General features: G+C 57.9%; 99 protein-coding genes, 2 tRNA genes and 3 rRNA genes (2 of these 104 only partly in view). 62 read left to right on the top strand and 42 right to left on the bottom strand.

From position 1 onward, the window contains the following. The 8 genes from FXO11_RS07190 to FXO11_RS07225 all read left to right on the top strand — a co-directional run. On the top strand, positions 1-301 hold the final stretch of the coding sequence (locus FXO11_RS07190; RefSeq protein ID WP_148862353.1) for a chemotaxis protein CheA. The gene continues 1,940 nt to the left of window position 1, outside the view; only the last 301 of its 2,241 coding nucleotides appear in the window; the start codon falls outside the window, past its left edge; the stop codon is at positions 299-301. Positions 302-472: 171 nt separating this feature from the next. Beyond that, positions 473-1,600 (top strand): protein-glutamate methylesterase/protein-glutamine glutaminase, encoded by a 1,128-nt coding sequence (locus FXO11_RS07195; protein WP_148862354.1) that lies wholly within the window; start codon positions 473-475, stop codon positions 1,598-1,600. Beyond that, positions 1,600-2,340 carry a flagellar motor protein gene (locus FXO11_RS07200; protein ID WP_148862355.1) on the top strand — a complete coding sequence of 247 codons (741 nt, stop codon included), beginning with the start codon at positions 1,600-1,602 and terminating at the stop codon, positions 2,338-2,340. The genes FXO11_RS07195 and FXO11_RS07200 overlap by 1 nt, the downstream gene beginning before the upstream one ends. 14 nt (positions 2,341-2,354) lie before the next feature. Continuing rightward, positions 2,355-3,134: a flagellar motor protein MotD gene (motD, locus tag FXO11_RS07205; RefSeq protein ID WP_148862356.1), complete on the top strand. Its 780-nt coding sequence runs from the start codon at positions 2,355-2,357 to the stop codon at positions 3,132-3,134. A gap of 292 nt (positions 3,135-3,426) precedes the next feature. Next, a complete protein-coding gene (locus tag FXO11_RS07210) occupies positions 3,427-4,209 on the top strand; it encodes a ParA family protein (protein ID WP_148862357.1) in 783 nt (260 codons plus the stop codon). A gap of 49 nt (positions 4,210-4,258) precedes the next feature. Continuing rightward, the gene (locus tag FXO11_RS07215) at positions 4,259-5,128 is read left to right on the top strand and encodes a chemotaxis protein CheW (RefSeq protein ID WP_148862358.1); all 870 of its coding nucleotides are present in this window, start codon (positions 4,259-4,261) and stop codon (positions 5,126-5,128) included. Positions 5,129-5,321: 193 nt separating this feature from the next. Beyond that, positions 5,322-5,810: a chemotaxis protein CheW gene (locus tag FXO11_RS07220; RefSeq protein WP_148862359.1), complete on the top strand. Its 489-nt coding sequence runs from the start codon at positions 5,322-5,324 to the stop codon at positions 5,808-5,810. Between the two features lie 50 nt (positions 5,811-5,860). After that, positions 5,861-6,262: a DUF2802 domain-containing protein gene (locus FXO11_RS07225; protein ID WP_227546068.1), complete on the top strand. Its 402-nt coding sequence runs from the start codon at positions 5,861-5,863 to the stop codon at positions 6,260-6,262. Here the strand turns inward: FXO11_RS07225 and FXO11_RS07230 are convergent. Together FXO11_RS07230 and fliK are read right to left on the bottom strand one after the other, a co-directional pair. After that, positions 6,250-6,606 carry an EscU/YscU/HrcU family type III secretion system export apparatus switch protein gene (locus tag FXO11_RS07230; RefSeq protein WP_148862360.1) on the bottom strand — a complete coding sequence of 119 codons (357 nt, stop codon included), beginning with the start codon at positions 6,604-6,606 and terminating at the stop codon, positions 6,250-6,252. The genes FXO11_RS07225 and FXO11_RS07230 overlap by 13 nt on opposite strands. Continuing rightward, on the bottom strand, positions 6,603-7,949 hold the full coding sequence (gene fliK, locus FXO11_RS07235; protein ID WP_148864828.1) for a flagellar hook-length control protein FliK: 1,347 nt from the start codon (positions 7,947-7,949) through the stop codon (positions 6,603-6,605). Before fliK ends, FXO11_RS07230 begins: the two co-directional genes overlap by 4 nt. A 296-nt stretch (positions 7,950-8,245) precedes the next feature. Here fliK and ccmA point away from each other — a divergent pair, with 296 nt between their 5' ends. From ccmA to ccmI, 9 genes are all read left to right on the top strand, one after another. Next, positions 8,246-8,893 carry a cytochrome c biogenesis heme-transporting ATPase CcmA gene (ccmA, locus tag FXO11_RS07240; protein WP_148862361.1) on the top strand — a complete coding sequence of 216 codons (648 nt, stop codon included), beginning with the start codon at positions 8,246-8,248 and terminating at the stop codon, positions 8,891-8,893. Then, complete coding sequence (ccmB, locus tag FXO11_RS07245) at positions 8,890-9,618, top strand: heme exporter protein CcmB (RefSeq protein ID WP_148862362.1); 729 nt, start codon at positions 8,890-8,892, stop codon at positions 9,616-9,618. The genes ccmA and ccmB overlap by 4 nt, the downstream gene beginning before the upstream one ends. A gap of 15 nt (positions 9,619-9,633) precedes the next feature. Continuing rightward, a complete protein-coding gene (locus FXO11_RS07250; RefSeq protein WP_148862363.1) occupies positions 9,634-10,368 on the top strand; it encodes a heme ABC transporter permease in 735 nt (244 codons plus the stop codon). Positions 10,369-10,494: 126 nt separating this feature from the next. Further along, entirely contained in the window at positions 10,495-10,707 is a 213-nt protein-coding gene (gene ccmD, locus FXO11_RS07255) for a heme exporter protein CcmD (protein ID WP_148862364.1), read from the top strand. Then, positions 10,707-11,180, top strand: a complete 474-nt coding sequence (ccmE, locus tag FXO11_RS07260; RefSeq protein ID WP_148862365.1) for a cytochrome c maturation protein CcmE — start codon at positions 10,707-10,709, stop codon at positions 11,178-11,180. The genes ccmD and ccmE overlap by 1 nt, the downstream gene beginning before the upstream one ends. A gap of 20 nt (positions 11,181-11,200) precedes the next feature. After that, entirely contained in the window at positions 11,201-13,222 is a 2,022-nt protein-coding gene (locus FXO11_RS07265; RefSeq protein WP_148862366.1) for a heme lyase CcmF/NrfE family subunit, read from the top strand. Next, entirely contained in the window at positions 13,222-13,758 is a 537-nt protein-coding gene (locus FXO11_RS07270) for a DsbE family thiol:disulfide interchange protein (RefSeq protein ID WP_148862367.1), read from the top strand. Before FXO11_RS07265 ends, FXO11_RS07270 begins: the two co-directional genes overlap by 1 nt. Beyond that, positions 13,759-14,259 (top strand): cytochrome c-type biogenesis protein, encoded by a 501-nt coding sequence (locus FXO11_RS07275; protein ID WP_148862368.1) that lies wholly within the window; start codon positions 13,759-13,761, stop codon positions 14,257-14,259. A 76-nt stretch (positions 14,260-14,335) separates the two neighbouring features. Further along, a complete protein-coding gene (gene ccmI / locus FXO11_RS07280; RefSeq protein WP_148862369.1) occupies positions 14,336-15,604 on the top strand; it encodes a c-type cytochrome biogenesis protein CcmI in 1,269 nt (422 codons plus the stop codon). A 127-nt stretch (positions 15,605-15,731) separates the two neighbouring features. On the opposite strand, the gene FXO11_RS07285 is transcribed toward ccmI, so the two are convergent. From FXO11_RS07285 to FXO11_RS07310, 6 genes are read right to left on the bottom strand one after another with little or no spacing between them, the layout of a single operon-like run. After that, on the bottom strand, positions 15,732-17,483 hold the full coding sequence (locus FXO11_RS07285; protein WP_148862370.1) for a BatD family protein: 1,752 nt from the start codon (positions 17,481-17,483) through the stop codon (positions 15,732-15,734). Further along, positions 17,477-19,324, bottom strand: a complete 1,848-nt coding sequence (locus tag FXO11_RS07290; RefSeq protein WP_148862371.1) for a VWA domain-containing protein — start codon at positions 19,322-19,324, stop codon at positions 17,477-17,479. The genes FXO11_RS07285 and FXO11_RS07290 overlap by 7 nt, the downstream gene beginning before the upstream one ends. Then, entirely contained in the window at positions 19,317-20,324 is a 1,008-nt protein-coding gene (locus FXO11_RS07295) for a vWA domain-containing protein (RefSeq protein WP_148862372.1), read from the bottom strand. Before FXO11_RS07295 ends, FXO11_RS07290 begins: the two co-directional genes overlap by 8 nt. Next, positions 20,321-20,806 carry a DUF4381 domain-containing protein gene (locus FXO11_RS07300; RefSeq protein ID WP_148864829.1) on the bottom strand — a complete coding sequence of 162 codons (486 nt, stop codon included), beginning with the start codon at positions 20,804-20,806 and terminating at the stop codon, positions 20,321-20,323. The genes FXO11_RS07295 and FXO11_RS07300 overlap by 4 nt, the downstream gene beginning before the upstream one ends. Positions 20,807-20,827: 21 nt before the next feature. Further along, positions 20,828-21,769, bottom strand: a complete 942-nt coding sequence (locus FXO11_RS07305) for a DUF58 domain-containing protein (protein WP_148862373.1) — start codon at positions 21,767-21,769, stop codon at positions 20,828-20,830. Positions 21,770-21,773: 4 nt separating this feature from the next. Next, the gene (locus FXO11_RS07310; protein ID WP_148862374.1) at positions 21,774-22,736 is read right to left on the bottom strand and encodes an AAA family ATPase; all 963 of its coding nucleotides are present in this window, start codon (positions 22,734-22,736) and stop codon (positions 21,774-21,776) included. A 322-nt stretch (positions 22,737-23,058) separates the two neighbouring features. Between FXO11_RS07310 and FXO11_RS07315 the strand changes: the two genes are divergently transcribed. Together FXO11_RS07315 and can are read left to right on the top strand one after the other, a co-directional pair. Continuing rightward, a complete protein-coding gene (locus FXO11_RS07315) occupies positions 23,059-27,939 on the top strand; it encodes an NAD-glutamate dehydrogenase (protein ID WP_148862375.1) in 4,881 nt (1,626 codons plus the stop codon). A 144-nt stretch (positions 27,940-28,083) separates the two neighbouring features. Next, positions 28,084-28,755: a carbonate dehydratase gene (gene can, locus FXO11_RS07320; protein ID WP_148862376.1), complete on the top strand. Its 672-nt coding sequence runs from the start codon at positions 28,084-28,086 to the stop codon at positions 28,753-28,755. Here the strand turns inward: can and FXO11_RS07325 are convergent. Together FXO11_RS07325 and FXO11_RS07330 are read right to left on the bottom strand one after the other, a co-directional pair. Next, on the bottom strand, positions 28,741-29,715 hold the full coding sequence (locus FXO11_RS07325) for a GGDEF domain-containing protein (RefSeq protein ID WP_148862377.1): 975 nt from the start codon (positions 29,713-29,715) through the stop codon (positions 28,741-28,743). The two genes, can and FXO11_RS07325, sit on opposite strands and share 15 nt — an antisense overlap. Before the next feature lie 3 nt (positions 29,716-29,718). Beyond that, positions 29,719-30,738, bottom strand: a complete 1,020-nt coding sequence (locus FXO11_RS07330) for a response regulator (protein ID WP_148862378.1) — start codon at positions 30,736-30,738, stop codon at positions 29,719-29,721. Positions 30,739-31,122: 384 nt separating this feature from the next. Between FXO11_RS07330 and FXO11_RS07335 the strand changes: the two genes are divergently transcribed. Together FXO11_RS07335 and sbcB are read left to right on the top strand one after the other, a co-directional pair. Beyond that, on the top strand, positions 31,123-31,995 hold the full coding sequence (locus FXO11_RS07335) for a DUF6160 family protein (RefSeq protein ID WP_148862379.1): 873 nt from the start codon (positions 31,123-31,125) through the stop codon (positions 31,993-31,995). Positions 31,996-32,177: 182 nt separating this feature from the next. Continuing rightward, positions 32,178-33,629: an exodeoxyribonuclease I gene (gene sbcB / locus FXO11_RS07340; protein WP_148862380.1), complete on the top strand. Its 1,452-nt coding sequence runs from the start codon at positions 32,178-32,180 to the stop codon at positions 33,627-33,629. 14 nt (positions 33,630-33,643) lie between these two features. Here sbcB and FXO11_RS07345 read toward each other — a convergent pair whose 3' ends face one another. The 4 genes from FXO11_RS07345 to FXO11_RS07360 all read right to left on the bottom strand — a co-directional run bounded on the left by FXO11_RS07345 (position 33,644) and on the right by FXO11_RS07360 (position 40,406). After that, positions 33,644-34,498, bottom strand: coding sequence for a helix-turn-helix domain-containing protein (locus tag FXO11_RS07345; protein WP_227546069.1), 855 nt, complete (start codon positions 34,496-34,498; stop codon positions 33,644-33,646). A gap of 34 nt (positions 34,499-34,532) precedes the next feature. Next, positions 34,533-36,698, bottom strand: a complete 2,166-nt coding sequence (locus FXO11_RS07350; RefSeq protein ID WP_148864830.1) for a carboxy terminal-processing peptidase — start codon at positions 36,696-36,698, stop codon at positions 34,533-34,535. Positions 36,699-37,022: 324 nt separating this feature from the next. After that, a complete protein-coding gene (locus FXO11_RS07355) occupies positions 37,023-39,173 on the bottom strand; it encodes a 3-hydroxyacyl-CoA dehydrogenase NAD-binding domain-containing protein (protein WP_148862381.1) in 2,151 nt (716 codons plus the stop codon). Positions 39,174-39,197: 24 nt separating this feature from the next. After that, positions 39,198-40,406 (bottom strand): acetyl-CoA C-acetyltransferase, encoded by a 1,209-nt coding sequence (locus FXO11_RS07360; RefSeq protein ID WP_148862382.1) that lies wholly within the window; start codon positions 40,404-40,406, stop codon positions 39,198-39,200. A 346-nt stretch (positions 40,407-40,752) separates the two neighbouring features. Between FXO11_RS07360 and FXO11_RS07365 the strand changes: the two genes are divergently transcribed. Next, on the top strand, positions 40,753-41,016 hold the full coding sequence (locus tag FXO11_RS07365) for a late competence development ComFB family protein (protein WP_148862383.1): 264 nt from the start codon (positions 40,753-40,755) through the stop codon (positions 41,014-41,016). 19 nt (positions 41,017-41,035) lie between these two features. Here the strand turns inward: FXO11_RS07365 and FXO11_RS07370 are convergent, their stop codons facing one another. Beyond that, positions 41,036-43,681, bottom strand: a complete 2,646-nt coding sequence (locus FXO11_RS07370) for a DUF349 domain-containing protein (RefSeq protein ID WP_168203134.1) — start codon at positions 43,679-43,681, stop codon at positions 41,036-41,038. A 208-nt stretch (positions 43,682-43,889) separates the two neighbouring features. Between FXO11_RS07370 and FXO11_RS07375 the strand changes: the two genes are divergently transcribed. Further along, a complete protein-coding gene (locus tag FXO11_RS07375; RefSeq protein WP_148862385.1) occupies positions 43,890-44,396 on the top strand; it encodes a regulatory protein RecX in 507 nt (168 codons plus the stop codon). A 119-nt stretch (positions 44,397-44,515) separates the two neighbouring features. On the opposite strand, the gene mltF is transcribed toward FXO11_RS07375, so the two are convergent. Further along, positions 44,516-45,967 (bottom strand): membrane-bound lytic murein transglycosylase MltF, encoded by a 1,452-nt coding sequence (gene mltF / locus FXO11_RS07380; protein WP_148864831.1) that lies wholly within the window; start codon positions 45,965-45,967, stop codon positions 44,516-44,518. A 652-nt stretch (positions 45,968-46,619) separates the two neighbouring features. Between mltF and purL the strand changes: the two genes are divergently transcribed. Both purL and FXO11_RS07390 read left to right on the top strand, forming a co-directional pair. Continuing rightward, on the top strand, positions 46,620-50,525 hold the full coding sequence (gene purL / locus FXO11_RS07385) for a phosphoribosylformylglycinamidine synthase (protein ID WP_148864832.1): 3,906 nt from the start codon (positions 46,620-46,622) through the stop codon (positions 50,523-50,525). Between the two features lie 609 nt (positions 50,526-51,134). Beyond that, on the top strand, positions 51,135-51,449 hold the full coding sequence (locus FXO11_RS07390; protein WP_148862386.1) for a Nif3-like dinuclear metal center hexameric protein: 315 nt from the start codon (positions 51,135-51,137) through the stop codon (positions 51,447-51,449). On the opposite strand, the gene FXO11_RS07395 is transcribed toward FXO11_RS07390, so the two are convergent. Further along, on the bottom strand, positions 51,450-51,992 hold the full coding sequence (locus FXO11_RS07395; RefSeq protein WP_148862387.1) for an NUDIX hydrolase: 543 nt from the start codon (positions 51,990-51,992) through the stop codon (positions 51,450-51,452). It abuts the gene before it with no gap. Between the two features lie 199 nt (positions 51,993-52,191). Here FXO11_RS07395 and FXO11_RS07400 point away from each other — a divergent pair, with 199 nt between their 5' ends. The 9 genes from FXO11_RS07400 to rrf all read left to right on the top strand — a co-directional run bounded on the left by FXO11_RS07400 (position 52,192) and on the right by rrf (position 60,376). Continuing rightward, positions 52,192-52,773 carry a CoA pyrophosphatase gene (locus tag FXO11_RS07400; RefSeq protein ID WP_148862388.1) on the top strand — a complete coding sequence of 194 codons (582 nt, stop codon included), beginning with the start codon at positions 52,192-52,194 and terminating at the stop codon, positions 52,771-52,773. 7 nt (positions 52,774-52,780) lie between these two features. Continuing rightward, entirely contained in the window at positions 52,781-53,305 is a 525-nt protein-coding gene (locus FXO11_RS07405; RefSeq protein ID WP_148862389.1) for a gamma carbonic anhydrase family protein, read from the top strand. 6 nt (positions 53,306-53,311) lie between these two features. Further along, positions 53,312-53,491 carry a DUF1289 domain-containing protein gene (locus FXO11_RS07410; protein ID WP_227546128.1) on the top strand — a complete coding sequence of 60 codons (180 nt, stop codon included), beginning with the start codon at positions 53,312-53,314 and terminating at the stop codon, positions 53,489-53,491. Positions 53,492-53,557: 66 nt separating this feature from the next. Next, positions 53,558-54,739 carry a formate-dependent phosphoribosylglycinamide formyltransferase gene (purT, locus tag FXO11_RS07415; RefSeq protein ID WP_148862391.1) on the top strand — a complete coding sequence of 394 codons (1,182 nt, stop codon included), beginning with the start codon at positions 53,558-53,560 and terminating at the stop codon, positions 54,737-54,739. A gap of 334 nt (positions 54,740-55,073) precedes the next feature. Next, a 16S ribosomal RNA gene (locus FXO11_RS07420) occupies positions 55,074-56,614 on the top strand. 88 nt (positions 56,615-56,702) lie between these two features. Then, a tRNA-Ile gene (locus FXO11_RS07425) sits at positions 56,703-56,779 on the top strand. A gap of 94 nt (positions 56,780-56,873) precedes the next feature. Next, positions 56,874-56,949 (top strand) — tRNA-Ala (locus tag FXO11_RS07430). 321 nt (positions 56,950-57,270) lie between these two features. Further along, positions 57,271-60,164, top strand: a 23S ribosomal RNA gene (locus FXO11_RS07435). A gap of 96 nt (positions 60,165-60,260) precedes the next feature. Next, a 5S ribosomal RNA gene (rrf, locus tag FXO11_RS07440) occupies positions 60,261-60,376 on the top strand. The 16S, 23S and 5S rRNA genes sit together here with 2 tRNA genes alongside, the layout of an rRNA operon. A gap of 275 nt (positions 60,377-60,651) precedes the next feature. Here the strand turns inward: rrf and FXO11_RS07445 are convergent. The 9 genes from FXO11_RS07445 to FXO11_RS07485 form a co-directional block, all read right to left on the bottom strand. Then, the gene (locus tag FXO11_RS07445) at positions 60,652-61,410 is read right to left on the bottom strand and encodes a response regulator (RefSeq protein ID WP_148862392.1); all 759 of its coding nucleotides are present in this window, start codon (positions 61,408-61,410) and stop codon (positions 60,652-60,654) included. A 119-nt stretch (positions 61,411-61,529) separates the two neighbouring features. Next, positions 61,530-62,243, bottom strand: coding sequence for a sensor histidine kinase (locus tag FXO11_RS07450; RefSeq protein ID WP_168203136.1), 714 nt, complete (start codon positions 62,241-62,243; stop codon positions 61,530-61,532). Next, a complete protein-coding gene (locus FXO11_RS07455) occupies positions 62,240-63,883 on the bottom strand; it encodes a tetratricopeptide repeat-containing response regulator (RefSeq protein ID WP_148862393.1) in 1,644 nt (547 codons plus the stop codon). Before FXO11_RS07455 ends, FXO11_RS07450 begins: the two co-directional genes overlap by 4 nt. Before the next feature lie 39 nt (positions 63,884-63,922). Beyond that, the gene (locus FXO11_RS07460) at positions 63,923-67,444 is read right to left on the bottom strand and encodes a hybrid sensor histidine kinase/response regulator (RefSeq protein ID WP_148862394.1); all 3,522 of its coding nucleotides are present in this window, start codon (positions 67,442-67,444) and stop codon (positions 63,923-63,925) included. Positions 67,445-67,495: 51 nt separating this feature from the next. Then, positions 67,496-67,999 carry a hypothetical protein gene (locus tag FXO11_RS07465; protein ID WP_148862395.1) on the bottom strand — a complete coding sequence of 168 codons (504 nt, stop codon included), beginning with the start codon at positions 67,997-67,999 and terminating at the stop codon, positions 67,496-67,498. Between the two features lie 95 nt (positions 68,000-68,094). After that, the gene (locus FXO11_RS07470) at positions 68,095-69,861 is read right to left on the bottom strand and encodes a sodium:solute symporter family protein (protein ID WP_148862396.1); all 1,767 of its coding nucleotides are present in this window, start codon (positions 69,859-69,861) and stop codon (positions 68,095-68,097) included. Positions 69,862-69,866: 5 nt separating this feature from the next. Beyond that, positions 69,867-70,130 carry a DUF4212 domain-containing protein gene (locus FXO11_RS07475; RefSeq protein WP_148862397.1) on the bottom strand — a complete coding sequence of 88 codons (264 nt, stop codon included), beginning with the start codon at positions 70,128-70,130 and terminating at the stop codon, positions 69,867-69,869. A gap of 306 nt (positions 70,131-70,436) precedes the next feature. Then, positions 70,437-71,141 carry a 3'-5' exonuclease gene (locus FXO11_RS07480; protein WP_148862398.1) on the bottom strand — a complete coding sequence of 235 codons (705 nt, stop codon included), beginning with the start codon at positions 71,139-71,141 and terminating at the stop codon, positions 70,437-70,439. Positions 71,142-71,160: 19 nt separating this feature from the next. Beyond that, positions 71,161-73,071, bottom strand: coding sequence for a putative nucleotidyltransferase substrate binding domain-containing protein (locus tag FXO11_RS07485; RefSeq protein WP_148862399.1), 1,911 nt, complete (start codon positions 73,069-73,071; stop codon positions 71,161-71,163). 457 nt (positions 73,072-73,528) lie between these two features. Between FXO11_RS07485 and smrA the strand changes: the two genes are divergently transcribed. From smrA to FXO11_RS07520, 7 genes are all read left to right on the top strand, one after another. Continuing rightward, positions 73,529-74,110: a DNA endonuclease SmrA gene (gene smrA, locus FXO11_RS07490; protein ID WP_148862400.1), complete on the top strand. Its 582-nt coding sequence runs from the start codon at positions 73,529-73,531 to the stop codon at positions 74,108-74,110. A 111-nt stretch (positions 74,111-74,221) separates the two neighbouring features. Further along, entirely contained in the window at positions 74,222-74,458 is a 237-nt protein-coding gene (locus tag FXO11_RS07495) for a membrane lipoprotein lipid attachment site-containing protein (protein WP_148862401.1), read from the top strand. Between the two features lie 193 nt (positions 74,459-74,651). After that, positions 74,652-75,623, top strand: coding sequence for an XdhC family protein (locus FXO11_RS07500; RefSeq protein WP_148862402.1), 972 nt, complete (start codon positions 74,652-74,654; stop codon positions 75,621-75,623). A gap of 67 nt (positions 75,624-75,690) precedes the next feature. After that, entirely contained in the window at positions 75,691-76,317 is a 627-nt protein-coding gene (locus tag FXO11_RS07505; protein ID WP_148862403.1) for a methylthioribulose 1-phosphate dehydratase, read from the top strand. Next, positions 76,314-76,874 (top strand): 1,2-dihydroxy-3-keto-5-methylthiopentene dioxygenase, encoded by a 561-nt coding sequence (locus FXO11_RS07510; protein ID WP_148862404.1) that lies wholly within the window; start codon positions 76,314-76,316, stop codon positions 76,872-76,874. The genes FXO11_RS07505 and FXO11_RS07510 overlap by 4 nt, the downstream gene beginning before the upstream one ends. Continuing rightward, a complete protein-coding gene (gene mtnC / locus FXO11_RS07515; protein WP_148862405.1) occupies positions 76,871-77,572 on the top strand; it encodes an acireductone synthase in 702 nt (233 codons plus the stop codon). The genes FXO11_RS07510 and mtnC overlap by 4 nt, the downstream gene beginning before the upstream one ends. 249 nt (positions 77,573-77,821) lie before the next feature. Continuing rightward, positions 77,822-78,892, top strand: coding sequence for a DUF3080 domain-containing protein (locus FXO11_RS07520; protein WP_148862406.1), 1,071 nt, complete (start codon positions 77,822-77,824; stop codon positions 78,890-78,892). Positions 78,893-78,897: 5 nt separating this feature from the next. On the opposite strand, the gene FXO11_RS07525 is transcribed toward FXO11_RS07520, so the two are convergent. The 4 genes from FXO11_RS07525 to arsC are packed head-to-tail and all read right to left on the bottom strand — an operon-like array spanning position 78,898 to position 82,067. Then, on the bottom strand, positions 78,898-80,685 hold the full coding sequence (locus tag FXO11_RS07525) for a GspE/PulE family protein (RefSeq protein ID WP_148862407.1): 1,788 nt from the start codon (positions 80,683-80,685) through the stop codon (positions 78,898-78,900). An 8-nt stretch (positions 80,686-80,693) separates the two neighbouring features. Next, positions 80,694-81,047, bottom strand: coding sequence for a DUF2069 domain-containing protein (locus FXO11_RS07530; RefSeq protein ID WP_148862408.1), 354 nt, complete (start codon positions 81,045-81,047; stop codon positions 80,694-80,696). Between the two features lie 39 nt (positions 81,048-81,086). Next, entirely contained in the window at positions 81,087-81,689 is a 603-nt protein-coding gene (gene wrbA / locus FXO11_RS07535; protein ID WP_148862409.1) for an NAD(P)H:quinone oxidoreductase, read from the bottom strand. 24 nt (positions 81,690-81,713) lie between these two features. After that, positions 81,714-82,067: an arsenate reductase (glutaredoxin) gene (gene arsC, locus FXO11_RS07540; RefSeq protein ID WP_148862410.1), complete on the bottom strand. Its 354-nt coding sequence runs from the start codon at positions 82,065-82,067 to the stop codon at positions 81,714-81,716. Between the two features lie 57 nt (positions 82,068-82,124). On the opposite strand from arsC, the gene FXO11_RS07545 reads away from it, so the two are divergent. From FXO11_RS07545 to accA, 3 genes are all read left to right on the top strand, one after another. Continuing rightward, positions 82,125-82,565 carry a TlpA family protein disulfide reductase gene (locus tag FXO11_RS07545; RefSeq protein WP_148862411.1) on the top strand — a complete coding sequence of 147 codons (441 nt, stop codon included), beginning with the start codon at positions 82,125-82,127 and terminating at the stop codon, positions 82,563-82,565. A gap of 99 nt (positions 82,566-82,664) precedes the next feature. Beyond that, positions 82,665-86,144, top strand: coding sequence for a DNA polymerase III subunit alpha (gene dnaE, locus FXO11_RS07550; RefSeq protein WP_148862412.1), 3,480 nt, complete (start codon positions 82,665-82,667; stop codon positions 86,142-86,144). A gap of 149 nt (positions 86,145-86,293) precedes the next feature. Next, the gene (gene accA / locus FXO11_RS07555) at positions 86,294-87,247 is read left to right on the top strand and encodes an acetyl-CoA carboxylase carboxyl transferase subunit alpha (RefSeq protein WP_148862413.1); all 954 of its coding nucleotides are present in this window, start codon (positions 86,294-86,296) and stop codon (positions 87,245-87,247) included. 16 nt (positions 87,248-87,263) lie between these two features. Here accA and FXO11_RS20410 read toward each other — a convergent pair whose 3' ends face one another. Continuing rightward, the gene (locus FXO11_RS20410) at positions 87,264-87,419 is read right to left on the bottom strand and encodes a hypothetical protein (protein WP_227546177.1); all 156 of its coding nucleotides are present in this window, start codon (positions 87,417-87,419) and stop codon (positions 87,264-87,266) included. On the opposite strand from FXO11_RS20410, the gene tilS reads away from it, so the two are divergent. The 14 genes from tilS to FXO11_RS07625 all read left to right on the top strand — a co-directional run bounded on the left by tilS (position 87,360) and on the right by FXO11_RS07625 (position 100,493). After that, positions 87,360-88,553, top strand: coding sequence for a tRNA lysidine(34) synthetase TilS (tilS, locus tag FXO11_RS07560; RefSeq protein ID WP_264766218.1), 1,194 nt, complete (start codon positions 87,360-87,362; stop codon positions 88,551-88,553). The two genes, FXO11_RS20410 and tilS, sit on opposite strands and share 60 nt — an antisense overlap. Before the next feature lie 89 nt (positions 88,554-88,642). Next, positions 88,643-90,271 (top strand): CTP synthase, encoded by a 1,629-nt coding sequence (locus FXO11_RS07565; protein WP_148862415.1) that lies wholly within the window; start codon positions 88,643-88,645, stop codon positions 90,269-90,271. Positions 90,272-90,337: 66 nt separating this feature from the next. Then, on the top strand, positions 90,338-91,183 hold the full coding sequence (gene kdsA / locus FXO11_RS07570) for a 3-deoxy-8-phosphooctulonate synthase (RefSeq protein WP_148862416.1): 846 nt from the start codon (positions 90,338-90,340) through the stop codon (positions 91,181-91,183). Positions 91,184-91,244: 61 nt separating this feature from the next. Then, on the top strand, positions 91,245-92,540 hold the full coding sequence (gene eno / locus FXO11_RS07575; protein ID WP_148862417.1) for a phosphopyruvate hydratase: 1,296 nt from the start codon (positions 91,245-91,247) through the stop codon (positions 92,538-92,540). Between the two features lie 93 nt (positions 92,541-92,633). Continuing rightward, the gene (ftsB, locus tag FXO11_RS07580; protein ID WP_148862418.1) at positions 92,634-92,906 is read left to right on the top strand and encodes a cell division protein FtsB; all 273 of its coding nucleotides are present in this window, start codon (positions 92,634-92,636) and stop codon (positions 92,904-92,906) included. Positions 92,907-92,931: 25 nt separating this feature from the next. After that, positions 92,932-93,636, top strand: a complete 705-nt coding sequence (gene ispD, locus FXO11_RS07585) for a 2-C-methyl-D-erythritol 4-phosphate cytidylyltransferase (protein WP_148862419.1) — start codon at positions 92,932-92,934, stop codon at positions 93,634-93,636. Positions 93,637-93,654: 18 nt separating this feature from the next. Beyond that, complete coding sequence (gene ispF, locus FXO11_RS07590; protein ID WP_148862420.1) at positions 93,655-94,137, top strand: 2-C-methyl-D-erythritol 2,4-cyclodiphosphate synthase; 483 nt, start codon at positions 93,655-93,657, stop codon at positions 94,135-94,137. Beyond that, positions 94,134-95,114 (top strand): tRNA pseudouridine(13) synthase TruD, encoded by a 981-nt coding sequence (gene truD / locus FXO11_RS07595; RefSeq protein ID WP_148862421.1) that lies wholly within the window; start codon positions 94,134-94,136, stop codon positions 95,112-95,114. The genes ispF and truD overlap by 4 nt, the downstream gene beginning before the upstream one ends. 72 nt (positions 95,115-95,186) lie before the next feature. Continuing rightward, positions 95,187-95,936: a 5'/3'-nucleotidase SurE gene (surE, locus tag FXO11_RS07600; RefSeq protein ID WP_148862422.1), complete on the top strand. Its 750-nt coding sequence runs from the start codon at positions 95,187-95,189 to the stop codon at positions 95,934-95,936. Continuing rightward, entirely contained in the window at positions 95,936-96,592 is a 657-nt protein-coding gene (locus tag FXO11_RS07605; RefSeq protein ID WP_148862423.1) for a protein-L-isoaspartate(D-aspartate) O-methyltransferase, read from the top strand. Before surE ends, FXO11_RS07605 begins: the two co-directional genes overlap by 1 nt. After that, the gene (locus tag FXO11_RS07610) at positions 96,589-97,572 is read left to right on the top strand and encodes a DUF368 domain-containing protein (RefSeq protein WP_148862424.1); all 984 of its coding nucleotides are present in this window, start codon (positions 96,589-96,591) and stop codon (positions 97,570-97,572) included. The genes FXO11_RS07605 and FXO11_RS07610 overlap by 4 nt, the downstream gene beginning before the upstream one ends. A 245-nt stretch (positions 97,573-97,817) precedes the next feature. Next, positions 97,818-98,573, top strand: a complete 756-nt coding sequence (locus tag FXO11_RS07615) for a peptidoglycan DD-metalloendopeptidase family protein (RefSeq protein WP_148864834.1) — start codon at positions 97,818-97,820, stop codon at positions 98,571-98,573. A 140-nt stretch (positions 98,574-98,713) separates the two neighbouring features. Next, positions 98,714-99,715: an RNA polymerase sigma factor RpoS gene (gene rpoS, locus FXO11_RS07620; protein WP_148862425.1), complete on the top strand. Its 1,002-nt coding sequence runs from the start codon at positions 98,714-98,716 to the stop codon at positions 99,713-99,715. 211 nt (positions 99,716-99,926) lie between these two features. Beyond that, the gene (locus FXO11_RS07625; protein WP_148862426.1) at positions 99,927-100,493 is read left to right on the top strand and encodes a chalcone isomerase family protein; all 567 of its coding nucleotides are present in this window, start codon (positions 99,927-99,929) and stop codon (positions 100,491-100,493) included. 207 nt (positions 100,494-100,700) lie between these two features. Here the strand turns inward: FXO11_RS07625 and nth are convergent, their stop codons facing one another. The 8 genes from nth to metG are packed head-to-tail and all read right to left on the bottom strand — an operon-like array spanning position 100,701 to position 108,828. Further along, complete coding sequence (gene nth / locus FXO11_RS07630; protein ID WP_148862427.1) at positions 100,701-101,342, bottom strand: endonuclease III; 642 nt, start codon at positions 101,340-101,342, stop codon at positions 100,701-100,703. Between the two features lie 7 nt (positions 101,343-101,349). Then, complete coding sequence (locus tag FXO11_RS07635) at positions 101,350-102,066, bottom strand: electron transport complex subunit E (protein WP_148862428.1); 717 nt, start codon at positions 102,064-102,066, stop codon at positions 101,350-101,352. A 1-nt stretch (position 102,067) separates the two neighbouring features. Further along, positions 102,068-102,721 carry an electron transport complex subunit RsxG gene (gene rsxG, locus FXO11_RS07640; RefSeq protein ID WP_148862429.1) on the bottom strand — a complete coding sequence of 218 codons (654 nt, stop codon included), beginning with the start codon at positions 102,719-102,721 and terminating at the stop codon, positions 102,068-102,070. A gap of 11 nt (positions 102,722-102,732) precedes the next feature. After that, on the bottom strand, positions 102,733-103,779 hold the full coding sequence (gene rsxD / locus FXO11_RS07645; protein ID WP_148862430.1) for an electron transport complex subunit RsxD: 1,047 nt from the start codon (positions 103,777-103,779) through the stop codon (positions 102,733-102,735). A gap of 14 nt (positions 103,780-103,793) precedes the next feature. Continuing rightward, positions 103,794-105,560, bottom strand: coding sequence for an electron transport complex subunit RsxC (gene rsxC, locus FXO11_RS07650; RefSeq protein WP_148862431.1), 1,767 nt, complete (start codon positions 105,558-105,560; stop codon positions 103,794-103,796). After that, on the bottom strand, positions 105,560-106,153 hold the full coding sequence (gene rsxB, locus FXO11_RS07655; protein WP_148862432.1) for an electron transport complex subunit RsxB: 594 nt from the start codon (positions 106,151-106,153) through the stop codon (positions 105,560-105,562). Before rsxB ends, rsxC begins: the two co-directional genes overlap by 1 nt. A 13-nt stretch (positions 106,154-106,166) precedes the next feature. After that, a complete protein-coding gene (gene rsxA / locus FXO11_RS07660) occupies positions 106,167-106,748 on the bottom strand; it encodes an electron transport complex subunit RsxA (protein ID WP_148862433.1) in 582 nt (193 codons plus the stop codon). Positions 106,749-106,782: 34 nt separating this feature from the next. Beyond that, a complete protein-coding gene (gene metG, locus FXO11_RS07665; protein ID WP_148862434.1) occupies positions 106,783-108,828 on the bottom strand; it encodes a methionine--tRNA ligase in 2,046 nt (681 codons plus the stop codon). Positions 108,829-109,113: 285 nt separating this feature from the next. On the opposite strand from metG, the gene apbC reads away from it, so the two are divergent. The 4 genes from apbC (at position 109,114) to FXO11_RS07685 (ending at position 112,884) form a co-directional block, all read left to right on the top strand. Further along, the gene (gene apbC, locus FXO11_RS07670; protein ID WP_148862435.1) at positions 109,114-110,211 is read left to right on the top strand and encodes an iron-sulfur cluster carrier protein ApbC; all 1,098 of its coding nucleotides are present in this window, start codon (positions 109,114-109,116) and stop codon (positions 110,209-110,211) included. A gap of 160 nt (positions 110,212-110,371) precedes the next feature. Next, positions 110,372-110,938 carry a dCTP deaminase gene (gene dcd / locus FXO11_RS07675; protein WP_148862436.1) on the top strand — a complete coding sequence of 189 codons (567 nt, stop codon included), beginning with the start codon at positions 110,372-110,374 and terminating at the stop codon, positions 110,936-110,938. Positions 110,939-111,006: 68 nt separating this feature from the next. Then, on the top strand, positions 111,007-111,606 hold the full coding sequence (locus tag FXO11_RS07680) for a YjaG family protein (RefSeq protein WP_148862437.1): 600 nt from the start codon (positions 111,007-111,009) through the stop codon (positions 111,604-111,606). A gap of 15 nt (positions 111,607-111,621) precedes the next feature. After that, positions 111,622-112,884 carry a valine--pyruvate transaminase gene (locus tag FXO11_RS07685; RefSeq protein WP_148862438.1) on the top strand — a complete coding sequence of 421 codons (1,263 nt, stop codon included), beginning with the start codon at positions 111,622-111,624 and terminating at the stop codon, positions 112,882-112,884. On the opposite strand, the gene FXO11_RS07690 is transcribed toward FXO11_RS07685, so the two are convergent. The 3 genes from FXO11_RS07690 to purM form a co-directional block, all read right to left on the bottom strand. After that, positions 112,862-113,632, bottom strand: a complete 771-nt coding sequence (locus FXO11_RS07690; RefSeq protein WP_148862439.1) for a DUF3108 domain-containing protein — start codon at positions 113,630-113,632, stop codon at positions 112,862-112,864. The two genes, FXO11_RS07685 and FXO11_RS07690, sit on opposite strands and share 23 nt — an antisense overlap. Positions 113,633-113,938: 306 nt before the next feature. Further along, positions 113,939-114,622, bottom strand: a complete 684-nt coding sequence (gene purN, locus FXO11_RS07695) for a phosphoribosylglycinamide formyltransferase (RefSeq protein ID WP_148862440.1) — start codon at positions 114,620-114,622, stop codon at positions 113,939-113,941. A gap of 8 nt (positions 114,623-114,630) precedes the next feature. After that, positions 114,631-115,343, bottom strand: the 3' portion of a protein-coding gene (gene purM / locus FXO11_RS07700) for a phosphoribosylformylglycinamidine cyclo-ligase (protein WP_148864835.1). It continues 355 nt past the right edge of the window; only the last 713 of its 1,068 coding nucleotides appear in the window; its start codon lies off the right edge, out of view — the gene reads right to left on this strand; the stop codon is at positions 114,631-114,633.

The following is a 115,343-nucleotide window of genomic DNA, read 5'->3' on the forward strand; positions in this document are numbered from 1 at the left end:
CGACGGTCGCGAGTGCATTGTCGTGCGTGACAAGGTGTTTCCGCTGTTCCATATCAAGAACTGGCTGGTGCGTGGCGCCGGCGAGCCGGAACCTGAAAACGCGCATGTGGTGATTGTGGCCATGGGGACCAAACGTGTCGGCTTCGTGGTCGACCAGTTGATCGGACAAGAAGAAGTGGTCATCAAACCGCTGGGTCGCATGCTTCACGGCACGCCGGGCGTGGCCGGAGCGACGATCACCGGTGACGGCCGTATCGCGTTGATTATCGACGTTCCGAGTCTGCTGCAGCAGTATGGTTAGTTGCGGCGCCGCCGGTTAGGGACCCCCTGATTAAGTCTATTGGCGATTCCGGCTCGTCCTGAAAGCCGGAATCGAAGGTTCCTTGGTTTTTCGCCTATGGTCGTTATTTCACCCAGGGTTAGTCGCTTTGCCAGGCTCAATCGCCAGAGGTAAACGGATGGAGGCAAATGCATGACGGTTTCAGTTCTGGTCGTTGATGATTCCGGTTTTTTTCGCAAGCGACTGACCGAAATCCTGAATGCCTCCGGCAACATTCGCGTCGTTGGTGCCGCTACTAATGGCCGTGAGGCCGTGGACATGGCGGACAAACTACGTCCGGACGTCATTACCATGGATTACGAGATGCCGGTCATGGATGGCATCTCGGCAGTCAGGGAAATCATGAAGCGTCGGCCCACACCGGTGCTGATGTTCTCCTCTCTCACCTACGAAGGCGCGCGGGTTACGTTGGATGCGCTTGAGGCTGGCGCCGTTGACTTCCTGCCCAAGAACTTTGAAGAAATTGCCCGGGACAGCAGCCAGCTCCAGCGCATCCTGAGGGAACGTATCCTGGATGTTTCCCGCAGCCGGCCAGGTGCGCGGTCAGCGCCTCAGACACCGTCGACGCCGCCTCCTGCGCAGGCGGCGAGGCCGCAAACCCGGCCCGCACCCGAGCGACGGGAACCGGCGCGGCGAGGTGCTGACACGGGGTCGGAAACACCCCGCCAAACCCGCCGTACGCCGGCGCGGAGCTACAGTGTGGTGGGGATTGGTACCTCCACCGGTGGACCCATAGCGTTGCAGCGAGTGCTTACCCGTCTGCCGTCCCGGTTTCCGTCGCCGATCGTGCTGGTTCAGCACATGCCCGCGAGCTTCACGCCGGCGTTTGCCGATCGTTTGAACAAGTTATGCCAGATCGAAGTCCGCCAGGCCGAAGATGGCGACATGCTCAAGCCTGGTCTGGCACTGCTGGCCCCGGGCGGCAAGCAGATGATGGTCGAAAACAAGGGGCCACACGGTCGTATCCGAATCCTTCCCGGCGATGAGCGCCTGACCTACAAGCCCTGTGTCGACGTAACCTTCGGTTCGCTAGCGCGCGGCTTTCCGGGCAAGACCCTGGGCATCATCCTGACCGGTATGGGCGCCGACGGGAAAGAAGGCTGCCGGATGATGAAACAGGCCGGAAGCGTGGTGTGGTCGCAGGATGAAAAATCGTCCGTGATCTATGGCATGCCCATGGCGGTGGCCAAAGCCGGCCTGAGCGACGAAATCCTGACACTGGACGACATCGGACCGCGGATGGTTGAGGGCGTCAGTTAATGGATGTCCTCAGCTTGCTGGGTATTATCCTGGCATTTGCCGCCATTCTCGGCGGCAATATGTTGGAAGGCGGGACACTGGGGTCCCTGTTCAATGGCCCGGCCGGCATTATCGTCATCGGCGGAACGGTGGCAGCCACGATCCTGCAAACCTCCTGGAATGTCATTAAGCGTGCGATGCGTCAGTCCCGCTGGGTCTTTGTTCCGCCTTATATCGGCCTGGAAGATGGTATCGACAAGGTCATCAACTGGAGCGTTCGCGCCAGGAAGCAGGGACTACTGGGCCTTGAAGGCTTGGCCGAACGTGAACCGGAGCGCTTTGCCCGCAAAGGCCTGCAGCTGTTAGTGGATGGCGCCGAAACCGAGACCATCCGCAGCATTCTCGAGGTCGAGCTGGAGTCCCGTGAGCAAAGCGATCTGGACGCCGCCCGGGTTTTCGAGGCCATGGGGGGCTATGCGCCCACCATCGGCATCATCGGCGCGGTCATGGGACTGATTCAGGTGATGACCAATCTTGAGGATCCTAGCTCCCTGGGCGCCGGTATCGCGACTGCATTCGTCGCCACCATCTACGGTGTAGCGTTGGCGAATCTGCTGTTCTTTCCGGTAGCCAATAAGCTGCGGGGCATCGTTCGTCAGCGCACGCGTTATGAAGACATGATGATCGACGGCATTATCGCCATTGCGGAGGGTGAGAACCCCCGTTCCATCGAGCTCCGGCTTCGGGGCTTCATTCAATAGCCAAGGCTGTGGTCATGCGAAACCGGCGTCGAACTGAAGACGACATGCATAATCGCGAGCGGTGGCTGATCTCCTACGCCGACTTCATCACCTTGCTGTTCGGTTTCTTTGTCGTGATGTATTCCGTGTCCTCTGTCAACGAGGGCAAGTACAAGGTGCTTTCCGAAACCCTGACGGGCGTATTCAATGCCCCCCAGCGCTCCGTCGAGCCGATCACGGTGGGTGAACACACGTCCCGTCCGGACGCGGCGGATAGCCAGATCGTTGCACCGCCGGTCGCTCAGGCTCCCGCCAACGATGCGGACGGCGAGCAAGGCCGCAGCCAGGCGCTGCAAAGCATCGCCAATCAGTTTCAGGATGAGTTTGAAACCCTCATCAATCAGGGGCTGATTACCGTCGAAACCAGTAGCGAGTGGATCGAGCTGAGTCTGCAGAACAGCTTGCTGTTCGGATCCGGCAATGCCGAGCCTCACTACGACGCCTTCCCCGTCGTGGAGTCCATCGCCCGCATTCTAGTCGGCCATGATAACGCGATCCGGGTCGAGGGCTTCACCGACAATCAACCGATTCGCACTAGCGCCTACCCCTCCAACTGGGAGCTTTCTGCTGCCCGGGCGGCAGCCATTGTCCGCTTGCTGGCGCAGAACGAGGTGGATCCCCAGCGTATGGCTGCCATTGGCTACGGGCAGTTCCAGCCGGTGGCGCGCAACGATACTGCCGAAGGCCGTAGCCGCAACCGTCGCGTGGTGCTGTTGATCTCCAGGGACGCTAGCATCCGGGGCGCCGTTCGGTAGGTGGTGCCCCACCACAGTTTGGCGCCGTATTATGGGGTGCACGGTCTTGATGGTTGGCACCGTATCGGCCGCCGTATCGAAACTTGGCACAATAACTGTATGACTCCCTTCGGCCTCACCCGTTGGCAACTCCTTGCCTCTCAGTGCCGGGTGAATCCCGTCAATATCGTGTAACCGGTCTCAAGTTTTCCGGTTAAGTGTCGATACAAAAATAAATGTCATGGCAAGCGCCGCTAGGGTCTAATCGAGGTCTGCAGGGCGCTGCGATGTTTATGAATGGGAGAATTTCTGCGTGCGAATTTGGGCGGTAGCCAATCAAAAAGGCGGTGTTGGAAAGACGACTTCGGTCGTTGCGCTTGGCGGTTTGCTGGCTCAGTCCGGCAAACGCGTCCTGGTTGCCGATCTTGACCCCCACGGTTCCCTCACAACTTGGTTCGGCTACGATCCTGACCGGCTGGAGCATAGTGTCTTCGACCTATTCCAGCACAAGGGCAAGGTGCCGGAAGGTCTGCCTGCGCAGCTCTTGGTGGAGACCTCCTGTAAGGGCATGTCCATGCTGCCGGCCAGCACCGCTCTAGCGACCCTGGAGCGCAAAATGGTGGGCGTCGAGGGGATGGGGCTGATTATTTCCCGTGCCCTGGCGCAGCTCTGGGACGACTTCGACTACGTATTGCTGGATAACACGCCCTCCTTGGGGGTGCTGATGGTCAACGCCTTGGCAGCCTCCCAGCGATTGGTGGTACCGGTGCAGACCGAATTCCTGGCGATGAAGGGCTTGGAGCGCATGCTAAACACGTTGCAGATGATTATGCGTTCGCGTAATAACCCGCTGCCTTACACCATCGTGCCAACGCTGTTCGACCGACGAACTCAGGCCTCCATGCAGAGCCTGAATGCGTTGCGCAAGTTGTACGAAGAGAACGTCTGGCGCTTCGCTATCCCGGTGGATACCAAGTTCCGGGACGCCAGCCAGGCGGGACAGGTGCCCTCCGCGTACAGCGCAGATACCCATGGTGTGCGTGCCTACCGCCGATTGCTGGAAGATCTGCTGGGGCAAGCCGGAGGTCGCGAGTGAATGCTTTGATTTCAGGCTGGCGTCAGCTTGTTGACGCCTTGAGGTTGTGATGGAAAAGCGCAGTCAAAAAGCCGCCTACGCCGACCCCACGTCAGCGCTCACCGATTACCTCGATGAGTTGTTGCATGTGGCAACGACAACGGTGGTGGAAGCGCCGCAACCGGAGGTCGCTCAAGAATCTGTTTCGTTAGCGCCCGAGCCGCCTGAGGACGAGTCGATCGTCAGTGCAGAAAAACAGGCGGAGCGTGATGCGCGCCGGGCGCGCGTGCGTGCTAGGGTGGAGCGCGCACGCGCGCAACGTGCACAAAAGACAGCGGTTGCCGATGAGCCCCTGGTCCAGCCTCGGGTCGCTGAATCGCTGCTCTTGGCAGAGCCTGAGGTTGCTCCGCAGGCGACTGAGCGCGTCGTGCCGGTCGCCGCCGAACCTCAGCCCGAAACGGCACTCGAGGGTCTGCCGGCTTGGGCCGAACACGCGTTCGAGTGCCTGATTTTTAAAGTGGCCGGTTTGCAGTTGGCTGTGCCTCTGGTGCTTCTAGGGGCGATCCATCGCATGGAGACGGATCTGCACGAGATTCCCGGTCGACCCCCGTGGTTTATGGGCATGCTGTCCTCCAGCGAGCGCAACCTGCGCGTCGTCGATACGGCTGAATGGGTCATGGCTGGCCGTGTTCCCCAAGGCGCCCGCGATGGCTACAAGTTTGTGATCCGGCTCGACCAAAGCGACTGGGGGTTGGCCTGCGACGAAGTGGCTCAGTCCTTTACCCTCCGTCCTGACGACGTGAAATGGCGCTCGGAGCGCAGCCGTCGGCCTTGGCTGGCGGGAACGGTTGTCGGTCATATGTGCGCGCTGCTCGATGTCAGCGCCATGACCTGGTTGTTATCCCGGGCGGAGAAGGAACACCAGCTGGATCTGAGCTAGTGTTTTGCGCGCACCGGGAAGAGCATTAAAAATAGAGTGCTGAAAAAAGAACTGAAAGTACTAAAAACGATTGATTGCCCAGGCTGGCACGCTTAGTGCTCTGTTCTATAGTAAGGGGCAGTCATGTTGGAATTTTGACAGTGTTAATACGGTGCCCCAAAAAAGGGGGCGCCTGTACCAGAGAGAGGACATTATGGCTTCCCCAAGCGGACAACAGAGTCACGGGCAGGAAGATAAGGTATTGCAGTACGTTACCTTCAGGCTCGATGACGAAACCTACGGCATCGATGTGATGCAGATCCAGGAAGTACTGCGTTATACCGAGATTGCTCCGGTCCCCGGGGCGCCGGATTACGTTCTGGGTATCATCAATCTGCGTGGCAACGTGGTGACGGTGATTGATACCCGCCGCCGGTTCGGACTGGCGGATGCGGAAGTGACCGATGCCACTCGGATCGTAGTCATGGAATCGTCCCAGCAGGTGATGGGGATTCTGGTGGATTCGGTGGCCGAGGTGGTGTACCTGAAATCCAGCGAAATCGAAACTGCACCCAATGTGGGGAACGAGGAAAGCGCCAAGTTCATCCAAGGGGTGTGCAACAAGAACGGCGAACTCATCATTCTGGTTGAGTTCGACAAGATGCTGGCAGATCACGAGTGGGCGGACATCGCCGCACTTTGACCCCGGAACGAATGCCTGGGGTGTGACTCTGCCAGCGCCGGAGAATTGACATGGCAGACTGGCAGATGATCGTACCTTCAATTGCACCCTGGGCGCTCGCCGCAGGAACCCTGGTTCTTCTCGGCGTCCACGCTATTCTGAGTCGGCGCCGCATCCAGCGTGTGGAGAGTAACTTCCGTGAGCGCCTGGAAATCATGGGTCGTGAGCTGCACGCGACCAGCAGTGGCAGCATGGGCGTCGGCCAACGAGTCATCGCCTGCGAGCGAGGCTTGCATGAGTTGCGCACCGCCGTCGATGAAATGCGTCAGAACGATCCGCTGCGGATCTCTTACGACGAAGCGTCCCGCTTGGTGGATCTGGGCGCTGATATCGACGATCTGATGAACACCTGCGGAATTTCCCGCCCGGAAGCGGAGCTGGTTTCTGCGTTGCGCCGCCGTCAGGTCGCCTGATCGTCGGGGCTACCCGTCTCGGCGTGGGTGTCAGAGCGCCGGGCGTTCTCCGGGGTTTTGCCTTGTAGATGAAAGGCGAATGACAGGATTTCGGCGATGATCCGATACAAGGTTTCGGGGATTTCTTCATCCAGGTCCAATCGCGCCAATATGCCTGCCAACTCGGCGTTCTCATAAAGGGGAACGCCGTTTTCCCGGGCGATTCGAATAATTTCCCGTGCTAGTTCATCGGTGCCCGTTGCCGCTACAGTGGGCGCCCGGCTGCCATCGTACTTGAGTGCGACCGCAGCATCCCGGTTGTATTTTGGCGCCCCGTTGTCCGTTGAATTTTCGTTGTCTCTCATGCCCTGACATCCACCAGTCGATGATCCAGTTGGGTTTTCGATCCTTGGGGCTGCCCGCGCCGACATTCCAGCTCCACCACATCGAGTCCCAGCTCCCCTAGTCGCTGACGAAGCGCTGGCAGCTCGGCATTGGCCTGGCGTAGCGTGGCGCTTTTCTCCGCCCAGATGCGGGCCGAGACCTGCTGTTTCTGTAATCCCATCTCGAAGGTGACGGTGCCGGCCTCATCCAGGTCCATTGCCAGCGTCAGCCGCCATTCGGCCACGCGCTGCCGGGGCCGGTCGGCGCGCTCTTCCTCGCCGCCATGACGCTCGATGCGCATCTGTGCCGTCCGCGGCTGGTTCTGTGCATCCAGCCAAGGCAGCTCAAGCAACCACGTGGGGGTGGCCGCCGGCGCGTCTACGGTGGTGCGCGTGGTCAGCGTCTGACTGTGCAACTGGTTGACGGTAATTCGGTTTAGCATGCCGGCCAAGAGCCGCAGCATCTGCCCGGTAGTCATGGACTCCTGCGCGGCTGGTGGCGCCTGGCTGGACGGCGGCTGGGGGAACTGCAGCGGCGATTGCACCAGGTCTTGGCTGGTTAGCGGCGTTAAGCGATTGAAGGCCTCGGACTGCTCGCCCTGAGCGGTAAGCAGGGTGGTAATGACCCGATTCAGGGCCAGTTTGAGATCGGTCTGGGCTGTCTGGGGCGCCTGCGCCAGGCGCGATTCGGCAAACAAGCCGCTATCGCGAATCCAGGTACGCAGGGACTCGACGGGATTGCTCTCGCTTGGCGAACCGGCAAGAGAAGCGAGCGTCGTACTGCTGGGCAGCTGCTGTACCAGTTGTCTTACGGCTGCCTGAACCGATTCGGCCATCGGTGCTTTGAGCGGCTGCTGCTGGGGGATCGAGCTCGTCGCGCCGTTCTGCAGAAGCTTGGCCAGCTGTGCCAGCCCCTGATCCAGCTTATGCTGCCAGGGTAGGTGCTGAGCCAACTGTTGAGCGATTCGAGCCTCCGGTGTCGTGGGAGATTGGATTTGCCCGAGCAGCCGCAACTCATTTCCTGCCCGCATGATTTTGACCAGGTCGCCGGGCTGCAGACGGGTGTCGCTGTTGACCAGTAACGCTTTACCCCGAACCTCCAGGAGCAATTGCTCCGGCGCGGTTGCCGTTTTCTGGAGCACCTGGGTGACCCGTGCGAGGGACTCCTGATTATGCCGTAGTTGCAGTTGATCCAGAAGCTGACGCGGACTGAGCGCTTGCTGGGGCGCTGTCTGCGAATCTCCCGCCGGCTTGGCGGTAGACGCCTTGCCGGAGGTTGATTGATCGGAAGGCGGCGTGGATTGTCCGGGTACCGGTATTTTCATAAGTTGCCCGTTACTAAGCGCCATGGAGATCTTTTGGGACAGGACACGATAATTGGGGTGGAACGCCCCGTGCCCTGAGCCTCCTCCAAGGTTACGCTATCCGGGACGTTTTTGTGTAATCAGCGGGTGCGGGCTTGCGTGGATAGCTCCCGGTTTTCCACGACGATGTGAGTCGTCACCGAACAAGAAATAGTCCTATAAATCCGGTATAATCCGGGCGCCCAGCACCTGGCGAGACGCGTTTGCGCAAGCCATCCGGTTGCCCGGCAGACTGATGATTATAACCAGGGTTCCCGATGTCCGTTCCACTCTTACAAGCTACCGGTTTGGCCTGCGAGCGCGATGAACGCTTGCTGTTCGCCGGTTTGGATCTGGCGGTGGAGCCGGGTTCGCTGCTGCGCGTGGAAGGCCCCAATGGCGCAGGTAAGACAACGTTATTGCGGATATTGGCCGGCCTTCATGGGGGGTTCGACGGCGAGATTTTCTGGTGTGGCGAGCGCATGCACCGCGTGCACGAACATTTTCGAAGGAACCTGCTGTACATCGGGCATCGGCCTGGCATCAAGCCTCTGCTGACCCCTCTGGAGAACCTGCGTGGTCTGCTTGCCCGCAACGCCGCAGTATCCCGTGATCAGCTAGAGCAGGCGCTGGATGCGGTTGCGTTGTTCCCCTTCTGTCATGTTCCCTGTCATCACCTTTCGGCGGGGCAGCAGCGGCGAGTGGCGCTGGCCCGGCTCTATTTGTCGGATGAACCTCTCTGGATCCTCGACGAAGCCTTTACCGCCATTGACCGGGATGGCGTAGAGGGGCTTGAGTCCCTTCTTGCAACACGCAGGGCGGCTGGCGGCGCGATTGTTCTCACCACGCATCACGCGCTGTCCATTCCCGGCGCTCAATCGCTGGATCTCCAGGCTTATCGGCAAGAAGTGGTGCCGTTGCCATGACGGCCATGCTCAAGCTTCCGCGCCTGACCCGGCAACAAGACGTGCTGCCGGTGCTGCCCGCCTGCTGGGCTGTGCTAAGACGGGATCTGCTGTCGAGCATCCGCCGGCGGCAGGAATTGTTCAATCCGTTGATCTTCTTCGTCATGGTCGTCGCTCTGTTTCCTCTGGGTGTTAGCCCGGAGGTCGCATTTTTGCGTGAGGCGGGGGCTGGCATCCTCTGGGTTGCGGCGCTGCTGTCCACTTTGCTGTCACTGGACCATCTTTTTCGGCATGACTATGAAGAGGGCGTGCTGGAGCAGCTTTTACTCCAGCCTCAGCCGCTTTACCTGCTGGTGCTGACCAAGGTGATCGCTCACTGGTTGGTAACTGGCGTCCCGCTGATTATCATGGCGCCGCTGCTGGGCGTTATGGTGCATCTCGACGGGAACTCTATTAAGTATTTGTGTCTAACGCTGCTGCTCGGAACGCCGGTATTGAGCTTTATCGGCGCAATAGGTGCGGCATTGACGTTGGGCCTTAAATCGGCCGGTATACTCCTGTCCCTGTTGATCATACCGCTCTACATTCCCGTGCTGATCTTCGGCACGGGTACGGTTATGGCTGCGAATGAGGGCCTGGCGATCGGGAGTTATCTGGCCCTGCTGGGCGCCCTGCTGGTACTGGCACTGACATGCGCCCCTTTCGCAGCAGCCGCGGCATTGCGTATCAGCGTTTCGAACAGTTGACCGGAGACAAGGCGGATGTGGCAGTTTTTTCATAAGCTGGGGTCACCCAAATGGTTCTACGGGATCGCTGCCCGGCTGATGCCTTGGCTTCTGGGCTTCGGGGTCATTTTATTGGGAGGCGGACTGGTTTGGGGGCTGGCGTTTGCGCCGCAGGATTACCTGCAGGGCAACAGTTATCGGATCATTTTCATTCACGTACCGTCTGCCTTCCTTGCACAATCCGTATACGTAATGATGGCGGCGGCGGGGGTGATTACACTGGTTTGGCGCATGAAGTTGGCGGATGTCTTCGTCAAGGCGGTGGCGCCTGTCGGCGCGGTGCTGACCTTCCTGGCGCTGTTTACCGGCGCGGTTTGGGGTAAGCCGACGTGGGGCACCTGGTGGATTTGGGATGCCCGGCTGACATCCATGCTGATCCTGCTGTTTCTCTATTTCGGCGTGATTGCCCTGGGTAACGCCATCGCCGATGAAAAATCGGCTGCTCGCGCAGTTGCCGTACTGACCCTGGTGGGGGTGGTTAACATTCCCATCATTAAGTATTCCGTGGAGTGGTGGAACACGCTCCACCAGCCAGCCACGTTCAAGCTGACTGAAAAGCCCAGCATGCCCATGGAAATGTGGGTGCCGCTGTTACTCTCGGTGCTGGGGCTGTATCTACTCTTCGGCTGGCTGGCGTTGTTGCGCATGCAGACCGAAATTCTGCACCGGGAGCGCCGGGCGCGCTGGGTGCAGGAGAGGGTCAGCGCATAAGGTTTCGTTGAACCGCTTTGTAGAACGTACAACACGGTTATCGTCCGGATAAAAACCTTTGGTGCGGGCCTGGATACACGCCAGTATCCGGCCTGCTTAGAAGACGCACTTACTGATGAGGCATTAATGGCTTTCGATTCACTGCAGTCTTTCTGGGTCATGGATGGTCACGGTCCTTACGTGTGGACCTGTTATGCCGTATTTCTGGCCGCCATGATCGGGCTGGTGATTTGGTCGTTGAGCCAGCGCCGTCAAGTCATTGCACGTCAGCGCTGGCAGCAGCGCCTGGCGCAGCGGCAAGCCTCAACCCATTCCAGATCCACGAAGAGCACGGCCTGATGCACCCTGTACGTAAGAAGCGACTCACCATTGTCCTGTTTCTGCTGGTTGGCTTGAGTGTGGCCGTGGGCTTGGTCACCTATGCCTTCCGTCAGAACATCAATCTATTCTACGATCCGAGTCAGATTGCCGGCGGCGAAGCGCCGCTTGACGTGCGAATCCGTGCGGGCGGTATGGTGCAAGAGAACAGCGTTGCCCGTGATGGCGAGAGCTTGCTGGTGCGCTTTAAGGTCACCGATTTCGAATCCTCGGTTCCGGTCGAATACGAAGGTATCCTGCCGGACCTGTTTGCCGAAGGACAGGGCGTGGTGGCCATGGGCCACATGCGTGAAGATGGCGTCTTCGTCGCCGATCAGGTCCTGGCCAAGCACGACGAGAATTACATGCCGCCGGAAGTGGCCAAGGCCATGAAGAACAAGGGCGGGATAGAACAGGCGGGTGCCAAAGGTGCCACGAGTAACGAAGTCAACTAATGCACTGAAGGGAGACGCCGATGGTTCCTGAGTTCGGCCATTTTGCGCTTATTCTGGCCCTCTTGCTGGCAACCTTGCTGGCGGTCGTGCCCCTGGTCGGATCGCTAACCGGGCGCTCGGCGCTGCAGGCGTTTGCACGTCCGCTGGCGAGCGGGCAATTCGTCTTTGTCGCGATTGCGTTCGCCGCACTGACCCAGGCGTTCGTGACGGATGATTTTTCCGTGGCCTATGTGGCCAACAACAGCAACAGTATGCTGCCCTGGTATTACAAGTTCAGCGCCGTTTGGGGGGGGCACGAGGGTTCGCTGCTGCTGTGGATCCTGATTCTCACCGGCTGGACCCTGGCGGTTGCCATCTTCAGCAAGCGTCTCCCGACCGATCTGGTGGCGCAGGTGGTCGCGGTGATGGGCATTGTCAGCGTCGCTTTTCTGCTGTTTATCCTGTTGACGTCCAACCCCTTCGAGCGCCTGTTGCCCAATGTTCCGGCTGATGGCGCCGATCTCAATCCGCTACTGCAGGATTTTGGTTTGGTGGTACATCCGCCGATGCTCTACATGGGCTACGTGGGCTTCTCGGTTGCGTTTGCGTTTGCCATCGCGGCGCTGATCAATGGCCGTATGGACGCTGCCTGGGCTCGTTGGACCCGGCCCTGGACCACCGTCGCCTGGTGCTTCTTGTCGCTGGGGATCGCCCTGGGTAGCTGGTGGGCCTATTACGAGCTGGGCTGGGGCGGCTGGTGGTTCTGGGACCCCGTCGAGAACGCGTCCCTGATGCCCTGGCTGGCTGGCACAGCGCTGATGCATTCGCTGGCTGTGACCGAGAAGCGTGGGGTGTTCAAGAGCTGGACGCTGCTGCTGGCAATCATCACGTTTGCCCTGAGTCTGCTCGGCGCTTTCCTGGTGCGCTCCGGTGTGCTGACTTCCGTGCATGCTTTTGCGTCCGATCCCACTCGCGGTACTTTTCTACTGGGCTTGTTGGCTATCACGGTGATTGGATCGCTGGCGCTGTACGCCTTCCGGGCGCCGGTGGTGCATACCCGGGTGCGGTATGGCTCATTGTCCCGGGAAATCTTCCTGTTACTGAACAACGTGTTGTTGATGGCGGCGCTATTGTTGGTGCTGGTAGGCACGCTTTATCCACTGGTATTGGATTACCTGGGCGCGGGCACGCTGTCCGTAGGCGAACCTTTCTTTAATTTGACGTTTAGCCCGGTGGCCATCGCGGTGGCGCTGATGCTGGGCGCCGGTATTTTCTCTCGCTGGAAACGCACCGACGGCGGCTGGCTGGGCCGGCAGTTGCTGTGGCCAGCCGCTGTGAGTCTGGTGCTCGCGCTCGCCGTGCCGCTGTGGCTCGGTGGTCTGGAGCCTTGGGCATTTGTCGGGTGTTTTGCCGCAGCCTGGGTGACCGTGGCAACCTTCCGCGATCTCTGGTCGCGCTCCTCGTCACGCCAGGGACGGTGGTATGGCCTAAGACGGCTGACACGCAGTTACTATGGCATGGTCTTGGGGCACCTGGGCTTGGCCATCGTCATTGCCGGTTCGACAGTGGTCAGCAACTATGGCGTTGAGCGTGATGTGCGCATGGCGCCTGGCGAGGCTGTGCAACTGGGCGATCTGACATTCGCATTTGCCGAGCTGCGGCACAGGGAAGGTCCGAACTACAGTGCGGAGCAGGGCCGTTTCGAGATCAGCCGCGGTGGCGAGGTGATCGCCACACTGTATCCGGAAAAGCGGATGTACCGGGTGCAGCGCAATGTCATGACCGAAGCCGGCATTGACGCCGGCCTGTTCCGTGACCTGTTCGTAGCCTTGGGTGAACCGGTAGGTGGCGACGCCTGGGCCGTGCGCATTCAGTTCAAACCGCTGGTTCGCTGGGTCTGGCTGGGAACGCTGTTTATGGCGGCAGGCGGGGTGCTGGCGATTGCCGATCGCCGTTACCGTATCAAGATCAAGCGCGATGCGCCGGATAAAACGCAAGCGGATACCGGCCTCAGGCAGCCTGGTACCTCTGCAGCGTCCAGCGAAGCAGCAGGAAAAGCCTGATGAAGCGTTCGCTGTTGTTCATCCCGCTTATCCTGGCTATTGCCCTTGGCATCGTGTTATTCGCAGGCATCGGCAAAGACACTTCGACATTGGAGTCAGCGCTGATCGGCAAGCCCGTGCCCTCCTTCGAGTTGGCATCCCTGGAAGATCCGAACAGAACTTACCGCACTGACGTATTCGAAGAAAAAGTTGTTTTGCTCAATGTCTGGGGTACCTGGTGTCCGTCCTGCCGAGTGGAGCATTCCGAGCTGGTGAGACTGGCAACCGAGGAAGGCATGCCCATCTATGGCCTGAACTACAAAGACAATCGCAATGCTGCGCTGGAGTGGCTGCAGAACCTCGGTAACCCTTATGAGCTCAGCCTGTTCGATCCCCAGGGTAAGCTCGGGTTCGACTTGGGCGTCTACGGCGCGCCGGAAACCTACATTATCGATGCCCAAGGCATCGTACGTTATCGCCACGTCGGCGTAGTGGATCGCAAAGTCTGGACCGAGGAGCTAGAGCCTCGGATCAAGCAGTATCGGGAGGAAAGCTGAGTGCGAAACTGGGTGCTGATACTCCTGCTGTGCATGGGTGGTGGTGCAGTCCAGGCGGCTAGCGACACCTATCCTCTGGACAGCCAAGCGGAGCGGGAGCGTTTCAACACGCTGACCAGCGAGCTGCGCTGTCCCAAATGTCAGAATCAAAGCATCGCCGACTCCAACGCGCCGATTGCCAGCGACATGCGGGCAGAGGTCCATCGGCTGATCCAGCAAGGGCAGAGCAGCGATGAAATCATGCAGGCCATGACGTCACGTTTCGGTGAGTTCGTCCGCTACCGGCCGGAACTTGACCAGCGCACGTTTTTGCTATGGTTTACGCCCTTGATTGTGGTGGTGGTTGGCCTGGCGGTCGTGGCGGTGGTGGTGCGTCGGTCACGTCGTTCGGCTGCGGGGGATGCGCCTGTACTCAGCGACGAGGAGCGCCGCAAGCTTGAGGGATGGCTGGAAAATGAACGCGATGGCTCCTCAACCGGCACGCGCAACGGACAACAATGAAACCGCAAGGCGCCGAATAGCCTCCACCCGACTGAGTTTCTCTGATTTCCAGATTTCCAGATAGGTTCACGTATCTATGACACTCGCTTTCTGGCTCACACTCGCAGCCCTGATCGGTCTTGCGCTGGTTTTCGTTCTTTATCCTTTGGTATTTCACCGGCCCGACAAGGCCGCGGTGAACGATATTCGCCACCAGAACCTGCTGGCCTACCGCTCCCGTATGGCCGAACTGGAGGCGGAGCGTGAAGCCGGCAACCTCGACGAGGCGACATACCAGCAGATGAAGGAAGAACTTGCAGGCAGTCTGCTGGATGACGTCACTCATTCCGAACGGGAAGTCGAACGTGTCGGCCGTCGCGTTCCTGGACGGCGAGCGGCACAGGTTATTGTGCTGGCTAGCGTGATTTTGGTCCCGGCGGTGTCACTGTGGCTGTATAACGACTGGGGCGGCGTCGATCAGCTAGAGCAATACCAGACCATGTTGGAGATGCGCCAGACCAGTCAGGATCAGGGTCAGCAAATGGCGCAGCTTGCGGATCAGTTGCGCGCGCGCCTGCTGGATAATCCGGACAATCTGGAAGGCTGGGCGATGCTCGGACGTACGTACATGAATCTGGAGAATTACGCGCAAGCCGCCTGGGCCTACGAACAACTCGCCGGTCAGGTGCAGGACGTGCCCAACGAAGCGGCTACAGCCTGGGGGCTGGCAGCCCAGGCTCGTTTTTTCGAGAGTCGCGGCGCCATGAACGATAATGTGACCGGGGCCATCGCCGAGGCACGCGAGCGCAATCCCGACGAGGTCAACGCTCTCGGCCTGCTCGGCATCAATGCGTTCGAGCGTCAGGCGTACCAGGAGGCTATTGATTACTGGGAGCGGATCATCGCGGTGGCACCGGATCATCCGCAGTTGCCCTCGATCCGGCAGGGCGTCGCTGAAGCCTATCGTCGTCTGGGGCAACCGGTGCCCGAGAGTCTGGCGCAGGCCGAAGGGCCATCCGTCACCGTTCGCGTGGAGCTAGCGGAAACGTTCAAGGACGATATTGCCCCGGACACTACTCTGTTTATATTCGCACGCAATGCAGAAGGCGGCGCCATGCCCCTGGCCGTGGCGCGCTTGACAGCCGCGCAACTGCCGGCGACGGTGACGCTGGATGACAGCATGGCGATGGCGCCGGGCGCCAAGTTGTCCGGTGCGGCAACGGTCATGATCGCCGCGCGTCTATCGCCGTCGGGAGAGGCTATTCCTCAGAGCGGAGATTGGCAGGGTGTCAGCCATGAGCCGGTTAACCTTGATAATTACAACGGCGAGCCGGTTGAGATTGTGATTGATCAGCGAGTGCCCTAGAGGATTCTGGAATCGATGGAGATGGTCCTGAATCCGGTTAGGCGTGTGCTGGATCTAACTGAGAACACCTGAATCGGGTTAACAGGGACTTAAAACAGGAAAGCCTCCTTCGGGAGGCTTTCTGCGTTCAGGCCTTGGCGTCCGGTGATCGGAGACCATTGGGGTAGAGCGGCGCGAGATGGGATTGGCGCGTTGTGCCCCGGCGTTCGCGCAATACCTGCAAGCGCTGGACGAGCTTTTCCGGCGACCAGCGTTCGTGGTCGCCGCCTTCGCCGTAAAGGCGGGCCTGCAGTCGCTCCAGCTCCGCTTCCAGTTCGTTGTCGTCGCTGAAGCGCACGACGTCCGATAGACTGCGCAGGTGCCGGTTGGCAAAGCGCTGGCGGGCCCAGCGCGGCAGCAGACTTAACGTTTGGGCGGAGCCGGCGCGGGCGTTGGACTCCAAATCCGCAAACAGCACGGACTCTGTCGGGTCTGAGGCGCTTGAGGCATCCTCCGGGTCGGCTTCTCGCTTGCGGTTCAGCCACCAGAACAACACGGTCAGCGCCCACCCGGTACCGAGGGCGACAGCGAGCCAGAGCCAGGTTCTGTCCATGGGCGCTGGGTCAGCAGGTGTTTCTGGCCGGTTGTTGTCGGTGGCGGGCGGCTGGGTTTGTTCCGGCTGGCCGGGTTCTTGTGCCGGCGGCGTTGCACTCGCGGCATTGCTGTCCGTAATCGTCAGCGTACGCGCCGGCAACGTGGCGACGCGCTGGCGGTCGTTGACGGTATCCCACCAGGGAATGCGTAGTTCCGGCAAGGTGATCTCCCCGGGTTGGACGGCAACCAGTGCGGTGCTCTCCGTTCGCGAGGAGGTGACCGTGCGACGGTCTACGCTGGACTCCATTTCCGGTTTGTCCGGATAGCTGCGCACGGCGTCCGAGTATTTTGCCTCCAGCGGTGGGAGGGCGGAACCGAGCAACCCGAGCGCATTGAGCTGCAAAGTCCGGGTGATACTTTTGCCGGCCTGGATTTGGGTGCTGCGGTCGCTCCAGGCCTCGCTAAGTTCCAGGCTGGCTGCCGGAAGCCAGGTGTCGCCGGTAAAATCCGCTGGCACGTTTTTGACCGGGACCTGGATGGGGGCGGACTGGTCGCGCAGGAAATTAAGCTGACCGTTATCGCTTCGCGCTTGCCCATTGAATGAGATGCTCCCGATGTCGAGGGTGCCCGGGTTTTGCGGGTAAATGACATAGCGACGTTCGACGACGCGATAGCGGGCGTTGTTACGTACCCGCACATATTCCTGCTGTTCGCCCATGGCTTCGATAAGGGCGTCCTTGTGGCTGGGCTGGCTGAGGTCCCCGCGGATCAGGTTGCCGCGATAGAACAGTCGCACGGTGAGCACCAGTTGCTCCTGCACGTAGACATCGGACTTATCGGTTTCCACTTCCACGAGCGCCATGGGTGCATCGTCATCCGCTGCCGGCGCCTGGCCTGCCAGGACATCCACAGAAATGGGCTGGGAGCGTGCGTCGCGGAACTTCAAGGAAGGGATCTCCAATGTGCCGGTTTGCTTGGGCGCCAGTTCGTAAATCCAGGTAATAATGGCCCGGGCGTCGCCGTTGACCGAGCGCAGGCTGTACTTCTGGTGCTTGCCCAGAATTTCGAAATTCCCCTCCAGGGCAGCCTCTTCGGGGGAAGGTAGCTCCATTTCGCCCAGGTTGAATAGCATGTCCAGGTCCATGGAGAAGGGCATTTCGCCGGTTACGGTCATGGTCAGCGTCTGGTTCTCGTGCAGCTGCGTCCGGTCGACATGAACCTCCAGTCTGTCGTCAGCGGCCGGGACCGTGGCTGTGAACAGCAGGGCGAGGATCAGCAGAATAAGCTGCCGGACGTGGATTACCATGGTGTATCGCCTTCCATTTGTTGTTCGCTACCGCGTTCGCGGTATTGGTAAAGAAATTTGCGCCGCATGAGCCCGGAGGGATCGTCGGGAATGCGCCTGAGCCACTGTTCCTGGCTTTGCGAAAGCTGATCGCCTTCGATGGGCTGCCCTTGCGCCTGGGCGTCGCTGCCGGCCGGTGACACTTCGCTGTCAGTCGCTGACTCGCCCTGCTGGGAGGCTTCAGACGCTTGGCGCTGCTGCTCGCTTTCAGTCTGCTCCGGTGTGCCAGGCTGCTGATCGCTGCCCTGCTGTGCTTGTTGATTCCCGGGCTGGCCGGCTGATTGATCGCCGTCGTTGCCTTGTTGGCTATCGCCCTGATTCTGGGATTGCTGATTGCCCTGAGCCGACGAACTTTGCTGCTGTTGTTTTTGATCGGACGAGCCCTGTTGCGAAGGATTCTGCTGGGATTGCTGGTTGCCTTGTTGTGACTGTTGTTTTTGTTGCTGCTCTAGCAGTTGCTTGACCAGGTCGCGATTGAACTGGGTATCGGCGTCCCCGGGGTCTTTCTCCAGCGCCCTGTCGTAAGCCTGCAAGGCCGCTTGTAGTTCGCCTTTGCGCGCCAACGCATTGCCCCGGTTGTATAGGGCATTGGCCGTGCTTGATTGGGAAAACTGTTTGGCGGCATCGTCGTACTTTTGGGCGCGATAAAGCGCGGACCCTTTCCAGTCCGGGTCTTCCAGTTTTTGCGCGGCGGTGGCCGGGTCCTCGCGTATCAAGGCTTCGGCGCGCTGATCCGGCCGGCTCCAGAGGTCAGCCCAATCTATGGCGTGGGCCGGCTGCGGTATCAGGGGCAAGAAAGCCATTGGCAATAACAGCAGCGCGCCGCGGCGCCAGGCGAGCAGCGCAATGGGTAGCGCCAGCCACAGCACCCAGTAACCGTCGTCCTGCCAGCGCTGTACCGTAAGCTCTCGCTCACTCTGCTGCCAGTCATCGCTGTCGACACTGCGCAGTTCCAGAGTGCGAATATCGCTGTCGTCTAGTGTGACCTGGGCGCTGAGTCCTCCGGTGGACAGCGCAAGATCTGCCAATCGATCCGGCTCGGCCCGGCTAATCACGACATCGTCTCCATCACGGATGAATCCCCGCTTGGGTAGCGGGATGGGGCCACCTTCGCGGGTGCCTACAACCAGTGTGCTCAATGAGTAAGGCGATGCCTGCAAGGTTTCGCGGATGGATTGAAGGTCCGATGCCCGTAGCGCGTCAGTCACCAGCAGAATACGGCCGGGTCCTGGGGCACCCTGTTCCAGCAATTGCTCGGCTTCCTCGATGGCCCGGTCGGCACGGTTGCCGCTGGCGGGCATCATAAATGGGTCGAGGGCACTGAGCAGATTTTCGATAGTGCGGCCGTCGTCGGTCAGCGGCGTGACCACATGGGCATCCCCGGAGTAAACCACCAACGCCGTAAAGCTGCCATCGCGCTGCCGGATGACGTCGCGAATCTTGCGCTTAGCCTGGGTGAGGCGATTGGGCTCGACATCCTCGGCGAGCATCGATAGTGAAAGGTCCAAGGCAATCACCAGGCTGTCGTTCTGCTGCATCAGTGGCGTGGGAGCCTCGCGCCAACTGGGACCGGCCAAGGCGAGGGCGCTGACGATAACCGTTGCGCCCAGCAGGATCCCCGGCCGCTTGCGCCGGTTCTGTTGCTCAAAGGCTTCGCCCAGTAACGGACGCAGCAGGGGTTCGGGAATCACTCGCGCCCATCCGCTTTGTCCCTGGCCCTGATGGCGGAGGATGAGCGGTACCAATGGCAGCAGTAGGAGCAGCAACAGCCAAAATGGCCGCACGAAATGGAAGCTATCCATAGCGGACCTCCGGCACTTTGCGTCTGACATTGCTCAAGATCAAACCCATCAGCACGATGAGAACCGCGGTGCCAGCCGGCCAGTAAAACAGATCGGTGGTCGGGCGATACTGCTTGCCCTCAAGTTCGATCGGCTCAAGCTGGTTGATGTTTTCGTAGATCATTTCCAGTTCGGGCGTACTGCGGGCACGGAAATAACGGCCGCCGGTTTGGTCGGCGATACTTCGCAGCAGCTCTTCGTCAAGGTCGCGGGATGGGTTGACCTTGCGACTGCCCAGAAAACCACGCTGGATCATAGTCTCGGCGCCCATGCCGATGGTGTAGATCCGGACGCCGGCGGCTGCCGCGATCTCGGCGGCTTTGTCCGGACTCACTTCGCCAGCGGTGTTGGCGCCGTCGGTCAGCAGTACCAGCACGCGCTGTTCCTGAGGGCGATCGCGCAGGCGTTTGACGGCGAGCCCGATGGCGTCTCCGATTGCGGTGGCGCGACCGGCCATGCCCAATTGCGCTTCCTGTAGCAGGGTGCGAATGGTTTCGTGATCGAACGACAGGGGCGCCTGGATATAGGGCTGGGTACCGAACAGCAGTAGCCCAAGCCGGTCTCCGTCACGCCGTGCTATGAAGTCGTTCAGCACGTTTTTGACGGCGGTCAGGCGGTTTACCTGGCGCTGGCCGAGGATCATGTCTTCCTCTTCCATGCTGGGCGAGATGTCCACGGCCAGTAGCAGGTCGCGGCCGGTAACGGGCAGCTGCACACTTTCCCCCACGTATTGTGGGCGCGCCAAAGCCAGAACCAGCAGCAGCCAGGCCAGCAGCAGACACAGTATCTGCCAGCGATTACGGGCGTTGCCGCTGCGGCTGACACCCGGTAGATCGCTCATCCAGTGACCAACCGGCAGAGCGGGCGCGGCCACCTGATCAACGTCCTTGCGGTTGCGGCGCCACCACAACAGTGGAAGTAGAGCTAACAGAAGTAGCCAGGGATAGGCCAGTTCTATCACCGGCGACCTCCCAGCCACTGTTCGGCGACCCTGCAAGCGGTTTCAGCCGGCAATTGGGGCGCAGGCGACCAGGCGGCATTGACCAGGGATTCCACTTCGGCTTTATCCAGGGATGGCTGTGTGCGCAACATAAAGTCCGCCCATTGATGACCGCTCAATGTGTGGGGCTGACTCTCCGGATAGCGCTCGCGTGCGCAACGCTTAAGTAGCGCGTTGAGTTCGGCAAACCACTTATTGTCGGCCTGTGCCGTCGCCTTCAGTCCGGCAAGCTCACGGCGCGCGTCGCGAATCCAGCGATTGCGCTGGTGACGACGCCAGAGGACGACGCCCAGCCAGATCGCCAGGGCGAGAACTAAAATAGCCAGCAGCCACCAGCCGGGAGCCGGTGGCCAGAATCCGCCCGGTTCGGGCATGTGGATATCGCGCAGCTGGGCCAATGGGTCGCCCTGGGACGTCGGTTTTGGAGTTACTGCCTGTGTCATCGTGTTCACGGATCGTTGTCTTCAACCCAGGCGACCGCGGGGGCCAAGGATGGCCTTGAGTGCCTGGGCAGGTTGTTGCCCGGTATAGATCGAACTGACGCCCACGCCTGCAAGGCTGAAGCAGCGTTCGACCTGGTGTTCGTGCTCGGCCACTTTGGCCTCGAAAGCCTTCCTGAACGCGTAATTGCCAGCATCGAACCATAGCGGCCCGTCCGGCCCGGCAATGGCGAAACGTCCGCGATCCGGTAGGTGCTGTTCCAGCGGATCGACGATGCGCAGCGCGCTGAGTGTGTTGTGGCGGGCAAGTTGGGCGATCAGGCCCGGCGTCTCAGGTGTCAGATTAATAAAGTCACTGATAATGAAAACACGACTGCCGGTATGGGCGATACGACGTGCCTCACGAAGTGCTTCATCCAGGCCGTTACCGCGCCGGCCCGCGTCCACTGTCCCGTCAGGGCGGTGGTCGTCCTGACGCTGCACCAGGCTGTCCAATAGACGCACGACTGCACGACGGCGCCGGGCCGGGCGAACGATTTCGTACTGGTGGTCCGAAAATACGATGCCGCCCACCTGATCGCCGGCGAACAGGCCAAGCCAAGCAATGAGGCCGGCCGTCTGGGCCGCTCTTACTCGTTTGTACGCCCCTTCACTGCCAAAATACAGCGAATCTCCGAGATCGCAGATCAGCAACAGCGGACGCTCGCGCTCTTCTTCGTACAGCTTTGTGTGCGGTGTCTGGCGCCGGGCAGTGACCCGCCAGTCGATACTGCGGATATCGTCGCCCGGCTGATATTGCCGGACTTCCGCAAAGGCCATGCCGCGACCTTTTTGAGTCGACCGCGCAACGCCCGCTTTGCGCACTGCCACCGGTCGCGAGCCAGGCAAGCGCAGGGCGCGTGCATCGGCTTGCAGGCGAATCAGCTCTGGCAGGTCGATCCGGACCAGGGGCGAGGTATCGCTCATGATGTCAGGCGGCAACCGGCACCCGATCAATCAAGCGCTGGATAATGTCGTCCGGCGTTATCCCATCCGCCTCGGCTTCGAACGTCATCAGCACACGGTGGCGCAGGACATCGAAGGCAATAGCGCGCACATCGTCCGGACTGACAAAATCCCGGCCGTCCAGCCATGCCTTGGCGCGGGCGCAACGGTCCAGCGCGATGGTTCCCCGGGGACTGGCGCCAAAAGCGATCCAGCGAGCCAGTTCGGCATCAAGTTCGGCCGGTTGGCGAGAGGCGAGCACCAGCGCGACAAGATAGTCCTCCACGGCGTCGGCCATGAACAGTTCGCTGGCATCCAGGCGGGCCTGGAAAATATCGTCCGCCCGCAGTCTCAGATCGGTTGGGATCGGTCCCTGCTGGTAGTCTCTGCGCGCCAGGTGGAGGATATCCCGCTCCGCGCCGGCATCGGGGTAGTCGATGGTAACGTGCATCAGGAAGCGGTCGAGCTGAGCTTCGGGCAACGGGTAGGTGCCTTCCTGCTCGATGGGGTTCTGGGTTGCCATCACCAGGAATAGGCGATCCAGGGCGAACGTCTTCATGCCAACACTGACCTGACGCTCCCCCATGGCTTCGAGCAGGGCAGCCTGCACTTTGGCTGGCGCCCGATTGATCTCGTCCGCGAGCACCAGGTTATGAAATATCGGGCCTTTCTGAAATTCGAAAAGGCCGGTTTCAGCTCGGTAGATTTCGCTGCCGGTGACGTCGGAAGGCAGTAAGTCCGGGGTGAACTGAATGCGGTGAAAGTCGCCTTCGATATGTTCGGATAAGGTCTTGATGGCGGTGGTTTTGGCCAGGCCGGGGGCGCCTTCCACCAATAGGTGGCCGTCAGCGAGCAAGGCGATCAACAGGCGGTCGACGAGCTTCTCCTGGCCTATGATCCTTTTCGCTAATTGGGATCTCAGATCCCCGAATATACGCTGTAGAGACATTGAACCTTCCCGTTATTGTCCTGAGCCGGACTCTAAGGCACTTAGATCTGTAATGACCGCGATAGATCCGTGATGACCACAATAGATCCGTAATGACCACAATCGTCATGGGCGTCCAGTGTTTGTAACCTACCAGCAAAAATCAAGGGTTTGACTATGCTATTGGGACCAACCCAGTCTACTGGTTCGAGTCTGGGCCGTGAATGACGCTAGCCAGATAGCACACTAGACATTTCATCGCATACTGGCGGATAAACCCAGCCTGAGACAGGCCGCCGCCGGATTTGTTTATTAACATTCATTCAGATAGTTGGGGTTGCACATGAACGCGCTGACGGTAACCAGCAAGGACCAGTTCCATGACCTGCTGGCCGAAGCCTTTGCTGAGAAAATAAATAAAACGGAAGCCAAGAAAATCAGTGAATTTGCAGTCCAGCATCTGGCGCATTTGCCTCTCGATGAATTGACCTCCCGCCGCTTCGCGGATATCTACGGCTCGGTCCTGGCCGCTTGGCAATTCATTCAGAAGAGAGACTCCGGGGATACGCCGGTTGCCGTCTTCAACCCTGATCTGGAAAGCGATGGCTGGCAGTCGACTCACTCCGTCATCTTCATCCTGCACCCGAATATCCCGTTCCTGATCGATTCCATTCGTATTGCCATTAATCAGCGCGAGATCGGCACCCATTCGCTCTACCATTCGATTTTACAGGTCGAGCGAGACCGCGGCGGCAGCCTGAAGAAAGTCCACGACCGGGACAAAAAGAAGTCCTCAAAGACGGCCTTCGAGGCCATGATTGTGCTGGAGATCGACCGCCACAGTGACCCGGAAGAGCTTCGCGGCCTGGAGAAGGAGCTGCAAGCCGTGCTGGAGGAAGTGCGGATCGCGGTGGACGACTTCCCGCAAATGAAGGACAAGGCGTCGGAGATTATCAAGGAGCTTGATAACTGCAAGGCCAAAGTCGATGCCGACGATCTGGCCGAGGCGCATCGATTCCTGGAATGGCTGGTCGACGATCATTTCACCTTTTTGGGCTACGACGAATACGACTTCGTCAAAGAAAAAGGTGGCATGCTCGTGTCCCAGGTGCCGGAATCGGAAATGGGTATTCTGAGGGTTCACAACGAGCGACCGGTAAAAGTGAAGCTGGAGGAGTTGCCCCAGCGCACCCGCACCGAGATGACCCGCACCGACGTTATCTTTATTTTTGCCAAATCCGCCCAGCGCTCACGGGTGCATCGGCCAGCTTATCCCGACTATATCGCGGTCAAGAAATTCAATGCCAATGGTGAGGTGATTGGCGAGCGCCGCTTCCTCGGCCTTTACACCTCCCACGTCTATCAGGAACGTCCCGACCAGATTCCCCTGTTGCGCCGCAAGGTGAGTGAAGTTCTCGACCGTTCCGGCTTCTTGCGCGACGACTATGCCGGCAAGGAGCTGGATCAGATCCTCACGGTCTACCCGCGCGACGAGTTGTTCCAGATCGAGCCGGACGAACTCTACAAGGTCGCCCTGGATATTCTCTATATTCAGGAACGACGCATGATAAAGATCTTCATGCGCGAAGACGTCTACGGCCAGTTCGTGACGTGCCTGGCGTTCTTCCCCCGGGATATTTACAACACCGAACTGCGCTTGAAGGTCGAGAAGGTGCTGATGGAGCGGCTCGGAGCCGAGGACATCGAATTCGTCACCCACTTCTCCGAGTCGGTATTGGCACGGGTGCAGTTCACCATTCGCGTGCCGCAAGTCGAAAATCGCCAGCTCCCGGTCCACGATATCCAGGATCAGGTGATCGCACTGGCGCAGTCCTGGCGCGACGGGCTATCGGATGCGCTGCACGAAACGCATGGCGAGGAGCGCGGCAACGAACTGATCCGCCTCTATCACAATGCGTTCCCGGGTAGCTACCGCGATATGTTCTCACCACGCCGGGCGGCGATCGATCTGGACCATATCATCGAGGTGTCCGACACGGACCGGATTGGCATGAGCTTTTACCGGGCGCTGGAAGAGGAAGAGAGCACCGTTCACTTCAAGTTATTCTCGCCCAACGAACAGCTGCCGCTGTCCGATGTGATGCCGATCTTCGATAATCTGGGCTTCCGGGTCATTGGCGAACATCCGTATGAGATCGTGGACCGCAACGAGCGTACGGTGTGGATTCACGACTTCTCGCTGCAGGCATACTCGGGCAAAGTTGTGGACATTCATCGCATTCGTCCGATCTTCGAAGACCTGTTCACCCGGGTCTGGTACGGCGAGGCGGAAAACGACAGCTTCAACCGGCTAGTGCTGGCCAACTATCTGGACTGGCGCCAGATCGCGATGCTGCGCTCCTATGCGCGGTATATGCGCCAGATTCGCATTTCCAACAGCCAGACTTTTATTGCCAATACGCTGGTCAACCATGTTTCTTTGGCCCAGACGTTACTCGAATTCTTCGAGGTGCGTTTCGATCCCAAGCGTAATCAGAGTGCCCGCAAGAGCGAGGCTACCCAGCAGCGATTGGAGCTGGAATTCAATGCCGGGCTGGACGAGGTGGACAACCTCAGCGAAGACCGGGTATTGCGCTTGTTCCTGGATCTGATGCAGGCCACGCTGCGCACCAATTACTACCAGCCGGATGCCGACGGCGGTGCCAAAACCTACATCAGCTTCAAGTTCCGGCCGTCCGACATCCCGGATATGCCGTTGCCCCTGCCCATGTTCGAGATCTTCGTCTATTCGCCACGCGTGGAGGGTGTGCACCTGCGCGGCGGTAAGGTCGCCCGGGGCGGTTTGCGCTGGTCGGACCGCTTCGAGGACTACCGTACCGAGATTCTTGGCCTGGTGAAGGCCCAGCAGGTGAAGAATGCGGTGATCGTGCCGGTGGGCGCGAAAGGTGGTTTCGTTGCCAAGCAACTGCCTGACAGTGGCGACCGGGATGCCTTTCAGCGCGAGGGGATAGAAGCCTACAAGACCTTCATCCGTGGTTTGCTCGATGTTACCGATAATCTGCTAGAGGGCTCGATCAAGCCCCCGCTGAACGTTATCCGCCACGACGAGGACGATCACTATCTGGTCGTGGCCGCCGATAAAGGCACCGCAACCTTTTCGGACATCGCCAACGGCCTCTCGGCGGAATACGACTTCTGGTTGGGAGACTCCTTTGCTTCGGGGGGCAGCCAAGGGTACGACCACAAGAAGATGGGCATCACCGCTAAGGGTGCCTGGGTCTCTGTAGAGCGTCATTTCCGCGAGCTGGGCATCAATCCGAGCAAGGACGAATTCACGGTTATCGGTATCGGCGATATGGCCGGGGACGTGTTTGGTAACGGCCTATTGCGGTCCGATCATGCCAGGCTTATTGCTGCATTCAATCATATGCACATCTTCGTCGACCCGTCGCCCGATCCGAAGAAGAGTTTCGAAGAGCGCAAGCGCATGTTCGAGCTGTCGCGCTCGTCGTGGACCGATTACAACGCGGATTTAATCTCCAAGGGCGGGGGTGTTTTCAATCGCAGTGCCAAGTCGATCCCGGTCAGTGCCGAGATGAAGAAGCTATTCGGCATTAAATCGGACCGGGTTCCGCCCAATATGTTGATCAGCCATATTCTGAGGACCCAAGCGGATCTGCTGTGGATCGGCGGCATCGGCACTTACGTCAAAGGCGCACAGGAGACCCACGCCGATGTAGGCGACAAGGCCAATGATGGCCTGCGGATTAACGGCAAAGAGTTGCGCTGTAAGGTCGTCGGCGAGGGTGGCAACCTGGGCATGACCCAGCTGGGCCGCATCGAGTTTGGCTTGAGTGGCGGACGCCTGAATACGGACTTCATCGACAACGCCGGTGGAGTCGACTGCTCCGACCACGAAGTCAATATGAAGATTCTGCTCAACCGTGTTGTGGCTTCGGGCGATCTTACCGAAAAACAGCGCAATAACATGCTGGAGAAAATGACGGACGACGTCGCCGAACTGGTGTTGTTGAATAATTATCGCCAGACCCAGGCCATCAGTCTGGCCAATATGGAAACGTCGTCCCGTCTCGAGGAATTCCGGCGACTGATGAGCAACCTGGAGGCTGCCGGTAAGCTCAACCGCGAACTGGAGTTCCTGCCTGACGAGGAAACCCTGGCGGACCGTAAGGTCAAGAAGCAGGGGCTGACGCGGCCTGAACTGTCGGTTTTGATTTCCTACGTTAAGGGCGATCTCAAACAGTTGCTGATTGAAAGCGACCTGCCCGACGAACCGGGTTTGGCCGCGGAAATGAACAAGGTCTTTCCCAATGCCTTGATCAAGAAGTTCGGCAAGGAGTTGGGTGAGCACCAACTGCGGCGCGAAATCATCGCCACCCAGATCGCCAACGATATGGTTAATCACATGGGGATTACCTTTGTGGATCGCCTGTGTCAGTCCACCGGGGCACAGGTTTCCGCTATCGCTATGGCGTGGATTATTGCCCGGGATGTATTCCGTTTGGATGAGTGGTGGGACAAGATCGAGGCTTTGGATTATAAAGTGCCGGCTTCGCTTCAGCTTGAGCTCATGGACGAGCTGATTCGCTTGGTGCGCCGGGCTGTCCGCTGGCTGCTACGTAACCGTCGTAGCGAGCTTAACATTCAGTCCCACATGGATCGTTTTGCCACGGCCTTGTCGGACATCATCGCCCAGTTGCCGGAATACCTGGGCCACCAGTCCCGCCAGGAATGGCAGAAGCAATACGATGCGCTGGTGGAAAAATCGATTCCGCAAGATGTGGCCGCAGTCGTAGCCGGTACGTCCTATCTGTATGCAGCGCTAGGCATCATCGAAGCCCACGAGACCACCAAGGTGCCGCTGAAGCAGGTGGCGAACCTGTATTACACCCTCGGCGAAAAGCTGAACCTGAACTGGTTTGCTAGCGCTGTGGCGCGGCTGGAGCCTACGTCCCATTGGGAAGCTCTGGCCCGTGAGAGTTTCCGCGAAGATCTGGATTGGCAGCAGCGAGCCCTGACCACCGGCGTTTTACGTCTCAGCGGCAAGGACCGCGATGTCGGCGAGGCTATTGACGAGTGGACATCGCGCCACGAGGTACTGGTGAGTCGCTGGGAGACGATGCTGGCTGAGTTGCGCAGCGCCCGTGAGCCGGAGTACGCCATGTTCTCCGTGGCTTTGCGGGAGTTGCTCGACTTGGCGCAGTCGTCGATTCACTCGCCTCTGGATGATTCAGACCACTAATACGGCTTGCACCTCGCACAATATTTACGTTGAATTTAATCGCCGGTTCTCGCATACGCAGAATCGGCGCACTTTTGAACAGGCATCGGCCGGCTGCTGAATCCGCCGGTACGGTGTACCTCCGTGGCTCAATTCGAGGGAATTATGCGTCGGCTGAATCATCTTTTTGAAAGTAACCGGGCGTGGGCAGACAAGATCAAGCAGGAAGACCCACGGTTCTTCGAGCGCCTTTCCAATCAGCAGGCCCCGGAATATCTCTGGATCGGCTGTGCCGATAGTCGGGTGCCGGCAAATCAGATCGTCGACCTGATGCCCGGCGAGCTGTTCGTCCATCGCAACGTGGCGAATGTGGTCGTGCATACCGATTTCAACTGCTTATCGGTGCTGCAGTTCGCTGTGGATGTGCTCAAGGTAAAGCATGTCATGGTGGTCGGGCACTATGGCTGTGGCGGTGTTAAAGCAGCCCTTAAAGACGACGGTCTGGGGCTGATCAACAACTGGCTGCGGCACGTCCAGGATGTGCGCGACCGGTTTATCCCGGTACTCGAAGCGTTGCCGAGCGAGGGTGAGCAAGTCGATCGCCTCTGTGAACTCAACGTGATGGAGCAGGTGCGCCACGTATGCCAGACCACCATCGTGCAGGATGCCTGGGCGCGTGGCCAGGATCTATCGGTGCATGGTTGGGTTTACGACGTCGCTGACGGCTTGCTGCGGGATATGGGCCTGTGCATCACCAGTACCGAGGAGCGCGACGAACGCTATGAGCGTAGCGTGAACGAACTGGTATCCCGCCCGGTACGTTCATTCGGTTGTTGAGGCTGCCGCAGCGACGCGGACTTGATTGCGCCCGCCTTCTTTTGCGACGTACAGCGCTGCGTCCGATTCCCGAATCCACTGCACGGGAGTGCCGATGCCGTCGTGCATCGGCGCTACGCCCATGCTGATGGTGTAGCGAATCGTGGCGTTCTCGGTGTCTACCGGCGTCTGCTCGATGCTGGTACGGATACGCTCGCTCAGAGCGATGGCGCCATCGAGATCAGTTTCTGGCAAGATCACGGCAAACTCCTCGCCCCCATAGCGCCCCGCCAGATCGGCATGGCGTAGACTGCCCTGGAGTATGGCGGATGTTCTGCGGATGACCTCGTCGCCCGCCACATGGCCGTAGGTGTCGTTGACGGCCTTGAAGTGATCGATGTCGAACATCACGAGTACGGAATCGTTGCCGTAACGGCGGCAGCGTTCATACTCCGCTTCTAGCAGGCTCTCCCAAGTGCCGCGGTTGAGCAGGCCGGTCAGGCGATCGGTCTCGCTCAGCAAGGTGAGTTGGTCGTTGGCTTTCTCCAGCGCCTGACGGCTGGCGGCAAAATCCGTCACGTCGTAGATCATCAGGCACACGAGACGCACGTTGCCATCGGCACTGGACAGCGGACTGATGGTTAGATTCTGGTACATGTACGGCGCGGTGCCGGTAATAGGGCGGGTGTTGCGGAAATGAAATAAGTAGGGCCGCTGCTCCCAGGTGGTAAAAGCCCGGGTATTGAGTAACCGTACCGACTCGACCTTGCGCTTGAGCCAGCGCTCGGGCAAATCCGGGAAATGTTCGAACAGGTTCTTTTCTTTAATGCGCGATGCGGTGATGCCGCTGTGGTTTTCCATGAAGCCATTCCACACCAGCACGCGATAATCCATATCGATGACCACCAGGCCCACCTCAACGGTTTCCAGCATGTCCATCAGCCAGTGGAACTCCAGCATGTCCGATTCATTGACTGCCATGGGCTACTCCGTCAGATAGGAAATGGCTTTTTCAAGGTGAGGGGTCGAATCGGCTGTCAGCAGGACCAGCAGGTCGCAGACCACATTATGGTCCTCAATGGCATAGTTGATCTCGATACAAAGCAGCTTTTGATCGCTTCCCTGGTGGTATTCCAATAGTTCGCCAACCTGGCGATGCTGGCCCAGTACCGTGGGGTGGCCCAGGCCGAAGCGTAAATCCAGCTGATCGCCGAGGCCCTTGAGAAAAGCTCCGAAGAGAATGCTGGACATATCCATCAAGACTTCGACTTCCAGAGCGTGGCGGTTTTCCTCCTCGTAGCGCAGTAGTTGCGCCATATCTTCGAAACTGGCGTCGGAGAAAAGCAGCAAGGCCTCTCCCGCCACGCCCGCGCCATTGAAGCCCTGGCAAACTGCAGAGTAGCTTTCCTTCGCTGAAGCGGCCGTCAAGGCCATAGACAGTTCGCTCTGGGCTAAGGTGGCGACCCGCGGTACGGGAAGCTTCACGAACACATCGAGCAGCCGGGCCAGCAGGTCCGCCGCTTGGCCCATGGCGACGTTGGACATCTCCTGCAGGTACGCTGCCAGGTCCAGCTTCCCCTCCGGTTCAGGCGCTGGACTCGGCTCGGCTTGTGCTTGAGCCTCTTCAGAATCGTCGGCCCGGTAGATTCCGAACTCCTCGAGAATCTGCTGAATTTTTTCGGGATCGGTGGGCTTACGAATGAAGTCCATGGCTCCCAGTTTGCGCACGCGCTCCCGAGCCTGGGGTTGTATGTCCCCGGAAACAACGATCGTCATCACTGGTAGGTCATCTCGCGCCACGGCTTCAAGTACGCCGTAACCGTCCAACACCGGCATGTTCAGATCGAGGAACATCAGGTCACAGTGTCCCTGGCGAATCACCTCCAAGGCCTGCTCGCCATGTTCTGCATAGCTGATCTCGGCGGGCCAGTTCTTTGGCAGCGCCCGCGCCATTTGCTTGCGGGCCATGGAGGAGTCATCACAAATCAGGATGCGATAGCTCATGGGGTCGGGCTCTTCTAAATTTCTCCCAGTCTAGCAGTGCTGATCGCGGCATGCCGGGAAACGTTGAAAAATAAGATCAAATCCCTAACCACGTTACATTGAAGGGGCTTGAAAGTCTGTTTGGCCACGCCGTGAACGGTAACGTGAGGGGAGTGTAGAAAGGAATGTCATTAAATGTAAGACGCTATTCACAGTTTCCACGCCCCATTGGCCAAGGCATGGCCTAATGTGACACGCCTCACTTTTGTTGCCGTAGCGCCCCACTATAGTCGGCTCACAAGCAAACCATAAGAAACGCTGCATGCGGGTACGAACAAAAAACAACAGCCCGCGTTGTATGCATGGCTGAAGTCGCAGTCAAAGTCACTCAGAGACACTACAACCATGAACAGGGAAGCGCTGAAATGCGTGGCCCCGGCTTTGTTCGTCCTGACGTTCTCAGCAACGGCGCAGGCTGAACTGCAACCCATTAGTGAAAAGGAAATGGGGCGCGTAAGCGGGCAGGCCATGGTCGCAGTGGATGTTGATGGGACCGACACCAACCGTTTTACCCGGGTCACTGTTGGGATGGATGCGGAGATCCAGACCAACATCGATAATGTAGTACTGGGAGACACTGGCGACGGTTCCGATGTAAAGATTGCCCAACTGTCTCTCGGTCATATCTCTACGGATCAAACCAAGGTCCAACTGGATGGACAGACCTATGCACTGAACGAGATTGTGCCTTTTGTGGGCTCGGATCCTTATTTCGAACTGGCCGAGCGGGATGGCGAGGTCGTCGGTTTTCGCATGGGGCTCAATCAGGCGCGGGGGACATTGTCGGGCGATATAACCAGCTTCTCCGGTAACCTGGGTATTGAGCTTCAGGATGCGTCCGGGAACCCGGTTGCGGCACAGCTATTCGACGCCACGGGAGCCGCGACGCATACTCGCGCCACGCATATCGGCCTGGACGACGCCGCCACCGATTGCAGCGCAGGCGTGCAGTGCAATGCCCTGAGCAACCTCAAGACCTTGAACATCGGCACGAACAACGAAGACGGGACAGTGGGTTTTGCCAAGGAACTGTTTGTTTCTTTCCAGAAAGAGGCCGTCCAGTGGCAGGGCAATACCGAGGGCGGAACGCCAATAGACGCGGCGGCAGGCGTCTTTCTTAATGTGCCTACGGCCATGCGGCTCGATTTACAGACATTGGAGCAGGGTGTTCCGCGGGCGCGCACCGAATATATCGACCGCGGTCTAGGGTTGTTCTAAGGTTTCCGGCAAAGCGCCATCAGACCTCGGATCCTTGTCAGGCAAAGGTTCCTGTCAGGCAAAGGTTCCTGTCAGGCAAGGGCTCCTGTCAGGCAAGGCGTTCTGCGAGGACTGGGGCGCTTAAGCTCTGTCTGGTACACTCGGCAGCCACCATTGGGAACATCTGCTGAGGTTTGTACGGCGTGATCAAGAGCTTCTACTGGCATGACTACGAGACGTTCGGCGCCGATCCGATCCACGATAGGCCGTCCCAATTCGCCGGCGTGCGCACAGATGCCGACCTCAACGTCATCGAGGAACCCCTGGTCATCTATTGCCAGCCTACCGAGGATTACGTTCCCGATCCGGTTGCCTGCCTGATTACTGGCATCACACCTCAGAAGGCGAGAGCCGAGGGCTATCCCGAGGCCGAGTTCATCGACCTGATCCATCATGCTTTTAGCCAGCCGGGCACCTGCGCAGTGGGTTACAACAGCCTCCGTTTCGACGACGAAGTCACGCGCCATACCCTCTACCGCAACCTGCGCGATCCCTATGCCCGTGAATGGCAGAACGGCAACTCCCGGTGGGATATTATCGACATGGTGCGGCTGACGTATGCCCTGCGGCCGGAGGGCATCAACTGGCCCAAAAAAGAGGACGGTACACCGAGTTTCCGGCTGGAGGAACTTACGGTCGCCAATGGCATCAGTCATGAGGCCGCGCACGACGCCATGTCCGATGTTGAGGCAACCCTTGCCCTGGCTCGCCTGATCCGGGAAAAGCAGCCTAAACTTTTTCAGTATGTGCTGGAGCACAAAGACAAGCATTCGGCCCGAGCCATGCTTGATCTGGCGTCCTTCAAGCCCGTTTTTCATGTTTCCAGCAAATACCCTGCAACCATCGGCTGCTGTGCGATGGTGGCGCCCGTGGCGCAGCATCCGGTCAACCGCAATGCGGTGATCGTCTATGACTTGCGCCATGATCCCGGCGAACTGATCGAGGCGACGCCCGAGCAGATCCGCAACCGGGTCTTTACCTCTCAGGCTGCGCTGGGAGAGGACACGGCGCGCTTTCCCCTCAAAGCCATTCACTTGAATAAGTGCCCAATCCTAGCCCCCGCTACCATGCTCAAGTCTCTTTCCGCGGAGCGACTGGACGAGTTGCAACTGAACGGCGAGGTGCTCAGATCGAACTTGCAGAAGTTGCGCGCCGCGCCGGGGATAACGGAACGTATCACCGAAGCTTTCCAGCCTCAGGAGAACGGGCCGGGCGATTTGACGGATCCCGACGAACAGCTATACGCGGGCGGCTTCCTGACACCGAATGATCGCAAACGGCTTGACCAGCTGCTGCTTCAGCCCATTGATGTCATAGGAGAGGCGGTTCCCGCGTTCGACGATCCCAGACTTGAGGAAATGGTCTTCCGCTACCGCGCCCGGAATTTTCCCCAAACATTGCAGGCCGAAGAGCAGGAGCGCTGGGAACAATTTAGGCAGCAACGGCTGATGCAGCCCAAGGCCGGTTGGCGTTCGCTAGAAGGCTTCTTTGCGGATGTACAGCAACGATTGCAGGCGGAGGATCTCAAACCCCGAGAACGCCATTTGCTCGAAGAGCTGGCGCTGTACGGTGAGTCGCTGATTCCCTACGTTTGAGTCGGAAGATCCGGCTAGCCTTTTTTGCGAGACGCTTTCTTAGGCTTTTCAGCCTTTCCGCTGCTGTCCACCGCTGCGGACTTGGGCGTTGACGCCGACTTACCCGGGCCGTCCTCGACTGGCTTGGCAAAGGCGTCGCGGATCTTTGCCACCTCTGCCTCTTGCTCAGCGGCAAAATGCAGGGACATTTCAAAGCTCTGGCGAGTGAACGCCAACACCTTCTCAAAGCCTTCATCCGAAAGTTGCCGGGCCTCGTCGTGGCCACGGAAGATATTAATAAACTGACGCTCGCGTTCGAACTGCAGCGGGAGTCTGCCCACGCCCCAGTCGTTAAGAACTCGCCAGGCTTCGGGATTGTAGTTGCGCGTATAACGCAGGATAAAAGGGATGGGGTCGTTTCGGGCCACCAGCGCCGCCAGACGCAGAATCAGTTCGAAGGAGAGCGTTGCGGTGCCATTTTCTATCGCCTCGAGGAAGTTTTTGTCACGCAGATCCAGTGCATCGGCCATTTCGCTCAGAGTGAGGCCCGCAACTTCGCGAATGTCTTTTAGCGAATCGCCTGCGGCAAGCATCATCCGAAGCTGATCTTGGGACTTGAGCAGCGCGCGGCCGGCCTTCATCGAGGCATCTGTCGTGCGTAGGGCGAAACGAAAGGCCGAACCGGTGAAGTCCGACAGCCGATCCACCAGCGAGTCTTCTTCGCTATTGTCTTTCGGCTTCTGCTTTGACGGGGTGTCGGATCCCGGCGTACCGGTCAGGGGTGGTACGCCCAAGGCCTCCGCCTGCTGCATGGATTGGATCGCGTGTAGCGTGTCCATGAGCAGACTTTCGAGGGCAAGGGCTTTATTGCGTTCGCTATCGGTGGCCATGAATGGCGTCCCGCCTGTCAGGTACCAGCCCGACTCAGAATTTCTCTGTGGTGTTACGTGCCTGAGCGGTAATGCGCTCCGGGTGGATCATGGAGGCCATACGGGAATCCAATTCAAGCATATCCGCCATAATATGCCCGCCCTCGCGGACGATGAAGTCGAGCTGATCGTCACCGTCCGGGTCGGCTGCCTCTGCTTCCTGATGGTTTTCCAGTGCTGTCCAGTCCTCAAAAGGCTCTTTACCCTGCAACTGACGGCGGGCATTGGCGATCTTAAGCTGGCGTGACTCCAACTGGTCCTGGTAGGTTTCACGCTCGCTATAGTTGAGGCTGACCCATTCCCGATCACGCTGGCTATTGAGTAGCTGGATTTCGTCTTCCAGAAGCTGGAATTCGGGGCTCTTGGAGAAACGATCTTCATGGCGACGACGCAACTCTTCGATCACGCCACTGAAATCAAAGTATCGCGCATGCGGTACAGCCTCGATTTGGTCCCAGGGCAGGGCACCTTCCAATGCATCTTCGCCGATTTCGTCCTTATTAATGCGCGTCGGAATAGTAATGTCGGGAATCACGCCCTTATGCTGGGTCGATCCGCCGGACACCCGGTAGAACTTGGACTGGGTGATTTTTAGCTGGCCATGGTTCAGTGGGCGAACGGCCTGAACGGTTCCCTTGCCAAAGGTTTGAGAGCCAACGACCAAGCCGCGCCCGTAATCCTGGATTGCGCCCGCGAAGATTTCCGAAGCGGAGGCGCTCATGCGGTTGACCAGTACCACCAGCGGACCGGAATAGGCCACGGAGGGATCTTCGTCGGTCAGAACGCTGACATCGTTGTCCGCGTTGCGAATTTGCACTGTAGGCCCTTCGTCGATGAAGAGCCCGACCAAATCGCTGGCTTCCTGCAAAGCACCGCCGCCGTTGTTGCGCAGATCGATCACCAGTCCTTCCATACCTTTTGTTTTAAGGTCGCTGATCAGTTTGCGAACGTCTCGGGTGGTACTTTTATAGTTGGGGTCACCGGCTTGCATGGCCTGGAAGTCGGCGTAGAAGGTCGGGATATCGATCACGCCCACTTTATAAGGCTGACCGTTGCGCTCCAGTTCGATGAGATCGCTTTGAGCGGACTGCTCTTCCAGCTTGACCTCGTCACGGGTGATGGCGATGCCGCGGGTTACCGTCTCGTCAGAGGCGCTCGCCGGAATGACTTCGAGGCGAACTACCGATTCGCGCGGGCCACGGATCAAATCAACCACTTCATCCAGGCGCCAGCCAATCACGTTGGTGAAGTCTTCGTCTTTTCCCTGGGCCACGCCGACAATGCGATCGCCCGGCTTGAGCTGACCTTGTTTGGAAGCGGGGCCGCCGGGCACCATGCGCACGACCTTGGTGTACTCATTATCAGACTGCAGTACGGCGCCGATCCCTTCCAAAGACAGGCTCATGTTGATGTTGAAGTTTTCGGACGTTCGCGGCGAAAAATAAGAGGTGTGCGGATCCCAAAGTCCTGCAAAGGCATTCATGTAACTCTGGAAGGCATCCTCACTACGGGCCTGCATGGCGCGGGTGCGCTGGCTCTCGTAGCGCCGGGTGAGGGAGGTGACGATCTCTTCGTCATCCTTGCCATTAATACGCTGAGCAAGAATGGCGTTCTTGATACGGCGTCTCCAGATCGCGTCCAGCGCTTCCTTGTCCTGCGCCCAGGGCTCTTCTGCGCGATCCAGCTTAAGGCGGTCTTCGCTGTCGAACTCGAATTCATCGACGCCGTCGGTCACCAACTCCAGTGCGTAGTCCAGGCGCTCGATGACCCGTTTCTGAAACAGGTTGTAAATCTGGAAAGCCGGATCCAGCTGGCCGGTCTTCAGTGCGGCATCGAGCTTGGTGCGCCAGGGCGAAAAACGCTCGATATCGCCCTGCAAGAAATACATGCGCTGGCCGTCGAGCTGGTCGAGATAAGCATCGAATACGCGCTCCGAGAGTTCGCTGTCGATCCGCTGCTCGCGGAAGTGGGTGAACTGAAGCTGGCGGGATATCAGGATATTGGCACGGGCCTGATCGATAGTTGGCGATACCGGTTCAAACGATTTTTCGGCCTCCTTATCGAGAGCCGCAATCACGGCCGAAGAAGTAACCATCAGGCCTAGAGCCAGCGCTACGCCGGAGGACCGAAGACGAGATAAGTTAGGCTTGCGGATCGTCATTGGCATGTCAGTTAATCTATATAGGTGAAGGTTCTAGCCATACGCTGTCATTATAACCAAGCGTATACGGTATCCGGCAGGCAATCCCTACGAAAGACCCGGGCGATTAAATTCATTGTAGGCAAGCGGGAACCCGGTTGCTACCGGCCATCGAGGGCAAGGGGATGACAATCTGTCCATATTAAAGACAAATTTATGGCTGGAAAATGCGGCCGGGGTTCGCCTTTTACAGCCCGGCCTTGAGGGCTTGGTGGCAATATAGGCGGTCCGTTCGGCAGTTGAGGCTGGGCTCGCCTTTAACTGGCAAGCCCAACGTTAAGGGCGCTACTTGAAATGCTCGTTGCGCTCCGCTTTGTCCCGCAACAACTGGGGCGGACTAAAGCGATCTCCGAACTGTTCGGCCAGCGCTTCGGCTCGTTTGGCGAAATCCCGCACACCGTAATGATTGATGAATTGGATGGCCCCACCGCTCCAGGCAGCGAAACCAATGCCGAAGATGCTGCCCACATTGGCGTCCTCGACCGTCCGCAGTACACCCTCTTCGAGGCAGCGGACCGTCTCGATGGACTGAATGAACAACAAGCGGTCCTTCAGTGTTTGCAAATCCACGCTTGCCGCCTTGGTCCGGTCGGTAAAGGCGTCGATCAAGCCCGGCCAAATCTGCTTTTTGCCGGACTCGGGGTACGTATAGAAACCGGCTCCGGCAGCCTTGCCTTTGCGGTTGTGCTCATCGACCATGGCATCGATGACCGCTTCGGCGGGATGAGGCGTCCAATTGTGTCCGGCAGCTTCGATATCCTTGCGGCTTTGATTTCGTACATGCTGGATCAAGGTCAAACTGACCTCGTCACACACGGCTAACGGTCCCACTGGCATACCGGCTAGCACGCCAGCGTTTTCGATGCTGGCGGGATGAATGCCCTCCTTGACCATCGCTACGCCCTCGTTAACGAACGTGCCAAAAACGCGGGAAGTGAAGAAGCCCCTGCTGTCATTCACGACAATGGGGATCTTGCCGATCTGCAGCACGTAATCGAAGGCGCGGGCCAGGGTATCGTCCGAGGTTTGTTCACCGACGATGATCTCCACCAACTGCATCTTGTCTACCGGTGAGAAAAAGTGCAGTCCGATGAACCGCTCGGAATGGGCTGACGCTTCCGCGAGCTGCGTGATGGGAATGGTGGAGGTGTTGGACGCGAACAATCCGTTTGCGACCAGTTTCTGCTCGGCTTCGCGGGTCACTTTCGCCTTTAGTTCGCTATCCTCGAATACGGCTTCGATAATCAGATCGCACCCGGCCAAGTCATCACTCATGTCAGTGGCTTTAATGCGATTAAGAATGGCCTGGCTCTGGTCTTTGCTTATCTGGCCCCGGCTGACCTTCTTGTCGAGCAACTTCTGCGAGTAGCCTTTGCCTTTTTCCGCATTGTCGATAGAAATGTCCTTAAGGACGACATCGACACCGCGCATTGCGGTCGAGAAGGCAATTCCGGCGCCCATCATGCCGGCCCCCAGCACGCCTACTTTCGAGAATTTTGCGCGTTCCACGCCGCTCGGGCGACTGCTGCCGGCCTTGATAGCATTGAGTTGGAACCAGAAGGTGCCGGTCATATTCTTGGCCACCTGACCGATAACCAGTTCGGTGAAGTAGCGGGTTTCGATTTTCTCCGCGTTGTCGTAGTCGACCTGGGCACCTTCGACCACCGCGGAGAGGATCGCTTCCGGAGCAGGATAGCAGCCCTTGGTTTTCTGCTTGAGCATAGCCGGGGCGATGGCCAGCTTCTGCGCCATGGCAGGATGCTGCGGCCCGCCGCCGGGAATCTTGAAGCCTTTTTTGTCCCAAGGCTGCTGGCAATCCGGATTAGCCTCGATGAACGTCTTGGCCTGCTGGATCAGCTCGTCGGCATCGCTGGCCAGCGCGTCGATCATGCCCAGCTTCAATGCAGTTTTCGGATTCGCCTTCTTGCCTTCCATCAAGTAGGGGAAAGACGGCTCCAGGCCGATAATGCGGGGCAGACGCTGGGTTCCGCCGCCACCCGGTAGCAGGCCCAGGGTGACCTCGGGCAGTCCAAGTTGAATGCTGTCGTCGTCGAGAACCACGCGGTGATGGCAGGCCAGGCAAAGCTCAAGGCCACCGCCGAGGGCCGAGCCATTGATAGCCGCCACGACCGGCTTGCCACAGGTTTCCAGGGCCCGCATCTGGCGCTTGAGGCGGGTAACCATCGCTTCGAACTCGCCGGCTTGATCCGGAGTGACTTTGTAAAGCTCGTTCAAGTCGCCGCCCGCGAAGAACGTCTTTTTGCCCGAGGTGACAATAATGCCTTTCAGCGTACCCAGGTCATGTTCGATGCGTGCCAGGGTGTCCGCCAGTGCCTCGCGGAACGCTGCATTCATGGTGTTGGCGGACTGGCCCGGCATGTCGATGGTGAGGGTCAGGATATTTTTGTCGTCGATGTCGTAACGAATTGCAGTCATGGTTGGATCCTTCTCCGTCCCGGCTTAGCAGCGCTCGATGATGGTTGCGATACCCATACCGCCGCCCACGCACAGGGTTGCGAGCCCGTAGCGCTGCTCGCGTCTTTCCAGTTCGTCCAGCAGGGTGCCGAGAATCATTGCGCCGGTGGCGCCCAGGGGGTGGCCCATAGCGATGGCGCCGCCGTTAACGTTGACTTTATCGTCCGGGACGCTCAATTCGCGCTGGAACCGCATCACCACCGAGGCAAAGGCCTCGTTGACCTCGAACAAATCAATGTCGTCGACGCGCAGTCCCGCTTTTTTTAACGCCTTGCGAGCGGCCGGAGCCGGGCCGGTAAGCATGATCGTTGGGTCGGTGCTGGTGACCGCCGTGGCGACGATACGGGCCCTGGGCAGGAGGCCCATCTCGCGGCCCTTGGACTCGCTGCCTATCAGCATGGCTGTGGCGCCGTCGACGATGCCCGAGGAGTTGCCGGCATGGTGCACGTGGTTGATCCTTTCCACGGCGTGGTATTTCTCGCGGGCCACGCCGTCGAAACCCATTTCGCCCATCATTTGAAACGAAGGCTTGAGCTGGGCAAGGGATTCCAGCGTTGTGCCCGCGCGGACATGCTCGTCACGATCGAGTATCAGCACGCCGTTCTGGTCTGAGACAGGAACGATTGAGCGCTGGAAGTAACCGTTGGCCCAGGCTGCTGCGGCTTTCTTCTGAGAATTCACTGCAAACCGGTCCACATCCTCGCGACTGAAACCTTCGATGGTTGCAATAAGATCGGCGCCGATGCCCTGGGGCATGAAGCCTGTCTTGAGATTGGTTTCCGGGTCCGTCGCCCAGGCGCCGCCATCGGATCCCATGGGAACACGGGACATGGCTTCTATACCGCCGGCAACCACCAGGTCTTCCCAGCCGGAGCGAACCTTCATGGCGGCAAGGTTGACGGCCTCCAGGCCGGATGCGCAGAAACGGTTAAGGGTTACACCAGCCACCACATCATCCCATTGGGCGGCTAGAGCGGCTGTTTTGGCAATATCCGCGCCCTGATCGCCGATGGCGGTGACGCAGCCCATCACGATATCGTCCACCTGTGCGGTATCGAGTTCGTTGCGGCTCTGCAGCGCCTTTAGCACAAGGGTTAGCAGTGTGATCGGCTTGACGCTGTGAAGCGCGCCATCCCGCTTGCCGCGCCCCCGCGGCGTGCGCACCGCATCGAAAATATACGCGTCTGTGGTCATGGTTTCCCCTAGAGGTCAAGGAAGGTGGGTGTTGTGGTTATAAATGGTCGCAAACCGCCACCTTAGCCCGTAGGTCAAAACGGTGTAATGGCGGTCGCTGCCAATCGAATTGACGAAACTGCTCACGGCAGGGCCGAGTGTGCTTTTTGCATAGAACGGTTCAAAGTCCGAATAAGCTGACAGAAAGCCGTTCCGCTTCTAATCTTGATTGAGACACAAATTCTTTTGTTTAAGAAAGAAATGCTCCTGATTAAGACTGACGTAGGCTTGATCGAGGCCCTTGATTGAGAACCGATTGAGGCCCTTGATTGAGAACCAGAGGTACGGCGGCAAAAGGCGAGATGTTATGTCCCTGCTCGATACGATCGACAATTTTTATGAAAAGCTGGTGGCCGACGCGGTGGAGGCCACCCGGCAACCCGATGATGATGCGGACTTTCTGGGGGATGTGATGTGCGTGGCGCTGAACCGGCTGCCGCCACGTTATTACCGGCACACAATCGACATGAAGTTCTATCTGGCTGATCCGGAAATGGAAGAAATGCGGGAGAAGGTAAGGCGCAGGGTCAACGAGGCGCGAGAATTTGTCCGGAACCACCAGCGCGACTAACGCGGTGGCTCCGGAAGGCTCAGCCTTGCCAGTGGGCCAGAGCCTGGCGCAAGCGGGGTGCCAAAACTTCAGCATCTTCAGCAGGAATTGGCTGCGAACACCAGCAAGCGATCAGGCGGTCGATCTCTTCTTCGGTATTGGTTGCAACACCTCCCATGCCAGCGGCCAGGCGCTCAACCTGTTGCTTCATCCGTAACCCTTGGTCTTCATCCGGCGAGCTGGCACCGGTAGCGATCTCCAACCTAACGGCAATCTCTCTGGGCGTCGGTAAGGGCTCCGGCACGGCGGCGGTATTGGCATTGTCGGCCTGGGACCGGAACTGATCGATTCGACCCTGCCATTCGGTCACCCGCTGCTGATGGGCGGCTTGCTGGATCCTGGTTTTAATCGCGTGTTTCTCGTTCCCTAATGCATCGCTCACAGCGTGGGGAAGCTTACGAGGTACAGGGGCTTGACTGAGTTGCTGGAGCTGGGCTTCAAGTTGCTGAACGCTCACATTACTTGCTGACCGCATCGACTCACTCGCCGAAATAGCCTGTTGCAGTTTCTCTATTGCCGCGTGATCTTCGGCGACCTGTTCGGCACGTTCGGCATCCCGTCGTGCAAAAATGCTGTCGCACGCGGCCCTGAACGCTTGCCACAGCTTGCGATCTTCCCGGTGACGGGTGATCCCCGAGGCCTCCCATTCCTTTTGCAGTTTCTTGGCCTGTTCCATGGCATCCGCGAGTGGTTCGTGGGTAATCAGCGCTTCTGCGCGCTCCACGATCGACTGCTTGAGCGCTTCGTTTTTATGCCGCTCTTCATTCAGCGGAACCTCGATCTGTTTCAATCGCTGGTCAAAGGTTTTTTGCAGGCTGCGGTTGGCTTTGAAATCCACAGGCCAGGCACTTCGCCATTCTTCGCGAGCGACGCGATGAATGCGTTCAACGGCTTTTAAGTCAACAGCATCCCAATCTGCATTTGCGGCAAATTCAGCCAGTTGATCGCAAATCGCCCGGCGTTTTTCCAGGTTCACCTCTTTGAGTTCGGATTTCGCTGCGAAATAGGCCTGACAGGGTTCGTAGGCCGCATCCGATGCCGCTTTGAAACGGTGCCACAGCGACTGATCGGAGGAGCCGCCCAGGCCGCGCCACTCCTGCTGCAACTCCTTGATTCGGGTCGCTTTGGCTTCGGGTTCCGTATGCTGGCTGGCCAGGTGCTCCATGGCGCTGCAGAGTTCTTCCTGTTTGGGCCGGGTCGCGAAGCCTTGCCAGTCTTGCAGGTCCTGCAGTTGACGGCCGAGCAGCGTCAGCCGTGCCTGGCGGGTCTGTGCGTGTTTTTGATCGAGGCCATTGAACGCGTGCTGCGCCTGTTTGTGTAGCTGCCGGGATTCGGACAGAAGATTCTGTTCCAACGACTGTTCGAGGCGATCAAGCAAATCGTCCAACACTTTTTGCTGGGCTTTCTGGTCGCTGGTCTGCGCCTTTTGTTGCTCTTTCTCGTGGCCCAGTTTGCGGCTGACAACGTCCAATTGTTCAGGCTGAGCATAGCCGGCAGGCCAGTCCACGGTCTTCAGCAATTGCTTCAACGCGTTAGTGTCGGGCGCTTCTGTCTCGAGCAGCTCAACGAGGTGATCCTGTTGGGAGGCCAGACGCTGCACTGCGCTGATGTAATTGCGCAGCTCCAACATCAGACTCTGGTACGCTTTTTGTTCCGCCTTGCCCACCTCGGTTTCCCGGGTAGCTTCCATCCAGCGGTTTTCCTGGGTTTTTTGCAGAGCATCCAGAGACGATAACGACGGCCCGCGTTCGGAAACGTCTGCAGCCAGGGTGTTCAAGGTGCTGCGCAACAGCTCCAGCGTCGCCGTGCGTTCCTCGGCTTTCTGGTGGGCCTCGGCTTCCTGAGCGACAGCCTGCTCGGCCTGACGGATACGCTGGCCGCAACGATCCAAGGCGGTTAGAAACGCGGTCTGTTGTTCCGGTGACGCCTCGTCGCTAAGGTCCCGCCATTGAGCTTGCAAGCTCTGCACGCGTGCCGCATAGAGTTGCGTATTGTCAGTCCGTGCCTGCTCTTCCATCTGCTGGATCAGACCGCCGATCAGTGCCTGAATCGATGCTGCTTTCTCCTGGGCTTGGCGCAGGGATTGGAGCTTCTTCCGGGTCAATTGGTATACGCCCTTGTCCCGGCCTTTGGCTGCTTTCTGCAATGCCTGCAGTTCGTCCTCGTTTTCGATTCGCTCGGCGGCGGAAAGGCGGACGGCCGCGGTCTTGCCCTCGATGGCTAGCGTCAACAACTGCTTTGGATCGGTTTCAGCGGACACTTGTTGGACGCTTTCGTCCTGACTCTGACAAAGTTGGCGGATCAACGACTGCGACTGAGGATCTTTGAGGGCGCCCAGCGACTCCTCGACCTGGGCGGGCGCTGTCTGCGCCAAATCGCCGATGCGCTGCGCCAGCCGGCTGCGCATACTGGCTGACGCTTCCGAATAGAGCGGAATCAGGTGACGGATATGATTGATCCGCTCGACAGCCGCAGTACGAAGCGTATTTGTTTCGCTCTCGCGGGCAACCTGAATCAGCACATCGAGATCTTTGGTGTTATCCGGATTCAGTCGGCTGACGTCGACAGGTTTGGGCGTACTGTCCGCTTTCTTGGTTTTGAAGAATTTTCTAAAGAATGCCGCCATAACACTATCCCAACAGAACAAGGCAAGTTGCTGACCTGAAAGGCAAGCCAGAGTCACACAGCCGCCGTAGCGGACTGCCGAAGCGTATGCCTGCGCCATCGACGCCGGCATTTATGGTGGGTTAGTCTAATCGTTTTGGGGAGGCCGTGCACAGGCCCGTGTGGCATTGTCAGGTCAATGGAAAAGAATAGAAAACGGATTCGTATAGATGCCTGCCGGATGGTCGAAAACCACGAAGGAAGATCCTGAATACCGCGCTCGATCATTGGCGCTGAAGCTGCTAGCCCGTCGCGAACATAGCCGCCAGGAACTCCGGCTGAAATTGATGCAGCGCAAGCTCACTCCGGAGGTTATCGACCCGGTGCTGGACGACTACGAGAGCGAAGGGTGGCTGGACGATGCGCGTTTCGCCGATGTCTATGCCCGGCAGCGTATGGATATGGGGTACGGTCCGCTTCGGATCGAAAGTGAGCTTCAGCAGCGCGGTGTCTTCCGGCGTCCCGACTGTCTGGCCGGGGTTTCAGAGTCGCAATGGGCCGAGAAGGCTATCCAGGCTCGCCGCCGTCGCTTTGGTTTGTCCGGCGAGCCCCTAGTGTGGGATGAGCGAATGCGCCAAGCGCGTTTTTTGGCTCAGCGCGGCTATACCGGAGAGCAGGCCGAGCGAGCGCTTGAGGCTCGGGAAGAAGCTGGCGAAGGGATAAATAACAGTGTGTGATTGTATTGAGGCGCGCTAACGCATTCGCGTGGCGTATTGCCTGAAACCTAGTTGCCTGAAACCCGGAACTAACCTTATCGCCTAAGAGTAACGCCGTCGTTGGAACGTTAACTCTGTTCTTAGAGCGTCGGTGGTGCGATGGACAGGGACTGGGGTATTTCCAGAGTCTCTGCCGGCGTACGCTCTATCGGTCTGGTATCGCGGTCCAAATTTGGGAATTCGGGTGTTTGCGCCAATTGTTCGCTGGCAGGCAAGGGTTGTTTCATCCATGCCAGTACGTCGTAGTAGCGTCGTATATTCTGTACGTATACGACCGGCTCGTGGCCCCGCGCGTAGCCATAGCGCGTTTTGGTGTACCACTCTTTTTGAGCCAGCAAGGGCAGAAATTCCTTGACGTCAATCCATCGGTGCGGATCTTTGCCTGCATCTTCTGTGAGGCGCCTGGCATCTTCAAGGTGACCAAACCCGACGTTATAAGACGCCAGGGCAAACCAAGTGCGGTCCGGTTCGGGAATGTCGTCGGGAATCTGATCGTGCACCATCTGGAAGTAGCGTGCGCCCCCATCGATACTTTTTATCGGATCCAGGCGGTTGTCGATACCGACGTACTGAGCGGTGTTGCGGGTCAGCATCATCATGCCACGCACGCCTGTGGGCGAAACGGCATTTGGGCGCCAATGGGACTCTTGATAGCCAATCGCGGCTAGCAGGCGCCAGTCCATCTGATACTGCTCGGCGGTAGACTGAAAAACCAGCTCGTAAGTGGGTAGCCGGTTGCGCACGTGATACACGAAGGTGCGCGCGCCAACGTAGTTCAGGCGATCCAGATGGCCATAGAAGCGTTCCTTGAGCTGGGCAAGACTGCCGTTGGACTGCATCTTGTTGAAAAAGGTGCGCGCAGCTTTGACCAGGCTGTCGTCCTGCTGCGCCGGGAACAGCCAAGCGATCGGCTGAGGCTTATTTAGATCAAAGCCTTTTTTGATGTGCGGGAAAAACACATGATTGAGCGCCAGTTCGGTGGAGTCCACCACCGCGACTTGAAATTCACCGGATTCCACACGCTCGAGGATGCCGGCGGTATCGATACCCTCGTGACTTTCCCAGCGTAGATTGGGGTATTTCTTCGTCAGTTCGGTGAGCGGTTCGATGTGATTGCTATTGGCAACCGCATGGATGATCCGGTCACCGACGTCTTCGGCTGACGTTGCCGACTCGGCTTTACGGTGATAGATGAGGGTGGACTGTACGTTAAGGCTGGTCGGTACTGTTTTGAATGCTTCTGTAGCCGGAACCGTTCCCGAAAGGCCCGCCAAACCGATGTGCGCATACCCCTGATCGAGAACAGATAAAATTTGGCCGTTGCCTTCAGCTTCGCGCACCCGCAACTCCACGCCCAACTCGTTGGCAAATCGCTTCGCGAGTTCGTATTCGAAGCCGGTGGGGCCGTCTCGTCCTTCATAGTAGACTGAAGGCGACGGCCTGGCGATGACGTGTAATACCCCTTCCTGGCGCAGTTCCTCCAGCGTGGAAGGGCGAGAGCAAGCCGTTAGCGCGCCTACAAGGCTCACCACGAGCGCCGCATAAAGGGGGCGTCGACTGGATGATCTCAAGATAGAAACGACTGACAAATCCCTAGTCTCCTTGAAACCCGTAAGGGGTACGTGCCGTGTCTGCAACAGATCAATGCCGTCCCGATCGAGTAACTTGCGCAGACGCAACCTTTCTTAACGGTGTCCCGGCAGCCGTGTCCATACTCCCTGGACAATTCGATCACGCCCCGCTTTTTCTGTGTCCGGCTTATGGGTCGTCCGTACTATGAGCGCGTTACTATGAACGCGTTGTACGGATCTCCGGCACTAAAAATTTGTAATGGATCTGATTGATCACAAAATAGCGGTCGGACGCTCAGGTGGTTTATTGATAATCCCCAAATCCCCGGAGCGGGTCAATCAACTATCCGTCTAACACTGCAAAAGCCTGTAAATTCTGCCGCACCGTTGCGTGCTCAATGCGGTCCAAGAAGCCCGGCCACCAAAGCTTCGGGGCAGGGAGCAACGCGGACGCCGAAGCGAGTCCCGAACCGAAACGGTATCCGCTTTTTTACGGGTTTCGAGCGTGCCAAATCTGTATCCGGGACTCGGTTTCCAGTATCATTGCGCCCGTCTTGAACGGGGCTGCGTGCACCAGTCCCATCCCCAGATTAGCGCGATACAGGTTTTTGCCATGCTGGAACTCCGCGGCGCGCCCGCACTTTCACCTTTCCGCTCCGAAAAACTCCTGTCCCAGATCCAGGCTCTGGTACCGGCAGTCTCTAGAATCTATGCGGAGTTCATGCATTTCGTCGACGTTCCCGAGTCGCTTTCGGAGCAAGAGGAGCTGGTTCTAGATCGTCTCCTGACTTACGGCCCGTCGGCGGACACCCAGGTGGCGGAAGGGGTTTTGTTCCTGGTCGTGCCGAGACCCGGCACCATTTCTCCATGGTCCACTAAGGCGACGGATATTGCGCGAATTTGTGGCTTGCGTCAGGTTCGTCGCATCGAGCGCGGTACCGCCTTCTACATCCATGCGGACTGCAAGCTAAAATTGGAGCAGCGCGAGGCGCTTGCTGGCCTTTTGCATGACCGCATGATTCAGCGGGTTTTCCATGAGATGGGGGGCGCGGAGCTGTTGTTCCATCGCGAGGAGCCTCGCACGCTGAACAGCATTCCGGTGATGAATGGTGGCCGTCCTGCATTGGTCGAAGCCAATCAGCAGCTAGGCTTGGCGCTGGCAGAAGACGAGATCGACTATCTGGTAGATGCATTCACTCGGCTCGAGCGCGATCCGGTCGACGTGGAATTGATGATGTTCGCTCAGGCGAACTCGGAGCATTGCCGCCATAAGATCTTTAATGCTTCATGGGATATCGATGGCGAAGGGCAGGAAAAATCGCTGTTTGCGATGATCAAGAACACCTTCGAGATGAATAGCGAAGGGGTGCTCTCCGCCTATAAAGACAATGCTTCGGTCATTCGCGGCGCCCATGCAGGCCGTTTCTTCCCGGATTTGGTAGACGGCGTTTATCGCTATCACCCGGAAGACATCCACATCCTGATGAAGGTGGAGACCCATAATCACCCGACAGCTATCTCCCCGCACCCGGGCTCAGCGACCGGCGCTGGCGGCGAAATCCGAGATGAAGGCGCGACCGGTAGGGGCTCCAAGCCCAAGGCGGGGCTGGCCGGTTTCACGGTCTCTAATCTGAACATTCCCGGTGATCTTCAACCTTGGGAGGCAGAGTACGGCAAGCCCGAGCGCATTGCCTCGCCGCTGGACATCATGATTGAAGGGCCAGTTGGCGGCGCGTCGTTCAATAATGAATTCGGTCGTCCTAACCTGACCGGTTATTTCCGTACGTTCGAACAGGTAGCGCCAGGCGCCGCTGGCGAAGAAGTCCGGGGTTATCATAAGCCGATCATGATTGCCGGGGGACTCGGTAATATTCGAGCGGATCATGTCGAAAAGGGCGATATCCCGGTTGGCGCCAAGCTGATTGTGTTGGGCGGGCCGGCGATGTTGATCGGCCTGGGTGGCGGTGCCGCCTCTTCGATGGATTCCGGAACCAGCCACGAAGATCTGGACTTCGCGTCGGTTCAGCGTGATAACCCGGAAATGGAACGCCGCTGTCAGGAGGTCATCGATCGCTGCTGGCAATTGGGCGACGCTAACCCAATCAGTTTTATCCACGATGTGGGAGCCGGTGGCTTGTCGAACGCCATGCCTGAACTGGTAAAGGATGGCGGTCGCGGTGGTCGTTTCGAGCTGCGCGATATCCCCAGTGATGAGCCGGGCATGTCACCGCTAGAGATCTGGTGCAATGAATCCCAGGAGCGCTATGTGCTCGCGGTGGCGCCGGATCAAGTGGATCGCTTTGACGCTATTTGCCGACGCGAGCGTTGCCCTTATGCGGTTATCGGCGAAGCAACCGAGGAGTCTCATCTGACGCTGTCGGACGCCTATTTTGATGATTGTCCGGTGGATCTGCCGATGGATGTATTGTTTGGCAAGCCGCCACGGATGCACCGGAGCATCGAGCGGTCTTCGTTCACCAAGGCTATTTTCGATACTCGCAAGATTGATGTGAACGACGCTGCTAAGCGCGTCCTGCGCCTGCCGTCAGTCGGTAGCAAGAGCTTCCTGATTACTATTGGCGATCGCACGATTACCGGTCTAGTGGCCCGTGATCAGATGGTAGGGCCGTGGCAGGTTCCGGTCAGCGATGTTGCGGTTACCGCTGCATCCTTCGACACGTTTGCCGGTGAGGCCATGGCTATAGGGGAGCGCACGCCGGTGGCTGTCATCGATGCTCCGGCGTCGGGCCGGATGGCAGTTGGTGAGGTGATTACCAACTTGGCTGCGGCTTCGATTGGAAGGCTCTCCGATATTCGTCTATCGGCTAATTGGATGGCTGCGGCGGGGCATCCGGGAGAAGATGAGAATCTATACGAAACCGTACGAGCGGTGGGGATGGAGCTGTGTCCGGCGCTAGGAATTACGATCCCGGTGGGCAAGGATTCCATGTCCATGAAAACAGTCTGGGAGGAAGACAACGGTGAGCAGAAGAGTGTCACTGCGCCGCTCTCACTAATCATCAGCGGTTTTGCTCCCGTCGCCGATGTGCGCAAAACGTTGACGCCGCAACTGCGTACAGATGTCGATGAAACCGACCTTATCCTGATCGATTTGGCCGCAGGACAGAATCGTCTGGGCGGTTCCGCCCTGGCGCAGGTCTACAGTCAGGTCGGTGCCGTGGCGCCTGATCTTGACGATCCCGAAGACATTAAGGCGTTCTTCGCGGTGATTCAGGGGCTCAACGGCGACGACAAGTTACTCGCTTATCATGATCGCTCTGATGGGGGCATGTTCACCACGTTGGTGGAAATGGCGTTTGCCGGACACACGGGTATCGATATCAAGCTCGATGGCCTCGCCGGGGAACCGAGCCAGTTCGCGCGGGAATTGTTTAATGAGGAACTGGGTGCGGTGATCCAGGTCCGTCGCGACGATACCCCCTTCGTGCTACAGCAATTCACGGCCGCTGGCCTGGGTGAGCACACGGCTGTCGTGGGCACGCTGAACGACTGCGACCGCATCCGCTTTACCTTCGAAGAGCAATCGGTCATCGATACGACTCGCGAGGAGTATCAGCGGCTCTGGTCCGAAACCAGCTATCGTATTCAATCCTTGCGAGACAACGCCGATTGCGCCAAGCAAGAGTACGACAATATGCTGGCGCCTGCGGATCCCGGACTGAACGTCAGCCTCTCCTATGATTTGCGAGAAGATATCGCGGCACCGTATATCAATACCGGTGTGCGGCCTAAGGTTGCTGTTCTGCGTGAGCAGGGCGTCAACGGCCAGGTCGAGATGGCTGCGGCCTTTGATCGCGCTGGATTCGACGCCATCGATGTGCACATGAGTGACGTGCTTTCCGGTCGCGTGACCCTGGAAAACTTCCGGGCGATGGTTGCTTGCGGTGGTTTCTCCTACGGCGATGTACTTGGGGCTGGTGAAGGTTGGGCCAAATCGATTCTCTTCAATGAGCGTGTCCGTGAGCAGTTTGCGGGTTTCTTCGCCCGTCCGGATACGCTGACGCTGGGCGTGTGCAACGGTTGCCAGATGCTATCCAACCTGCATGAGTTGATTCCGGGAACGGATCACTGGCCGCGCTTCGTTCGTAATGAGTCGGAGCAGTTCGAGGCGCGGTTGGTGATGGTCGAGGTTCAGCGTTCACCCTCGCTCGTGTTCGAGGGCATGGCGGGTTCACGCATGCCTATAGCGGTCGCCCATGGTGAGGGTCGGGTTGAATTCCGTTCCAGCGATGCGGCCTCCCAGTTGCAGGAAGGTGGATTGGTGTCGTTGCGCTACGTCAGCAACGAGGGTCATGTAACGGAGCGGTATCCGTATAACCCGAATGGCTCCATGGCGGGCATCACCGGCCTGTCATCCCAGGATGGCCGGGTGACCATTATGATGCCTCATCCAGAGCGTGTATTCCGTACGGTACAGCACTCTTGGCATCCCGATAGCTGGGGCGAGGATGCGCCTTGGTTGAGGTTGTTCCGCAACGCACGCAAGGTGCTGGGTTAGGTGTTACCTCTGTCATGAATGGCTAGAATGGTCGGCTGGACTTTCCTGCGTCGTCGACTTAATGATTGAGAGAAAGGCTGGTCAGGTTGTTCTGATCAGCCTTTTTTGATGTGTCGTTTTTCGCTCCATTTGGTAACGAGGGTTGTTACCGCTCGTTACCGCCTTATCCCCACGCGTGACAGATCTGTCATTGGTGTCTGAAATCCGTCTCCTATTAAGCAATATGCAGTCAAAAATATAGCAAGGCAGGGGCGCTATCACTGAAATTTATGCTTGACTTCGAGTTTTTATGCACATTTATATTTTCAAAAATTAGTGGGGGTGTACAAGCCGTATACATCTCGCCCAAAAAATATGCTAACTCCGTAACTAATTGATTTTTAATAAGTAAATTGCATCGGTGATTTTGTCGCCAATTTGAGGGGAAGGCAGTAACCATAGGGGTTCAGGCGACGTTCCCAAAAAGTTTCCCCAGAGTTATCCACAGATTCTGTGGGTAACTGGCACAAGCGCTTGAAGTGCTGCGTCTTTGTCCAGATTGGTTGTTTTATGAACGGCGGTTGAGCCTGATAACCTTATGATTTCGCTTCCTCTATAGGAGAACTCGAAATGTATAAACTGTGTTATTTCGTCCCGGAGACGCATTTGGAGCAAACCAAACAGGCCATTTTTGCTACCGGTGTAGGTCGTATTGGTGATTACGACTCATGCGCGTGGCAGACGCGGGGCCAGGGTCAGTTTAGGCCGCTAGACGGCAGTCAGCCTTACCTCGGTCAGCAGGGGGTTGTGGAAAAGGTCGACGAGTACAAGGTAGAGCTGGTGTGCGAGGATGGGCTGGTTCGGGATGCGGTGAGAGCGCTGAAGCAGGCTCATCCTTATGAAGAGCCTGCGTTCGAGGTGTTCCGGCTGGAGGTGTTCGAGTAACTATTGTCCCAGCTTTCGTCGGATGTCGCCCAGGCGTACCGGGAAGTGCTCTTCCATCTGGTCCCTGATGAAATGTTCCAGTGTTTCTCGGATGGTGGGAAACGCCAGTTCATCCCAGGGGATGTCGTCATAGCCGAATAGTTGCGCGTCCAGCGACTCTTCTCCGGCACCGAATTGGCCGTCGGTCAGCGTAGCGCGGAAGAACATGTGGACTTGGTCAATGTGGGGTACGTCAAGCACGGTGTATAGACCGTCCACCGTTACTTCTGCGAGAGCTTCTTCGAGGGTTTCCCGGACTGCGGCTTCGACTGTGGTTTCGGCGTTTTCCATAAACCCGGCGGGCAGCGTCCAATAGCCTCGCCTGGGCTCGATGGCTCTGCGGCAAAGCAATATCTGGTTGTTCCATACGGGAATGGTGCCGGCAACGATTCTTGGGTTCTCGTAGTGAACCCGGTTGCAATGCTCGCACACGTAACGGTGACGGTTATCGCCATCGGGAATGCGATGAGTCACCGGCTTGCCACAATGACTGCAATAATTCATTAGCCACCTCAATTCTGTATCATCCCAGTATACTGAGGTGCGCGTCGTCGTCGACCCGCTGACTACGATATTTGTTAATACGCCATTTATTGCCTTTTTGACTACCGCATCTGGTCGCCTACTTCGGGATTGTAGTTCCAGTGCGCTAGAGCTGGCTCTTGAGTGACGAGCGCCAACAAGACAAGACAGGAAATGCAAGTTGCTTGATCATTTTAAACGATGTCTCGATCGTCATACGCCGCAGCAGATTGCGTTGGATTATCCTGAGGCCGGTATCCTGGTTCCGGTGACGGACCGGGCATCCGATCCGGAGCTGATTTTGACCCAGCGAGCGGCCCATCTAAAAACCCATCGTGGACAGGTTGCCTTCCCGGGAGGCAAACGGGATCTCTCTGATCGCTCTCTCGAGGAGACTGCGCTGCGGGAAACCCATGAAGAAATCGGCTTGCCTCCGTCCCAGGTGCAGGTGGTGGGGTCGTTAAGTCAGGTGGTCTCCCGTCATCGCATCTTAGTAACGCCTTATGTGGGTATTGTGCCGCATGGCGCGGTGCTCGAGGCTAGTCCGGCGGAGATTGACGCCATCTTCAAAGTGCCGGTTTCATTCTTTATGGATGATCGCCGCCTTCGAACAGACGCGTTAGGATTTCAGGGGAGCACGCTTTACGTTCCCTGCTATGAATGGCAGGGATATCACATTTGGGGGTTGTCGGCGGTGGTTCTAGTTGACTTCCTGAACGCGGTGTACGATGCCGGTATTGACCTGCTGGAGGCGCCAAAGTGAGGTGTTTATGAAATACGGTCTGGGAGATCTGAAGCCAACACTCGAGGGCGAAGGCCATTACATTGCCCACAACGCAACCGTCATTGGCAGCGTGTTGCTGCAGGAAAAAGCGAGCATCTGGTTTAACGTTGTCATTCGTGGAGACAACGATCTTATTACTATTGGTCCGGAAACGAACGTGCAGGACGGCAGCGTGCTGCACACGGATTCCGGAATCCGGCTAACGCTAGGGCGTGGTGTCACGGTGGGGCACAAGGCGATGCTCCACGGCTGTGAGATTGGCGATTATTCGTTGATAGGCATCAACGCAGTGGTGCTCAATGGCGCAAAGATAGGCAAGCATTGTTTGATTGGTGCCAATGCGCTGATCCCGGAAGGTATGGTGATTCCCGACGGCTCTTTGGTTGTGGGTTCGCCCGGCAAAGTCAAGCGGGAGCTCGGCGACAACCAGCGCAAAATGCTGGAACTAAGCGCGGCGCACTATGTGCAGAATGCTCAACGATATCTCAAGGAGCTGGAGGCATTGGACTGAGGGATGATTAGAAGCAGGCCTGTACCGTCTCCGTGTGTTTGCGTGTGCGCACTTGATGAGAATGATATCTGCATCGGTTGTCAGCGTTCCTCTGCGGAAATTACTCGTTGGTCCGACATGACGGACGACGAGCGGCTGGAGGTGATGAAGCTCGTTGCCAAGCGTGAGGAAAAAATTGCGCTTTAACACACTGGCGTGATGTTCGGCTTCGGGTTTCTCGTCTCTATCTGAAAAAAACAAGAGGGTTTTTTGATGGTGAGTATCGGCACACCACTGACAGAATCGGCTTTTCGGGTCCTGTTTTGCGGTTCGGGGGAGCTGGGGAAAGAAGTGGTGATTGAGCTCCAGCGGTTGGGTGTTGAAGTCATCGCCGTGGATAGATACGCGAATGCGCCTGCGATGCAGGTAGCCCACCGTAGTCATGTTATCAATATGCTGGACGCTAACGAATTGCGTGGGGTTATCGAATTGGAAAAGCCGGACCTCGTTGTCCCGGAAATTGAAGCGATTGCGACGCCCGAGCTGGTTAAGCTTGAAGCGGAAGGGGTGAAGGTCATTCCTACGGCTCGGGCGGTTAACCTTACAATGAATCGCGAGGGTATTCGTCGGCTGGCTGCCGAAGAGCTTTCTCTGCCTACTTCTCCTTATCGTTTCGCCGATACCCTTGAGGCCTATCGCGATGCGGTGAGGGAGATCGGTTTGCCGCTGGTCGTTAAGCCTGTAATGAGTTCCAGTGGTAAGGGGCAGAGTACTATTCGTGAATCCGGGGATATCGACGTAGCCTGGGAGTACGCTCAGCAAGGCGGGCGCGCTGGTCAAGGGCGGGTGATTGTCGAGGGCTTTGTCGACTTCGACTATGAAATCACCCTGTTGACGGTTCGTCATGCTGGCGGCGTCTCCTTCTGTGACCCGATTGGCCACATCCAAGAGGACGGGGATTACCGTGAATCTTGGCAGCCGCATCCCATGAGCGACTTGGCGCTACAGCGCTCGAAAGAGGTTGCGGATAAAGTGACTGCCAATCTTGGCGGTTTCGGCGTCTTCGGGGTTGAGCTTTTCATTAAAGGTGACGATGTCTATTTTTCTGAGGTCTCTCCGCGACCTCACGATACGGGTTTAGTCACGCTGATTTCCCAGGACCTCTCCGAATTTGCGCTTCATGCTCGTGCGATTCTCGGGCTGCCAGTCCCGGCCATTCGGCAGCAGGGCGCGAGTGCCTCTGCTGTCATCTTGCCCGACGGAGAATCAAAGGCACCGGCTTTTCATCATCTCGAAGACGCGCTTTCCACTCCCGATACTCAAGTCCGACTTTTTGGGAAACCAGAAATCGCAGGACGTCGCCGGATGGGGGTGGCGCTTGCCCGAGCCGACGATATAGAAGGGGCTAGGGCACGAGCGCGCAAATCTGCAACAGCGATCAAAGTAAGTTTCTAGAAAAATATTGGAAATAGTCGTTGACTCCCTCTCTGGGCTCTGTAGAATGCGCACCACTTCTGAGGGACACAGCGGAGACGCGAAGTTCCGGGAAGCGCGCAACCACGGTGTTTAGAGCCGATAAAAAGTTCTAAAATAGTGGTTGACAGGTTGAGTGATCGCTGTAGAATACGCGGCCTCAACAGGGCGAAAGGCCCAGCTCTTTAAAAAGTTGACCAAGTAATTCGTGTGGGCGCTGGCTGAGGTATTTCGGTACGAAATATCGAGACAGTGACTCGTCGAAATTGAGTTTTGTCTTGAGCAAGATTAGAGATCTTCGGATCTTGTATGATTTAAACTGAAGAGTTTGATCATGGCTCAGATTGAACGCTGGCGGCAGGCTTAACACATGCAAGTCGAGCGGTAACAGGGGGTGCTTGCACCCCGCTGACGAGCGGCGGACGGGTGAGTAATGCATAGGAAACTGCCCAGTAGTGGGGGATAGCCCGGGGAAACCCGGATTAATACCGCGTACGTCCTTCGGGAGAAAGCAGGGGCTCTTCGGACCTTGCGCTATTGGATGTGCCTATGTCGGATTAGCTAGTTGGTGGGGTAAAGGCCTACCAAGGCGACGATCCGTAGCTGGTCTGAGAGGATGATCAGCCACATCGGGACTGAGACACGGCCCGAACTCCTACGGGAGGCAGCAGTGGGGAATATTGGACAATGGGGGCAACCCTGATCCAGCCATGCCGCGTGTGTGAAGAAGGCTTTCGGGTTGTAAAGCACTTTCAGTGGGGAGGAAGGCCTTAAGGTTAATACCCTTAAGGATTGACGTCACCCACAGAAGAAGCACCGGCTAACTCCGTGCCAGCAGCCGCGGTAATACGGAGGGTGCAAGCGTTAATCGGAATTACTGGGCGTAAAGCGCGCGTAGGTGGTTCGATAAGCGAGATGTGAAAGCCCCGGGCTCAACCTGGGAACGGCATTTCGAACTGTCGGGCTAGAGTGTGGTAGAGGGTAGTGGAATTTCCTGTGTAGCGGTGAAATGCGTAGATATAGGAAGGAACACCAGTGGCGAAGGCGGCTACCTGGACCAACACTGACACTGAGGTGCGAAAGCGTGGGGAGCAAACAGGATTAGATACCCTGGTAGTCCACGCCGTAAACGATGTCAACTAGCCGTTGGGGATCTTGAATCCTTAGTGGCGCAGCTAACGCACTAAGTTGACCGCCTGGGGAGTACGGCCGCAAGGTTAAAACTCAAATGAATTGACGGGGGCCCGCACAAGCGGTGGAGCATGTGGTTTAATTCGACGCAACGCGAAGAACCTTACCTGGCCTTGACATCCTGCGAACGCTCTAGAGATAGAGCGGTGCCTTCGGGAGCGCAGTGACAGGTGCTGCATGGCCGTCGTCAGCTCGTGTCGTGAGATGTTGGGTTAAGTCCCGTAACGAGCGCAACCCCTATCCCTAGTTGCCAGCACATTATGGTGGGAACTCTAGGGAGACTGCCGGTGACAAACCGGAGGAAGGTGGGGATGACGTCAGGTCATCATGGCCCTTACGGCCAGGGCTACACACGTGCTACAATGGCGCGTACAGAGGGCTGCAACCCCGCGAGGGTGAGCTAATCTCATAAAACGCGTCGTAGTCCGGATCGCAGTCTGCAACTCGACTGCGTGAAGTCGGAATCGCTAGTAATCGCGAATCAGAATGTCGCGGTGAATACGTTCCCGGGCCTTGTACACACCGCCCGTCACACCATGGGAGTGGATTGCACCAGAAGTGGTTAGTCTAACCGTAAGGAGGACGATCACCACGGTGTGGTTCATGACTGGGGTGAAGTCGTAACAAGGTAGCCGTAGGGGAACCTGCGGCTGGATCACCTCCTTAAACGAAACCGAACACTTCGGTCAGAGCCCACACGAATTACTTGGTCAGCCTAAAGAGAGCATAAGGGTCTAAGCGGGCCCATACCATTGGGTCTGTAGCTCAGGTGGTTAGAGCGCACCCCTGATAAGGGTGAGGTCGGTGGTTCAAGTCCACCCAGACCCACCAGAATTTCGCTGCTCGGCGTTATCAAAAGACTTGCATAGCAGGCTATGCGGCGCCTTTTGATGCCTTGATCAGCAAAATTCTTGGCAGCTTTACTGGGGCCATAGCTCAGCTGGGAGAGCGCCTGCCTTGCACGCAGGAGGTCGGCAGTTCGATCCTGCCTGGCTCCACCAATAACCTGAGAATGAAACGGCTGAACAGCTTAGTCGGTAGTGTGCAGAAACAAGCGTTTCAGATTGATGACAATCCGAAGCCCTTCTTTCTGATCACTGGGTCAGAATGCTCTTTAACAATGCGGACAAGATTGCAAGCCGGATGGCTTTATCTCTTTATCTCCGAGATGAACCATCCATGATAGCGATTTCAAGCGTTATCCGGTGTTAAATCGTTGGATTGCTTAATCTTGGATCAACCGTTGGCAGGACAAAAGGCTGTCGACAGGTTTAATCAAGCGTGAAGTTTACGCCGATTAAACAGTTGGTTTGGGGTTATATAGTCAAGCAATTAAGCGCATACGGTGGATGCCTTGGCAGTCAGAGGCGATGAAAGACGTGGAAGCCTGCGATAAGGCTCGGGGAGCTGGCAAACAAGCTGTGATCCGGGCATTTCTGAATGGGGAAACCCACCTGGTTTCGGCCAGGTACTGTGCACTGAATCCATAGGTGTACAGGGCGAACCGGGGGAACTGAAACATCTAAGTACCCCGAGGAAAAGAAATCAACCGAGATTCCCTCAGTAGCGGCGAGCGAACGGGGACTAGCCCTTAAGCTGGGTGACGGGTAGACGAAGGTTCTGGAAAGGACCGCCATAGTGGGTGATAGCCCCGTAGTCGAAACCCCATCCTAGTGAAATCGAGTAGGTCGGCGCACGTGAAACGTTGACTGAACATGGGGGGACCATCCTCCAAGGCTAAATACTCCTGACTGACCGATAGTGAACCAGTACCGTGAGGGAAAGGCGAAAAGAACCCCTGTGAGGGGAGTGAAATAGATCCTGAAACCGTATGCGTACAAGCAGTCGGAGCCGACTTGTTCGGTGACGGCGTACCTTTTGTATAATGGGTCAGCGACTTATGTTCAGTGGCGAGGTTAACCATCTAGGGGAGCCGTAGGGAAACCGAGTCTGAATAGGGCGACTTAGTCGCTGGACATAGACCCGAAACCGGGCGATCTATCCATGAGCAGGTTGAAGGTGCGGTAACACGCACTGGAGGACCGAACCCACTGTCGTTGAAAAGCCAGGGGATGACTTGTGGATCGGAGTGAAAGGCTAATCAAGCCCGGAGATAGCTGGTTCTCCCCGAAAGCTATTTAGGTAGCGCCTCGGACGAATACCACTGGGGGTAGAGCACTGTTTCGGCTAGGGGGTCATCCCGACTTACCAAACCGATGCAAACTCCGAATACCAGTGAGTACTATCCGGGAGACACACGGCGGGTGCTAACGTCCGTCGTGAAAAGGGAAACAACCCAGACCGCCAGCTAAGGTCCCCAAATACCAGTTAAGTGGGAAACGATGTGGGAAGGCGAAGACAGCTAGGAGGTTGGCTTAGAAGCAGCCACCCTTTAATGAAAGCGTAATAGCTCACTAGTCGAGTCGGCCTGCGCGGAAGATGTAACGGGGCTCAAACTGGTTACCGAAGCTGCGGCTGCATACATTGTATGCGGGGTAGGGGAGCGTTCTGTAAGCCTGTGAAGGTGGGTCGAGAGGCCTGCTGGAGGTATCAGAAGTGCGAATGCTGACATGAGTAACGATAATGCGGGTGAAAAACCCGCACGCCGGAAGACCAAGGGTTCCTGCGCAACGCTAATCGGCGCAGGGTGAGTCGGCCCCTAAGGCGAGACCGAAAGGTGTAGTCGATGGGAAACGGGTTAATATTCCCGTACCTCGCGTGACTGCGATGGAGAGACGGAGAAGGCTAGGTGAGCCGGGCGACGGTTGTCCCGGTTTAAATGTGTAGGCAGAGGACTTAGGCAAATCCGGGTCCTTAATGCTGAGACATGACGACGACTGCCCATTGGGCGGGAAGTCACTGATGCCCAGCTTCCAGGAAAATCTTCTAAGCTTCAGGTCACGAGAGCCCGTACCCCAAACCGACACAGGTGGTCAGGTAGAGAATACCAAGGCGCTTGAGAGAACTCGGGTAAAGGAACTAGGCAAAATGGTGCCGTAACTTCGGGAGAAGGCACGCCGGTGTGTAGGTGAAGCCCCTTGCGGGTGAAGCTGAAGCCGGTCGAAGATACCAGGCCCCTGCGACTGTTTATTAAAAACACAGCACTGTGCAAACACGAAAGTGGACGTATACGGTGTGACGCCTGCCCGGTGCCGGAAGGTTAATTGATGGGGTTAGTCTTCGGACGAAGCTCTTGATCGAAGCCCCGGTAAACGGCGGCCGTAACTATAACGGTCCTAAGGTAGCGAAATTCCTTGTCGGGTAAGTTCCGACCTGCACGAATGGCGTAACGATGGGGGCGCTGTCTCTACCCGAGACTCAGTGAAATTGAAATCGCCGTGAAGATGCGGTGTATCCGCGGCTAGACGGAAAGACCCCGTGAACCTTTACTATAGCTTCACAGTGAACTTTGAGCATGCTTGTGTAGGATAGCTGGGAGGCTTTGAAGCGGTGACGCCAGTCATCGTGGAGCCAACCTTGAAATACCAGCCTGGCCTGTTTGAGGTTCTAACTTGGTCCCCTGATCGGGGATGAGGACACTGTGTGGTGGGTAGTTTGACTGGGGCGGTCTCCTCCCAAAGTGTAACGGAGGAGCACAAAGGTGGGCTAAGTACGGTCGGACATCGTACGGTTAGTGTAATGGCACAAGCCCGCTTAACTGCGAGACGGACAGGTCGAGCAGGTGCGAAAGCAGGTCATAGTGATCCGGTGGTTCTGTATGGAAGGGCCATCGCTCAACGGATAAAAGGTACTCCGGGGATAACAGGCTGATACCGCCCAAGAGTTCACATCGACGGCGGTGTTTGGCACCTCGATGTCGGCTCATCACATCCTGGGGCTGAAGCCGGTCCCAAGGGTATGGCTGTTCGCCATTTAAAGTGGTACGCGAGCTGGGTTTAGAACGTCGTGAGACAGTTCGGTCCCTATCTGCCGTGGACGTTGGAGATTTGAGGAAAGCTGCTCCTAGTACGAGAGGACCGGAGTGGACGAACCTCTGGTGTTCGGGTTGTCACGCCAGTGGCATTGCCCGGTAGCTATGTTCGGACAGGATAACCGCTGAAGGCATCTAAGCGGGAAGCCCCTTCCAAGATGAGATCTCCCTGGCCCCTCGAGGGCCCTGAAGAGCCGTTCAAGACCAGGACGTTGATAGGTCGGGTGTGTAAGCGCTGCGAGGCGTTGAGCTAACCGATACTAATTGCTCGTGCGGCTTGACTATATAACACCCAAGCCAACTGCGGATAACGCAGGAAATCGCTTCAGCTTTGAGCTTCGGCTCACGCAATCTTGTCCCGCCCAGTGGTCAACCTGTTTGCCTGACGACTATAGCGGTCCGGAACCACCTGATCCCATCCCGAACTCAGCCGTGAAACGGACCAGCGCCGATGGTAGTGTGGCATCTGCCCATGCGAGAGTAGGTCATCGTCAGGCTCCTAAATAAAACAGCCCCGACAGCGTAAGCTGCCGGGGCTTTTTTATTGGTCTCACAAAAGTGACTACGGAGTGCGCACAGCGGTGCCGCCAGGGTCGTCGTTGCAGCCCAAGGGTCTGCCGCTGCAGGCCCCCCGTATCGAACGCGCGCGCCCTCCCTCACCAACGGCCCCGAAGGGCACTAGGTGTGAATAGTGATAGTCGTCCCCCCAAAAACAAACCCCAACACTGCATGTTGGGGTTCATAAAAAAATGCTTTAGATACAGGGTTAAACCTAACCCTCTTCACCACCATTCAAATCAACCAGCGCCGCAATAATTTCCTGAACCACCGTAAACTGCTGGCTGATGCTGTCCATTACCTGCTCCAACGCTATTAGTTTGAAGGTAAAAAAGCAGGCAGCGATAAAAAACGCAACAACGGTAAGCAACCAGTATAGCTTCAACTTCCTGTACCGTTGCTCCAAGGCTGCTTCCTGGCGTGTCTGTATGGTGGTTAATAGACCTTTGAGTTGGTGAAGTTCATCGTGGGTTTCTTCGTAAGCGATTTCGAGAGTGGATAAACGCCCGGTCAGACGACGGTTCAGCATCAACTCGTCAGGGTTTGGACTACCGCGTTCCACCGCACTCTCGTCGGGAAACTCAAGCAAGGGCGCTTCTTCAGCACCGGCGAGGATGGATTCGATCATAGCTAGAAGTTGATCACGGTCCACTTGTTTGCTGATGACTCCTGACGCACCCCGTGCTTTGGCGTCTTCAAGGTATTTATCGGCGTTCTGCGAGGTGTACATGAATACCGGTATGTGGGCTGTGTCTGGATTGTTCTTGAGACGTTCCAGTGCCTGAAACCCGTTCATGCCAGGAAGTAGATGGTCCAGAAAAATCAGATCATAGGGTTCCGCCTGGAGCATTTGGAAGCCTTCTTCCGCCGAAACGGCACCCTTGGTTACCAGGTCGGCTTTCTGGAGCAATCGGGCGAGGATAATTCTCGCCGTCGAGGAATCGTCAATAATCAGCGCTTGGCCGCGAGCCATAGTCTTCTCCTTGTACGCATACGACTCCGACCGCAGTGTGATTACAACGTTGTCACATCCCTGGAGTCTGGCAAAAGTTAGCGACTAAGACTCGCTGAATCAAGGAGTTTCGTTGGTATTCACGGTAACCAGATCTCAAAAACACCGCCGCCCAGTGGTCCGCCATTTAGAATTCGGATTTCACCGCACCGATCGCCATTGCGGTGTAGGTGAGCAACCGCTTCAGCAAAGTAAAGCCCGAGCCGAGTGCTGCCTGATTGGAAATTGATGGGCTCGGCGGCTGAGGAGGCGGATTGCAGCATGGCGTGAGGATAACCGGAGCCATCGTCGGCGACCCGTATGACCAAGTATCCCTCATGCTCCCCCGCGCTAATGTAGATGCTGCTGCGAGTATAGCGAATGGCGTTGTTAACCGTGTTATTGATGACGCCGGCCAGTAGTTCGGCATCGAAGTAGCCGCTTACAGAATCGCATACAAGGGTATGCTCAAGGCCATGCCCTTCAAGTAGTGGGACATGGCGCGCCAACTGGGCCTCTAGATAATCGGGCAGGAAATGCTCTTCGATATGGGCGCTGAGGGTGTCCTGGTCGAGTCGGTAGAGCCCGAGCAGTTGCACCAGGTCTCCATGCACCCTTTCGGCTTCATATCGTAGTGTATTGAAACGAGGTGAGCTCCCTACGCTACCTGGGATCTCATCCCCCAGCTCGTCGAGCGAATGCAGAAGCATGCCGAGCGAGTTCTTCATATCGTGAACCGCTGATGCCATAACCATCGTGAAATCCAGGGATTCGGTAACTGGTTCGGTCCGCTCGGGTTTGATGCTATCGATCATGACAGGGACTCCACTTTCCGCTGCAGGGACTGGTAACGCCGGTATTGTTGATTGTTAGGGGAGAGGTTTCTCAAGTTCTCAAGACTCCGCTTGCATTCGTCTAGCATGGACTGGTCCTGAGGTTGAGCTTCCAGCTGCTTTAAGCGGACTTGCACTAGATTAAGGTTGAGCGCGGCGTGCTTGGGAACAAAGCTTAGCGCTTCTTGGAATGTCTTTACCGCAGCGTTGAGGTCTCCACTTTCGAAAGCCGAAATACCCTGACGGTTCAAACGGCGGGCTTTGACCCGCTTGCGAAAGCTCACAGGTTCATCCAGCAGGGATCCGATGGATCGCTGTAGTTCCTTGTCGTCAGGAAAGCGCTGAGAGAGCGTATAGAGACGCTTTTCCGCCTCATTACGGTGATCAATAGCGAAAAGAGTGCGGGCGAGTTCAAGCACCGTTTCAGGCGCCATGCTTGCTTCGTCAACACGGGTAACAATGCACTCGACGAGCTGTTCCGCTTCTTTGGCTCGTCCCTGGCTGGCATGCACCCGTGATTGGACCAATATACTCTGGCGATGTTCTTCCTCAGCATCGGGAAAGCGCTTTTTTACAGCCTGAAGTGTGCGTAGCGCCTCTTCTGCGTGAGCCTGTCCTTCCTCGCTATGATCGTCGTCACTAAGCTCACTCAGAGAGCGCCCCAAGTTGAGATAGTGCTCGGGGTCATCGTGAATGCTGTGCATACCCAGGTGAACGGTCTTGCGCCAAGCTGCTGAGGCCACATCCAAGTCCTGATTTTCGGTGGCCATGATAGCGAGGTTACGCTGTCTCAGGATCGCGTTGGGCGATAATTTGGCTGCCGTCTCCAGTGTGCGCTGAGCAGCGGCAGGCTTACCCGCAGCCGCCAGCGCCTGGGCTTGGAGATCGTAGGCTTCCATAAGGTCTGGCTGGTGTTCGACCAGAATTTGCAGGGTATGAGCCGCTTCCTGGTAACGCCGCTCGGCGATCTGGACGCGGCCCAAGCCCAGCCGTGCCCAGGCGATTTCTCGCGATGCCAACACATCTTCGCAGACCTTGCGTGCATGACTATAGTCGCCGACCTGATAGTAAAGATCGGACATTGTTTTGAGTATCCAGGTCTTATAGCGAGGCTGCTGTGGCAAGAGCTGAGTGCACAGTGAGATGGCTTTGGGAAGGTTTTCCAGATCGATTTCACGGTTAATAGGGTAGAGCACCGAGCGCTGGTGAAAAAGCGCATGCAGTCGTTGGCTGAGAGCGGCCTGGTTAATGGGTTTGGTGAGGTAGCCGTCCGGATGGTACTCGCGCGCACCCATGACCATTTCCTTGGAGGTTTCTGCGGTCACCATAACGAAGAGCGAGGTGCGGCGTAACAGCTTGCGGTGTCGCAACTCCTCCAATACATGCTGGCCACTCTTGCCCGTACCGAGGTTGTAGTCGCACAACACAATATCGTATTGGTCGTAAGTGCAGTTCTGAATGGCTGCGGCACCATTGGAAACGGCGTCAATGTGGCCCAGACCCAGGCCCCACAGCATTTGGCGCATCGATAGGCGGAAGTTCTCGAAGTCGTCCACAATCAGCGCGCGGAACTTGGAGAAGTCATTTTCGGAACGCGCTTTGGTCTTCGCCAAGGCAGTCATAAATTTCACCCCGGATAATCGTTGGCGCACGCTTCTGTACTAGCCTTGGGCAGCCCGTTTGAGTTGTTTGTTGACCATGGCTCGCAGGGCTGCCGGCTTCACCGGTTTGTACAGGATTTGGTAACCCTGTTCCAGAGTTGCGGTTTTAACATCTTCCGCCATGTAACCGGTAATGAGGATGCCTGGAATAGGACGACCGAAATCGGCCTGTAGTGCATTCATTGCGTCCAGACCACTCTGATCGTTATCCAGTTGGTAGTCCGCGAGAATAATGTCGGGCGCCTTGTTACCTATAGCCTGCCTGGCTTCCTCCAGGCTTAGGGCGGGTGTGACAACGCAACCCCAGTTGTTAAGCAGCGCGATCATTCCATCAAGGATGTTCTCGTCGTTATCAATGCATAGGACAGCCAGATCCCTTAGGTTGGACAGTCCGCGGGACGATGTTTTCCTGCCTATAGAGGGGGCCGGCGCTTCGATGGGTTCTACCCGGGGAACCGTAATACTAAAAATGCTACCGCGTCCCTGCTCGGACCGAACGTTAACCGGATGGTCAAGCATAGTGCTGATACGATCCACGATGGCCAATCCCAAGCCTAAACCTTTTTGGTCGCTGGCCTGCTGCAGCCGCCGGAATTCTTCGAAGATCTGCTTGAGTTTATCGCTGGGTATGCCGGGACCGGTGTCCCAGACTTCCACGCGCACATAGCCTTTCAGGCGTCGACAGCCAAGGAGGATGCGGCCTTTCGGAGTATAGCGGGTAGCGTTGGATAGGAAATTCTGGATAACCCGGCGCAGCAGCTGTTGGTCGGAATGAATCCAGGCCGAGCAAGGCACCATATGCAGTTCGAGACCCTGTTCATGGGCGATGGCGGAAAACTCCGTCGAGAGATGCCGGAGTAGGTCGTTGACGGGAAATCGCGTTAATTTCGGCTCCAGAGCCCCGGCGTCCAGTTTGGATATGTCCAACAGGGTGCTGATGATCTCCTCGGCCGCTTCCAGGGAGCTGTCGATGTGATCCCCCAGGTCTTTCAGCTCTCCCTGCGCCTTGCCCACCAGCGCCGAGGTGAAGAGCCTGGCGGCATTCAAGGGTTGCAGCAGGTCGTGGCTGGCCGAAGCCAGGAAGCGTGTCTTGCTCTGATTAGCCTGTTCGGCGACGGATTTTGCCTTCAGCAGCTGTTCGTTTAAGACCTGCAATTCTTGTGTGCGCTCTTTAACCCGTTGTTCCAGATAGATGTTAGTTTCTTTTAGCGCTTGTTCGGTCCGTCGCATGGGCGTGATGTCTTGAAAGGTGATCACGTAGCCCCCGCCGGGAATCGGGCTGCCTTCGATCTTCAGGATGGTGCCATCCGGACGGTGCTGTTCGTCAGCGAAAGCCAGGGCTTCGCGCATGCACCGCAGACGATCTTCGAGCACTTCGTCGACTTTACGGGCTGGTAGGTTCATGGTCACCATGCTATATCGCACAAGATCGGCGAATGGCCGCCCGGCGCGAACGAAGCCGCGGGGATAGACGAACATATCGAGGTAACGCTGGTTCCAGACCACTAGCTGCTGCCGGTGGTTCACCACCGCCACACCCAGGCTGATATTCTCGATCGCCGATTGCAGCAGCTCGCGGCTGAAGGTCATGGCCTGGGAGGCTTCGTCGACGATGCTGACGACGTCCTCGATCTGCATGTCGCGACCCGTTAGGGTGGACTCCAGCACCACCCTTGCCGTAGATGCGCCAATGACCGAGGCCAGTTGGCGTTCCACGTACTTCATCAGATGTGTGCTGGCCGGACGCTGCGGAGCAATGCGCGTGGCGTTGCGGCGCTCATAGTTGCGAAACAGTGTTTCGGAGCGGTCTTCGCCCATAAAGCGATCCGCAAGCGCCTGCAAGTCAGCGGTCAGGATCTCACCTTGCCAAATTTGCTGTTGAGGCGTTTCGGCGCGTGGCTCGGGATCGTGAAAAAAGGAGGCAATCTGAATCTTTTCCCGAACGCGCTGCCGGGTAAAGAGCGACAGGGTGATGTAGAGCAGCGTATTGCTGCCTAGGCTCCAGATAATGCCATGGCTGACCTGATCTACTTCCATACCGAACAGGGCCGTGGGGCGTGTCCAGCCCATGCCCCAGAGGCCCTCTTCGATCAAGCTATCGCTCAGCCAGCCCGTGGATGCCAGGGCTGGAATCAGCAGGGTGTAACACCACATCAAGAAACCGGCAGCCAGACCCCAGACAGCGCCAGTGTGGTTGCCACGCCGCCAGACGATGCCGCCCACGAGGGAGGGGCCGAACTGCGCCGCTGCTGCGAACGACAACAACCCGAACGCAGTAAGGCTGTACTCTTCGCTTGCCAGACGATAGAAGCCGTAAGACGTGAGTAGGATGACGAAAATGGCCACCCGGCGAATACTCAGTAGCAAGTAGCTCAGATCGCCCCGCTGATTCATCCGCGGGCGGAAGAATTTGAGTAGCGCGGGCATGATGATCTCGTTGCTTACCATGGTGGCGATAGCGACCGAACATACGATGACCATCGCTGCTGCCGCTGAGCCTCCGCCGAGATAGGCCAGGATCGCCAACCATTGTTCACCGGCAAGAATCGGCAGGCTGAGTATCAGTACGTCGGGATTGGTATCGCCACTATTGGGTGAGAGGAGGCCGGCCGCGGCAATTGGCAGGACGAAGGCACTGGCGATGACCAGGTACGCGGGCATCGCCCAGCGAGCCGTCTCCAGGTCGCGGTGATCGGTGTTCTCCACCACCGTGACATGGAACTGCCTGGGAAGGCATATGATAGCCAGCATGGCGACGACCGTCTGGGTGACGAAAGCCACCGGCTCGACATTGTCGAACGTCAGGGTGCCAATCAGGTCGGCCTCGCGTACACGCTGGAGCAGATCGCCGAACCCGCCATAGAGGCCAAAGCCGACAAACAGTCCTACGGCAATAAAAGCGACCAGCTTGATCACCGATTCGAAGGCGACAGCCTGAATCATCCCCCGATGATGCTCGGTAGATTCCAGATGCCGGGTGCCGAAGAGAATAGTAAATAACGCCAGAACCAGCGTGATGTACCACGCCGCATCCCGCCAGGCCGCCTGGGTCAGGAAAGGGTCCGACAAGCCATCGGATTCCGAGAGCACGGTAAAACCCATGGCGATCGCTTTGAGCTGTAGCGCGATATAGGGAACGCTCCCCACGAGTGCAAAGACTGAAATCAGCGCCGCCAGAGTTTGGGACTTGCCGTAACGCGAAGCGATGAAATCCGCGATGGACGTACTGTTATTGCGCTTGCTGATGTAGATGATTCGGCGCAGGAGTGAGGAGCCGAACAGAAAAACCAGCAAAGGCCCCAAATAGATGGGAAGAAAGCCAAGGCCCTCTTGGGTTGCTCGGCCGACCGCGCCGTAGAACGTCCAAGAGGTAAAGTAAACTGCTAGGGAGAGCGCATAAATATGCGTGCGCGCGAACTTCTTTCGGTAAAGGCCAGGGTGGCGGTCGCCAGCCCAGGCCACGGTAAAAAGCAGGGAAATATAGGTGATTGAAATAAGGACCAGTAACCAGCCACTCAGCATAGATAGCCTTTGCGGTGATGCATCTTCAAACGTTGCTTTCAGGTACGCCGATCAAGTGCATACAGCCCCCAGTAGACGGTCATCGTCTGCCAGTTTTTGCAACGACTGAACCATCGCCTCACCGTTTTCAGAGACGGGCACGAGTTGCTGTTCTACGCAATTGAGCAGATAAACCTGCTCCTCGACGGAGTCAGTGTAGGACTTCTCAAATCGATAGAGGTAAAAGCTGAACACTTTGGGGTTCTGTTCGTCCGCCACGATACTGCTGGTATCCACTACGGTAAAACGCGAAGTTTGGGGTACGACTAGGCTCCAGGGGCGCCAGATAACGCTCTCTTGCTCCTCGCTGACAACTACGGCGTCTTCCGGTAGCTGGGATTGTTTGAGGTCGAACCAGGTGTATTCCATATACGCCATGTAGGCGAGCATCCCGGCGCCGCCAAACACAGGGACCAGCCACCGCGGCGCTTTCTTGGCGGTAACAGCGCGGATGCCCATCGCGATACCTGCTGCGCCCAGGCCTGCAAAAACCGTTGCTACGAAATTCCAGAACATCGGGGTTCCTTAAATAAAGCGGGCTTCCCCCGTGGAGGAAGCCCGCTAAGGATGGCTATCTGCAGATCAGCATCTGCAGGGAATCATATTATGAATCAATGGTCGGTGGCACCACCAGCCCCGCGGGGATAGCGCACGCTTTCGACCAGCTCCTGGATCTCTACCGGAGGCTCTTCTGTGGCATTGGATACCAGGAAGGCGACCGTAAAGTTAACCACTGCACCCACCGCACCGATGGACAATGGAGAGATACCCAGGATCCAGTACTCCGCGGTATCAGGCAGGTTGTTAGTGCCGGGAATGAACAGCCAGCCCTTGTACACGAAGATGTAGATCAGCGTGAAAGCCAGACCGGTGAGCATGCCGGCAATCGCACCCTTGTTGTTCACGCGCTTGGAGAAGATCCCCATCATCAGCACCGGGAACAGGGAAGCGGCGGCAATACCGAAGGCGAGCGCGACCACCTGCGCGGCGAACCCCGGGGGATTGGCGCCCAGATAGGTTGCCACCACAATGGCGACGGCCATGGAAATCCGCGCAGCCATCAGCTCACCTTTCTCCGAGATCTTCGGATTGATGCCACCTTTGATCAGGTCGTGACTGACGGCGGAGGATATCGCTAACAAGAGTCCGGCAGCGGTGGACAATGCAGCCGCTAGACCACCGGCAGCGATCAAGCCAATCACCCAGCCGGGCAGGTTGGCAATCTCCGGGTTGGCCAGTACCAGGATATCCCGGTTGACCTCCAGCTCGTTACCTTGCCAGCCACGAGCCTGGGCCGTGGATTCAAAGGATTCGGACGCATTGTAGAGTTGGATAAGGCCATCGTTGTTCTTGTCCTCGAACTGGATGAGGCCAGTCACTTCCCACTCGCGCACCCAGTTCGGGCGCTGTTCATACTCGATCGGCTGAGATGTCGGGCCTTCCGGGTAGATCGTCTGCATCAGGTTCAAACGAGCCATGGACGCAACGGCCGGCGCTGTCAGATAAAGCAGAGCGATAAAGACCAGTGCCCAGCCGGCAGACCAGCGTGCATCGGCCACTTTCGGTACGGTAAAGAAGCGAATGATAACGTGGGGTAGGCCTGCGGTACCGATCATCAGCGTCAGGGTGAACAGCACCATGTTCAGCTTATTGTCGACGTCCGCCGTGTACTCGTTGAAGCCGAGTTCGGTAATGACCTGATTCAGCTTGGCCAGGAGCGGCATGCCGGAGGCATTATGCTCGGAGAACAGACCCAGTGCCGGGATGGGATTGCCGGTCAGCTCAAGCGAAATGAACACCGCCGGAATAGTATAGGCGACGATCAGGACGCAGTACTGGGCAACCTGGGTGTAGGTGATCCCCTTCATGCCGCCGAGCACCGCGTAGATGAATACGACGATGGCTGCGATAATCAGCCCTGTCGTAGAGTCAACCTCAAGGAAGCGAGAGAAGGCAACGCCGGCACCGGCCATCTGGCCAATAACGTAGGTCACCGAAGCCACGATCAGACAGATGACTGCGACCAGTCGTGCGTTGCGGCTGTAGAAACGATCACCGATAAACTCAGGTACCGTAAACTTGCCGAACTTCCGCAGGTAAGGGGCGAGCAACATTGCCAGGAGCACGTAGCCGCCGGTCCAGCCCATCAGGAAGGTAGAGTTGGCGTAGCCGCCGGCTGCAATAAGGCCGGCCATGGAAATAAAGGACGCAGCAGACATCCAGTCAGCGCCGATCGCCATCCCGTTGGTAATGGGATGAATGCCACCGCCAGCGACGTAGAAATCTTTGGTGGTGCCGGCCTTGGCCCAGATAGCGATCAAAATATAGAGGAGGAACGAGCCCCCAACGAACAACAGGTTAATTGCAAACTGGCTCATCGGTCTTACTCCTCGTGCAGGCCGAATTGTCTATCGAGCTTGTTCATTTTCCACGCGTAGAAGAAGATCAAGACGATAAAGGTGAGGATGGAACCCTGCTGGGCGAACCAGAAACCAAGATCGGTTCCTCCAACGGGTATCCCGGCCAGAAGAGGACGGAAGAGTATGGCGCAACCATAGGATACGAATGCCCAGACAATCAGGCACCCGATAATCAGGCGTAGGTTGGCCTTCCAGTATTTCACTGCGTTATCAGGGTTGTGCGACATAACAGCTCTCCAATGTTGTTTTTATTGAACATGGGCTATTGGTAGGCGTTTCTATTTTGTTAAGAATAGTCTTGCTAAAAATCCTCGCTAGTAAGTTATTAACTTTTTTCCATCTTTCTTCACTACCAGACTCTACCCGGCGCCATGCTTATAGATATTGGCAAATAGTCTAAGAACGCGCTGAATAGACCTATTTCCTATTGAAGCTGCTCTCCTGCCGCTGCGGGAAAAAGTGTCTTGGGGGCTGTGGTCGGCGTTGTTTCTGTCTGCAACCAAGAGGCTTGGGTCCAAGAAAGATAGACCACATCACGGACTTTGAAGGTGTTTGAGGCGCCGCCCGATGCGAAGTTTTTCGTTAAGTTGAGACAGCGTGCTCAGATCCTCGCGAATGGCGCGATTCAGCGCGATGAGCGCAAGTTCGGCCGTCGCCATGGCATCCGCTGCTGCGTGATGACGTTCACTTACCTGCAACCCGAAGTGATCGGTCCAGTCGTCAAGACGTCCGCCGCTGCCGGGGGGCTCGAAGAGTGCGGGCAGAATCTCGGCAACGTCCAGCCAGGTGTGTTCGCGGGTGTAGCCCAATTGAGCTTTTAAGGCCTTTTCCAGAAAGCGTTTGTCGAACGCGGAATGGAACGCGAGGATCGGGTCCCCATTCATCCAGCTCAACAGACGTATCAGTGCTTCTTCGATCTCGTGTCCGCGGGTCAGCGCATCCGGTCCGATGCCATGGATAAGCACCGTTTCCCGGATATCCAGCTCCGGGCGCCTGAGGATAAGATCGAACTGATTCGCCAAGGGGATGCCAAGGTTTTCGATGGCGACGGCACCGATCGCGATGACATGGTCTTTGGCCGGATTGAGGCCTGTGGTCTCGAGGTCGAGCACGATCAGCCGTTGTCCGGTCAGCGGTTCCGGCCCAGGTGTTTTCGCGCGCGGCAGATGTTCCAGGCCCGGGCGGTCGGGGTCGTTGGAGAAGTAGTGCTCAAGCCACTCTTTTATACGATGAATCATTGCCGATGCGAGCCCGCCGTTAAAGGAGATATCGGGTTTCCAGTTTTTGCTGAAGCCGTTGAGCCTGGCGGAAGGATTCCCGGAGGATACGTCGATCCAGTGGGTTCAGGTCGTCGGGGTTAATGTAGTTATTGAGAGGCTGTTGGTTCTTGAGTTGCTCTTGATGCGCTCGCATGCGGAGGGCCTGAATCAGGCTATACGCTTCCTTCCAGGCACTGGCATCTTTGCGGTCGAAGACGCCTTTCTGTGCCAGTTTCTCCATTCGCTCGAGCGTGTTGGATTCGCCGATGCCGCAGGCCAGGGCGAACACTCGAGCCGATTCCACAAACGGTGCCAGCCCCTGCCGTTTGAGGTCCAGGGTATTCTTCTTGCCGTCCGGCGCATAACGAAATCCGCGAAAAATCGTCAACGGCGGGCGACGGGTTACGGCATTGCCAGCCAGCATCTTCTGAAACAGTGCGTTCTTCTGTATTCGCTTGAGTACCCGGCGCAACAGGCGCTCCAGCGCTTCCGTAGCACCGAACACCGCGCGCATATCCAGAAAAATGGAGGAATAGACCAGGTTCTGCGGCGTTGAAGCATCGATAAACCGTACGAACCAGTCGTCCCACTCCTTTTCGCTCAGGCACAGCTTGGGGTTACTTGCCATGATGTTGCCCTTGCAAAGCGTAAAGCCGCAGTCGGCAAGTTCGTTATTGACGATTTCTGCGAAAGGCAGCAGTTTTTCCCGAACCTGATCTTCGGTCATGCCCACCGGTGTTTCGAAGAGAATGCCGTTGTCCTGATCGGTCAACAGGGTCTGTTCCTGCCGCCCCTCACTGCCGAACGTGAGCCAGGTAAATGGAATGCCCGGATCGTGACGCTGAATGTTCAGCTCCAGCACGCGCCGAACCGTCGCGTCATTAAGTGTGGTGATGATCTTCACGATTTGGCCGGAGTCGGCCCCGTAGGCGAGCATCGTGTCCACCAGTTTGGCGACCTGAGAGCGCAGGCTGACCAATGTGCGCAGATGAGACGCTTTGCCGATAGTGCGCGCCAGATGCACCAAATCGACACGCTGCAGGGAAAACAGGTCCCGCTGTGAAACCACGCCGATCAGGCGTTTCTCCTCGTCAATGACACAGAGGTGGGCGAAATGATGCTCCGCCATCAGCATCGCCGCCTCGAAGGCATCGGCATCGGCAGGCAGCGCGTAGGGTTCGCGGGTCATGGCCTGGCCGATGGGCGTGCTCAGGGTGGCGCTTTCTTCTGCCACCATGGTTCGTAGGTCATGCAGCGTGAATATCCCGATGGGGCGGCGTTCGTCATCGGTGATAATGATGCTACCCACATTGTTTTCGTGCATACGGGCTACGGCCTTTCGCACCGGCAGATCCGGCGAGCATACGATAGGATTGCGTAGCGCATAGCGGTCTAGCGGTGTATCTAACGAATGACTGGGGCCGATCGAGGCCATAGCTCCGGACTGAATGCGTTGGTTGACCTGGTCCAGCAAGCTACTGACGCCGCGCAGGCAGAAGTCGCGAAAAGGCTCGCTCTCGGAGAAAAGGGTGACGAACGCACCATGGCTTAGGCTCAGGCAGAAGGTATCGCCGGATGCGCGATGCAACGTCCGTGTGGGGCGCTCGCCAATTAATGCAGCGAGTGGGAAGCACTCGCCCTGGCTGATTTCAAAGGTGGTTTCGGTTGCACCGGCCTTGCCGGTGCGTTCTCCGCGAATCAGGCCTTGTTTCACCACGTTGAACGTCTTGACCGGACCCTCGTCGGGAGAGAGCACGATATCTTCATCCGCGTAGAACTTGAGCACGCAGTGTTCCGCGAAGTGGGCTAGGTGGGCTTCATCCATATTGGAAAAGGGGGCGTGCTCACGCAGGAACGCCATGATCGCTCGAATGTTCTGGGAGTGGGGTTCCCGGGGTTCGGCAGGCATTTCGGGACCTCGGAGGGCGATGGCCTCATTATTGTCGAGACTTTCGAAGGGTTAAAATCGTCTAGGCCTTTAGTTTAGCCGAAGGTTGCTGTTTAGCCGATGGGCCACACACAGGCCAGCCACGTAAGACTAATGTACAACAGCCGCTTGCTATTAGATTGGTTAAGGTATGTGCAGTTATCTCGTAATTGATCTCCGTCGAGGTAACTGTCTGTGGTGTCTGAAAGCTTGAAGGGAAGATTCTTCCCCGATCTTTTGCTCCCCCCGGTCCCCTCCGGGGGTTTTTTCTCTCTAAAGCCTGAACTTTTATCCCCACTTGCGTTCAATGATTCGTTCAGCGTCTTCTTAGGAACTGGCTTCCTTGATGGGGGCGCTGGTGGTACAGTTTTTTGGGTCTGGTGTCCTGTCCTTACAGGTCTTGCCAGGCTTGATTGACGGTTAACGATCAGGTTGAACCATGGCCACAAAAGAGGAACGCCTCAGTTTCCTAGAGGAAATGGGCGATGTCCGCCGCATTAAACAGCCCAATCGGGCCGATGTACAGACCTCCCGTACCCTCACACCCGGGCATATCGAGCGCCAGCGTGCTGCTGTAGACAAGCCGGCAAGGGACGCTAATCCGCTGACCGCCGCGGATGTGGAGCCCCTCAAAGCTCATGATGTGCTGGCTTATCAACGCCCCGGTATCCAGCATGGAGTCTATCGTAAGCTTCGGCTTGGGCAATACCAGATCGAGGCTCGCCTGGATCTGCACCGGATGACGGTGGATGAAGCCCGGCGCGAGGTATTCAGCTTCGTTAATGAGTGTGTCACCTACGGTATTCGCTCGGTACTGATTCTGCACGGTAAGGGTGAGCGCAACCCGGACGGCATTGCCCAATTAAAGAGCTACCTGGCCAAATGGCTGACGGAACTCGAGTCGGTGATGGCTTTTCATTCGGCGCAGAAACACCATGGTGGCACCGGCGCGGTCTATGTGATGCTGCGCAAGAGTGAAAAAGACAAACAGAAAAATCGTGAACTGCATGGTTTTAAATAAACGCACTGTCTTTCAAGCTCCCTTTTTTCGTGCAAAATGAGCGACATGTAATGGGCTGCTCCGTTGTTCTGTGATGCAATAAAGCAGTGATGAATTTATCAGGAGTTATTGATGCGTAAGTTGATTCTGATTGCACTTGCAGGTGTTGTACTTGCGGGCTGTAGCAAGGACCGTGTGCTCTGGGAAGACAACGGTAAAGTCGAGGAGAAGACCGAGAATCGCGAAGTATGGGACGACAATGGTAAAGTTGATTCCGAAAAGCGTGAGTTCTGGGACAGTAATGGCAAGATGGATTCCGGCGAGCGCAAATTCTGGAACGACAGCGAAGGTAACCCGGTCATCAAGTAGGGATTTTCTGCGTCTGCTTCCTAAAAAACGCCGGGCTTTGCCCCGGCGTTTCCGTTGGATCTGCGGCAGGCCAACTTAACATTGCGTTTGAACACGTGATTTCAGATATAAACATGTCCACGGCCCACGCGAACGTTAGCGTAGCGCTGGCGAACCGTTAGCGACAAGTCACAGGCTACACTGAGCAGGCATCATGTCCCATCCTCAATACCAAGTGTTGGCAGCCGCGGAAAACTGGCTCAATGCTGGCGAGCGCGTGTGGCTATGTACCATCCTCGATACATGGGGCTCGTCCCCGCGACCGGCGGGCTCCATGCTTGCGGTAAGCGAATCCGGCCGTTGGGCGGGTTCGGTTTCCGGCGGCTGTCTGGAGGAGGATTTGCTACAGCGCACGGCGCGTGAGGATCGGCCCGATTGTCCCCAGATAACCGATTACGGCGTGACGACGGATGACCGTGAGCGGTTTCGTCTGCCGTGCGGAGGGCGTATTCGTCTTTTGATCGAGCCGCTTGCCGGGGAGAAGCAACATGAGGCGGTGTGTCGATTACTCGGTTACTTGGACGCGAAAGTCCCGGCATCCCGCATTGTCGATCTAAAGACCGGGCAGATGATCATCGAGGCGAGCGACGGACAAGGCACGGGCATAACCGAACAGCGGGAGTCCGTTCGCCACACGCTGGGGCCCGAGTGCCGTTTGCTGTTGGTCGGTGCGGGCGAGGTGGCCGGCCACGTTGCGGCTTTCGGTCGTCGTTGCGGGTTCGATGTGACCCTTTGCGAGCCGCGTGAAACCTTTCTCGCCGGCTGGACGGACAGCGAAACGCCGGTATTGACGTCCTTGCCGGATGACCTCGTACTCCGCTCATTCAATGACTCTCACACTGCCATCCTGGCCCTCGCTCATGACCCGCGGGTCGACGACATGGCGCTGCTGGCGGCGCTGCAATCGTCGTGTTTTTATGTCGGGGCAATGGGTTCGAAGCAAACCTCGCAGATGCGTCGGGAGCGCCTGGTAGCCCTGGGTATAACAGAGCAACAACTGGAACGACTGCACGCGCCCATAGGCATTGCAATTCGTAGCAAGACCCCGGCGGAAATCGCCATATCGGTCATTGCGGATTTGGTCGACGCCCGTCACCGCTTGCTGGCGGACAGTGGCGCTCTATAATACCGGCCATTCATACGTGTACGCCGGGCGGTGCTCCCTACCGCTACCGGCTCGTTCCGGAGGCTGAATGTTCGATGTAACCCGTTATGCTGCCGCCGCCCAGTCGCTGATCGACGCGGGGCGTTTCCTTTACGCCAATGGCTGGTCGCCTGCGACGAGCAGCAACTATTCTGCGCGAATCGATGCCGGACATATCGCCATCACCGTTTCGGGGCGCCACAAGGGACAATTGGGCGCGGGCGATATTATGGTAGTGGATCTCAAAGGCCGCCCAGTCCAGAGCGAGGCCAAATCTTCGGCGGAAACCTTGCTGCACACCGTGCTCTATGAACAATTCCCGAACATTGGTGTGGTCCTGCACACGCATTCGGTCAACGCAACGGTCCTCAGTCGTGCCCTGGCCGGCCAGGGGAGGCTTGAGCTGCAGGATTACGAGCTGCAAAAGGCGTTTCCGGGCACGACCACCCACGAGTCCTCATTGGTGGTGCCGATTTTCGAAAATACACAGGATATCCAGGCTCTTTCCGAGGAGGCCCGTCGCTGGTTCGAGCGCCACCCGGAACAGCCGGGCTATCTGATCCGGGGTCATGGCCTTTATACGTGGGGAAAAACCATGGCAGACTGTTTGCGCCATGTAGAAGCATTTGAATTCCTGTTCGCTTGTGAGTTGGAAATGATGAGGGTGACACGATGACTACGCTGCGTATTTACCGCGAACACCAGCCGGACCAGCCGGAGGTTGTGACTGAAGAGCCCGCCAAGATTCAGCAATTGCTGAACGAGCAGGGCGTTCGCTTCGAGCAGTGGCCGACTCGCGATTTACCGGCCAACGCCAGTCAGGATGACATTCTGGACGCTTATGCCGACGACGTATCGCAACTGAAGCAGGAATGCGGCTTCCAGACAGCCGACGTCGTCAGCTTGAGCGCTGACAATCCCAACAAGGATGCGGCGCGCAAGAAGTTTCTCGACGAACACACCCACAGCGAAGACGAAGTGCGGTTCTTTGTCCGCGGCCAGGGACTGTTCTACCTGCACTTCGGCGAGAAGGTCTATGCCGTACTGTGCCAAAAGAACGACCTGATCAGCGTGCCGGACGGCACCCGCCACTGGTTCGACATGGGGCCGGAGCCGGAATTTACCTGTATTCGCCTGTTCTCCAATCCGGACGGGTGGGTCGCCAGCTTCACCGGCGAGGACATCGCCAGCCGTCTGCCACGCTACGAGCGTATATTGGGTGCCACCGGATGATCGGAGTCATTTTGACGGATATCGAGGGGACCACAAGCTCGATTTCCTTCGTCCACGATGTGCTCTTCCCCTACGCGGCGGAGCATATGGCGGACTTCGTGCGGCAGCAGGCGCCTGACAACGAGGCTGTCCAGGTTCAGCTCAAGGCTGTGGCCGACGAGAGCGGGGGCGATCCGTCGGATCTCGAAGGGTTGGTGGACACGCTGCTGACCTGGATTCGCGAAGATCGCAAGGCTACGCCCCTTAAAGCCCTGCAGGGCATGATCTGGGAGAAGGGTTATCGGGATGGCGACTTCAAGGGTCATGTCTACCAAGACGCTGCCGACAAACTGCGCGAGTGGCATGACCGTGGCCTGCGCCAGTACGTCTACTCCTCCGGTTCGGTACAGGCTCAGAAGCTTATTTTTGGCTTCAGTAGCTGCGGCAATCTGACGCCGTTTTTCAGTGGTTATTTCGACACCCACGTCGGCGCCAAGCGCGAGGCTAAGGCTTACCGAAACATCCTGGACGAACTTGGACTTGGCACAGAGCCGGAGACGGTACTCTTTCTGTCCGACATCACTCAGGAGCTTGATGCGGCAGCGGAAGCTGGCATGGAAACCATCCTTCTGGTTCGCGGCGAGGAGTCGGTTAAGACAGGCTATCCCATTGCCCACGATTTCAACGAAGTCGATGCGCTTCTGGCAGAGATCGACTGAGTCTTTTTATCAATCTGGAACTTCTTTCAAAGCCTATCGCCCTGCACAAGGTTTGATGAAGGGAATGGCTGCCACCGCTGGAGAAGGGACATGGATGTCCCTGTCGTCATGGCTGGTCAGGGATGGCCATCCATGACAGCGGAAGCGGTGGCAGCCATTCCCTTCCTGCACCGGACATTCAGGCCAGGGCGTCCGTCGCTATGGTCTATTGGTTGCCCTTTTCCCGATCGCTGTACGTAAACTTCTCCCATGAACCGGTTTCGGATTAACTCTCTCGTACGCCATCTGCCAGTCGTGCTGACTGCCGCCTTGATTGCCGGCTGCAACCCCTTTTCCGCACCCCAGTCCATGATGGACGAATATGTCGAGCGGGTAGCCCGTGTGCTTGAGCAGGACCACGCCCTGACCGAAGTGCCCCTGGCTGACCTGTTCCCCCGGCGCCGCGAACGCCGCCTCGAAATGCCCGAGTTGGAGCTCGACATGCTCGATTTCCTCTCGTTGTACGGCTGCGAATTGCAGTTCGTGGTGGGGGAGCGCAATTCCGGCCTCGGTCGGGTCATGCAGCCCGTTAACGTGCTGCGTTACGAACTGAGGTTTATCGAGGCTGCCGGAAACTGTCTACCCCAATTGGAGGACGACGAAGGTCTTTACGATGCAGTGGCCAAAGCCCGTGGCGCCAAAGTCGAGAGCTTACCGATTGCGGTCTGGAATGCGACTTGGGGGACCGAAGAAATTGAACCGCTGTTTACGCGCACCGAAGGCCTGTTGCCGATAGGAACGAGCGGCGCCACGGTGTCTGATCTGGCGCGGGATCTGGCGCTGCTGAACACCCGACTGTCAGCGCTGCAGGAAGGAAGCCTGGGTACAGGCCTGGAATTCATGGGCGAGGTTCAGCAACGCTGGCAGGCTGAGGATCGGATGGGGCAGTTGATTAAGAGCGGCTTACTGCTGGTAACCCGCTTGAACGATGCAGCCGATGTCATGCAACGGCGTCTCGACAGCCATCCGCTATGCCTGAAGCAGCGCACCAATAACCAGGCAGAGATTGCCAAGAGCATGTTCTTTTCGGTCTATGCCGGCGAGGTGCAGCCCTACATGGCGATGGTGAATCGTGTGCGGGATGCGCTGGTGCCAGGTTTCGAGCAGTTGGCGGCGAGCCAGAGTGATGTCATGCCCCAGGACTTCAAACCCTACTACCGTCGCTACCTGAGTCTGACCGGTGAACAGAGCCTCTGGCATCGGCTCGATGAAACCGTGGCCCGTCACACGAGACTTTGGCAGGAATTACTCGGCCAGTGCGGCTTCCGCCCGGGACAGTGACCGGCTCAGCGCTGGCTTTCCGGCGTGACCCGCAAGATTTCTTCGATGGTGGTTTCGCCAGCGGCCACTTTCTGCGCACCACTGAGCCGCAGGGACTTCATGCCATCCTTGTAGGCCTCCACCCGGAGTTGCTCCAGATCGCAAGACTCATCGACAGCGCTGCGCAGCCGCGGTGATAGCTGCAGGATCTCGTAGACGCCGGCGCGGCCTCGATAGCCGGTATTGCGGCACTCCAGGCAGCCGCCGGGCGCGTAGACTTCAGCCGGCTTAGGCGCCTTCCAGGGGCGGGTCAGGCTGGTCCAGGCACTGGGATCGACGTCTGCCTTTACCTTGCAATCCGGGCAGAGCGTGCGCACCAGACGCTGGGCCATGACACCCAAAACCGTCGCGCGGATCAGATAAGGCGGAATCCCCAGCTCAATCAACCGTGTTATGGCGCTTGGTGCGTCGTTGGTATGCAGGGTGGAGAGGACGAGGTGACCCGTCAGCGCCGCCTGAACCGCCATCTCCGCTGTTTCCAGATCCCGTATCTCGCCCACCATAATGATGTCCGGATCCTGCCGTAGCAGAGCACGCACGCCGGAAGCGAAGGTCAGGTCGATGCCATGCTGAACCTGCATCTGGTTGAAGGTCGGTTCCACCATCTCGATGGGGTCTTCGATGGTGCAAATATTGACCTCGGAGGTGGCCAACTGCTTCAGCGTCGAATACAGCGTGGTTGTTTTGCCCGACCCTGTCGGGCCGGTGACCAAAACGATGCCGTGTGGCTGGTCGGCCATGGCCTTCCAGCGTTGCACATCTTCGCGGCTGAAACCCAGTTTGTCGAAGCCCTTGAGCAGTACCTCCGGATCGAAGATCCGCATCACCATCTTTTCGCCGAACGCTGTCGGCATGGTAGCCAGGCGCAGTTCCACTTCGGCATTATCCGGCTTTCGGGTCTTGATGCGGCCATCCTGAGGTTTACGTTTCTCCGCTACATTCAAGCGGCCCAAAATTTTCAGGCGGCTAACCACGGCCACGCCGACCTGATCCGGGAATTCATAGACGTTGTGCAACACACCGTCGATGCGGAATCGGACCTGGGCAATGTTGCGCCTGGGCTCGATATGGATATCGCTGGCGCGTTGGTCGAAGGCGTACTGCAGGAGCCAATCGACGATTTTAACCACGTGCTGGTCGTTGGCATCCGGGCTCTTGTTGTCGCCCAGATCCAGTAACTGCTCGAAGTTATGGATATTGGTGGCGCCCTGAGCCGCTGCGCCGCTGGCTTTACTGACCGAGCTGGCAAGCTGGTAGAACTCGACGGTAAAGCGGCGAATATCCTCGGGATTTGCGACCACCCGCCGGATGTCCTTTTTCAGCACATGGCGCAGGTTGGCTTCCCAGTCGTGCTTGAAAGGCTCGGCGCTGGCAATCCAGACTTCGTCCGGATGGATCTCCACGGCCAGAATATGGTGACGTTGGGCGAAGGCGAAGGACATGACCCGAGCCACGCCCGGCGCATCGATTTTCAGCGGGTCGATATGATAGTAGGGCTGGTCGGCCCAGTGGGCCAGCCATTCGGTGAGACGATCCAGGCCCAAGGTGCGTTTGTTTTTTTGGCTGGTCAGCTCGGCAATCGCCACGACGTCCAAGGGATGCCGCTTGGCAGACTCGGCGCCTAGATTGCCCGTGAGCACACGCTCGGCATCGTCCTGGGTGATTTCCCCGTCTTCTACCAAGGCGGTGCAGATGTCACGAAGCGTCAGGGTGGCGCGGGGTGGAGCTGCCGGCGTGGTGGACAATGTGGGCATAATGCGGACTACTCAGGCCGATTGGTTTTCAGATGCACCATAGCAGAAACGAAGAGTAGAAGGGCGACAACCGCACTGGCTGTCGCACCCAGGCCACCCTCGGTCAGCCAGGCGCTGACAACGAACTGGGTGAAGTAAAAAATCAGCACGAAGCTGAGCCAGATCATCCCGCGATTGTGGCCGCTGATAACCACCGGAATGAAAACCAAAAGAGGGACCAGCTTAATGGATAGAATGAGTGGTAACGACAGCGCAGGATCCGGCGCTGGCCAGAACGTAGTGACCACCAACAGAATGATTAACGCCGCATAAAGCACCTGACAAAGCAGTCGGGTTTTGCGTGCGCGCACGGTGTGAAGCATTTGGATGTCCTTAGGTAGAATGAAGCGGTGGCGGAAATATTAGCCCGCCACTTTCAGCGCCAGGCGTGCAACTCTTTGGCCCAAAATCTGGCAGATTGTTTTTTCGTCTTCTGTCATCGCGTGAGGATCATCTGTTCCAGCCCAGTGGCTGGCACCGTACGGCGTGCCGCCGGCTTCCGTCCGTGACAGCGCCGGTTCGGTATAGGGGACACCGGTGATCAGCATGCCGTGGTGGAGCAGGGGAATCGCCATGGATAGCAAGGTCGCTTCCTGGCCCCCATGCAAGCTACCAGTCGAGGTGAAAAGGCCGGCCGGTTTGTCGACCAGTGCGCCGTTAAGCCACATGTCGCCAGTGGTGTCCAGAAAATACTTCAGCGGCGCGGCCATGTTGCCAAAGCGGGTGGCACTACCAAGAATCAGCCCGGCGCAATGCCGCAGCTCTTCTGTTGTGCAATAAACCGCGCCGTCTTCGGGGACGGCCGGCACGCTGGCTTCGGTATCCGGCGACACCGGTGCCACGGTTCTGACCCGGGCCTCGATCCCGTTTACGCGCGCTACCCCGCGGGCGACCTGTAACGCCATATCTGCAGTGTGACCGCTGCGACTGTAATAAAGTACCAGGATATAAGGGGTCTCAGCCATTTTGAGCTCCGGTCAGACCAACAATCAGAGAATATCGAGCACTGACTCTGGCGGTCGCCCGAGGGCAGCCTTGCCGTTATGCAGTACGATAGGCCGTTCGATCAGCTTAGGGTTGTCTATCATCGCTGCAATGAGTTGATCGTCTGTCAGATCGCTATTGCTCAAACCCAGTTCGCGATAACACTCTTCGCCGGTGCGCATGAGTTCGCGCGGGGATTTATCGAGCTGCTTTAGGATAGCCTTCAGCTCTTCGGCGCTGGGCGGTGTTTCGAGGTAGCGGATGACTTCAGGCTGGATGCCCTGTTCTTCCAACAACGCCAGGGTCTGGCGGGATTTCGAACAGCGCGGATTATGGAAAATTCGGGTCGTCTCTGTCATGGTCTCGCGTTCTGGATCGTCGTTTTGTGAGCGCTTAGTCTAACAGGAGGGTTGCGTTTGAAGTACCTCAAACTCCCTATCGCCTTGTTTGCCCTCGTCATTCTCGCGGGTTGCGAACGTACGGCCTTTCAGGATGCGCAGGGCAATAGTCTGGACTGGGACGAACTGCGTGGGCAATGGGTGGTGGTCAACTACTGGGCAGAATGGTGCGAGCCCTGCCTGGAGGAAATTCCCGAACTCAATGCCCTCGACGAAACCGACAAAGCGATGGTGCTCGGGGTTAACTTCGATGGCATCACCGGCCAGGACCTGCGCGATCTTGGTGAAAGGATGGATATTCGGTTCCGTATGCTGGCCGAAGATCCGGGCCCCAAGCTGGGCTGGGAACTGCCGGTTGGATTGCCCGCGTCCTACGTCGTCACGCCTGATGGAGAGTTGCTCGAGGCCCGGTTCGGGCCCCAGACAAAGTCAGGCCTTTTGGAGCTGATGCAGCGTTAGAGGCGGTTACAGAATGCTTATTAAAGGACGCGATTTGTGACGCCCTGACTGATAGAATCCGGGATTAATTTCAATAGAATCGAGCCCCGCTAACGCCCCATGCCGAATACGTTTGTACATCTGCGCGTCCACTCCGAATACTCACTGGTTGACGGCCTGGTCCGGATCAAGCCGCTCATCAATCGCGTGGCCGAGCTGAACATGCCGGCAGTGGGCCTGACCGAGCAATCCAACATGTGCTCGCTGGTCCGTTTCTATAAAGCCGCCATGGGGGCCGGCGTTAAGCCCATCATTGGCGCCGATATCTGGTTGTCCAACCCGGATGAGCCGGAAAAGCCGTTTCGCTTGACGCTTTTTGCCCGCAATGAAACCGGCTATCGCCACCTCACTGAAATCATCTCCCTAGGCTATACGGACGGCCAGCTTCATGGCGTGCCCATGATCGAGAAGGTTTGGCTCGAAGAGCGTCGCGAAGGCCTGATTGCCCTGTCCGGTGCCAAAGTGGGCGATGTCGGCCGTGCATTGCTGGCCGGTAAGCACGACCTGGCCCGGCAGCGAGCGGAGTACTGGCAATCCCTCTACCCGGATGCCTATTACCTCGAACTGCACCGCACGGGCCGGCAAGGCGACGAAGAGTGCCTTCACTTGAGTGTTGAGCTGGCGGATGCTTTGGACCTGCCGGTGGTGGCCACCAACGACGTTCACTTCATCAACCAGGAAGACTTCGAAGCGCACGAGGCCCGGGTCTGTATCGGTGAAAGCCGCACCTTGGACGATCCGCGCCGTGACCGTCGCTTTAGCGACGAGCAGTATCTGCGCAGTCCTGAGGAAATGATCGAGCTGTTCTCGGACATTCCCGAGGCGGTCGAGAATACCGTGGAAATCGCCCGGCGTTGCAACGTCAAAGTGCGCATGGGCGAATATTTCCTGCCGGATTACCCCATCCCCGAAGGGATGACCATGGATGACTTCTTCCGCAAAGTCTCGGAGGAAGGGCTGGAAGGCCGGCTGTCCCGAACGCTGGATTCAGCCGATCCGGAATACGACGACAAGCGCGCCGCCTACTACAAGCGCCTCAATTTCGAGCTGGATATCATCATCCAGATGGGGTTCCCCGGCTACTTCCTCATCGTTATGGATTTCATCAAGTGGGCCAAGAACAATGGGGTGCCGGTGGGCCCTGGCCGAGGGTCCGGTGCTGGATCGCTGGTGGCCTACGCTCAGCAGATTACCGACCTCGACCCGCTGGAATACGACCTGCTGTTCGAACGCTTCCTGAACCCCGAGCGGGTGTCCATGCCCGACTTCGACGTCGACTTCTGCATGGAAGGCCGTGATCGCGTGATCGATTACGTGGCCGAGAAATACGGTCGGGCTGCGGTCTCGCAGATCATCACTTTCGGTACCATGGCCGCTAAGGCGGTGGTGCGCGATGTAGCACGGGTGCAGGGCAAGTCATACGGGCTGGCGGATAAGCTATCCAAACTGATTCCCTTCGAAGTGGGCATGACCCTGGCGAAAGCCATTGAGCAGGAAGAACAGCTCAAGGAGTTCCTGGATCACGACGAGGAAGCCCAGGAAATTTGGGAAATGGCCCTCAAGCTCGAGGGCGTATGCCGGAATGCGGGTAAGCACGCCGGGGGCGTGGTGATCGCGCCGACGAAGATCACCGACTTCTCGCCGCTCTACTGCGACGACGAGGGCGGTAGCCCGGTCACGCAGTTCGATAAGGGCGACGTAGAAGACGCCGGGCTGGTCAAGTTCGACTTCCTGGGGTTGCGGACGCTGACGATCATTAACTGGGCCCTGGAAATGATCAATCCGGGGCGCGAGAAACGTGGCGAGCCACCGCTGGATATCAGCAAAATCCCGCTCGTAGATCCGCCCTCGTTCGATATGCTCAAGCGGGCAGAGACCACCGCGGTGTTCCAGCTTGAATCCCGGGGCATGAAGGACCTGATTCGCCGACTGCAGCCCGACTGCCTGGAAGACATGATTGCTCTGGTGGCCTTGTTCCGTCCGGGTCCGCTGCAATCCGGCATGGTGGACGACTTCATCGACCGGAAACACGGTCGCCAGCCCATGTCCTATCCACACCCGGATTATCAGTATGACGGTCTGAAACCGGTTCTGGAGCCCACCTACGGGGTTATCCTATACCAGGAACAGGTCATGCAGATTGCCCAGGTGATGGCGGGCTACACCCTCGGCGGCGCCGATATGCTGCGGCGGGCAATGGGTAAGAAGAAGCCCGAGGAAATGGCCAAGCAAAAGGCCATTTTCCTCGATGGATGCGAGAATAACAGCATTGAGAAAACGCTGGCGGAGAACATCTTCGACCTGGTAGAGAAGTTCGCCGGTTACGGCTTCAACAAGTCGCATTCGGCCGCCTATGCGTTGGTGTCCTATCAGACGCTATGGCTTAAGGCTCACTATACGGCAGAGTTCATGGCCGCGGTTCTCACCGCGGATATGCAGAACACCGACAAGGTCGTGACACTGGTCGAAGAATGCCGCAACCTGAAGCTCGACTTGGTATTGCCGGACGTCAACACCTCTGCCTACACCTTCACGGTGAACGAGAAAGGGCAGGTGGTGTACGGCCTCGGGGCTATCAAGGGCCTCGGCGAGGGCCCGATCCAGAGCATCGCTGACGCGCGCGCCCAGGGCGGGCCGTTCAAGGACATGTTCGACTTCTGCCAGCGTGTCGACCTCAAGCGGGTGAACAAGCGCGCCATCGAAGCCCTGATTCGTGCCGGGGCCATGGATAATATGGGCCCGGGCCGGGCGGCAATGATGGCGAGCATCGAGAAGGCGGTGCAGCAGGCCGGACAGCAATCCCGCAACGAAACCGTGGGCATGGTGGATATGTTCGGTGAAACGCTGGACGGCACCGCGAACGATCCGTTCGAAGAAGTGCGCCTTGTCCGCGAGTGGCCTGAAAAACAGCGGCTGAAAGGTGAAAAGGATACGCTGGGACTTTACCTGACCGGTCATCCCTTCGATGAGTACGAGCGGGAAGTGCGCCGGTTTGCCCGCCAGTCCATCGCCGACCTTAAGCCAGGCAAGGGGCCTCAGCGGGTCGCCGGGCTGGTCGTTGCCATGCGCACCATGAAGAACAAGCGCGGTCAGACCATGGCCTTCGTGACGCTGGATGACCGATCCGCTCGTATCGAGGCGACCTTGTTCTCCGAGACCTTTAACGAGAACCGTGACCTGCTACAGTCTGACGAAGTGGTCGTCGTCGACGGAACGGTCAGCCACGACGATTACTCCGGCTCACTCAAGATGCGAGTCAGCGACGTGATGGATGTCGCCACGGCACGCCAGCGATATAGCCGGGGCTTACAGATGTCGCTAACAGCAGGGCAGCTTGGTAACGGGCTGCTGGAGAAGCTGGACAAGACGCTCCAGCCGTACCGCGGACAGGGTTGTCCGGTTTGGATTGAGTATCGAAGTGAACAGGCCCGAACGCGAATTCAGCTCGGTGAGGGCTGGCGAGTCCAGCCTAATGACGATTTACTGCTAAACTTGCGACACTTGATCGGAGAACAGGCGGTTCAGCTGGTTTACGACTAATATCGGATAGGTGCCTCCTACCGGGGCCGGCGTTATACCAATGTGGCGTTATACCAATGTCCGGTTTTTATGGATGAACGGGCCTGTTAGTTTGCGCAAAGAATCATAAAATTTGAAAGTCGCCTACGAACTAACGACGACGGAAGATCATGAATCCCAACTACCTGGATTTTGAACAGCCCATTGCCGACCTGGAAGCCAAGATCGAAGAGCTGCGCCTGGTTGGCAACGACAGTGACATCAATATCACGGACGAAATCAGTCGTCTCAAAAACAAGAGTGTCAGCCTGACCGAGAGTATTTTCTCAAGCCTGACCCCCTGGGACATCGCCCGATTGGCCCGTCACCCGCGGCGGCCCTACACGCTGGATTACATCGACCTCATGTTCGAGGATTTCGACGAACTCCACGGTGACCGCCGCTATGCCGATGATCTTTCCATCGTTGGCGGCACGGCGCGTCTCGACGGTCAGCCGATCATGGTGATCGGCCACCAGAAAGGCCGTGAGGTTAAAGATAAGGTCAAGCGTAATTTCGGCATGCCGCGGCCGGAGGGCTATCGCAAAGCGCTACGCCTGATGGAAATGGCCGAGCGTTTTCACATGCCGATCCTCACGTTTATCGATACACCGGGCGCCTATCCGGGGATCGGCGCTGAGGAACGTGGCCAGAGCGAGGCCATCGCGTTCAACCTTGCGGTTATGTCGCGGCTGAAAACGCCGGTGATATCGACGGTGATTGGTGAGGGTGGTTCCGGTGGCGCTTTGGCAATCGGTGTCTGCGACCGTCTGTACATGCTGCAATATTCCACCTATTCGGTTATTTCTCCGGAGGGCTGTGCCTCGATTCTCTGGAAGAGCGCCGAATACGCGGCGCAAGCTGCCGAAGCCATGGGCGTGCATGCCAATCGCCTGAAAGACTTGAACCTGGCAGACGAGGTCATCCCCGAGCCTATGGGTGGCGCCCATCGTTCACCGGAAGAGATGGCCAGCGCCCTCAAGGCGCAGCTCAAGTCCGGGTTAGCGGAGCTTGGCGCCTTGTCGACCGAGGATCTGGTTGGCCAGCGTTATGAACGCCTGACAGCCTATGACACCGGCCGGTGACAGATTAGATCCTGCCTCATGGCCCGCCGATCTGGTCGGGGCCATGAGGGCCATTCCCCCTGCCGATCAGCTGCACGTTGCCGTAAGCGGCGGCCTCGATTCCATCTTCCTTCTGCATGCCGTAGCGGCTTGGTTTCGCGGCCGGACCGATGTCGCTCTTCATGCTATTCATGTGAACCATCAGCTCCAGGCTGCTTCGGAGTCTATGGCGTCCTGTTGTCGCCAGGCATGCGAAAATCTGAACGTTCCGCTGACCGTCATCCGTGTCAATGTTGAGCGTGGAGAGAGCCTTGAAAGCCAAGCTCGCGAAGCTCGCTACGCCGTCTTCGACGAACAATTGCAGGCGGGCGAGCTTTTGCTTATGGCTCATCACGCCAATGACCAGGCAGAGACGGTTTTGTTCCGGCTGATCAGGGGAAGTGGCAGCCGGGGGCTGGCCGGTATTCCGGCGGAGCGTTCGTTGGGTAACGGCCGTCTCGTTCGCCCCTTGTTAAACTTAACCCGCGAGCGTCTCCACGCACTGGCGGTCGCCTGGAATCTGACGTGGGTCGATGACCCCAGCAACGACGATCCGTCTATCGATCGTAATTATATCCGCCACCGGGTTCTCGAACCGTTGGGCAGCCGTTGGCCCGGCGGTGTGGCCAGCATTGTCCGCTCGGCCCGTCAAAGTGCAGAGGCGAGCGAGCTCACCCACAAGCTGGCCCTATTGCAATTGCGCGATGTTCGGGACGAGCAAGGACGCCTCGACGCCTTGCGCCTGGCGGCTCTGGACGTGCCGGAGCAGAAAAATCTACTACGCTGGTGGCTGATTGATCAGGCGTTGGAGCCGCCTCCGGCATCCCGGCTTGAGCAGGGCCTTGCGGATCTGTTGTCGGCGGCAGAGGACCGCATGCCGGCGCTGGTGGGCGAGGGTTACGTGATCCGCCGCTTCCGCGATGCCCTGTACTGTACTGGCCATGAGAGCGCGCCGATTCGAGAGGCTGTTGCGTGGGATATCCGGGAACCGCTGGAATGGGCTGGCGGTCGGCTGCACGTTCTGGGCAATGCCGTGCCGCCGCTGGCGCTTGTGGTGACGTCGCGAAAAGGCGGCGAGCGCCTTCGTCCCCGGCCCGGCGGACCGAGCCGGCCGCTCAAGAAATGGCTGCAGGAGCAAGACGTGCCGCCTTGGGAGCGAGAGCGAATTCCGCTGGTCTGGAAAGGCGAGGAGCTTGTGGCTGTAGCCGGTTTGTGGCTATCCCCAACATTGTTCGGCCCGCCGTCGGAGGCGTCGTGGCGGATTGTCTGGGAGCGGGATTGTCGTTGAGTAAGTAGGGGGCTTCTGGTACTCTGGCGACCCATCTTGAGATGATAATCTCCCTCCTTCACCGAACCAGATAATCACACGGAAACTGCATGACGCGTTATATTTTCGTCACCGGCGGTGTCGTGTCCTCATTGGGCAAAGGGATCGCTTCTGCTTCCCTTGCGGCCATTCTTGAGGCGCGCGGCTTAAAGGTCACTATTCTCAAGTTGGATCCCTATATCAACGTCGACCCAGGCACCATGAGCCCGTTCCAGCATGGTGAGGTCTTTGTGACCGAGGACGGTGCCGAAACCGATCTCGACCTGGGTCACTACGAGCGGTTCATCCGGACCCCGATGAGCCGTCGCAACAACTTCACCACCGGCCGCGTCTACGAAGAAGTGATCCGAAAGGAGCGCCGCGGCGACTACTTGGGTGGCACGGTTCAGGTCATTCCGCACATCACCGACGAGATCAAGCGCCGTGTGGTCGAAGGTGCCGCCGGAGCCGATGTGGCCCTGATCGAGATTGGCGGTACCGTGGGCGACATCGAGTCCCTGCCGTTTCTCGAAGCGACCCGTCAGTTGAAGGTTGAAGTAGGGCCTCGTCGCGCGTTGTTCATGCACCTGACGCTGGTGCCATATATTGCCACCGCTGGCGAGATCAAGACCAAGCCGACCCAGCACTCGGTGAAGGAAATGCGATCGATCGGTCTGCAGCCGGATATTCTGCTGTGTCGCTCAGAGCATGAAGTGGACGCGGGCTCCCGTCGTAAGATCGCACTGTTTACCAACGTCGAGGAAAAAGCCGTCATCCCGTTGCAGGATGCACGCTCCATCTACCAGATCCCGCGCATGCTGCACGGCCATGGACTCGATGAAATCATCATCGAACGGTTTGGCTTGGATGCCGGACCTGCCGATCTATCCGAGTGGGACGCGGTCGTAGACGCTCAGCTCAATCCTCACCATGAAGTGACCATCGCGATGGTCGGCAAGTACATGGAGTTGCTGGATGCCTACAAGTCGCTGATCGAATCCTTGCTGCACGCAGGCATCAAAACCCGCACCAAGGTCAACATCAACTACATCGATTCCGAACATATTGAACATGATGGCACCGGCATTCTAAATTCCGCCGATGCTATTCTGGTACCGGGTGGCTTCGGCGAGCGTGGTGTTGAAGGCAAGATTGAAACGGTGCGCTTTGCTCGAGAAAACAAGGTGCCGTACCTGGGTATTTGCCTGGGGATGCAGGTTGCGGTTATCGAGTACGCCCGTAACGTTGCAGGGCTGAAGGACGCCCATAGCACGGAGTTCCGCCCCCAAACGCCAACGCCGGTGGTGGGTCTGATCACCGAATGGCTGGATGCCACCGGGCAGAAGGAGCTACGCGATGCGGGTTCCGACTTGGGCGGGACCATGCGCCTGGGCGCCCAGGACTGCGTATTGGCTGACGATACGACCATTACCAAGTGCTACGGACGGAAGGTTATTCGTGAGCGCCATCGCCACCGGTTTGAAGTGAACAATCATTTCCTGCCCGAAATTGAGAAAGCCGGTCTGCGTATTGCCGGTCACTCTACCGACGGCAAGTTGGTGGAAGTGGTGGAGGTCGCGGATCACCCCTGGTTCGTTGCCTGCCAGTTCCACCCGGAGTTCACCTCCACGCCCCGTGACGGCCATGCCCTTTTCAAGGGCTTTGTCGAGGCCGCCCTGGAGCGGAAAAAGTCCCAATAAATCCATGCGCCGGCAGTAACACGCTGCCGGCGCAGTTGTTTTCATTGCAGGAGCAGATCGCCCGCCATGTCACAGAAAACCCTCACGGTTGCCGACCTGAGTATCTCCAATGAGCAGCCTTTCGTGCTGTTCGGGGGGATGAATGTTCTCGAATCCCGTGATCTGGCGATGGAAGTCGCGGAAGCCTACGTCGATGTTACGCGTCGCCTGGGCATTCCTTACGTCTTCAAAGCCTCTTTCGACAAGGCCAATCGTTCGTCGATTCATTCCTTCCGTGGGCCGGGGCTTGATGCCGGATTGGAAATCCTCAAGGACATCAAGGATCGCTTCGGTATTCCTATCATTACTGACGTGCACGAGCCCTGGCAGGCTCAGCCGGCTTCGGAAGTCTGTGAAATTATCCAGCTTCCCGCTTTCCTCAGCCGCCAGACGGATCTGGTGGAAGCCATGGCCCGGACCGGTTCGGTGATCAACATCAAGAAGGCCCAGTTCCTGGCTCCGCAGGAAATGAATCATATCGTCAACAAGTGCCGAGAGGCTGGTAACGACCGCATCATCCTGTGTGAGCGTGGCTCAAGCTTCGGCTATAACAATCTCGTGGTCGACATGCTGGGCTTTGGCATAATGAAGTCTTTTGGTTACCCGGTGTTTTTCGACGTTACCCATGCGCTGCAGATGCCGGGTGGCCGGGCCGATTCCGCCGGCGGTCGTCGCGCTCAGGTGAGTGAATTGGCACGAGCGGGTATGTCCCAGGGACTGGCGGGGCTCTTTCTTGAAGCCCATCCTGACCCCGAGAAAGCCAAGTGCGATGGACCCTGCGCATTGCGACTGAACCAGTTGGAACCGTTCCTCAGGCAAATGAAGGCCATCGACGACCTGGTGAAAGGGTTCGAGCCGCTGGAGACGGCCTGATTTCAATCGTTTTTCCCCTGATTCTGTAACCCGATAACGACTGTTTATGGAGAAATGAAGCATGACGAAGATCGCGGACATTAAAGCACGCGAAATCCTGGATTCCCGCGGCAACCCGACCGTCGAGGCGGACGTTGTCCTCGAGTCCGGTACCGTCGGCCGTGCCTGTGCGCCTTCCGGTGCATCCACCGGATCCCGCGAAGCACTCGAACTGCGCGACAAGGACGCGTCCCGTTATGTGGGTAAAGGTGTTACTAAGGCGGTCGACGCCGTCAATACCCGTATCCGCGATGCCCTGATCGGTTTCGATGCAGCCGATCAGCGTGGTCTGGACAAAGTGATGATCGATCTGGATGGTACCGACAATAAGGCCAATCTGGGCGCCAACGCCATCCTCGCGGTTTCCCTGGCAGCGGCCAAGGCGGCGGCGACCGAGCGCAAGCTGCCGCTGTATGCTCATATCGCCGAAATCAACGGCACGGCCGGCAAGTATTCCCTGCCCGTACCTATGATGAATATCCTCAACGGCGGTGAGCATGCCGATAACAATGTGGATATTCAGGAATTCATGATCCAGCCGGTGGCAGCGTCTAGCTTCGCCGAGGCCCTGCGAATCGGTGCGGAGATCTTCCACAATCTTAAAAAGGTGCTTCAGGCCAAAGGGCTGAGCACCGCGGTAGGTGACGAGGGTGGTTTCGCACCAAACCTACCGTCCAACGAGGCGGCCCTGGCTGTGATCAAGGAAGCGGTGGAGAAGGCGGGTTACGAGCTAGGTAAGGATATCACCCTGGCTCTGGATTGTGCCTCTTCCGAATTTTACCGCGACGGTCAGTACGACCTCGCCGGTGAAGGCAAGAAATATTCTGCCGAAGGTTTCGCCGATTACTTGGCCGGACTGTGCGAGAGCTATCCCATCGTTTCCATCGAAGATGGCATGGACGAGAGTGATTGGGATGGCTGGGCTGTGCTAACCCAGAAGATCGGTGACAAGGTGCAATTGGTAGGGGACGATCTTTTCGTGACCAACACCGCGATTCTCAAACGAGGTATCGACAACGCCATTGCCAACTCTATCCTGATCAAGTTCAATCAAATTGGCAGCCTGAGCGAAACGCTGGATGCCATCAAAATGGCTCAGGACGCAGGGTACACGGCGGTGATCTCTCACCGTTCCGGTGAGACCGAGGACACCACAATCGCCGATTTGGCAGTGGCCACCTGTGCCGGCCAGATCAAAACCGGTTCGTTGTGCCGGTCGGATCGCGTGGCCAAGTACAACCAGCTGCTGCGTATCGAGCAGGAACTGGGCGAGCGGGCGCCTTACCGGGGCCTGAAAGAAATTAAGGGCCAGGCGTAATAGCCGTCGATCAAATAATAGGCTAGACTTCACCCGAGGTAGTAAACGCAGCGCACTGAATGTGCGCTGTTTTTGTCTCGTCAGGAATTGATCATGAAGGTTATATGGGCTGTCATGGCTGTGTTTATCGTCCTACTACAGGTACGTCTGTGGGTAGGCGAGGGCAGTTTTGCACAAGTCTGGCAACTTCAGCAGAAGATCGACGTCCAAAAGGCGGAGAATGCCAATCTGGCCAACCGCAATGAGCGCCTATACGCGGAAGTGCTCAACCTGCGTGGCGGTCAGGGGGCCATCGAAGAGCGTGCGCGCATGAACCTTGGCCTGATACGTGAAGATGAAACCTTTTTCCTGGTGGTAGAGCCCTGAGCCGCCCGGTTCCCCGGAATAACCCATGATACATCGGCAATACTGGCTTGTGGTGCCTGCCGCAGGCATCGGGCAGCGCATGGCCGCCGACCGGCCCAAGCAGTACCTCCAGATCCGTCATCGTTTTATCCTCGATATTACCTTGTCCCGGTTGCTCAATAGCGGTTACTTCACTGGCGCCATGGTGGCTCTTCATCCGGACGACAGCTGGTTTGCGTCAAGCGAAAGTGCTCACGATCAGCGCGTCTCGACTTGTGTCGGCGGCGACGAGCGGGCTGAATCCGTACTGGCGGGATTGAACGCCCTACAAGGTTCCGCGGGTGACGACGACTGGGTGCTGGTTCACGACGTGGCTCGCCCCTGCCTGGCGAGGGCCGATCTGGACAGGCTCCTCGGCGAACTGGAAGACGATGAAATCGGCGGGCTTTTAGCGGTGCCGGTATCCGATACCATTAAGCGCCAACAGCCGCAAAACGGGCGGGTGATTGAAACCGTTGCTCGGGCCGATCTCTGGCGGGCGCAGACGCCGCAGCAATTTCGTTATGGTTTGTTGAGACGAGCGCTCCAGCACGCGAAGGCGCGCGGCGAGGCGATCACCGACGAAGCCTCCGCAGTTGAAGCCGCCGGCTACGCGCCAAAGCTGGTGCCGGGGCGGGCGGATAATCTGAAGATCACCGTGCCCGAAGACCTCGCGCTGGCGGGCTGGATACTCGACCAACTGACAGACTAGACCAATAGGATTGAAGCCATGCGTATAGGCCAGGGGTACGATGTTCACGCATTCTGCGAGGGCGACGGCATTGTGGTGGGCGGTGTCCGCATTCCGCACACGCAGGGAGTCGAGGCCCATTCGGACGGCGATGTACTGCTCCATGCAATCGCCGATGCGCTGTTAGGTGCGGCGGCACTCGGCGATATCGGTCATTTTTTCCCGGATACCGAGGCGCAGTGGAAGGGGGCCGACAGCCGCGACTTGCTGCGCGCTGTGCTCCGAGCGGTCCATGCCGGTGGTTACCGCGTGGTTAACGTGGACAGCACGATTATCGCCCAGAAGCCTAAAATGGCACCGCACATCGATCAGATGCGTGGCCTTATCGCTGAAGATCTTGGCCTGGATGTAGGTGCGGTGAGCGTCAAGGCGACCACAACAGAAAAGCTCGGGTTTACGGGCCGGGAGGAAGGCATCGCCTGCCAGGCGGTATGCTTGCTCACGTCGGGTGTACCGTCATGAGTCAGTGGCGATTGGATTGGCCGTCGGCTTCGGGGTCGCGTCTGGGGACCGCTGTCATGCGCCAGGTACCCGAGGATTTTGCGGTCGATGAGCTGATCGATATCGAGTTTACGGGCGAGGGCGAGCATCTTTGTCTTCGGCTGGAGAAAGCCGGTGACAACACGGAGTTTGTCGCTCGCGAGCTGGCCCGGCTGGCCGGCCTGCGTCCGTTCGATGTCAGTTTCTGTGGCCTCAAAGACCGCCATGCCGTAACGCGCCAGTGGTTCAGTCTTTACCGGCCCGGCAAGTTGGACGACGAAGCGTTCATTGCGGCAGTCAATAGCCGGTGGCGCGTGCTAAATCACGCCCGTCATCGTCGAAAGCTACGACGGGGCGAGCATATCGGCAACCACTTTCGGTTACGGCTTCGCGCAGTCACAGCCCCGGCTGATGAGGTTGAACAGCGGCTCAAGAAAATTGCGAGCCGTGGCGTTCCCAACTATTTCGGGCCGCAGCGGTTTGGCCGAGGTGGTAGCAATCTCGCCAAGGCAGTTGCCGAAGGCGATCGCCCGCGGCGCGGACGTAACTTCAAAGCCGGCATGGCATTTTCTGCCGCCCGCTCATGGCTGTTTAACGAGGTATTGGCTGAGCGTGTGGAGCAAGGGAGCTGGACCCAGATGCTCGACGGCGAGCCCTCTGCGGAGCCCAGCGGCCCGCTATGGGGGGATGGTGGAACGGCTGCCGCCGGGGAGCTGGGCGAGTTCGAGCGGGCCGTCGTCGCCCGTTTCCCTGAGGTACAGGCGGTGTTTTCGAGTACGCGGATGAAACCGGAGCGTCGTGCGCTTGCCTTGCCCTTGAGTGGACTGACTTGGCAGTGGGAAACAGCCGATACATTGTGTCTTGAGTTTGCCCTGGGGCCGGGTGGATTTGCCACTATGCTGGTTGCTGAAATTCTGGACACCGTATCTGGCGACACCGATTCAAACCCGGCATCATAAGGTTTTGTCTGGTGCAATCTGACATTTTATCTGCGGCGGTTTCGAGGCTGCAGCAACCGAACGGAGCTTAGTGTGCACATTCTCTTGGCGAACGACGACGGCGTTCATTCACCGGGGCTGAAAATGCTCTACGAGGGGCTGGAGGGGCTAGGCGATCTCAGTGTTGTCGCTCCAGATCGGGATCACAGCGGCGCCAGCAACTCGTTGACCCTGAGCCGGCCGCTGACTGTCGAGTCCCATCCCCAGGGATTCCTGTCCGTCGACGGTACACCCACCGATTGTGTTCACTTGGCTGTCAACGGCCTGTTCGACCATGGGTTCGACCGGGTCGTTTCGGGCATCAATACTCACGCTAATCTCGGTGACGACGTGATTTATTCCGGCACTGTCGCTGCCGCTACCGAAGGACGCTTCTTGGGGATGCCGGCCATCGCCGTGTCATTGGTGAATACCGGTAACTTCCATTACGAAACTGCGGCGAAAGCGGTTCGGCAGTTACTTGAAAAGGAAGCCTCTCTGGCACTCGGACCCAGGTGTCTGCTGAACGTCAACGTGCCGGATGTACCTTGGGAAGATATTCAGGGCTTTCAGGTCACCCGTCTGGGCCATCGCGTGCGTGGAGAGTCGGCGGTCCCCATGACCTGTCCCCGTGGTAAAACGCGCTACTGGATCGGTGCTGCGGGCGAGGGGGACGATGCGGGGCCCGGTACTGATTTTCACGCGGTGCAGCACGGTTATGTATCGGTCACACCTATCCAGGTGGACATGACCCGGCATGAGGCGCTGGATGCACTGCGCAACTGGTTGGAGGTGGAACATTAATGGTGTCGGAAATTCAGGGCATCGGCATGACCTCGCGTCGCACCCGGATGCGGCTGGTGCAGCGTCTACGTGAAGGGGGGATCAAGGACGAGCGGGTACTGCAAGCCATTGCCGAAACGCCGCGGCACATTTTCCTGGATGAAGCCCTATCACATCGCTCGTATGAAGATACTGCGCTGCCTATTGGCTACCAACAGACCCTATCCCAACCTTATATCGTCGCGCGGATGACCGAAATCCTGATGGAATTCCAACCCAAGCGTGTATTGGAGCTGGGTACCGGGTCGGGCTATCAGGCGGCTATCCTGGCCCACCTTGTGGATGACGTTTTCAGTGTCGAGCGAATCAAGCCTTTGCTGGACAAGGCGAGGGAGCGCATGCGGGCATTGAGTTACCGTAATGTCCAACTACGCCACTCCGACGGCGGTATGGGGTGGCCGGAGCAAGGACCATTCGATGGCATCATCGTCACTGCGGCGCCTTCGCGCGTCCCCGAGGGCTTGCTACCTCAATTGGCCGACGGCGGGGTCATGGTGGCGCCGATTGGCGAAGGAACCCAGATGCTGACACGTATTGTCCGCCGGGGCTCCGGCTACGATACCAGTGAAATCGAACCCGTGCGTTTTGTCCCCTTGTTGGGCGGTGTCGTTCGATGAATGAATCCCCCGTGTCGCCCCCGACGCAAGATAAAACGCAACGCCCGCCCGGTGTCTTTCTTCGCGGCTTGGCCATGGGGGCCGCTGACGTGGTACCCGGTGTGTCCGGGGGTACCATCGCGTTCATTACGGGTATCTATGTGCGCCTGCTGGATGCGATCAGCGCTTTTCCCAAAGCGTTCTTTACTGAATTGCTCAAGGGGCGGTGGGCCGCTTTTTGGCGGAATATCGACGGTACGTTCCTGATTGCACTGTTCGCCGGCATCCTGACCAGCGTCGCCACCCTGGCGGGAGTGATCAAGTATGCGCTGCAAGCCCATCCCGTTTTGCTCTGGAGCTTTTTCTTCGGGTTGATCCTGGCCTCTGCTTGGTACGTCGGTCGGGAGATTGACCGCTGGAGTCTGCGGCAAGGGATCCTGCTCGTGGCCGGTATGCTGTTCGCCTGGTTGATTACCCAATTGACACCCGGCCAGGCGCCAGTCACCTCGTTGTCCCTGTTCGGGGCTGGCGCGCTGGCGATATGCGCCATGATTCTCCCGGGTATCTCCGGCAGCTTTATTTTGCTGATACTGGGGATGTACGGGCCTGTCCTGGGCGCGATTAACGAAATGCAACTGGACCGCCTCGCGCTGTTTGTGACAGGTTGTGCCGTCGGCCTGCTCTCGATCGCGCAATTGCTTTCCTGGGCCTTTTCCAGATACCGGGATGCCATGCTGGCGCTATTGACGGGGTTCATGCTGGGCGCCCTCAATAAGGTGTGGCCCTGGAAAGAAGCCTTAACCTGGCGCACCAGCAGTCACGGTGAACGAGTTCCGCTAGAGGAAATCAATTTGCTGCCAGCCACGTACGCCGAAGTGACCGGTAATTCCGCCGCACTGGTGCCGGCGATCTTGCTTGCGGTCTTGGGTATTGTGCTCGTGCTTGGATTGGATTGGGCGGGACGGTTTGTCAGAGAGAAAAGAGGCTCCGAGTCTCCGTGAAAGTGTGAACTGTTACTTATGGTGTTACTGTTCGGAACACCAAGCTAAGTTAAGTAACTTTAACCTGGATAAAAAATGCGCAATAAATTAGAGGCTTATATTGTGTTCTTCACAGAGAGCGCTATTTTTCATACAAGTTTGAAATAAAAAAAGAAGCTTTTATATCCGTGAGCTTAGATGGTCGTAAAGATGTTCAGGGCCTGAACCTGACGGTTTTGTTTCTGAAGCCGCGCAACCGACGTCCCATTTTTCGGGGGCTGGGCCTTTGGCTGTTTGCTTTGTTATTACTTTCGGGCTGCAATACGGCGGATATCTATCACGACGACCGCTATAACCCGCCGGTCTATTGGGGACGCCACGTCGCCCAACCGGGTGAAACGCTCTATAGCATCGCTTGGCGTTACGGTCGGGATTATCGCGAGCTAGGTAATGCCAATGGTATTGCACCGCCGTACCACATCAAGGCCGGACAAGTCATACGGCTCGATCTGAGGGGCCGGGCGCCCTCCGGCTCTACGCCGTCAGCGCGTCCCCCGCCCAAACCAGCATCGGCGTCGACCCCACCGCCCAAAGTCCAGAAAGCCCCTCGTGCCGATAAATCGCTGGCGAAACAGACCCAGGTAGTATCGAATATTCAATGGCGCTGGCCCAACATTGGCCCTGTAATTGCAGGATACTCAACGTCGGGAAAAGTCAACAAGGGGATTGATATTTCCGGCGCGGTCGGTGATCCAATAAGGGCGGCCGCTGGAGGAAGTGTAGTCTATGCAGGCAGCGGTCTATTAGGATACGGTAACCTTATAATCATCAATCATGATGAGCATTTTCTGAGCGCATACGCGCACAATCGAAAAATTTTGGTGCAGGAGGGTGAAAACGTCAGGGCGGGCCAGCTCATTGCCGAAATGGGCAGCAGCGGCGCCAACGAGGTTAAGCTGCACTTTGAGATAAGAAGGAACGGAAATCCGGTGGATCCCTCGCATTATCTTCCTCCGCGATAACCGTGGCACTGCCCGGACTGCTGAAAAACCACGTGTAACAGAGCTGAAAAACAAACGTGCAATAAGCAACAGCAGGCATCAGCCGAACAACAAGAATTCCGGCGGATGAAAAAAATGGGGTTTAAGGCGGGGCTAGAACTATGTCAGCAGAGCGTGAAGAACTCATTGTTGATCGGGTAGCGGATGTCGAGGATCCAGAAGAAGAAACTCTGACAGCTACAGACCGTAACGACGACCAGGATAATGATTCGCCACTGAGCGGCGAATCCGACCTCTCAAAGAAGACCGGCCGCTACTACACGAGCCAGAAACAGCTGGATGCCACCCAGCTCTACCTCAACGAAATCGGTTTCTCTCCACTCCTCACACCTGAAGAAGAAGTCTACTTTGCGCGCCTGGCCCGTAAAGGCGAGGAATCCGGCCGCAAACGCATGATCGAGAGCAACCTTCGCCTGGTGGTGAAGATTGCCCGCCGCTACGTTAACCGGGGGCTGACCCTGCTGGATCTGATCGAGGAAGGTAACCTCGGCCTGATCCGGGCAGTAGAGAAGTTCGATCCCGAGCGTGGCTTCCGCTTCTCGACTTATGCCACATGGTGGATTCGCCAGACAATCGAGCGGGCCATCATGAACCAGACGCGGACCATTCGCTTGCCGATCCATGTGGTCAAAGAGCTCAATCTTTACCTGCGCGCAGCCCGTGAATTGACCCAGAAGCTGGATCACGAGCCATCCGCGGAAGAGATCGCCCGCATGGTGGACAAGCCGGTCACTGACGTTAAACGCATGCTTGGCCTCAACGAGCGAGTGACATCGGTCGACACGCCCATCGGCAGCAGTGGCGAAAAGTCCCTGCTGGACACGGTGGCGGATGAAGGCGCGACCGACCCGGCAGACCTGCTACAAGATTCCAACATGCAGGGCTGCATCGAGCGTTGGCTGGATCAGCTCAGCGATAAGCAGCAGGAAGTCCTGTCCCGCCGCTTCGGCCTGCGTGGCTACCAGACCAGCACGCTAGAGGAAGTCGGGCAGGAGATTGGCTTGACCCGCGAGCGGGTGCGGCAGATTCAGGTCGAGGCGCTGCGTCGGCTGCGGGAAATTCTCGAGAAGGAAGGGCTGTCCGGCACGACGCTGTTTAAGTAACTGCTGTACTTAAGACGGCGTCAGTACGTCCACCCGGAAGCCGGCCCCTCACTGAGGGTGCCGGCTTCTCGCGTTCAGGGTACGGAAAATATGACGGCAGCAAATGAGAACCAGACATCAGAGACCTGAAATCGTCATTGCTAAAATGCAATGGGTCTAGACGGACCGTGTTTTTAAAATAAAAAATAATCAAACGTTTAGGGACATGACGATGAAAAAGGTAACTTCAGCACTGCTGCTTTCCCTGGCTCTGGTCGGGCCGACTTCCGCACTCACTGTCGAAGGCGTCGACATACCGGAGCAGGTGTCAGCTAATGATTCCAAGTTGATGCTTAACGGCGCCGGCGTTCGCTCCAAGTGGTTTCTCGATCTATACGTGGGCAGTCTCTACGTACCTCAAAACCAATCCAATGCCCAGGCGATCATCGATGCCGACGAGCCCCAGGCTATTCGCCTGGATATTATCTCCGGCATGATTACCAGCGATAAGATGAGCTCGGCCACATTAGAAGGTTTTGAAGCGTCCACAGACGGCAACATGGCGCCCGTACAGGCCGAGATCGACAAGTTCATGAAGGTCTTCAAGGAAGAGATCAAAGAAGGTGACAACTTCGATCTGGTGTACGTGCCGGGCGAGGGAACACAGGTCTACAAAAACGGCGAGAAGAGAGACACCATCGTTGGGATGCCCTTCAAGAAGGCGCTTTTCGGAATCTGGCTCTCCGACGAGCCGGCCCAGGAAGATCTGAAGGCGGCGATGCTGGGTAAAGGCGACTGAGCTCACAACTTTCGAAAAGGGAGCCCAAATCGGCTCCTTTTTCTATCTCTTGAGGGGGGGGGCATGAATACGTTTCCCTTCGCATCAGTATTAATCGCTTGGCAGCCCTCGGGCGACTCCGAAGCTAAGCCGTCGGCTACATTTTTCAGTTTTCCTCGAGCATGTAGTTGGAGCTTCTAAGGCACCCGTTATCCTGCGAGTTGCTGTCTACTCCAGGTAATCCCGCTTCTGCTTGAACTCGCACAGATCCTCAATAATACAGGCACCGCACTTGGGCTTGCGCGCAACGCACGTATAGCGTCCGTGCAGGATTAGCCAATGGTGGGCGTCCTGGAGATAGAGTTTGGGCACCAGGCGCATGAGCCGTTTTTCCACTTCATTGACGTTCTTGCCAGGCGCGATGCCGGTGCGATTTGAAACCCGGAAAATATGGGTGTCGACTGCCATGGTCGGTTGGCCAAACGCTGTGTTGAGCACCACGTTGGCGGTCTTGCGACCCACGCCGGGCAGAGCTTCGAGCTCCTCGCGGGTGCTCGGTACCTGGCTATCGTGGTTGTCGACCAGCGCACGGCAAGTCTTGATGACGTTTTCCGCCTTGCTGTTGAACAAACCGATAGTTTTAATATATTCCTTCAGGCCGTCGACACCCAGGTCGAAGATGGCTTGGGGCGTATTGGCCACGGGGAACAGTTTGGCCGTCGCCTTGTTGACCCCAACGTCGGTTGCCTGGGCCGAGAGGATCACGGCGATCAGCAGTTCGAACGGGTTGCTGTAGACCAGTTCGGTTGTGGGGTTGGGGTTTGCGGCTCTCAGGCGCTCGAAGATTGCGGTGCGTTTTTCCTTGTTCATGCTGGCCTCAGGAAACGTTGCCGGTAACGCGGACGCGCTTGCTGCCCACCTCGATGGATTTGACTTCACGGGCCTCGCGACGCTTGCGGATCTGGCCATCAATGCCGTTCTTCAAGGCAATCAGGAACCCCAACCCAACGAAGGCGCCGGGTGGCAGGACCATGAACAGCACGTTGGCGTAGTCGTCGAAGACCTGGATCTGCCAACCGTCCGCCGCCGAGCCAAAGATCAGGTCCATATCCGTGAACAGCGTGCCCTGACCGATGAGTTCGCGCATACCGCCTAAAGCGATCAGCACGAGCAGGAAACCCAAGCCCATCATTAAGCCATCCAGTATCGAGGGCAGTACGGGATTTCGCGACGCGAAGGCATCGGCCCGTCCAAGAATGGCGCAGTTGGTCACGATCAACGGAATGAAAATGCCGAGAATTTCGTAAAGTTCATAGGTGAAGGCCTGCATCAGCAGCTCTGCACAAGTGACGAACGAGGCGATGATCATCACGAAAGCCGGCAGGCGCACTGACTCGGATACGAAATTGCGAATCAGGGATACCGACAGATTCGAGCCGACCAACACCAGCAGCGTGGCCAGGCCCAGGCCGATACCGTTGACGACGGTGCCCGTCACCGCGAGCAGAGGGCAGAGGCCGAGTACCTGGACCAGTGCCGGATTGTTGGTCCAGAGACCATCCTTGATCAGTTCGATGGGGGTCTTGGTTGCCATATCAGCTTTCGTCTCCGTCGGTAGCCGCATCCGCCGATGGCTGGAGCAGCGCCGGGTGTCGTTCCGCGAAATACTTCAGGGCGCCGTGCACAGCGGAAACCACGGCTCGCGGGGTAATGGTGGCGCCGGTGAACTGGTCGAACTGCCCGCCGTCCTTCGCGACGGCCCACTGATCCCCGGGGATCCTATCCAATGACTTGCCGTTGAAGCTGTGTATCCAGTCTGACTTCTTGGTCTCGATCTTGTCGCCCAGGCCGGGTGTTTCCCGGTGCTGGGTGACGCGCACGCCGAGAATTTCGCCGTCGGCATCGATGCCCACCAGCATGCGGATTTCCCCGGAATAGCCGTTTGGCGCTACCACGGGCAGGATAATGCCGCTGACATCGCCGTCCACACGGGCGATATGGGCCTGAGCCTCGCTAGTGAGCCCCAGCTTGTCCGACGGTCCTACGGTCACTGTATCTTGTAACAGGTCGTTGTCATGCAGGTTCTCCGGAATGATCTGGAGCAGGGCGCCGGCCTCCGCCTGGCGAATCTGGTCCGTGATACGCTCCTGCGTGAACGCGTGGGTCAACGCGATCGTGCCTGCCGTAATGACGGCAAACAGGGCGAGGCCGATGGCGTTGCGGGTAACCGACTGACCGATGGATGCCATAGTTTTGCCTGTTAGCCTTTGCTCGGCTTGACGCGACGCGCGCGCCGATGGCCGTAGGTGCGCGGTTGCGTGTAATGATCGATAAACGGTACGGCGAAATTCATCAGCAACACCGCGAAGGCGATGGCGTCGGGGTAGCTGCCCCAGACGCGGATGATATAGAGCAGCACGCCGATGCCTGCGCCGTAGATCAGTTTCCCCTTATGGCTGGTGGCGGCGGATACCGGGTCGGTGGCGACGAAGAAGGCGCCCAGCATCGTGGCCCCGGAAAGCAGGTGGATTGACAGCGGCGTGTACCGGTCGGCGTCCCAGCCGAAGGCCAAGCTCATTAAGGCAAGGCCGGCCAGCATGCTCACCGGAATATGCCAGGTAATGATCCTCAGGCCCAGCAGCACCAGCCCGCCGGCCAGGAACGCCAGGTTCACCCACTCCCAGCCACGGGATATGAACTCGCCAAACGCGGGGTGCTCCAGAACCTGGGCGGACAATTGGGTGGAGATGTCGTGCTTGTAGATGTCCAGCGGCGTGGCCATGGTGTAACCGTCCACCTGGGCGTCGCCGCCAAAATTCAGCGCCAGCGTCTCGAACAGGCCGGGTGTCTCTGGGTCGCTCAGCCCGGTCGGGCTGGCCCAGTTGGTGGTCATGGCGACGGGGAATGAAATCAGGACGAGCGCGTAACCCACCATGGCCGGATTGAACGGATTGGAACCGAGCCCGCCGTAGAGTTGCTTGGCCAGGATAATGGCCACTACGACCGCTACGGCGCAGACCCACCAGGGCGCGAAGGGCGGCAGTGACAGACCAAGCAGTAGGCCGGTCACCGCGGCGGTGTTGTCGCGCAGGAAAAAGCCGGCCGGCCGCTGGCGCAGTTTCAGTATCAAGGCTTCCGTCGCCATGGCCAGGGCGATACAGAAGACCGTATTAATCAGATTGCCCCAGCCGAAGAACAACGTCTGCGCTGCCAGGCCGGGCAGGGTGGCGACGATGACCCAGAGCATCACCCGCGACGTGCGTTGCGGGCCATGGGCGTGGGGGGATGAAAGTCTGAGGAATGCCATTGGGTTACTCGCTGTCAGGACCGGGCGTTCGCGGTGTTACGAGCGTCAGCCAGAGCCTGTTCGGCGCGGTCGACACGGTCCTGGTTTTTGGCCACCGCACGCTCGAGCTTTTCCACGTCGCCGCCTTTGGCGCGTGCATCCTTGAGCAACCCTTCCATGTTTTTAAGCTTGGCTTTGGCCTTGGTGAGATTGCTTTCCAGTTCCTCGACGGCAGGGCCGGCCGGTGTGACCGTTTCGGCTGCTGACGGTTTCACGCCCTTGCGTGCGAGCGCTGCTTGCACGGCGGCGCTGGCGGAGGCTTTAGCAGGCGCCTTCTCCTGTTGCGCTTTCTTTTCCGCCTGGGCCTTGGCAGCCGCTTCAGCCCGCGCCTTGCGCTTAGCGTCCTTCTCCGCCTGTTCCCGTTCCAGCCGGGCCTGGCGCGCTTCGAAACGTTGGCGGGCACGGTCCGATTTCAACAGGTCTTCGCGCTGTTGCCGGATTTCGCCCTTGGCATGGCGGTAGAATTGCACCAGCGGAATGGTACTGGGGCAGACATAGGAGCAGGCGCCACACTCGATGCAATCGAACAGGTTGTGCTGTTCGGCTTTCTCGAACTCCCCGGCCTGGGCGAACCAGAACAGCTGTTGCGGTAGCAGTTCCATGGGGCAGACCTCGGCGCAGATGCCGCAGCGAATGCATGGCTGGGCTGGCGGCGGTGCCGGGAATTCCTGGGGCGAGCCGGCGATGACGCAATTGGTCGTTTTGATGACGGGCACCGCGGGGTTGTCCAGGGCGAAGCCCATCATTGGCCCCCCCATAATCAGGCGTTCGGTGCGCTGGCTGTCAAAGCCGCTCTGTTCGAGCAGGAAGCTGATGGGCGTGCCGATCAGCGCCTCGACATTGCCATTCTGTGCAATGCCCTCGCCCGTCAGGGTGGTGATCCGCGAGATGAGCGGTTCGCCATGATGAATGGCCCGGTGAACCGCCGCCGCAGTGCCCACGTTCTGACACATCACGCCGATATCCGCGGGAATGCTGCCGTGGGGTACTTCCAGGCTGGTCAGCATTTGAATGAGCTGCTTCTCGCCGCCAGACGGATACTTGGTCGGAACCACCACGACATCGATGTGTGTACCTTCCGCGGCCCGCTGCAACGCCTCGATCGCTTCCGGTTTGTTGTCCTCGATGCCGATCAGGCATGCCTCGGGTTGAAGGATATAGGCCATAATCTCAAGCCCGCCGACGATCTCCTCTGCCCGGGTCCGCATCAGCATGTCGTCAGCGGTAATATAGGGCTCGCACTCAGCGCCGTTGAGGATCAGGGTCTCTACCTTGTCTTCTTTTGGCGGATGCAGCTTGATCTCGGTGGGGAAGCCTGCCCCGCCCATGCCCGCAATACCGGCTTGGCGGATACGTTCTAACACCGCTTGCGGCGATGCTTGCCGGTAATCGTCAAGCGGATTGAGGGCCGTCCAGCGGTCTTCGCCGTCGGGCCGGATAACCACGCACCAGTCGGTCATGCCCGAGGGGTGAGGGACGGGATGCGGGACGATGCTCTCTACCGTGCCCGATGTCGACGCATGGATCGCCACGCTCAAGCGCCCCTGAGGCTCGGCCAGCATTTGCCCCTTGAGCACCTTTTGGCCCGGCTCGATCAGGGCCTGTGCCGGCGCGCCGATGTGCTGTTGCAACGGTACGCAGAGATACTCCGGCAGTGGCAGGCGGCGGATCGACGATCGTGTGGACTGTTGCTTGTTCTCCGGCGGGTGGATGCCGCCCGGGAAATCCCAGATCTTGCGCATCAGGAGATCACCTCGTAGCGGTCAGAGGCGATGATCCGGTCTTTGGCTGGCGTCAGGTTTGGGCGGTCCCAGTTCCAGCTCCGGATCGTGGTTTCCACCGGCACCATATCGATACAGTCCACCGGGCAGGGCTCGACGCATAGGTCGCAGCCGGTACATTCGCTCTCGATCACCGTATGCATGTGCTTGGCGGCGCCGAGAATGGCGTCCACCGGGCAGGCCTGGATACACTTCGTGCAGCCGATGCATTCGTCCTCGCGGATGACGGCGACCCGTTTGCCCTGATCGACGCCGTGCTCGGCGTCCAGCGGCTGTGGCTCCACATCCAGCAAATCGGCCAGTGCATGAATGGTGGCTTCACCGCCCGGGGGGCACTTGTTGATGGCGTCGCCGTTGGCGATGGATTCGGCGTAGGGACGGCAGCCAGGGAAGCCGCATTGACCGCACTGGGTTTGCGGTAACAGCGAGTCGATTTGGTTCACCAGCGGATTGCCTTCCACACGGAAGCGTTCGGCCGCAAAACCCAGCAAGCCGCCAAAGATCAGGGAAAGGACAACGAGTGCGCCGATAGCGATCAGGATACTGGTCCACATGGTGCTTACTCCGTCAGACGCTGACCAGGCCGGTAAAGCCGAGAAACGCTAACGACATAAGACCGGCGGTGACCATGCCGATGGCGGCGCCCTGAAAGGCGACAGGCACGTCGGCCACCGCTATACGCTCGCGCATGGCGGCGAAGAAGACCAGAACCAGGGAGAAGCCGATGGCTGCGCCCATGCCGTAGAGTACGGACTCGATGAAGTTGTTATTACGGTTAAGATTCAGCAGGGCGACACCCAGCACTGCGCAATTGGTGGTGATCAACGGCAGGAAGATTCCAAGCACCCGGTAGAGCAGGGGACTGGTCTTACGCACCACCATCTCGGTAAACTGGACGACCACGGCAATCACCAGAATGAAGGTGATGGTCTTCAGAAAGGCGAGGTCCAGCGGCGCCAGCAGGTAGGTGTAGACCAGATAGCTGCACACGGATGACAGGGTGAGTACGAACGTGGTCGCCAATGACATGCCCATGGCGGTTTCCAGCTTATTGGATACCCCCATGAAGGGACACAGGCCCAGGAACTGGACCAGGACAAAGTTGTTGACCAGAATCGTGCTGACCAGAATCAGCAGGTAATCTGCCATGGGATCTCTCTCCGCACCCTTGCGTGCGCGCTTTTTACATCACCCGCTGGCCGGGCTTGGCGCCGGAATCCGGTGACAGGATAAAGATATCCTTACCGCCCGGGCCCGCCGCCAGAACCATGCCTTCGGACAGACCGAATTTCATCTTGCGTGGCGCCAGGTTGGCGACCATCACGGTCAGCCGCCCCTGAAGCTCTTCCGGCGCATAGGCGGACTTGATGCCGGCAAATACGTTGCGCTCGCCTTCACCGATGTTCAGGGTCAGGCGCAGTAGTTTGTCGGCGCCTTCCACATGCTCGGCCTTGACGATTTCAGCGACCCGCAGATCCACCTTAGCGAACTCGTTGAAGTCGATCTCGTCGGCGATGGGCTCGACGTCGCTCTTGGCTTCTTTTGCCGATTTCTCGCCGGTGGCCGCCGCGAGTTCATCTTTGGAGGCCTCAAGCATGTTCTCGATCTGACTCATTTCAACCCGGTTCATCAGCGGCTTGAACTTGTTGATGGCGTGGTTTTCCAGCAGCTTGGCCCGGCCGTTCCAGTCCAGCGGCGCATTCAGGAACGCCTCGGACGCCTTGGCGGTGGCGGGCAGGATCGGCGCCAGGTAGGTCATCAGCAGACGGAACATATTGATGGCGTTGGTGGAAATGGCCTGCACCTCCGCGGCCTTGCTGTCGTCCTTGATGCGAACCCAGGGCTCCTCGTCGTTGACGTACTGGTTGGCGATATCCGCCAGTTCCATGATGCGGCGCATGGCGCGGCCGAATTCGCGGTTCTCGTAATGCCCGGCGATTTCCTCGCCGGCCTGGACAAATGTGGCCAGCTTCGAGGATTCGGTCACCTGGCCCAGCTTGCCGTCGAACTTCTTGGCGATGAAGCCCGCGGTGCGGCTGGCAATATTGACCACCTTGCCCACCAGGTCGGAATTCACGCGCTGGGCGAAGTCCTCCAGGTTGAGGTCCATGTCGTCCACGTTGCTGGTCAGCTTGGTGGCGAAGTAGTAGCGCAGGTATTCCGGATTGAGGTGATCCAGATAGGTCCTCGCCATGATGAAGGTGCCGCGGGACTTGGACATCTTCTTACCGTTGACCGTAATGAAACCGTGAGCGTAAACGGCCGACGGCGTACGGTATCCAGCACTGTGCAGCATGGAGGGCCAGAACAGCGCGTGGAAGTTGATGATGTCCTTGCCGATAAAGTGGTAGACCTCGGCCTTGGAGTCCGCCTTCCAGAAATGGTCGAAGTCCAGATCGTCGCGGCGGTCGCACAGATTCTTAAAGCTGGCGAGGTAACCGATGGGGGCGTCCAGCCAGACGTAGAAATATTTGCCTGGCGCGTCGGGGATCTCGAAGCCGAAATAGGGCGCGTCGCGGCTGATGTCCCACTCCTGCAGACCGGCATCGAGCCATTCAGCCAGTTTGTTGGCCACCTGAGGCTGCAGCGTGCCGCTACGGGTCCAGGTGCGCAGGAAATCGGCGAATTCCGGCAGGCGGAAGAAGTAGTGCTCGGATGCCTTGTCGATGGGCGTGGCGCCGGATACCGCTGAACGCGGATTGATCAGTTCCGCCGGGGTATAGGTGGCGCCGCAGACTTCGCAGTTGTCGCCGTACTGATCCTCGGACTTGCACTTGGGACAGGTGCCCTTGATGAAGCGATCCGCGAGGAACATGTTCTTCTCGGGGTCGTACGCCTGGGTAATGCTGCGAGTGGCGATATGCCCATTCTTCTTCAACTGTTCGTAGATGTAGCCGGAAAATTCGCGGTTTTCCGGCGAGTGGGTGCTGTAGTAGTTGTCGAAGTTGATCAGGAAGCCGGCGAAGTCCTGCTGGTGTTCCTGATTGATCCGCTCGATCAACGCCTCGGAGGTGATCCCTTCGCGCTCGGCACGAAGCATGATCGCGGTGCCATGGGCATCGTCGGCGCAAACATAGACACAGTTATTGCTGCGCATGTTCTGGTAGCGCACCCAGATATCGGTCTGGATGTATTCCAGCAAATGGCCCAGGTGGATCGGGCCGTTGGCGTACGGCAGGGCGCTGGTAACCAGGATGTCGCGCTTGGACGGTGCGTTGGCTTGCGTCATTGGATGTCCCAAACGTTGATCAGGAATGATGGCGTTCCGGCGACGATACGAATTGCCGGAAAAATGGGTCCCGAATGATACCGTTCACGGGCAACTTTTTCATCCCGTTTGTTGAGTGGAGCGGTTTCGGACGGCGCTTGGCGGTGGCTTGCGTTGGAACGGTTCAGTGTTCGGCGGCCCTGTGATTAAATAGAACTTCAGTAATAACGCACTAATTTAGTCAGGTAATCCGGCTTTACCTGAGCAAGCCTTGTGTTATCCCATTGATTCCGCATGGAGACGGATATGACCCAGATTTCCCGTGAAGCGATTGATTCTGCGATTCGAGAATATCGGGACCCTTACCTGGACGAGGACCTGTTCGCGTTGGATGCGGTGAAATCCGTGGAGATCGACGGTGATGCGGTAACGGTGCAGATCGAACTGCACTATCCGTCGGAAGGCATTGCTGGCGGGCTGCGGCAGCTTGTGGCTAATGCCATCGAAAACGTGCCCGGCGTGTCGAGAGCTACCGTGAATACGCGGCAGTCCATTCGCGCCTATCGCGCCCAGAAGGATCTGCAGTCTATCGCGGGGGTGAAAAATATCATTGCCGTGGCCTCTGGTAAGGGCGGTGTGGGCAAATCCACCACCGCGGTCAATCTGGCGTTGGCGCTGCACCTGGAAGGCTGCCGTGTGGGCATTCTCGATGCGGATATCTATGGCCCCAGCGTCGGTATGATGCTCGGACTGCCCGAGGGCACCCGACCCAAGACCCGCGACAATAAATTCTTTATCCCGGTGCCGGCGCACGGCGTCGAGGCCATGTCCATGGCGTTCCTGGTTACCGACAAGACGCCCATGGTCTGGCGCGGGCCGATGGTTAGCGGCGCCATGCAGCAACTGCTGACCCAGACCCAGTGGAACGACCTGGACTACCTGATCGTCGACATGCCGCCCGGCACCGGCGATATCCAATTGACCCTGGCGCAGAAAGTGCCGGTCACCGGCGCAGTGGTGGTCACCACGCCCCAGGACATCGCGCTACTGGACTGCAAAAAGGGCATCGAGATGTTCCGCAAAGTGGATATCCCGGTGCTGGGCGTGATCGAGAACATGAGCACGCACATCTGCAGCAATTGCGGCCATCACGAACCGCTGTTTGGCGAAGGGGGTGGCCAGCGGGTGGCGGAGAGCTACGACACTGAGCTGCTGGGCCAGTTGCCGCTGCACATGACCATCCGCGAGCAGACCGATAGCGGCCAACCCACCGTTATCGCCGAGCCGGACTCCGAGGTGGCGCGTATCTACCGGGATTCTGCCCGGCGTGTGGGCGCGCTGCTATCCCGCCGTGAGCGCAATCTGGCGTCGCCGATTCCCAGCATTTCCGTCAGCGACGATTGACGGGCACGCCGGGTCCCGTAACCTCGGCCCGGCGCAGCTCTTTCAAAAGTCCAAGCGTGTCTCGCGCCTTTGTTTTAAACACCCGCAGGCGTTAACATACCCACCTTTGTCGGGCGCATGATTGCGCACGCCCAGCAGCCTCTTGCGAGAATGACAGACGATGACGATTAAGGCAGACAAGTGGATCCGGCGCATGGCGCTGGAGCATGGCATGATCGAGCCGTTCGAGCCCGAGCAGGTGCGCGAGTCCTCCAAAGGACGGGTGATTTCCTACGGTACGTCCAGCTATGGTTACGATGTGCGCTGTAGCAACGAGTTTAAGATTTTCACCAACGTGCATTCGGCAACGGTCGACCCGAAGAACTTTGACGAGCAGAGTTTCGTCAATGTCACCAGCGATGTCTGTATCATCCCGCCGAATTCGTTTGCCTTGGCCCGCACAGTCGAGTATTTCCGTATCCCGCGTAACGTGCTGACGATTTGCCTGGGCAAGTCCACCTACGCCCGCTGCGGTATTATCGTCAACGTCACGCCGCTGGAGCCCGAGTGGGAAGGGCAGGTGACGCTGGAGTTTTCCAACACCACCAACCTGCCGGCAAAGATTTACGCCAACGAAGGTGTGGCGCAAATGCTTTTCTTCGAGTCCGACGAGGTCTGCGAAACCAGTTATATGGATCGCGGTGGCAAGTATCAGGGTCAGCGCGGCGTTACGTTGCCGAGAACCTGATGGTCCAGAACGAGATAAGCCCGAAATTTGACTAGCCGACGTTTCCCGTCTGCAATGGAGATGCTTTCTTGAACGCCAATCAGTTTCTCAAAGCCCTGGAGCAGCTGCGTGGCTGGCGGGAGTTTGCATTTATCCTGGCGCTCTCTGAGCGCGCCTTCCCCAACTATGTCATCTTCGACGAAGCCATCGGCGCCAAACAGTCCGCCAAGATGCGGATGCTGTTGGACGAAGCCTGGGGCATGCTGCAGGAAAAGGTCGGTGATGCGCGGATAGCCCAGAGCCTGGCGCGCCTCGAAAATCTCGCGCCGGACCCCGAAGCTTACGATATGTACGGCGTTTATCCGGCCGACGACTTCTGCCGGCTGCTGGAACAGGCCTTGCTGAATCGGCTCAATTCGACACGCCCGCGTGCGCTGGAAGCCTCTCAGATGGCCACGGCCACGGTGGCCCAGTTTATCGAAGTGTCAGAAGGCGAAGACCTCAGCGAAGACGAGCTGGTGCGCGTGCTGGATCGCCATGAATTGATGAAGGTCGACAAACTGTTTCAGCGCGAGCTGATCCTGTCCCTCAAAAAGCAGCGGGTACCTACAGAATCCTACATTGCCGATGTGCGTGAAGACGCCGCTAACGACGGTGTCAGCAACCTGGGTATTGCGCTGGACGACTAACGCCATAGGCTCGCCATGAAACTCTCCGCATTCGGACGCAAGTTCACCGCAGATTCCGGTATTACCTCGTTGATGGACGATCTGGGGAATGCGCTAGCGTCCGGCGACGATATGATCATGATGGGTGGCGGCAATCCGGGGCATGTGCCGGTTATTCAGACGCGATTGCGGGAAATTCTCGGTGATATCGTCGCCGACGAAGAGGCCTTCAAGCGGCTGGTCGGCGTCTACGATCCGCCTCAAGGCGAAAAGCGGTTTATCGCGGCTTTGACTGATCTGCTAAACGCGGAATACGGCTGGGGTCTGCGCCCTGAGAATATCGCCCTCACCAATGGCAGCCAGGCCGCCTTCTTCATGCTGTTCAACATGTTCGCCGGTGACGACGGGGAGGGCGATGAGCGTCACATTTTGTTGCCGCTGGCCCCTGAATACATCGGATACGCCGATGCGGGACTCAGCCGCAATCTGTTTCGTGCTGTAAAGCCCGACATTACGGCGACCGGCGATCATGAGTTCAAGTACCGCGTCGACTTCGATGCGCTGGAAGTCACCGAGTCCACTGGTGCGATCTGTGTTTCCCGGCCCACGAACCCCACTGGCAATGTGGTCACCGATGGGGAGATGGCCCACCTGGAAGCGCTGGCGGTGCAGCATGACGTGCCGCTGATTGTCGATGGCGCGTATGGCATGCCGTTTCCCAGTTTGCTGTTCGTGGATGCCACGCCGCGCTGGAACGATCAGATCATCCTCTGCCTGAGCCTGTCCAAATTGGGATTGCCGGCGGCCCGCACGGGCATCGTTATTGCCGCCGAACCGATCATCCGTGCGCTTTCGGGCATCAACGCCATCATGAATTTGGCCACCGGTAGCTTCGGTGCCATGCTTGCCGAACCGCTCGTGCGCAGTGGCGAGATTCTCTCGCTGAGCAAAGATGTGGTTTGTCCGTTCTACCGGGAAAAGATGCAGAAGGCGGTGGCGGTGCTCCATGACCGTCTGGGCGAGCGTTGTCCCTGGGCTGTCCATAAGCCCGAAGGGGCAATGTTCCTCTGGCTCTGGTTCCCGGATCTGCCAATCACCAGTCTGGCGCTCTATGAACGTTTAAAGCGGCGCGGGGTACTGGTGGTTTCAGGGCACTATTTCTTCCCGGGTTTACCCGAGGATGATTGGCGCCACCGCCATGAATGCTTGCGGGTGACCTACTCCCAGAACGATGAGCGTGTGGCACGAGGGCTGGAAATTATCGCCGACGAAGTGCTCAGGGTGTGGTCGGAGGCGTGACCTGCTGACCGTCCACGGTGGCGCTTTCCAGATGGATTTCGTAACGGGTGCCGTCACTCTCGATCTGCAGCAGGCGGATCAGCAAGTGGTCGTATTCGGGGGCGAGCCACATATACGTCTTACGTTTGCTTTCAGGCTCGCGCACCTTCTCCACTTTCACGGTTTCAATTGAACCCAGTTGCGAATCGATGGTTTCTTCACCGACTACCGCATAGGTATCTTCTTCCACTCGGTTCTTTCCGACGATTTGGTAGTGCATTTCAGTTTGGCCACGCTTGAGATCCTGACGCATTTGCAGCTGGTAGCTCAAGGGGTCCAGCGCCGTTGGCGGTAGCGCTATGTCGATATCGGTACTCTCGTAGCGGCCGGTCACCCGGTTGTCTGCCCAATTGAAATTCATCGCGCGGTGCCGGTCCGGGATCATGAGGCCTTCCAGGGCGTAACGATAGGTGCTCGGCCAGGCCCGGCCATCACGCCAGAGAAAGCGCGATGTCTCGGTAATATCGGCGATGAATGATTCGACCTTGAAGGTCGAAACCCAGGAGCCGTCCTCCAACTGTTCTACGGAGCGGGTGGCGCTCCCGTTGACAGGGATGCCTTTCTCGAGGGTGGCGCGATACGTTGCCTGCAGCGACACCGGCCCACGCGTTTCGGCGCTATCCGCAGCGGTCGCGGGTGCAGCCGCCAGGGCGCTGGCGATTAGCAACAGGCATTTGAGGTTTGGCAGAACTTTGGAAACAAGCATCATCGCTGAGTTTAACGGCTCTGATAGGGAGGTATGGGTATTTATGCAGGGCAGGGTTTTACGAGCATTTATCCGAGAATGGCCGCCAATCCTGCCTGCGGTGCTTTAATAAGCTAAGTTAAGGCTGGCGCCGGTGCAAGTGACCGGGCGGAAAGATTAGGAGCCTCCCGCCAACTTGTGAGCTGTTCGTAAAGCTGGAGATGATCTCGAAGGCTTTTTTATGTCTCTGCTGTTGCTGGCGGACAGGGCGAGCCTATTTGCAAGCGTCGCTCCTCTTGGTAAATGCGGTAAACGTGGTACACGTTGCTCCTATTGATAAACGTCGGCCGGCAAGGTCAGGATGGCAGGGATCGGTTCGCCGTCGAAGAGTACCTCGTCGTCGGGGCCGAGGTTGATCCGCCCTTCGCAGAACCAGCGCACAATGATCGGATAGAGTACGTGCTCGCGAGCCTGGACCCGGGCGCCAAGCGTCTGATCCGTATCGTTCTCCAGCACCGGCACTTCAGCCTGCGCGATGATGGGGCCGCCGTCGAGTTCTTCGGTTACAAAATGCACCGAGGTGCCATGGACGGTATCACCGGCTTCAAGCGCGCGGGCATGGGTTTTCAGTCCCTGATAATTCGGCAGTATAGACGGGTGGATATTGATCAGGCGACCCCGGAAATAGCGCACAAGATCGTCGGTTAGAATGCGCATGAATCCGGCCAGAACCACGAGATCCGGGGTGAGCTTTTCCAGCTTACGGATCAGCGCCGCGTCGAAGCTCTCGCGATTGTCGTACTGCGTATGATCGATCACAAAAGTTTCGATGCCAGCTCGCTGCGCCCGTTCGAGTCCGCCGGCATCCGGCCGGTTGGAACCGACCCCGACAATTCTGCCGGGATAATCGGCGGCGGTGGCTGAGTCTATCAGTGCCTGCAGGTTAGTGCCGGATCCCGAAATCAGAACGACAATACGTGGCTGGATAGACTTGCCCCCGTCTGACGGTGTCATTTGCGACGTCATGCTCGTGCGGCACCCGGACGGTATTGCACGCGCTCGCCGTCCTTGTCGTCTTTGGCTAAAGATTCGATGTGCCCCAGGCGCCAGGCGTTCTCGCCCAACCCCACCAGAGTGTCCAGCGCTTCCTGGGCCTGGGCTTCGGGCACGCAGACCACCATGCCGACACCGCAATTGAACGTGCGGTACATCTCGCGATCGTCGACGCCACCTGCTTCTTTGAGCCATTGAAAGACCGGCGGTAGGGTCCAGCTTTCAGTATCGATGATAGCTGCGGCGCCCTCAGGAAGTACCCGGGGGATATTTTCAGGCAGGCCGCCACCGGTAATGTGGGCCAGCGCGCGGACATCGATGGTTTTGATCAGCTTGAGAAGGTTCTTGACGTAGATACGGGTCGGCTCCATCAGCGCGTCGGCGAGGGTCGAATCACCGAGCGGCATATCGAGATCGGCATTGCTGACTTCCAGAATCTTACGGACCAATGAGTAACCGTTGGAGTGAGGGCCTGAGGAGCCCACGGCGAGCAATACGTCGCCAGCCTGCGTGCGCATGCCGTCAATGATTTCGTTGCGTTCGACAACGCCCACGCAGAAGCCTGCAAGATCGTAGTCGTCGCCTTCGTACATTCCAGGCATCTCAGCCGTTTCGCCGCCCACTAAAGCGCAGCCGGCGAGCTCGCAGCCACGGCCTATGCCGGCGACCACGTCCGCTGCCA

The sequence above is a fragment of the Marinobacter fonticola genome (assembly GCF_008122265.1).
GTDB classification, from domain to species: Bacteria; Pseudomonadota; Gammaproteobacteria; order Pseudomonadales; family Oleiphilaceae; genus Marinobacter_A; species Marinobacter_A fonticola.

Excerpts from the sequence above, each read along its gene's own strand:
- FXO11_RS07195 (WP_148862354.1), top strand. The coding sequence starts at position 473 with ATGACGGTTTCAGTTCTGGTCGTTGATGATTCCGGTTTTTTTCGCAAG.
- FXO11_RS07200 (WP_148862355.1), top strand. The coding sequence starts at position 1,600 with ATGGATGTCCTCAGCTTGCTGGGTATTATCCTGGCATTTGCCGCCATT.
- motD (WP_148862356.1), top strand. The coding sequence starts at position 2,355 with ATGCGAAACCGGCGTCGAACTGAAGACGACATGCATAATCGCGAGCGG.
- FXO11_RS07215 (WP_148862358.1), top strand. The coding sequence starts at position 4,259 with ATGGAAAAGCGCAGTCAAAAAGCCGCCTACGCCGACCCCACGTCAGCG.
- FXO11_RS07220 (WP_148862359.1), top strand. The coding sequence starts at position 5,322 with ATGGCTTCCCCAAGCGGACAACAGAGTCACGGGCAGGAAGATAAGGTA.
- FXO11_RS07225 (WP_227546068.1), top strand. The coding sequence starts at position 5,861 with ATGGCAGACTGGCAGATGATCGTACCTTCAATTGCACCCTGGGCGCTC.
- FXO11_RS07230 (WP_148862360.1), bottom strand. The coding sequence starts at position 6,606 with ATGAGAGACAACGAAAATTCAACGGACAACGGGGCGCCAAAATACAAC.
- fliK (WP_148864828.1), bottom strand. The coding sequence starts at position 7,949 with ATGAAAATACCGGTACCCGGACAATCCACGCCGCCTTCCGATCAATCA.
- ccmA (WP_148862361.1), top strand. The coding sequence starts at position 8,246 with ATGTCCGTTCCACTCTTACAAGCTACCGGTTTGGCCTGCGAGCGCGAT.
- ccmB (WP_148862362.1), top strand. The coding sequence starts at position 8,890 with ATGACGGCCATGCTCAAGCTTCCGCGCCTGACCCGGCAACAAGACGTG.
- FXO11_RS07250 (WP_148862363.1), top strand. The coding sequence starts at position 9,634 with ATGTGGCAGTTTTTTCATAAGCTGGGGTCACCCAAATGGTTCTACGGG.
- ccmD (WP_148862364.1), top strand. The coding sequence starts at position 10,495 with ATGGCTTTCGATTCACTGCAGTCTTTCTGGGTCATGGATGGTCACGGT.
- ccmE (WP_148862365.1), top strand. The coding sequence starts at position 10,707 with ATGCACCCTGTACGTAAGAAGCGACTCACCATTGTCCTGTTTCTGCTG.
- FXO11_RS07265 (WP_148862366.1), top strand. The coding sequence starts at position 11,201 with ATGGTTCCTGAGTTCGGCCATTTTGCGCTTATTCTGGCCCTCTTGCTG.
- FXO11_RS07270 (WP_148862367.1), top strand. The coding sequence starts at position 13,222 with ATGAAGCGTTCGCTGTTGTTCATCCCGCTTATCCTGGCTATTGCCCTT.
- ccmI (WP_148862369.1), top strand. The coding sequence starts at position 14,336 with ATGACACTCGCTTTCTGGCTCACACTCGCAGCCCTGATCGGTCTTGCG.
- FXO11_RS07285 (WP_148862370.1), bottom strand. The coding sequence starts at position 17,483 with ATGGTAATCCACGTCCGGCAGCTTATTCTGCTGATCCTCGCCCTGCTG.
- FXO11_RS07290 (WP_148862371.1), bottom strand. The coding sequence starts at position 19,324 with ATGGATAGCTTCCATTTCGTGCGGCCATTTTGGCTGTTGCTGCTCCTA.
- FXO11_RS07300 (WP_148864829.1), bottom strand. The coding sequence starts at position 20,806 with ATGACACAGGCAGTAACTCCAAAACCGACGTCCCAGGGCGACCCATTG.
- FXO11_RS07305 (WP_148862373.1), bottom strand. The coding sequence starts at position 21,769 with ATGAGCGATACCTCGCCCCTGGTCCGGATCGACCTGCCAGAGCTGATT.
- FXO11_RS07310 (WP_148862374.1), bottom strand. The coding sequence starts at position 22,736 with ATGTCTCTACAGCGTATATTCGGGGATCTGAGATCCCAATTAGCGAAA.
- FXO11_RS07315 (WP_148862375.1), top strand. The coding sequence starts at position 23,059 with ATGAACGCGCTGACGGTAACCAGCAAGGACCAGTTCCATGACCTGCTG.
- can (WP_148862376.1), top strand. The coding sequence starts at position 28,084 with ATGCGTCGGCTGAATCATCTTTTTGAAAGTAACCGGGCGTGGGCAGAC.
- FXO11_RS07325 (WP_148862377.1), bottom strand. The coding sequence starts at position 29,715 with ATGGCAGTCAATGAATCGGACATGCTGGAGTTCCACTGGCTGATGGAC.
- FXO11_RS07330 (WP_148862378.1), bottom strand. The coding sequence starts at position 30,738 with ATGAGCTATCGCATCCTGATTTGTGATGACTCCTCCATGGCCCGCAAG.
- FXO11_RS07335 (WP_148862379.1), top strand. The coding sequence starts at position 31,123 with ATGAACAGGGAAGCGCTGAAATGCGTGGCCCCGGCTTTGTTCGTCCTG.
- FXO11_RS07345 (WP_227546069.1), bottom strand. The coding sequence starts at position 34,498 with ATGGCCACCGATAGCGAACGCAATAAAGCCCTTGCCCTCGAAAGTCTG.
- FXO11_RS07350 (WP_148864830.1), bottom strand. The coding sequence starts at position 36,698 with ATGACGATCCGCAAGCCTAACTTATCTCGTCTTCGGTCCTCCGGCGTA.
- FXO11_RS07355 (WP_148862381.1), bottom strand. The coding sequence starts at position 39,173 with ATGACTGCAATTCGTTACGACATCGACGACAAAAATATCCTGACCCTC.
- FXO11_RS07360 (WP_148862382.1), bottom strand. The coding sequence starts at position 40,406 with ATGACCACAGACGCGTATATTTTCGATGCGGTGCGCACGCCGCGGGGG.
- FXO11_RS07365 (WP_148862383.1), top strand. The coding sequence starts at position 40,753 with ATGTCCCTGCTCGATACGATCGACAATTTTTATGAAAAGCTGGTGGCC.
- FXO11_RS07370 (WP_168203134.1), bottom strand. The coding sequence starts at position 43,681 with ATGGCGGCATTCTTTAGAAAATTCTTCAAAACCAAGAAAGCGGACAGT.
- FXO11_RS07375 (WP_148862385.1), top strand. The coding sequence starts at position 43,890 with ATGCCTGCCGGATGGTCGAAAACCACGAAGGAAGATCCTGAATACCGC.
- purL (WP_148864832.1), top strand. The coding sequence starts at position 46,620 with ATGCTGGAACTCCGCGGCGCGCCCGCACTTTCACCTTTCCGCTCCGAA.
- FXO11_RS07390 (WP_148862386.1), top strand. The coding sequence starts at position 51,135 with ATGTATAAACTGTGTTATTTCGTCCCGGAGACGCATTTGGAGCAAACC.
- FXO11_RS07395 (WP_148862387.1), bottom strand. The coding sequence starts at position 51,992 with ATGAATTATTGCAGTCATTGTGGCAAGCCGGTGACTCATCGCATTCCC.
- FXO11_RS07405 (WP_148862389.1), top strand. The coding sequence starts at position 52,781 with ATGAAATACGGTCTGGGAGATCTGAAGCCAACACTCGAGGGCGAAGGC.
- purT (WP_148862391.1), top strand. The coding sequence starts at position 53,558 with ATGGTGAGTATCGGCACACCACTGACAGAATCGGCTTTTCGGGTCCTG.
- FXO11_RS07445 (WP_148862392.1), bottom strand. The coding sequence starts at position 61,410 with ATGGCTCGCGGCCAAGCGCTGATTATTGACGATTCCTCGACGGCGAGA.
- FXO11_RS07450 (WP_168203136.1), bottom strand. The coding sequence starts at position 62,243 with ATGATCGATAGCATCAAACCCGAGCGGACCGAACCAGTTACCGAATCC.
- FXO11_RS07455 (WP_148862393.1), bottom strand. The coding sequence starts at position 63,883 with ATGACTGCCTTGGCGAAGACCAAAGCGCGTTCCGAAAATGACTTCTCC.
- FXO11_RS07460 (WP_148862394.1), bottom strand. The coding sequence starts at position 67,444 with ATGCTGAGTGGCTGGTTACTGGTCCTTATTTCAATCACCTATATTTCC.
- FXO11_RS07465 (WP_148862395.1), bottom strand. The coding sequence starts at position 67,999 with ATGTTCTGGAATTTCGTAGCAACGGTTTTTGCAGGCCTGGGCGCAGCA.
- FXO11_RS07470 (WP_148862396.1), bottom strand. The coding sequence starts at position 69,861 with ATGAGCCAGTTTGCAATTAACCTGTTGTTCGTTGGGGGCTCGTTCCTC.
- FXO11_RS07475 (WP_148862397.1), bottom strand. The coding sequence starts at position 70,130 with ATGTCGCACAACCCTGATAACGCAGTGAAATACTGGAAGGCCAACCTA.
- FXO11_RS07480 (WP_148862398.1), bottom strand. The coding sequence starts at position 71,141 with ATGATTCATCGTATAAAAGAGTGGCTTGAGCACTACTTCTCCAACGAC.
- FXO11_RS07485 (WP_148862399.1), bottom strand. The coding sequence starts at position 73,071 with ATGCCTGCCGAACCCCGGGAACCCCACTCCCAGAACATTCGAGCGATC.
- smrA (WP_148862400.1), top strand. The coding sequence starts at position 73,529 with ATGGCCACAAAAGAGGAACGCCTCAGTTTCCTAGAGGAAATGGGCGAT.
- FXO11_RS07495 (WP_148862401.1), top strand. The coding sequence starts at position 74,222 with ATGCGTAAGTTGATTCTGATTGCACTTGCAGGTGTTGTACTTGCGGGC.
- FXO11_RS07500 (WP_148862402.1), top strand. The coding sequence starts at position 74,652 with ATGTCCCATCCTCAATACCAAGTGTTGGCAGCCGCGGAAAACTGGCTC.
- FXO11_RS07505 (WP_148862403.1), top strand. The coding sequence starts at position 75,691 with ATGTTCGATGTAACCCGTTATGCTGCCGCCGCCCAGTCGCTGATCGAC.
- FXO11_RS07510 (WP_148862404.1), top strand. The coding sequence starts at position 76,314 with ATGACTACGCTGCGTATTTACCGCGAACACCAGCCGGACCAGCCGGAG.
- mtnC (WP_148862405.1), top strand. The coding sequence starts at position 76,871 with ATGATCGGAGTCATTTTGACGGATATCGAGGGGACCACAAGCTCGATT.
- FXO11_RS07520 (WP_148862406.1), top strand. The coding sequence starts at position 77,822 with ATGAACCGGTTTCGGATTAACTCTCTCGTACGCCATCTGCCAGTCGTG.
- FXO11_RS07525 (WP_148862407.1), bottom strand. The coding sequence starts at position 80,685 with ATGCCCACATTGTCCACCACGCCGGCAGCTCCACCCCGCGCCACCCTG.
- FXO11_RS07530 (WP_148862408.1), bottom strand. The coding sequence starts at position 81,047 with ATGCTTCACACCGTGCGCGCACGCAAAACCCGACTGCTTTGTCAGGTG.
- wrbA (WP_148862409.1), bottom strand. The coding sequence starts at position 81,689 with ATGGCTGAGACCCCTTATATCCTGGTACTTTATTACAGTCGCAGCGGT.
- arsC (WP_148862410.1), bottom strand. The coding sequence starts at position 82,067 with ATGACAGAGACGACCCGAATTTTCCATAATCCGCGCTGTTCGAAATCC.
- dnaE (WP_148862412.1), top strand. The coding sequence starts at position 82,665 with ATGCCGAATACGTTTGTACATCTGCGCGTCCACTCCGAATACTCACTG.
- accA (WP_148862413.1), top strand. The coding sequence starts at position 86,294 with ATGAATCCCAACTACCTGGATTTTGAACAGCCCATTGCCGACCTGGAA.
- FXO11_RS20410 (WP_227546177.1), bottom strand. The coding sequence starts at position 87,419 with ATGAATAGCATGAAGAGCGACATCGGTCCGGCCGCGAAACCAAGCCGC.
- FXO11_RS07565 (WP_148862415.1), top strand. The coding sequence starts at position 88,643 with ATGACGCGTTATATTTTCGTCACCGGCGGTGTCGTGTCCTCATTGGGC.
- kdsA (WP_148862416.1), top strand. The coding sequence starts at position 90,338 with ATGTCACAGAAAACCCTCACGGTTGCCGACCTGAGTATCTCCAATGAG.
- eno (WP_148862417.1), top strand. The coding sequence starts at position 91,245 with ATGACGAAGATCGCGGACATTAAAGCACGCGAAATCCTGGATTCCCGC.
- ftsB (WP_148862418.1), top strand. The coding sequence starts at position 92,634 with ATGAAGGTTATATGGGCTGTCATGGCTGTGTTTATCGTCCTACTACAG.
- ispD (WP_148862419.1), top strand. The coding sequence starts at position 92,932 with ATGATACATCGGCAATACTGGCTTGTGGTGCCTGCCGCAGGCATCGGG.
- ispF (WP_148862420.1), top strand. The coding sequence starts at position 93,655 with ATGCGTATAGGCCAGGGGTACGATGTTCACGCATTCTGCGAGGGCGAC.
- truD (WP_148862421.1), top strand. The coding sequence starts at position 94,134 with ATGAGTCAGTGGCGATTGGATTGGCCGTCGGCTTCGGGGTCGCGTCTG.
- FXO11_RS07605 (WP_148862423.1), top strand. The coding sequence starts at position 95,936 with ATGGTGTCGGAAATTCAGGGCATCGGCATGACCTCGCGTCGCACCCGG.
- FXO11_RS07610 (WP_148862424.1), top strand. The coding sequence starts at position 96,589 with ATGAATGAATCCCCCGTGTCGCCCCCGACGCAAGATAAAACGCAACGC.
- rpoS (WP_148862425.1), top strand. The coding sequence starts at position 98,714 with ATGTCAGCAGAGCGTGAAGAACTCATTGTTGATCGGGTAGCGGATGTC.
- FXO11_RS07625 (WP_148862426.1), top strand. The coding sequence starts at position 99,927 with ATGAAAAAGGTAACTTCAGCACTGCTGCTTTCCCTGGCTCTGGTCGGG.
- nth (WP_148862427.1), bottom strand. The coding sequence starts at position 101,342 with ATGAACAAGGAAAAACGCACCGCAATCTTCGAGCGCCTGAGAGCCGCA.
- FXO11_RS07635 (WP_148862428.1), bottom strand. The coding sequence starts at position 102,066 with ATGGCAACCAAGACCCCCATCGAACTGATCAAGGATGGTCTCTGGACC.
- rsxG (WP_148862429.1), bottom strand. The coding sequence starts at position 102,721 with ATGGCATCCATCGGTCAGTCGGTTACCCGCAACGCCATCGGCCTCGCC.
- rsxD (WP_148862430.1), bottom strand. The coding sequence starts at position 103,779 with ATGGCATTCCTCAGACTTTCATCCCCCCACGCCCATGGCCCGCAACGC.
- rsxC (WP_148862431.1), bottom strand. The coding sequence starts at position 105,560 with ATGCGCAAGATCTGGGATTTCCCGGGCGGCATCCACCCGCCGGAGAAC.
- rsxB (WP_148862432.1), bottom strand. The coding sequence starts at position 106,153 with ATGTGGACCAGTATCCTGATCGCTATCGGCGCACTCGTTGTCCTTTCC.
- rsxA (WP_148862433.1), bottom strand. The coding sequence starts at position 106,748 with ATGGCAGATTACCTGCTGATTCTGGTCAGCACGATTCTGGTCAACAAC.
- metG (WP_148862434.1), bottom strand. The coding sequence starts at position 108,828 with ATGACGCAAGCCAACGCACCGTCCAAGCGCGACATCCTGGTTACCAGC.
- apbC (WP_148862435.1), top strand. The coding sequence starts at position 109,114 with ATGACCCAGATTTCCCGTGAAGCGATTGATTCTGCGATTCGAGAATAT.
- dcd (WP_148862436.1), top strand. The coding sequence starts at position 110,372 with ATGACGATTAAGGCAGACAAGTGGATCCGGCGCATGGCGCTGGAGCAT.
- FXO11_RS07685 (WP_148862438.1), top strand. The coding sequence starts at position 111,622 with ATGAAACTCTCCGCATTCGGACGCAAGTTCACCGCAGATTCCGGTATT.
- FXO11_RS07690 (WP_148862439.1), bottom strand. The coding sequence starts at position 113,632 with ATGATGCTTGTTTCCAAAGTTCTGCCAAACCTCAAATGCCTGTTGCTA.
- purN (WP_148862440.1), bottom strand. The coding sequence starts at position 114,622 with ATGACACCGTCAGACGGGGGCAAGTCTATCCAGCCACGTATTGTCGTT.